100 protein-coding genes, 1 tRNA gene, 3 pseudogenes and 2 riboswitches (2 of these 106 only partly in view) are annotated in these 113,338 nt (G+C 66.3%); of the genes and pseudogenes, 59 read left to right on the forward strand and 45 right to left on the reverse strand.

What is annotated here, in order from left to right; genetic code table 11:
* Positions 1-851: the 3' portion of a type II toxin-antitoxin system HipA family toxin gene (locus CAL12_RS02340; protein ID WP_086063009.1), read on the forward strand. The gene continues 379 nt to the left of window position 1, outside the view; 851 of the gene's 1,230 nt are visible here — the last part of the coding sequence; its start codon lies off the left edge, out of view; the stop codon is at positions 849-851.
* 256 nt (positions 852-1,107) lie between these two features.
* Here the strand turns inward: CAL12_RS02340 and CAL12_RS02345 are convergent, their stop codons facing one another.
* Positions 1,108-1,431: a DUF4148 domain-containing protein gene (locus CAL12_RS02345; protein WP_157792864.1), complete on the reverse strand. Its 324-nt coding sequence runs from the start codon at positions 1,429-1,431 to the stop codon at positions 1,108-1,110.
* 330 nt (positions 1,432-1,761) lie between these two features.
* Between CAL12_RS02345 and CAL12_RS02350 the strand changes: the two genes are divergently transcribed.
* Positions 1,762-2,037, forward strand: coding sequence for a hypothetical protein (locus CAL12_RS02350; protein WP_086063011.1), 276 nt, complete (start codon positions 1,762-1,764; stop codon positions 2,035-2,037).
* 108 nt (positions 2,038-2,145) lie between these two features.
* Here the strand turns inward: CAL12_RS02350 and CAL12_RS02355 are convergent, their stop codons facing one another.
* The 8 genes from CAL12_RS02355 to CAL12_RS02390 all read right to left on the reverse strand — a co-directional run bounded on the left by CAL12_RS02355 (position 2,146) and on the right by CAL12_RS02390 (position 11,777).
* Positions 2,146-3,009 (reverse strand): amidohydrolase family protein, encoded by an 864-nt coding sequence (locus tag CAL12_RS02355; protein ID WP_086063012.1) that lies wholly within the window; start codon positions 3,007-3,009, stop codon positions 2,146-2,148.
* A gap of 19 nt (positions 3,010-3,028) precedes the next feature.
* Positions 3,029-4,684, reverse strand: a complete 1,656-nt coding sequence (locus tag CAL12_RS02360; RefSeq protein ID WP_086063013.1) for a class I adenylate-forming enzyme family protein — start codon at positions 4,682-4,684, stop codon at positions 3,029-3,031.
* 54 nt (positions 4,685-4,738) lie between these two features.
* Complete coding sequence (locus CAL12_RS02365; RefSeq protein ID WP_086063014.1) at positions 4,739-5,839, reverse strand: ABC transporter ATP-binding protein; 1,101 nt, start codon at positions 5,837-5,839, stop codon at positions 4,739-4,741.
* 43 nt (positions 5,840-5,882) lie between these two features.
* Positions 5,883-7,466 (reverse strand): phytoene desaturase family protein, encoded by a 1,584-nt coding sequence (locus CAL12_RS02370; protein WP_086063015.1) that lies wholly within the window; start codon positions 7,464-7,466, stop codon positions 5,883-5,885.
* Positions 7,467-7,480: 14 nt separating this feature from the next.
* On the reverse strand, positions 7,481-8,308 hold the full coding sequence (locus CAL12_RS02375; protein ID WP_086063016.1) for an ABC transporter permease: 828 nt from the start codon (positions 8,306-8,308) through the stop codon (positions 7,481-7,483).
* Positions 8,305-9,141 (reverse strand): ABC transporter permease, encoded by an 837-nt coding sequence (locus CAL12_RS02380; protein ID WP_086063017.1) that lies wholly within the window; start codon positions 9,139-9,141, stop codon positions 8,305-8,307. Before CAL12_RS02380 ends, CAL12_RS02375 begins: the two co-directional genes overlap by 4 nt.
* 4 nt (positions 9,142-9,145) lie before the next feature.
* Complete coding sequence (locus CAL12_RS02385) at positions 9,146-10,216, reverse strand: ABC transporter substrate-binding protein (protein WP_086063018.1); 1,071 nt, start codon at positions 10,214-10,216, stop codon at positions 9,146-9,148.
* 67 nt (positions 10,217-10,283) lie between these two features.
* On the reverse strand, positions 10,284-11,777 hold the full coding sequence (locus CAL12_RS02390; RefSeq protein WP_420042748.1) for an aldehyde dehydrogenase: 1,494 nt from the start codon (positions 11,775-11,777) through the stop codon (positions 10,284-10,286).
* Between the two features lie 126 nt (positions 11,778-11,903).
* On the opposite strand from CAL12_RS02390, the gene CAL12_RS02395 reads away from it, so the two are divergent.
* The 3 genes from CAL12_RS02395 (at position 11,904) to CAL12_RS02405 (ending at position 15,026) form a co-directional block, all read left to right on the forward strand.
* Positions 11,904-12,824 (forward strand): LysR substrate-binding domain-containing protein, encoded by a 921-nt coding sequence (locus CAL12_RS02395; protein ID WP_086063020.1) that lies wholly within the window; start codon positions 11,904-11,906, stop codon positions 12,822-12,824.
* 83 nt (positions 12,825-12,907) lie between these two features.
* On the forward strand, positions 12,908-13,627 hold the full coding sequence (locus tag CAL12_RS02400; protein ID WP_198298358.1) for a cupin domain-containing protein: 720 nt from the start codon (positions 12,908-12,910) through the stop codon (positions 13,625-13,627).
* A 145-nt stretch (positions 13,628-13,772) separates the two neighbouring features.
* A complete protein-coding gene (locus tag CAL12_RS02405) occupies positions 13,773-15,026 on the forward strand; it encodes an MFS transporter (RefSeq protein WP_232464676.1) in 1,254 nt (417 codons plus the stop codon).
* A gap of 107 nt (positions 15,027-15,133) precedes the next feature.
* On the opposite strand, the gene CAL12_RS02410 is transcribed toward CAL12_RS02405, so the two are convergent.
* Positions 15,134-16,762: an ABC transporter substrate-binding protein gene (locus tag CAL12_RS02410; RefSeq protein WP_086063022.1), complete on the reverse strand. Its 1,629-nt coding sequence runs from the start codon at positions 16,760-16,762 to the stop codon at positions 15,134-15,136.
* A gap of 443 nt (positions 16,763-17,205) precedes the next feature.
* Here CAL12_RS02410 and CAL12_RS02415 point away from each other — a divergent pair, with 443 nt between their 5' ends.
* The 6 genes from CAL12_RS02415 to CAL12_RS02440 all read left to right on the forward strand — a co-directional run bounded on the left by CAL12_RS02415 (position 17,206) and on the right by CAL12_RS02440 (position 24,580).
* Positions 17,206-19,557 (forward strand): amidase family protein, encoded by a 2,352-nt coding sequence (locus CAL12_RS02415; protein WP_157792865.1) that lies wholly within the window; start codon positions 17,206-17,208, stop codon positions 19,555-19,557.
* A 49-nt stretch (positions 19,558-19,606) separates the two neighbouring features.
* On the forward strand, positions 19,607-20,638 hold the full coding sequence (locus CAL12_RS02420; protein ID WP_198298455.1) for an ABC transporter ATP-binding protein: 1,032 nt from the start codon (positions 19,607-19,609) through the stop codon (positions 20,636-20,638).
* Positions 20,635-21,612, forward strand: coding sequence for an ABC transporter ATP-binding protein (locus tag CAL12_RS02425; protein WP_086063025.1), 978 nt, complete (start codon positions 20,635-20,637; stop codon positions 21,610-21,612). Before CAL12_RS02420 ends, CAL12_RS02425 begins: the two co-directional genes overlap by 4 nt.
* Positions 21,613-21,657: 45 nt before the next feature.
* A complete protein-coding gene (locus CAL12_RS02430) occupies positions 21,658-22,611 on the forward strand; it encodes an ABC transporter permease (RefSeq protein ID WP_086063026.1) in 954 nt (317 codons plus the stop codon).
* Complete coding sequence (locus CAL12_RS02435; protein WP_086063027.1) at positions 22,608-23,510, forward strand: ABC transporter permease; 903 nt, start codon at positions 22,608-22,610, stop codon at positions 23,508-23,510. Before CAL12_RS02430 ends, CAL12_RS02435 begins: the two co-directional genes overlap by 4 nt.
* A gap of 170 nt (positions 23,511-23,680) precedes the next feature.
* Positions 23,681-24,580: a GGDEF domain-containing protein gene (locus tag CAL12_RS02440; RefSeq protein ID WP_086063028.1), complete on the forward strand. Its 900-nt coding sequence runs from the start codon at positions 23,681-23,683 to the stop codon at positions 24,578-24,580.
* Positions 24,581-24,583: 3 nt separating this feature from the next.
* On the opposite strand, the gene CAL12_RS02445 is transcribed toward CAL12_RS02440, so the two are convergent.
* Both CAL12_RS02445 and CAL12_RS02450 read right to left on the reverse strand, forming a co-directional pair.
* The gene (locus CAL12_RS02445; protein ID WP_086063029.1) at positions 24,584-25,357 is read right to left on the reverse strand and encodes an IclR family transcriptional regulator; all 774 of its coding nucleotides are present in this window, start codon (positions 25,355-25,357) and stop codon (positions 24,584-24,586) included.
* A gap of 96 nt (positions 25,358-25,453) precedes the next feature.
* Positions 25,454-26,206: a M48 family metalloprotease gene (locus tag CAL12_RS02450; protein WP_420042782.1), complete on the reverse strand. Its 753-nt coding sequence runs from the start codon at positions 26,204-26,206 to the stop codon at positions 25,454-25,456.
* A 255-nt stretch (positions 26,207-26,461) separates the two neighbouring features.
* Here CAL12_RS02450 and CAL12_RS02455 point away from each other — a divergent pair, with 255 nt between their 5' ends.
* On the forward strand, positions 26,462-26,959 hold the full coding sequence (locus CAL12_RS02455) for a methylated-DNA--[protein]-cysteine S-methyltransferase (protein WP_086063031.1): 498 nt from the start codon (positions 26,462-26,464) through the stop codon (positions 26,957-26,959).
* Positions 26,960-26,971: 12 nt separating this feature from the next.
* On the opposite strand, the gene CAL12_RS02460 is transcribed toward CAL12_RS02455, so the two are convergent.
* The 5 genes from CAL12_RS02460 to CAL12_RS02480 form a co-directional block, all read right to left on the reverse strand.
* Positions 26,972-28,111 (reverse strand): PhnD/SsuA/transferrin family substrate-binding protein, encoded by a 1,140-nt coding sequence (locus CAL12_RS02460; RefSeq protein WP_086063032.1) that lies wholly within the window; start codon positions 28,109-28,111, stop codon positions 26,972-26,974.
* Between the two features lie 29 nt (positions 28,112-28,140).
* Positions 28,141-28,914, reverse strand: coding sequence for an ABC transporter ATP-binding protein (locus CAL12_RS02465; RefSeq protein WP_086063033.1), 774 nt, complete (start codon positions 28,912-28,914; stop codon positions 28,141-28,143).
* A complete protein-coding gene (locus tag CAL12_RS02470) occupies positions 28,904-29,818 on the reverse strand; it encodes an ABC transporter permease (RefSeq protein ID WP_086063034.1) in 915 nt (304 codons plus the stop codon). The genes CAL12_RS02465 and CAL12_RS02470 overlap by 11 nt, the downstream gene beginning before the upstream one ends.
* Position 29,819: 1 nt before the next feature.
* A complete protein-coding gene (locus CAL12_RS02475) occupies positions 29,820-30,755 on the reverse strand; it encodes a TauD/TfdA dioxygenase family protein (RefSeq protein WP_086063035.1) in 936 nt (311 codons plus the stop codon).
* Between the two features lie 171 nt (positions 30,756-30,926).
* Positions 30,927-32,351: an MFS transporter gene (locus CAL12_RS02480; RefSeq protein ID WP_157792866.1), complete on the reverse strand. Its 1,425-nt coding sequence runs from the start codon at positions 32,349-32,351 to the stop codon at positions 30,927-30,929.
* A gap of 219 nt (positions 32,352-32,570) precedes the next feature.
* On the opposite strand from CAL12_RS02480, the gene CAL12_RS02485 reads away from it, so the two are divergent.
* The 7 genes from CAL12_RS02485 to CAL12_RS02515 all read left to right on the forward strand — a co-directional run bounded on the left by CAL12_RS02485 (position 32,571) and on the right by CAL12_RS02515 (position 38,568).
* On the forward strand, positions 32,571-33,395 hold the full coding sequence (locus CAL12_RS02485) for a sulfurtransferase (protein ID WP_086063037.1): 825 nt from the start codon (positions 32,571-32,573) through the stop codon (positions 33,393-33,395).
* Positions 33,396-33,413: 18 nt separating this feature from the next.
* Positions 33,414-34,292, forward strand: coding sequence for an ABC transporter permease (locus CAL12_RS02490; RefSeq protein ID WP_086063038.1), 879 nt, complete (start codon positions 33,414-33,416; stop codon positions 34,290-34,292).
* 10 nt (positions 34,293-34,302) lie between these two features.
* Positions 34,303-35,100, forward strand: a complete 798-nt coding sequence (locus CAL12_RS02495; RefSeq protein ID WP_086063039.1) for an ABC transporter ATP-binding protein — start codon at positions 34,303-34,305, stop codon at positions 35,098-35,100.
* The gene (locus CAL12_RS02500) at positions 35,093-35,941 is read left to right on the forward strand and encodes a TauD/TfdA dioxygenase family protein (RefSeq protein WP_157792867.1); all 849 of its coding nucleotides are present in this window, start codon (positions 35,093-35,095) and stop codon (positions 35,939-35,941) included. The genes CAL12_RS02495 and CAL12_RS02500 overlap by 8 nt, the downstream gene beginning before the upstream one ends.
* Positions 35,942-35,951: 10 nt before the next feature.
* Positions 35,952-36,932 (forward strand): ABC transporter substrate-binding protein, encoded by a 981-nt coding sequence (locus tag CAL12_RS02505; protein WP_157792868.1) that lies wholly within the window; start codon positions 35,952-35,954, stop codon positions 36,930-36,932.
* A 138-nt stretch (positions 36,933-37,070) separates the two neighbouring features.
* Positions 37,071-37,937: an SAM-dependent methyltransferase gene (locus tag CAL12_RS02510; protein ID WP_086063041.1), complete on the forward strand. Its 867-nt coding sequence runs from the start codon at positions 37,071-37,073 to the stop codon at positions 37,935-37,937.
* 34 nt (positions 37,938-37,971) lie between these two features.
* Positions 37,972-38,568, forward strand: a complete 597-nt coding sequence (locus CAL12_RS02515; protein WP_086067633.1) for a short chain dehydrogenase — start codon at positions 37,972-37,974, stop codon at positions 38,566-38,568.
* On the opposite strand, the gene CAL12_RS02520 is transcribed toward CAL12_RS02515, so the two are convergent.
* Complete coding sequence (locus CAL12_RS02520) at positions 38,553-39,473, reverse strand: LysR family transcriptional regulator (RefSeq protein ID WP_086063042.1); 921 nt, start codon at positions 39,471-39,473, stop codon at positions 38,553-38,555. The two genes, CAL12_RS02515 and CAL12_RS02520, sit on opposite strands and share 16 nt — an antisense overlap.
* A gap of 149 nt (positions 39,474-39,622) precedes the next feature.
* Here CAL12_RS02520 and CAL12_RS02525 point away from each other — a divergent pair, with 149 nt between their 5' ends.
* Positions 39,623-40,561, forward strand: coding sequence for a hydroxymethylglutaryl-CoA lyase (locus CAL12_RS02525; protein ID WP_086063043.1), 939 nt, complete (start codon positions 39,623-39,625; stop codon positions 40,559-40,561).
* A 13-nt stretch (positions 40,562-40,574) separates the two neighbouring features.
* On the opposite strand, the gene CAL12_RS02530 is transcribed toward CAL12_RS02525, so the two are convergent.
* Positions 40,575-41,369, reverse strand: coding sequence for a phage antirepressor N-terminal domain-containing protein (locus CAL12_RS02530; protein ID WP_157792869.1), 795 nt, complete (start codon positions 41,367-41,369; stop codon positions 40,575-40,577).
* Positions 41,370-41,559: 190 nt separating this feature from the next.
* On the opposite strand from CAL12_RS02530, the gene CAL12_RS02535 reads away from it, so the two are divergent.
* Positions 41,560-42,003, forward strand: coding sequence for a GNAT family N-acetyltransferase (locus CAL12_RS02535; RefSeq protein ID WP_086063045.1), 444 nt, complete (start codon positions 41,560-41,562; stop codon positions 42,001-42,003).
* Between the two features lie 28 nt (positions 42,004-42,031).
* On the opposite strand, the gene CAL12_RS02540 is transcribed toward CAL12_RS02535, so the two are convergent.
* From CAL12_RS02540 to CAL12_RS02565, 6 genes are all read right to left on the reverse strand, one after another.
* Positions 42,032-42,595: an SAM-dependent methyltransferase gene (locus tag CAL12_RS02540; protein WP_086063046.1), complete on the reverse strand. Its 564-nt coding sequence runs from the start codon at positions 42,593-42,595 to the stop codon at positions 42,032-42,034.
* A gap of 100 nt (positions 42,596-42,695) precedes the next feature.
* Positions 42,696-44,084, reverse strand: a complete 1,389-nt coding sequence (locus CAL12_RS02545) for an APC family permease (protein WP_086063047.1) — start codon at positions 44,082-44,084, stop codon at positions 42,696-42,698.
* A gap of 240 nt (positions 44,085-44,324) precedes the next feature.
* Entirely contained in the window at positions 44,325-44,621 is a 297-nt protein-coding gene (locus tag CAL12_RS02550) for an antibiotic biosynthesis monooxygenase family protein (RefSeq protein WP_086063048.1), read from the reverse strand.
* Positions 44,622-44,650: 29 nt separating this feature from the next.
* On the reverse strand, positions 44,651-45,085 hold the full coding sequence (locus CAL12_RS02555) for a cupin domain-containing protein (RefSeq protein WP_086063049.1): 435 nt from the start codon (positions 45,083-45,085) through the stop codon (positions 44,651-44,653).
* A 36-nt stretch (positions 45,086-45,121) separates the two neighbouring features.
* Positions 45,122-46,492: an NAD-dependent succinate-semialdehyde dehydrogenase gene (locus tag CAL12_RS02560; RefSeq protein ID WP_086063050.1), complete on the reverse strand. Its 1,371-nt coding sequence runs from the start codon at positions 46,490-46,492 to the stop codon at positions 45,122-45,124.
* 27 nt (positions 46,493-46,519) lie between these two features.
* Entirely contained in the window at positions 46,520-47,500 is a 981-nt protein-coding gene (locus tag CAL12_RS02565; RefSeq protein WP_086063051.1) for a Bug family tripartite tricarboxylate transporter substrate binding protein, read from the reverse strand.
* A gap of 175 nt (positions 47,501-47,675) precedes the next feature.
* Between CAL12_RS02565 and cynR the strand changes: the two genes are divergently transcribed.
* The 5 genes and pseudogenes from cynR (at position 47,676) to CAL12_RS02590 (ending at position 51,419) form a co-directional block, all read left to right on the forward strand.
* Positions 47,676-48,614, forward strand: a complete 939-nt coding sequence (gene cynR, locus CAL12_RS02570) for a transcriptional regulator CynR (protein ID WP_086063052.1) — start codon at positions 47,676-47,678, stop codon at positions 48,612-48,614.
* A gap of 92 nt (positions 48,615-48,706) precedes the next feature.
* Positions 48,707-49,231 (forward strand): META domain-containing protein, encoded by a 525-nt coding sequence (locus tag CAL12_RS02575; protein ID WP_086063053.1) that lies wholly within the window; start codon positions 48,707-48,709, stop codon positions 49,229-49,231.
* Positions 49,232-49,246: 15 nt separating this feature from the next.
* Entirely contained in the window at positions 49,247-49,774 is a 528-nt protein-coding gene (locus CAL12_RS02580; RefSeq protein WP_086063054.1) for an META domain-containing protein, read from the forward strand.
* A gap of 8 nt (positions 49,775-49,782) precedes the next feature.
* Positions 49,783-50,508 (forward strand): annotated as a pseudogene (locus CAL12_RS02585) (sulfurtransferase); the annotation flags it as partial.
* 140 nt (positions 50,509-50,648) lie between these two features.
* Positions 50,649-51,419, forward strand: a complete 771-nt coding sequence (locus CAL12_RS02590; protein ID WP_086063056.1) for a 5'-methylthioadenosine/adenosylhomocysteine nucleosidase — start codon at positions 50,649-50,651, stop codon at positions 51,417-51,419.
* Between the two features lie 70 nt (positions 51,420-51,489).
* Here the strand turns inward: CAL12_RS02590 and metG are convergent, their stop codons facing one another.
* The gene (gene metG / locus CAL12_RS02595) at positions 51,490-53,667 is read right to left on the reverse strand and encodes a methionine--tRNA ligase (RefSeq protein WP_086063057.1); all 2,178 of its coding nucleotides are present in this window, start codon (positions 53,665-53,667) and stop codon (positions 51,490-51,492) included.
* 100 nt (positions 53,668-53,767) lie between these two features.
* Positions 53,768-54,028, reverse strand: coding sequence for a hypothetical protein (locus tag CAL12_RS02600; protein ID WP_086063058.1), 261 nt, complete (start codon positions 54,026-54,028; stop codon positions 53,768-53,770).
* A 155-nt stretch (positions 54,029-54,183) separates the two neighbouring features.
* On the opposite strand from CAL12_RS02600, the gene apbC reads away from it, so the two are divergent.
* The 4 genes from apbC (at position 54,184) to dcd (ending at position 61,409) form a co-directional block, all read left to right on the forward strand.
* Positions 54,184-55,269, forward strand: coding sequence for an iron-sulfur cluster carrier protein ApbC (gene apbC / locus CAL12_RS02605; protein ID WP_086063059.1), 1,086 nt, complete (start codon positions 54,184-54,186; stop codon positions 55,267-55,269).
* Positions 55,270-55,272: 3 nt separating this feature from the next.
* Complete coding sequence (locus CAL12_RS02610; protein WP_086063060.1) at positions 55,273-57,135, forward strand: autotransporter assembly complex protein TamA; 1,863 nt, start codon at positions 55,273-55,275, stop codon at positions 57,133-57,135.
* Entirely contained in the window at positions 57,132-60,779 is a 3,648-nt protein-coding gene (locus CAL12_RS02615) for a translocation/assembly module TamB domain-containing protein (RefSeq protein WP_086063061.1), read from the forward strand. Before CAL12_RS02610 ends, CAL12_RS02615 begins: the two co-directional genes overlap by 4 nt.
* 66 nt (positions 60,780-60,845) lie before the next feature.
* The gene (gene dcd, locus CAL12_RS02620) at positions 60,846-61,409 is read left to right on the forward strand and encodes a dCTP deaminase (RefSeq protein WP_086063062.1); all 564 of its coding nucleotides are present in this window, start codon (positions 60,846-60,848) and stop codon (positions 61,407-61,409) included.
* 13 nt (positions 61,410-61,422) lie between these two features.
* On the opposite strand, the gene CAL12_RS02625 is transcribed toward dcd, so the two are convergent.
* The gene (locus CAL12_RS02625) at positions 61,423-62,430 is read right to left on the reverse strand and encodes a TRAP transporter substrate-binding protein (RefSeq protein ID WP_086063063.1); all 1,008 of its coding nucleotides are present in this window, start codon (positions 62,428-62,430) and stop codon (positions 61,423-61,425) included.
* A gap of 182 nt (positions 62,431-62,612) precedes the next feature.
* A complete protein-coding gene (locus tag CAL12_RS02630; RefSeq protein ID WP_232464678.1) occupies positions 62,613-63,077 on the reverse strand; it encodes a GNAT family N-acetyltransferase in 465 nt (154 codons plus the stop codon).
* A 176-nt stretch (positions 63,078-63,253) separates the two neighbouring features.
* Between CAL12_RS02630 and CAL12_RS02635 the strand changes: the two genes are divergently transcribed.
* The 6 genes from CAL12_RS02635 (at position 63,254) to gcvP (ending at position 72,498) form a co-directional block, all read left to right on the forward strand.
* A complete protein-coding gene (locus CAL12_RS02635) occupies positions 63,254-65,524 on the forward strand; it encodes an arginine/lysine/ornithine decarboxylase (RefSeq protein WP_086063064.1) in 2,271 nt (756 codons plus the stop codon).
* A 10-nt stretch (positions 65,525-65,534) separates the two neighbouring features.
* A complete protein-coding gene (locus tag CAL12_RS02640) occupies positions 65,535-66,731 on the forward strand; it encodes an NAD(P)/FAD-dependent oxidoreductase (RefSeq protein ID WP_086063065.1) in 1,197 nt (398 codons plus the stop codon).
* 93 nt (positions 66,732-66,824) lie between these two features.
* Positions 66,825-67,715 (forward strand): ZIP family metal transporter, encoded by an 891-nt coding sequence (locus CAL12_RS02645; protein ID WP_086063066.1) that lies wholly within the window; start codon positions 66,825-66,827, stop codon positions 67,713-67,715.
* 23 nt (positions 67,716-67,738) lie between these two features.
* Positions 67,739-67,835: riboswitch (glycine riboswitch) on the forward strand.
* A gap of 34 nt (positions 67,836-67,869) precedes the next feature.
* A riboswitch (glycine riboswitch) is annotated at positions 67,870-67,990 on the forward strand.
* Positions 67,991-68,031: 41 nt separating this feature from the next.
* Complete coding sequence (gene gcvT, locus CAL12_RS02650) at positions 68,032-69,135, forward strand: glycine cleavage system aminomethyltransferase GcvT (protein WP_086063067.1); 1,104 nt, start codon at positions 68,032-68,034, stop codon at positions 69,133-69,135.
* A 99-nt stretch (positions 69,136-69,234) separates the two neighbouring features.
* Positions 69,235-69,603 (forward strand): glycine cleavage system protein GcvH, encoded by a 369-nt coding sequence (gcvH, locus tag CAL12_RS02655; protein WP_086063068.1) that lies wholly within the window; start codon positions 69,235-69,237, stop codon positions 69,601-69,603.
* 21 nt (positions 69,604-69,624) lie between these two features.
* Positions 69,625-72,498: an aminomethyl-transferring glycine dehydrogenase gene (gene gcvP / locus CAL12_RS02660; RefSeq protein WP_086063069.1), complete on the forward strand. Its 2,874-nt coding sequence runs from the start codon at positions 69,625-69,627 to the stop codon at positions 72,496-72,498.
* Between the two features lie 79 nt (positions 72,499-72,577).
* Here gcvP and CAL12_RS02665 read toward each other — a convergent pair whose 3' ends face one another.
* Together CAL12_RS02665 and CAL12_RS02670 are read right to left on the reverse strand one after the other, a co-directional pair.
* Positions 72,578-74,071 (reverse strand): CoA-acylating methylmalonate-semialdehyde dehydrogenase, encoded by a 1,494-nt coding sequence (locus CAL12_RS02665; RefSeq protein ID WP_086063070.1) that lies wholly within the window; start codon positions 74,069-74,071, stop codon positions 72,578-72,580.
* Between the two features lie 2 nt (positions 74,072-74,073).
* On the reverse strand, positions 74,074-75,399 hold the full coding sequence (locus tag CAL12_RS02670) for an aspartate aminotransferase family protein (RefSeq protein WP_198298359.1): 1,326 nt from the start codon (positions 75,397-75,399) through the stop codon (positions 74,074-74,076).
* A 190-nt stretch (positions 75,400-75,589) separates the two neighbouring features.
* Here CAL12_RS02670 and CAL12_RS02675 point away from each other — a divergent pair, with 190 nt between their 5' ends.
* A complete protein-coding gene (locus tag CAL12_RS02675) occupies positions 75,590-77,104 on the forward strand; it encodes an aminotransferase-like domain-containing protein (RefSeq protein WP_086063071.1) in 1,515 nt (504 codons plus the stop codon).
* Here the strand turns inward: CAL12_RS02675 and CAL12_RS02680 are convergent.
* Genes CAL12_RS02680 through CAL12_RS02690 form a run of 3 tightly spaced genes read right to left on the reverse strand, consistent with a single transcriptional unit; the run spans position 77,074 to position 78,857 of the window.
* Positions 77,074-77,589: a dihydrofolate reductase gene (locus CAL12_RS02680; protein WP_086063072.1), complete on the reverse strand. Its 516-nt coding sequence runs from the start codon at positions 77,587-77,589 to the stop codon at positions 77,074-77,076. The genes CAL12_RS02675 and CAL12_RS02680 overlap by 31 nt on opposite strands.
* The gene (locus CAL12_RS02685) at positions 77,586-78,380 is read right to left on the reverse strand and encodes a thymidylate synthase (RefSeq protein WP_086063073.1); all 795 of its coding nucleotides are present in this window, start codon (positions 78,378-78,380) and stop codon (positions 77,586-77,588) included. The genes CAL12_RS02680 and CAL12_RS02685 overlap by 4 nt, the downstream gene beginning before the upstream one ends.
* Before the next feature lie 15 nt (positions 78,381-78,395).
* Positions 78,396-78,857, reverse strand: a complete 462-nt coding sequence (locus tag CAL12_RS02690; RefSeq protein ID WP_086067636.1) for an OsmC family protein — start codon at positions 78,855-78,857, stop codon at positions 78,396-78,398.
* 104 nt (positions 78,858-78,961) lie between these two features.
* Here CAL12_RS02690 and coq7 point away from each other — a divergent pair, with 104 nt between their 5' ends.
* From coq7 to CAL12_RS02705, 3 genes are all read left to right on the forward strand, one after another.
* Positions 78,962-79,639: a 2-polyprenyl-3-methyl-6-methoxy-1,4-benzoquinone monooxygenase gene (gene coq7 / locus CAL12_RS02695; RefSeq protein WP_086063074.1), complete on the forward strand. Its 678-nt coding sequence runs from the start codon at positions 78,962-78,964 to the stop codon at positions 79,637-79,639.
* 484 nt (positions 79,640-80,123) lie between these two features.
* The gene (gene tviB, locus CAL12_RS02700; protein ID WP_086063075.1) at positions 80,124-81,401 is read left to right on the forward strand and encodes a Vi polysaccharide biosynthesis UDP-N-acetylglucosamine C-6 dehydrogenase TviB; all 1,278 of its coding nucleotides are present in this window, start codon (positions 80,124-80,126) and stop codon (positions 81,399-81,401) included.
* A gap of 24 nt (positions 81,402-81,425) precedes the next feature.
* Positions 81,426-82,451 carry an SDR family oxidoreductase gene (locus tag CAL12_RS02705; RefSeq protein ID WP_086063076.1) on the forward strand — a complete coding sequence of 342 codons (1,026 nt, stop codon included), beginning with the start codon at positions 81,426-81,428 and terminating at the stop codon, positions 82,449-82,451.
* 87 nt (positions 82,452-82,538) lie between these two features.
* On the opposite strand, the gene CAL12_RS02710 is transcribed toward CAL12_RS02705, so the two are convergent.
* Positions 82,539-83,936 (reverse strand): phosphomannomutase/phosphoglucomutase, encoded by a 1,398-nt coding sequence (locus tag CAL12_RS02710; protein WP_086063077.1) that lies wholly within the window; start codon positions 83,934-83,936, stop codon positions 82,539-82,541.
* A gap of 280 nt (positions 83,937-84,216) precedes the next feature.
* On the opposite strand from CAL12_RS02710, the gene CAL12_RS02715 reads away from it, so the two are divergent.
* Genes CAL12_RS02715 through CAL12_RS02730 form a run of 4 tightly spaced genes read left to right on the forward strand, consistent with a single transcriptional unit; the run spans position 84,217 to position 88,518 of the window.
* Positions 84,217-85,632, forward strand: a complete 1,416-nt coding sequence (locus CAL12_RS02715; protein ID WP_086063078.1) for an FAD-binding oxidoreductase — start codon at positions 84,217-84,219, stop codon at positions 85,630-85,632.
* 17 nt (positions 85,633-85,649) lie between these two features.
* Complete coding sequence (locus tag CAL12_RS02720; RefSeq protein ID WP_086063079.1) at positions 85,650-86,372, forward strand: response regulator transcription factor; 723 nt, start codon at positions 85,650-85,652, stop codon at positions 86,370-86,372.
* Positions 86,369-87,712, forward strand: a complete 1,344-nt coding sequence (locus tag CAL12_RS02725; RefSeq protein ID WP_086063080.1) for a sensor histidine kinase — start codon at positions 86,369-86,371, stop codon at positions 87,710-87,712. Before CAL12_RS02720 ends, CAL12_RS02725 begins: the two co-directional genes overlap by 4 nt.
* A gap of 56 nt (positions 87,713-87,768) precedes the next feature.
* On the forward strand, positions 87,769-88,518 hold the full coding sequence (locus CAL12_RS02730) for a phosphatase PAP2 family protein (protein WP_086063081.1): 750 nt from the start codon (positions 87,769-87,771) through the stop codon (positions 88,516-88,518).
* Here CAL12_RS02730 and CAL12_RS02735 read toward each other — a convergent pair.
* The 4 genes from CAL12_RS02735 to CAL12_RS02750 all read right to left on the reverse strand — a co-directional run bounded on the left by CAL12_RS02735 (position 88,489) and on the right by CAL12_RS02750 (position 92,301).
* Positions 88,489-89,778 carry a TRAP transporter large permease gene (locus tag CAL12_RS02735; protein ID WP_086063082.1) on the reverse strand — a complete coding sequence of 430 codons (1,290 nt, stop codon included), beginning with the start codon at positions 89,776-89,778 and terminating at the stop codon, positions 88,489-88,491. The two genes, CAL12_RS02730 and CAL12_RS02735, sit on opposite strands and share 30 nt — an antisense overlap.
* A complete protein-coding gene (locus CAL12_RS02740) occupies positions 89,769-90,218 on the reverse strand; it encodes a TRAP transporter small permease (protein ID WP_086067637.1) in 450 nt (149 codons plus the stop codon). Before CAL12_RS02740 ends, CAL12_RS02735 begins: the two co-directional genes overlap by 10 nt.
* A 118-nt stretch (positions 90,219-90,336) precedes the next feature.
* On the reverse strand, positions 90,337-91,374 hold the full coding sequence (locus tag CAL12_RS02745) for a TRAP transporter substrate-binding protein (protein ID WP_232464679.1): 1,038 nt from the start codon (positions 91,372-91,374) through the stop codon (positions 90,337-90,339).
* A 99-nt stretch (positions 91,375-91,473) separates the two neighbouring features.
* Positions 91,474-92,301: an NAD-dependent epimerase/dehydratase family protein gene (locus CAL12_RS02750; protein WP_232464680.1), complete on the reverse strand. Its 828-nt coding sequence runs from the start codon at positions 92,299-92,301 to the stop codon at positions 91,474-91,476.
* A 163-nt stretch (positions 92,302-92,464) separates the two neighbouring features.
* On the opposite strand from CAL12_RS02750, the gene CAL12_RS02755 reads away from it, so the two are divergent.
* Positions 92,465-93,202: a FadR/GntR family transcriptional regulator gene (locus tag CAL12_RS02755; RefSeq protein ID WP_232464681.1), complete on the forward strand. Its 738-nt coding sequence runs from the start codon at positions 92,465-92,467 to the stop codon at positions 93,200-93,202.
* 183 nt (positions 93,203-93,385) lie between these two features.
* On the opposite strand, the gene fahA is transcribed toward CAL12_RS02755, so the two are convergent.
* Positions 93,386-94,702, reverse strand: a complete 1,317-nt coding sequence (gene fahA, locus CAL12_RS02760) for a fumarylacetoacetase (RefSeq protein WP_086063083.1) — start codon at positions 94,700-94,702, stop codon at positions 93,386-93,388.
* 54 nt (positions 94,703-94,756) lie between these two features.
* Positions 94,757-96,085 (reverse strand): homogentisate 1,2-dioxygenase, encoded by a 1,329-nt coding sequence (hmgA, locus tag CAL12_RS02765; protein WP_086063084.1) that lies wholly within the window; start codon positions 96,083-96,085, stop codon positions 94,757-94,759.
* A 177-nt stretch (positions 96,086-96,262) separates the two neighbouring features.
* Here hmgA and CAL12_RS02770 point away from each other — a divergent pair, with 177 nt between their 5' ends.
* The gene (locus tag CAL12_RS02770; RefSeq protein WP_086063085.1) at positions 96,263-97,168 is read left to right on the forward strand and encodes a LysR family transcriptional regulator; all 906 of its coding nucleotides are present in this window, start codon (positions 96,263-96,265) and stop codon (positions 97,166-97,168) included.
* A gap of 72 nt (positions 97,169-97,240) precedes the next feature.
* On the opposite strand, the gene mutM is transcribed toward CAL12_RS02770, so the two are convergent.
* Entirely contained in the window at positions 97,241-98,068 is an 828-nt protein-coding gene (mutM, locus tag CAL12_RS02775; protein ID WP_086063086.1) for a bifunctional DNA-formamidopyrimidine glycosylase/DNA-(apurinic or apyrimidinic site) lyase, read from the reverse strand.
* On the opposite strand from mutM, the pseudogene CAL12_RS02780 reads away from it, so the two are divergent.
* The 9 genes and pseudogenes from CAL12_RS02780 (at position 98,067) to CAL12_RS02820 (ending at position 105,308) form a co-directional block, all read left to right on the forward strand.
* Positions 98,067-99,948, forward strand: a pseudogene (locus tag CAL12_RS02780) (tetratricopeptide repeat protein). The gene mutM and the pseudogene CAL12_RS02780 sit on opposite strands and share 2 nt — an antisense overlap.
* A 2-nt stretch (positions 99,949-99,950) precedes the next feature.
* A complete protein-coding gene (gene lolB / locus CAL12_RS02785) occupies positions 99,951-100,520 on the forward strand; it encodes a lipoprotein insertase outer membrane protein LolB (protein WP_086067641.1) in 570 nt (189 codons plus the stop codon).
* 3 nt (positions 100,521-100,523) lie between these two features.
* On the forward strand, positions 100,524-101,468 hold the full coding sequence (gene ispE, locus CAL12_RS02790; protein ID WP_086063088.1) for a 4-(cytidine 5'-diphospho)-2-C-methyl-D-erythritol kinase: 945 nt from the start codon (positions 100,524-100,526) through the stop codon (positions 101,466-101,468).
* Positions 101,469-101,542: transfer RNA gene (locus CAL12_RS02795), tRNA-Gln, on the forward strand.
* 114 nt (positions 101,543-101,656) lie between these two features.
* Positions 101,657-102,607, forward strand: coding sequence for a ribose-phosphate pyrophosphokinase (locus tag CAL12_RS02800; RefSeq protein ID WP_179283214.1), 951 nt, complete (start codon positions 101,657-101,659; stop codon positions 102,605-102,607).
* Between the two features lie 118 nt (positions 102,608-102,725).
* The gene (locus CAL12_RS02805; RefSeq protein ID WP_086063089.1) at positions 102,726-103,349 is read left to right on the forward strand and encodes a 50S ribosomal protein L25/general stress protein Ctc; all 624 of its coding nucleotides are present in this window, start codon (positions 102,726-102,728) and stop codon (positions 103,347-103,349) included.
* 110 nt (positions 103,350-103,459) lie between these two features.
* Positions 103,460-104,056: an aminoacyl-tRNA hydrolase gene (gene pth / locus CAL12_RS02810; protein ID WP_086063090.1), complete on the forward strand. Its 597-nt coding sequence runs from the start codon at positions 103,460-103,462 to the stop codon at positions 104,054-104,056.
* A 2-nt stretch (positions 104,057-104,058) separates the two neighbouring features.
* Positions 104,059-104,826, forward strand: coding sequence for a CPBP family glutamic-type intramembrane protease (locus CAL12_RS02815; RefSeq protein ID WP_086063091.1), 768 nt, complete (start codon positions 104,059-104,061; stop codon positions 104,824-104,826).
* Between the two features lie 152 nt (positions 104,827-104,978).
* Complete coding sequence (locus tag CAL12_RS02820) at positions 104,979-105,308, forward strand: hypothetical protein (RefSeq protein WP_086067643.1); 330 nt, start codon at positions 104,979-104,981, stop codon at positions 105,306-105,308.
* Between the two features lie 65 nt (positions 105,309-105,373).
* On the opposite strand, the gene CAL12_RS02825 is transcribed toward CAL12_RS02820, so the two are convergent.
* On the reverse strand, positions 105,374-106,606 hold the full coding sequence (locus tag CAL12_RS02825) for a TIGR03862 family flavoprotein (protein ID WP_086063092.1): 1,233 nt from the start codon (positions 106,604-106,606) through the stop codon (positions 105,374-105,376).
* A 224-nt stretch (positions 106,607-106,830) separates the two neighbouring features.
* Between CAL12_RS02825 and ychF the strand changes: the two genes are divergently transcribed.
* The 4 genes and pseudogenes from ychF (at position 106,831) to CAL12_RS02845 (ending at position 112,024) form a co-directional block, all read left to right on the forward strand.
* On the forward strand, positions 106,831-107,922 hold the full coding sequence (ychF, locus tag CAL12_RS02830) for a redox-regulated ATPase YchF (RefSeq protein ID WP_086063093.1): 1,092 nt from the start codon (positions 106,831-106,833) through the stop codon (positions 107,920-107,922).
* Positions 107,923-108,109: 187 nt separating this feature from the next.
* Positions 108,110-108,924 (forward strand): annotated as a pseudogene (locus CAL12_RS02835) (PDDEXK nuclease domain-containing protein).
* Between the two features lie 195 nt (positions 108,925-109,119).
* Entirely contained in the window at positions 109,120-110,781 is a 1,662-nt protein-coding gene (locus CAL12_RS02840) for a carboxylesterase/lipase family protein (RefSeq protein ID WP_198298361.1), read from the forward strand.
* Between the two features lie 100 nt (positions 110,782-110,881).
* On the forward strand, positions 110,882-112,024 hold the full coding sequence (locus CAL12_RS02845; protein ID WP_086063095.1) for a Fic family protein: 1,143 nt from the start codon (positions 110,882-110,884) through the stop codon (positions 112,022-112,024).
* Here CAL12_RS02845 and CAL12_RS02850 read toward each other — a convergent pair.
* On the reverse strand, positions 112,011-112,895 hold the full coding sequence (locus CAL12_RS02850) for an MBL fold metallo-hydrolase (protein WP_086063096.1): 885 nt from the start codon (positions 112,893-112,895) through the stop codon (positions 112,011-112,013). The genes CAL12_RS02845 and CAL12_RS02850 overlap by 14 nt on opposite strands.
* 109 nt (positions 112,896-113,004) lie before the next feature.
* On the reverse strand, positions 113,005-113,338 hold the end of the coding sequence (locus CAL12_RS02855) for a Bug family tripartite tricarboxylate transporter substrate binding protein (RefSeq protein ID WP_086063097.1). The gene runs 668 nt beyond the window's last position; 334 of the gene's 1,002 nt are visible here — the last part of the coding sequence; the start codon falls outside the window, past its right edge — the gene reads right to left on this strand; it ends in the stop codon at positions 113,005-113,007.

Consider the following 113,338-nt stretch of genomic DNA (forward strand, 5'->3'; position numbering starts at 1 on the left):
GGATGTATTTACGGTCGAGCAACGAGCAGCGGCACGTTCCCCCGTTGGTGGACCTCGATAAAGTCGTGCAAGCCGCTCGCGCGTTGGAGGCGGGCACGGAAAGCACGCAGGATCTCCAATATCTGCTTGGACTAGGCACTTCGCTCGGCGGCGCTCGGCCGAAATCGACAGTTCGCGACACGGATGGTCGTCTGGCCTTGGGCAAGTTTCCCAGCCAGGCGGACCAGCGCGACGTGATAAGAGGCGAGGTGCTGGCCATGCGCCTCGCAGCCAAGGCAGGCATACACACAGCCGCCGCTCGCGTAGAAATGATCAACGGGACAGCAGTGGCGATCATCCGGCGGTTCGATCGCACGACTCAAGGTGGTCGCATCCCATACGTGTCAGCCGCGACGATGCTGCAGTCTGATGGGCGCGACATGGTGCACGCTTATACGGAACTCGCGGACGTCCTGTTGCAGGAAGGTGCCGCGCCTACTATCGACATGCACCAGTTGTGGCGCCGCTTGGTCTTCAATTTTTTGATCTGCAACACCGATGACCACTTGCGGAATACCGGCTTTCTGTATGACGCGCGTAATCATGGATGGCGTCTATCGCCAGCCTTTGATCTCAATCCAATGCCAGGGGATCGCCGCGAGAGCAAGACATGGCTGACCGAGGATTCTGGGCCAATCGACAATAGGCACGTGCTGATGGAAGGGGCGTCCTACTTCAGGCTGGATGCAACGGAAGCCGCGGCGATATGGAAAGAGGTCGCTCAGGTGGTGACCGGCTGGCGAGTAGTCGCGAAGGAATTGGGGATGACGAACAGCGATCTGACGGATTTTGCGCCGGCATTTGCCGGATAGCGGGAGGAACTTGGTTTTCCTTGCGATAAACATGTACCCGCGAACTACGCCCGAATAAAGAATCGGCCCCCTGGACTACAGGGGGCCGACCTTGCTACGCACCACACCGAGAGGACTGCCACTACAGCATCCCCGCCTCTCGCCGGGGAAACCGCTCATCCGTGCAGGCATGAACGGCCGGACTTCCTGGTGACCCGACCGGCTTCAGTCGGATCACCGCTAGTTCGTGATCAACGTTGGCGATCAGCCGCGGCGATCAGCCTTGGAAGGGCTGGTTGTCGATGTCGCCGAAGGCGAGGTCGCCATGCACGCCGCCGCCTTGGGCAACCGCCGGGACCGAAGCCACGTCAGCTTGCGCGGTGAAGGGCGCGTTGTCGCTGTCGGCGTTGGCGGTCAGGCCGGCGGCGCGGGCTTGTTCCAGTTGCGCGACGACTTGGTCGCGGCTCACGCTGCTGGCCGATTGGCCGTAGACGCCTTGGAACGGCGTGTTGTCCGAATCGCCACGGGGGGTCGCGGCTTGCGCGGCGCCGATGGCGGCAAAGGAAAGAACAAAAGCGGAAACGATGGTCTTGGCATTCATGGCAGTACTCCTAGTCCTGGTTAAGTGATCCGGGCCGTGCATCGCGGGTCTGAGGTTTCAGGGAAGTTCGCGACGTCCGTTGCTGTTCCCGATGACTGCATTCTGTGCTTCCAGGGACTAGGGATAAACCCGCATAAACGGAAATCATCTTTCCATTTGTCGGAGGAATCTACGGGGAAAGGCGCACGGGCTGCCAGGGCGCAGGTGCTCAAGCCAGGTGTTTTGTCTCAAATCGTTGCGGTTTAATGCCTATGCGGGCATTTCCGACCAAGCGCCACCGATAGAATGGTCAGCGCGTTATCGGTCAAGGCCGGGGAGACTTCTATTCACATGTTTATTCGTCGCGTCGCGGTGGTGCTGGTCTTCGGGCTGTTGTCGGCCTGCTCATCCACAAAGAAAGCGGACTCTATTGAGTCGACCGTGCGTCCGACTTCGCCCAGCGCGGCCAAGGCGTCCGGACGGGTGGTGGATTCATGCGCGTCGTCGCGCAGCAAGTGCCTGTACAAGGGCTCGTACGAGCCCGGCGAACGGGACTATGCCGAGCAGGAAGCCAAGCGCTTGAACCTGGCTGAGTTGGAAAGGCTGCGCAAGGCGTTCGGCAACTGAACGCCGATGGCGGCGGTCTCCATGGCGACGGTGTCGATCAGGCGGGATTCCGTGCTCACGAGCTTCCGTTCCGCGAGTAAGCCCCCTCTATTCCGCGATAAGCAGCCATCAGGCCGTCGCGTCGAGCCCCAGGAAATCCACGGCGTTATCGCATAGCCAGCGTTGCCGTACGTCGTCCGGCAGCGGCAAGGCGGTGAACTCGTCCAGCGTGCGGGGCACCGGCATCATGGGGAAGGCGGTGCCGAAGATCATACGGTGCTTCAGGACCGTCTTGCCATACTGCAGCAGCGGTTCGTAGCCGGAGTGCGGCGTCGTCATCAGGCGTGGACGGATCGCCAGGGTTCCTATCCACAGATTGGGATGCCGCCATGCCACGGCGATCAATTCATTGACCCATGGCCACCCCGGGGGCGAGGCGCAGACGCGCAGGTCGGGAAAGTCGCGCAGCACGCGGTCCAAGGCCTGCGGATGGCCATGGTGCATGGACGTGCGCGTCGAAAAATTCGTGCCGCAATGGACGTTGACCGGCACATTGAGCTCGGAGCATTTCGCGTACAGCGGATACAGCAGCCGGTCGTCGATATCGAGCCCCAGCTCGAAACCCTGTATGTTCAGGCCACGCAGCCCCAGCTCCTTGACGGCCTGTTCCAGCTCCCGGACGGCGGCCATGCCGCGATGCGGGTCCACGCCGGCGAAGCCGATATAGCGTGGCCCATGCGCGCGGCAGAAATCGGCCACCGTCTCGTTGGCAATCTTGAAGCCGAAAGTGGAGCTCAGGTCGCGGGCCTTCAGCACCACCGCGCGGGCGTCCAGGCGTTCGTAGGTGTCCAGATACTCTCGCAACGCATCGGGTCCGGTCTCGCGATCGACCTGCGCCTCGCTGTTGCCGTAGACGCGCCGATAGTTGGAAAGGTGCGGTGCCCGGCCTTCGAAACCGGGGGCGGGTGGGCGGCTGGAAAAATCGATGAACATGGCTGCCTCCTCGGGCGCGTCAGCGCCAGACAGATTGTTGGCGGTCGTAGCTGCCCGCGAAAGGATCCGTCATCTCGGCGATCAGCCGCTTCTTGGCGATCTTGCGTGACGGCGTGCGGGGAAAATCTTCTTCCATGTAATGCAGGTAGCGGGGCACCTTGAACGGTGCCAGGTGCCTGGCGCAGTGTTCGAATATGGCTTCCGGCGGGACCTCGCTGGATGTCAGCCCCGCGCGCAGCTTGATATAGGCCTTCACTTCCTCGCGCCGCAGCGGATCGGGAACGGGCACCACGGCGGCTTCCTCGATATCGTCCATGCCGCGCAGTACGGCTTCGACTTCGTTCGCGGCGATGTTCTCCCCCGCGCGCTTGATCATTTCCTTTATGCGCCCGACCAGGTAGTAATAGCCGTCTTCGTCACGCCGGAAAAGATCGCCCGTGCGGAACCATACGCCGTCGAAGCTTTCCGCGTTGGCTTGCGGCCGCTTGTAGTAGCCCAGGAATATGCCCCTGCCGCGGACCCACAGTTCGCCGATCTCGCCATCGGGCGTGGGGGCGCCGTTCTCGTCGCGGATCTCGAAGCGCCGGAAGGCCGCCGGCAGGCCGCAGCTGCGCACCAGCGACATGTCATGCGCCCACGCCGGCATGAGGGCGCCGGTACCGATTTCCGTCATGCCGTAGCCTTCGCGCGCCGTCAGCTTGAAACGGCGTTGCACGTCGCGGCGAGCGGTCTCGGTCCAGCCGTAGATGCTGATGTACTTCAGGTCGATATCGCCATCGGCCTCGGACTCCGGATAGTGCGACAGTACGGGTTCCGGGAAGATGCAATAGTGGATGCGGTAATCCTTCAGCCACGACATGAAACGGCTCAGGCTCATGCGGTCGGCGACGTAGGCGGTGCCGCCCAATGCCAGCGTCATCAGGAACTGCCACATGGGATCCATGTAGAAGAACGGCGCCCACACCAGCACGTTGTGGATGCCGCCCTCGCGGGTGCGGCGGTGCCTGGCCGAGTTGTGCGCGTGGATCATCCAGTAGTCGTGCGTCAGCAGACAGCCTTTGGGGAAGCCCGTCGTACCGGAGGTGTATTGAAGGTTCAGTATGTCCGTGCGCGCCACCGGCGCCGGCGGCGTGAAACCGGGTTGGCCGTCGCGTACCAGCGTGTGCCAGTCGAGGTGGGCGCCATCGTCGCCGGCGCCGCCCTGCGCATGCACGACGATGCGTTCGGGCGCCAGCAGCGGCGGCAGCGCATCCAGCGCCTGCAGCTTGGCCAGCAGGCCCGATTCCACCACCACGTACTGCGCGTCCGAATCCCGCAGCACGAAGTCCAGCTCGTCGGTCGTGTACGACGTGTTGACCGGCACCATCACGGCACCGATGCGGCCCAAGGCGATCCAGGTCACCGGAAAAGCGGGCGTGTTGCCGAGCATGACCGCCACATGGCAGCCCTTGCGCACGCCGCGCGCCAACAGGCTGGATGCCAGGCGGTCCGCCTGTTCGTCGAGCTGCGCATAGCTTATGGACTGCTGCTGTTCGAACCAGACCGCCGCGACGGCGTCGCCCATCAGCGCGGCGCGCTGCCGTACGAATTCACCCAGCGATTCGGGCAGGGCCAGCGATTCTTCGCGCTGGCGACGGACGAGTTCGGCCTGCACGGTCGAAGACTGTGTCTGCATTGATATTTCCTCGGAAGTCCGGCGGCCGCCATCCGGGCCGCTACATGAATCGGGCTAGTCCAGCACCAGGCAATCCCGGTGCGACCACGTCAACCGCACGGGAGCGTCGCGTGGCAGCGGCACCCGGTCGCGACGGTTCTGTTCCTGCACCACCATGCGGACGGACGACCCGACACGGACGTGATGCCGCACGATGCCGCCCAGGATGATGGTGTCTTCCAGGACGCCATCCACGCCCTGGTCCTCGCCGGGCGGCGTGCCGGCGGCGTGCATGACGATGCTTTCGGGACGGATCAGCAGGCTGGCTGCATTGGACCCCCGTGGCGCGTTGGTCGCGCCAATGCCATGGGGCCCTGTGCAGGGTGTGGCGCGCATGTCTCCCAGCACCGTCGATACCGCCACGCCATCGGCCGTCGCCGCGCGTACGTCGCAGGGCAGCAGGTTCGCGGTGCCGATGAAGTCGGCGGCGAAGCGCGTCGCCGGGCGGAAATAGAGCGCCTCCGGCTTATCCTCCTGTTCGATGCGGCCGCCGTTCATCAGGACGATGCGATCGGACATGGTCAGCGCTTCGTCCTGGTCGTGCGTGACGTTCACCATGGTGATGCCGAGCTCCGCATGGATGCGGCGCAGCTCCAGCTGCATCTGTTCCCGCAGCTTCTTGTCCAACGCGCCCAACGGTTCGTCCAGCAAGATCAGCGCCGGGTTGTAGACGATGCAGCGCGCCAGGGATACCCGCTGCTGCTGGCCGCCGGACAGCTCGCGCGGCTTGCGTGCCGCCAGGTCCGGCAGGCGGACCAGCTCCAGCACCTCGCGAACCTTGCGTTCGATCTCGGCGCGTGCGAGCCTGCGCACGCGCAGCGGAAAGGCGATGTTCTCGAACACCGTCATGTGCGGCATCAGCGCGTAGTTCTGGAACACCATGCCCAGCTGCCGCTTGCTGGGCGGGCTGGTGGTGACGTCGCGGCCGTCGATGACGATGCGGCCCGTCGATGGCGGCACCATGCCGGCGATCAGGTTGAGCAGCGTCGTCTTGCCGGACCCGCTGGGGCCGAGCAGCGTGACGAACTCGCCCTTGCGCACCGACAGGTCCACGGGGTGCAGGGCCTGCACACCACCGTAGCGCTTGGAGACCTGTCGCAGTTCTATCATGTTCATGGCGATGCAGTCCGTGTAGGTTCAAGGGCGCGGGCGCGCGGTGTCAAAGCCGTGAAGCCAGGATGACGCGCGCGGCGTTGTGGCCGGGTACGCCCGTCACGCCGCCGCCCGGATGGACGGAGGCCCCGCACTGGTACAGGCCGGCGATGGGCGTGCGGTAGTCCGCCGCGCCGCGCACCGGCCGGCGAAAGAAGATCTGGTCCGCGCTCAGTTCGCCGTGGTGCACGTGACCGCCGGGCAGGGCGAAGCGCTCTTCCAGGTCCGGCGGCGCCAGTACCTGGGCATCGTCCACGCAGTCGCGAAAGCCCGGCGCGTGGGCTTCCAGCGTATCGAACACGGCATCGCGCAAGCGATCGCGCCCTGTGTTCCAGTCCGAGTCCCGCAGGCGGTAGGGCGCGTGTTGCCCGAAAATGCTGATCAGATGCTTGCCCGGCGGCGCCACCGTCGCATCCAGCTTGCTGGGCGTCAGGATGACCAGCGGCAGGCGCGACGCGAAGCCGCCCTGGCGCGCGGCATCGTAGGCCTGTTCGAGATAGTCCACGGACGGTCCGATGCGAACCTGCGTGGGATAGTCGAACCCCGCTCCCGCCGCGTCGAAATCCTTGAAGACCGGCAGCCGGTTCATCGCCAGGTTGACCTTGAAGGCATGGGACGCGTCGCGGATGCGGTCGACGCGCGCCAGGAATTCCACCGGTACGTGGGCGGGATCCACCAGGCGGCGGAACAGCACCTTGGTCGCGGCATTCGATATCACGCACTTCGCCCGCAGCGTTTCGCCGTTTTCCAGGGTGACGCCCGTCGCGCGGCCGGCCTCCACGTCGACGCGCGCGACGGGCGCACCCAGCCGGACTTCCATCCCGTGCGCCTGGCCGGAAGCGGCGATGGCCTCCGAGATCGATCCCATGCCGCCGCGCACGAAGCCGGCCGGGCCGGCGGAAGTGGTGTGATCGCGCACATAGCCGCGCAGCAGCACATAGGCCGAGCCCGGCGCCGACAAAGTGGTGGTCGCGCCACCGCAGGCGACGTAGAAGCCCAGGGCCGCGATGGTTTCGTCGGCCTGGAACCAGCGTCCGAGGAAATCCCGTGCGCTGAGCGTCAGCACATCGTAGAGGTCGTAGAACTGTTCGCCGATATTGCGATAGCGCCAGGCGAAGCGCAGCAGGCGCAGCCGGGAGGAAAGATCGGTGGCGGCCGGATCCGGCGGAATCTCCCAGAGCATGCGCGACACCGTGGCGCCCAGCCGCGCCATGTGGTCGCGGTAGCGGGGATAGGCGGCGGCATCCGCCGCGCTGAAACGGCTCATGCCGGCGTGCAGTTGCTTGTCGTCGCCGAAGACCAGGCTGCGGCCTTCACCGTACAGGTGCACCATGGGCGTGGGGCGGATGACGGCGTAGCCGTGGCGGGCCAGCTCAAGCTCCTGGATGATGCGGGGCTGCAGCAGCGCCATCGTGTAGGAGGCGACCGATACCCGGTAGCCGGGCCAGACGGCCTCGCTGACCGCCGCGCCGCCGATCACGTCGCGCCGCTCCAGTACGCAGACCTTGCGGCCCGCGCGGGCCAGGTAGGCGCCGCATACCAGCCCATTGTGTCCGCCGCCGATGATGATCGCGTCGTAGCTAGCCGCCATGAGAGTCTTTTCCGTCAGTCGGGTTTATGGGGAGTGGGCTGCAAGGCCATGATGGCCAGGCAGACGACGAGCGACAGCAGGGTAAGCAGGGTCGACACGGCGGCCAGCACCGGGGAGACTTCCCAGCGGATCGCGCTGTACATCTTGACCGGCAGGGTCAGGGTTTCCGGGCCGGTGATGAAATAGGCGATGATGACCTCGTCGAAGGAAATCAGGAACGCGAAGAGTGCCCCCACCAGCACGGAAGGGCGGATCTGCGGGAGCACGACTTCCATGAAGATCCGCAGGCGGCTGGCGCCCATGATCATGGCGGCGGTTTCCAATGCCGGATCCGCATGGCGCAGGCCGGCGCCCAGGGCGACCAGCATGAAGGGGATGGTGGCCACCGTATGCGCCAGCACCACGCCTATCGTCGTGTTCACCATGTGCAGCGCCGCCAGGTGCATGTACATGCCCAGGCCCAGCACCACCACCGGCACCAGCATGGGCGCCAGCGAAACCAATTCCACCACACGCCGGCCGCGGAAGCGCCCGCGAGCCAGCGCATAGGAAGCCGGCAGTGCGATCAACAGCGACAGCACCGTCACGCAGGCGGCCACCAGCAGGCTCTGCAAGGCCGAGCCCCACCAGGCGGGATCGCTCAGGAACTGGCGGAACAGCGCCAGCGACAGCTGCCTGGGCGGAAAGCTGAGCTCCTGGCCGCCACCGAACGAGATCGGGATGACGACCAGGCTGGGCATCAGCAGGAAGACATAGCCCACCCACGCGGCCGCCGCGCCGGCCAGCCGCCAGGCATGGCGGGCGGTGAAATGGGGTTGGGGTACGGTGCGGGATCCGTTCATGCGAAAGTTGTCTCCCGGTCGCGCTGGACTCTTATCAACATGGCAATCAGCACAGCCGATATGGCCAGCAGCACGAAGGCGATCGACGACGCCAGCGTCCAGTCCAGCGTTTGCCGCGTGTAGAAGTCGATCAGGTTCGCCAGCATCATGTCCTGCCGCCCGCCGAGCAGCGCCGGCGTGATGTACATCCCCATGGACAGCGTCAGGCACATCAGCACGCCGGCGCATACGCCGGGCAGGCTGAGCGGCAGCGTGATGCGGCTGAAGATGCGCCATTGGCTGGCGCCCATGATCTCCGCCGCCATGTGCAGGCTGCGGTTCTGGTTGATCAGGCTGGCCATGACCGGCAGCACCATGAATGGCAGCAGGTAGTTCGTCATGCCCAGCACCACGCCCACGCGATTGAACAGCAGCTCGACATGCCAGGCGCCGCCGGACATCCATCCCAGCAACTGGTTCACTACGCCGCTGTTGCCCAGGACGATGGTGAAGGCATAGCTCTTGACCAGGATGCTGGTCCAGAAGGGCAGCATCACCATGATCAGGTAGGGCGCGCGCCGCCGCGCGGGCATGGCGGCGAGATGCAGCGCGATCAGGTAGCCCAGCACCAGGCTGGTCAGCGTAGCCAGCACGCTGATGTGCAGCGTGGTCCCCAGCACGCGATGGATCAGCGTGCCGTTGAGGACGTCCGCGTAGCCGCGCAGCGTGTAGCCGTGGTCGTAGATGCTCGACCAGCCCACCAGTCCCAGCGGCCACAGGAAAAACAGCAGCAGCAGCGCGCAAAGGGGAGCCAGCAGGACGACGACCGCCCTGGTGCTTAGGGTGTGCGCCATGGATCTAGACCAGCAGCCACTCGGTGAAGCGGCGTTGAAGCTTGTCGTAGTTCTCGCCCCACCAGGCATCGTTGATGATGATGGCGTCCGGCGATTTCATGTCGGGCATGCGGGCGCGCGCCTGCGCGCCCACCATGTCCGACGCGCCCGCGGCGTTGGGCGCGAACTCCACCAGTTCGCAGAAGGCCGCCTGGCGTTCCGGCCGCAGGCAGAACGCCACATAGCGCATGGCATTCTGGATATTCTTGCCGCCCTTGGGCACGGCAAGGTATTCCAGGCTATTGAGCGTCTGGCGCATGGACATGGCCACCGACGATCCGGCCCGCTGTGCGGGCAGGACGCGGCTCAGGTACGAATAGGAAAAGTCGATTTCGTTGCTGGTCAGCAAGGTGACCGTTTCCGGCGTGGTTTCTATCCACTTGCGCACGGCCGGCTTGATGCGGTCCATTGCCTTGAAGGCGCGTTCCACGTCCAGGGGATAGAGCTGGGCCGGCGGCACGCCGTCGGCCAGCAGCGCCATTTCCAGGTTCTCGCTGACCCGCGAACGCAGGCCGCGCCGGCCAGGGTAGCGTTTCAGGTCCCAGAAGTCCGCGAAGGTCTCCGGATGCTTGCCGTCGGGAAACTTCTTGGGGTCGTAGGCGATGCCCCCGGCGTAGGAGTAGGAGCCGACGTAATCCTTGCCAGCCGGCTGCAGCAGCTTGCTGGTATCGACGATGCCGGTATCGATGGGCGTCCAGAGCCCCTGGCGCGAGCCCGCCATGATCTGCGGGCCTATGCTGTCGAACACGTCCCAGGACACGTTGCCGCTGTCGACCTGCACCTTCATCCGCGTCAGGTCCGCGCTATTGACCAGCGTGACCGGAATGCCGCTTTCCTTGGCGAACGGTTCAGCGAATGCCTGCCGGACCGCGGCTTCATACGACCCGCCCCAGCAGGTCACGCTGATCCCGCGCGCCTGGGCGCGCAGGGGCATGGCCGTGCCCAGCGCGGCCATGCCGGCCATTGCCGCCCCGGCCTTCAATACGGATCGGCGCGACAGGCCGCGAGCCTGGCCTTGCTTGTCATGCTTGTTCATTGCTACCCCCTTGGTTCCGTTCACTGGCGGCCGGCGAGGCCTGTTGCGGATGACGGCGATGCGAGGATCAGGATGCGATCCAGACCGACTTCCAATCCATGTATTTATCGAAGGCATGCAGCGACTTGTCGCGCCCGAAGCCGGATTGCTTGAAGCCGCCGAACGGTGCCGACATATTGCCACGGTCAAAACAGTTGACCCAGACGACGCCGGCGCGCAAGGTCTGCGCCGCGCGATGCGCGCGTCCCACATCGCCGGTCCAGACCGCGGCCGCGAGGCCGTAGATCGTGTCGTTGGCGACGCGCATGGCTTCATCGAAGCCGTCGACGGTAATGGCGGCCAGCACCGGGCCGAAGATTTCTTCCCGCGCGATCCGCATGTCGTTGCGCACGTCGCCGAATACGGTCGGTTCGATGAACCATCCGCCGCTGTCCGTGCGCGCCGGCTTGCCGCCCAGCACCACGCTGGCGCCGTCCGCGCGTCCGGCGTCGATATAGGACATCACCCGTTCATGCTGCGCCTGGCTGACGATGGCGCCCATGCGGGTGGCGGGATCGAGTGGATCGCCCGGGACGAGTTCACGGCCGACCGCGGCGATTTTCTCCAGCAGGGCGTCACGGATGGGCGCCTCGACGATCAGGCGCGAGCCCGCGTTGCAGACCTGCCCGCTGTTGTTGAAGATGCCCAGCGCCACGGCGCGCGCGGCGGCGTCCAGGTCCGGGCAGTCCGCCAGCACGATGTGCGGACTCTTGCCGCCGCATTCCAGGCCGATCCGCTTGATATTGGACTGGCCGGAATACTGCATGAACAGCTTGCCGACCTCCGTGGAGCCGGTGAAGCCGACGGCATCGACGTCCATGTGCAGGCCCAGCGCGCGTCCGGCCGTCTCGCCCAGGCCGGGCAGCACGTTGAGCACGCCTGCCGGCAGGCCGGCTTCCATCGCCAGGCTGGCGATGCGGATGGCCGTCAGCGGGGATTGCTCGGCGGGTTTCAGGATGACCGAATTGCCGGCCGCCAGGGCCGGCCCCAGTTTCCACGACGCCATGGACAAGGGGTAGTTCCATGGCACGACCGCGGCGACCACGCCCAGCGGCTCGCGCACGATCATCGTGGTCATATTGGGCATGGCGGGTGCCATCTCGCCATACAGCTTGTCGATGGCCTCGGCGTACCACTGGATGCAGGTGGCGGCGCTGACGATGTCGCCGTTATAGGCGTTGGCGATGGGCTTGCCGACGTCCAGCGATTCCAGCAGCGCGAGTTCTTCGCGGTGCAACATCATCAATTCGGCCAGCTTCAGCAGGACCTGCTTGCGCTCGGCCGGCGCGCGGCGCGACCACACGCCCGATTCGAAGGCGCGGCGGGCATTGGCCACCGCGACGTCGACATCCTCGGTGTCGCAGGCGGCGATCTGCGCGATGACGCGGCCCGTTGCCGGGTTGAACGTCGGGAAGGTCTTGCCTGACAGGGCGGGACGGTATTCGCCGTCGATGAATGCACGCCATTCGGGCTCGCACCTGGCCGCGCGAGCCGTCCATTCTGCTTTGCCGGGGATGTTCAAGTCGGTTCCTCCGTGAGCGTCGCGCGGCGGGCGACAGGTATGCATTGCAGTTTAGGGATCGGAACTCATAATATCCAATACAGGTTTGGCAGCTTCATCCTTCCAAATAGTTATGGGTTAGCGATCATGTTGAACGTGCGTCACCTGGAAATCTTCCGTGCCGTGGTGCAGACGGGTTCTGTTTCCGCCGCCGGCCGCATGCTGTATATCTCGCAGCCGGCCGTGACGAAAACCCTGCGCCTGCTGGAAGGCGAGCTCGGGCTCACACTGTTCCAGCGGGTGAAGGGCAGGCTGGTATGCACGCCGGAGGCCGATGCCTTGATGCCGGAGGTCGAACGCCTGTTCGGCAGCGTCGAATCGGTGCGGCAGGCGGCGCTGGAGATCCGGCAGGGGGTGCGCGGGCGCATCACCGTGGCGTCCGTGTCCGCGCTGTCGATGTCGGTGGTGGCGCAGGCAGTCAATGCATTCCACCAGCTGCATCCGCAGGTACAGTTCGATGTCCGCGCCCTGCCGACGCGGCACGTGGTGGAGTACGTGGGAACCAGCCAGGTCGACATGGGCATCATCGACGTGCCCACGCCGGTCGCCACGCTGGAGGTGGAGGAAATCTGCAAGAGCGAGGTCGTGTGCGTACTGCATAGGGATCATCCCTTGGCGCGGTACGCCCGGCTGACGCCGGAACACCTGGCCGATTGGCCCATCATCACCTTCGCGGACGATACGTTCACCGGATTCCGCCTGCGCGAGGCCTTCCGCGAGCGCGGCGTGCCCTACGACACGGCCCTGGTCTCCAACAGTACCGGGACGCTGTGCGCGATGGTCCAGGCGTTGAACGCAGTGGCGCTGGTCGACCACTTCATCCTGATGACGTCCGCGTTCCCGCACCTGGTGATGCGCCGCTTTTCGCCGCGCATCGATATGCAGCCCCGGTTTCTGTTTTCGCCGATGCGGCCGCGCTCGGCGATCGTGGCGCAGTTCGCCGACGCCATACGCACGGCGGCACGGACGGCGGTGCGGCGACTGTCGCGTCCGGGTAAACAGGCCTGACCTGGCATACACTATTGACTGTCTATCAAGTCGCTTTACAGCCTCGTCTTCGAATGCGCGCGGGGCGCACTGGGGGAATCGAATTGGACAATAAAAAAACCATGGTGAAACTGCGCGGCGGCGGCAACAAGCTGGCCGCCGGCACCCGGCAGGCGGTGGGCAGGGCCCGGCGGCCCGCCGTCACCAAACCTTCGGCCAAGGCGCGTGCGCGTGCGGAAGCTGCCGACGCGGCGCAGGAACCGATGCGGATCGGCGCCAAGCTGAAGCACGCCCGGCTCCTCCAGGGCTATACCTTGAAGGAGCTTGCCGATATCGTCGAGTGCTCCGAAAGCATGTTGTCCAAGCTCGAGAACGACAAGCTGGCGTCTTCCATCGGCTTCCTGCATCGGCTGGCCAGCGCGCTCGGCACGAGCATCGCCGCCCTGTACTCGGAAGAAGACAATTTCTCCGGTCCGGTGCATGTCTTCCATGCCAACCGCAAGGCGCGCAGTGTCGCCGACCCGGATTCGCTGGACCAGGGCGTACGTTTCGAACGCATCGTGCCCATCGACCGCAATGGCTTGCTGCAGGCGCTGGTGCACAGCATTCCGCCCGGCGCGCGCAGCGGTGGCGCGGTCAGCCATGCCGGCGAGGAGCTCGGCTACATCATCGAAGGCGAAGTCGAGGTCACCGTCGACGGCAAGAGCTATGTGGTCCGGCAGGGCGACCTGATTTTCTTTCCGTCGTCGCTGCCGCACGGCTACCACAACAAGGGCGACAAGGTCGCCCGCATGCTCAAGGTGAACACGCCGCCGTCGCTTTGACGCGCCGTGGCCCCCGGTATCGGTATAAACTTGACGCTCTATAAAGTCCCTTGATTGACCGCGCCCCGGGAGCGGGCGCCGGCAGGGACGCGAACCCTATTGTTCGTGCAGAGCATCAGGGTCCCGATACTGACAGGAGCCTTGATTGTCGACCAAGCCTGATGCCGCAGCCGCGGGCAATGCGGATGAAGCGCCCGCGGGGACGGTACCCTGGCGGGAAAACTATGTTCCCTACGCCATCTCGCGCGTGTTGTCCGCCATGGCGTTCCAGGGCATCGGCATCGCGCTGGGCTGGCTGGTGTACGACCAGACACACAGCGCCTTCTACCTGGGCCTGATCGGGCTGTGCCAGTTCCTGCCCATGGTCGTACTGACCCTGGTGGTGGGCCAGGTGGCCGACCGCTACGATCGTCGGCGCATCGCCCTGATCGCGCAGTCGGTGAAGGCAGTCGTGGCGATCGTGCTGACCTGGGCCATCTGGTCCGGCGCGCTGAGCGTGCCCATGATCTTCGTTTCGGTCGTGGTGCTGGGCGCGGCGCAGTCCTTCGAGCAGCCCACCATGCAGTCGCTGGTGCCCAGCATCGTGCCGCCTTCGGCATTGCAGCAGGCCCTGTCGGTGACCACGGCGCTGTTCCAGACCGCGACCATCATCGGGCCCGCGTTGGGCGGCGTTGCCTATGGGTTCAATCCACTCGCGCCCTTCCTGCTGTCGTCGGTGATGTTCGTGGTGGCGGGCATTTGCGTGATGTCGATCAAGACGGTGCGCGGCGGCTACAACCGCGGACCCGTCACGCTGAAGTCCGCCTTCGCCGGCGTGTCCTTCATCTTCGCCCGTCCCGTCATGCTGGGCGTGATCTCGCTGGACCTGTTCGCGGTGCTGCTGGGCGGGACGACCGCGCTGTTGCCGATCTTCGCGCGCGACATCCTGGACGCGGGGCCCTGGGCCTTGGGCTTGCTGCGTTCGTCATCCGCCATCGGGGCGGTGCTGATGTCCCTGTACGTCGCCCGTGTGCCGCTGAAGACGGGGATAGGGATGAAGATGCTGCTGGCGGTGGGGGTGTTCGGACTGGCGACCATCGTGTTCGCGCTGTCGACCAACATCACGGTATCCATCCTGGCATTGGCGGTACTCGGCGCGGCGGACACGATCAGCATGGTGGTGCGCATCACCCTGGTGCAATTGCTGACCCCGGACGAAATGCGTGGACGGGTCAATGCCGTCAACTCGCTGTTCGTGGGCACCTCGAACCAATTGGGCGAGTTCTATTCGGGCACGCTGGCGGGCTTTGTCGGCCCTGTTTCGGCCGGCGTGATCGGCGGCGTCAGCACCATCGTGGTGGTGTTGCTCTGGATGCGGCTTTTCCCCGATCTTCGCAAGGTCAAGACGCTGGCGGGGTAAGGCGCGGCCGGCTAGGCGCGGCCGGCTAGGCGCGGCCGGCCAGGCGCGGCCGGCTAGGCGCGGCCGGCATGCCGTACTGGTGGCGGACGGGCCATGCCGGCCGCGGGCTATGACGCGACCGTGATCTGCGTGAAATCCTGGTACCAGCTCTCGGCCTGCACGAAGCCCTTCACCTTCGGGCTCAAGGCGCGCGGATTCAGGTCATGCACCGCGAATATATTGGGTGCGTCGTCCACCACCTGCGCATGCGCGGCGGCGAGCTTGGCGTCCTGGTCCGCCTGGTTGAAAGCGGACAGCGCCTCGGTCAGCAGCTGGTCGACCTTGGCGCTGCTGTAGCGCCCCCAGTTGCCGGTGCCGCCGCCGTCGCGGCTGAAGCAGTTGGTGTAGAACTGGGTCGGGTCGCCGAAGGGCTGGCCATGGCAGATGACGTCGTAGTGCGCGGCGCCGTTCACGCCCGGCACCTGGCGCATGGCGGTCAGCACCGACCCCCAGTCCGCCACGACCAGGTCCACCTTGACGTTGAGTTCCGCCAGGCTCTGCTGCATGAACTGCCCCATGGGCAGCGGCACCATGTTGCCGGATCCGGCCGTCGGGATCAGCGTCTTCAGGGTGACCGGCTTCTTGCCGGGACCGTAGCCGGCTTCCGCCAGCAGGGCCTTGGCCTTGTCGGGATCGTAGCCATAGACCTGCGTCGGCTTGCCGAACAGTTTGTAGTCCTGGTCGTACAGGCCGATGGCCGGCGTCGCGGTGCCGTTGAGCAGGCCCACCATGCTCTCGCGGTCCAGTCCGTAGTTCAGCGCCCGTCGCACGCGTACGTCGGTCAGGGGGCCGGCATCGGCGCAGTTGAGCACGAAGGACCACAGGTGCAGGTAGGGTTTGGTGATCACGTTGAAACCCGCGCTCTTCAGTGCCGGGATCGAATCGGGGTCCGGAAATTCGATCCAGTCCACCTGGCCCGAACGCAGCGCGGCGACGCGGGTATTCGAATCCGCGATCGGCATCAGCACCAGGCGGTCAAGCCGGGAAACGTGCTTCGGATCCCAATAGGCGCGGTTGGGCGTCAGCTCGATGGCGACGTGCGGCGTCACCTTTACCACCTTGAACGGCCCCGTACCGGAGGGATTCGAGCGGAATGCCAACCAGTCCTTGCCCAGTTTTTCGTACTGGCGCGGGCTGACGATGAACAGGCGCGACAGGTGATAGGGCAGCAGGCTGAACACCGTCTTCGTGCGGATGGCGAACTGCGTATCCGAGACTTTTTCATAGCCTGCGATGATGGCGGCATAGGCGCCCGCATAGGTCGGCGCCAGCTTGTCGTAGTGCGGCGCATCGCGCTTGAGCTGGCGGTCGAAGTTCCACACCACGTCGTCCACGCTCAGCGGCGAGCCGTCGTGGAAGGCGACACCCTGCCGGATCGTGAAGATCCAGCGCTTGTTGTCCCCCGGATCGATGTGCCATTCGGTGGCCAGCCCGGGAATCAGGTCGGGCGGCGTCTTCGTGTTCGCGAAATCCCACAGGACCAGCGCATCGAAGATCGGATAACCGGCGAAGCGGCCGCCTTCGCTGCCGTTGTCCGGCATGCCGTTGGTCAGCGGCACGTCGGTGGTGGTCATCGCGATGCGCAGGGCGCCACCGCCCGCGCTTTGCGCGTACAGGTCGCGTTGTCTGCCCGCGGCGAGCAGCGCGGTGCCGGCGCCGGCGAGCTTGAGCGCATTGCGGCGTGTCATCGTTGCCATGTATTTCTCCCTTGACCAGGACCCAGGCTGCCTGGAGTCATGCTTTTGTGAAGGCTTCCCTTGCAGGCCGGCGATCCAGGCGTACTGGCGCTTCGTCAAGGTACTTGATTAATAATTAAGGAAGGCAAACAGCGCAAGGGGTATTCGCCCTAGGCCTGCATGCATGGGCCGCACGCACAAGGCCGGTGCGCACGCAGTCGTGCATGGTGCATGGCGCGCACCATCGTGTGTATCCCTTGAAAAAGCCCTGAAAACCGCGCGCCGACGGAGCAATCGGCACAAGGGAAAACACTCCGGAAAGTGACTTGACAGATCATCAAGTCGTGCGACAGCATAGGTGCACCGGCCGGTCATCGCGCGCCGCCGGGCGATCCCGATCCGCAAAGGATGGAATGTTGATGGTCTGTTCAGCGGCCCCGAGCGCCGCGGCGAGGATAGAGACGATGAACGATATGCATGTCAACGCAAGCCCCGCCGCGAGCGGCGCGCAAGGGAAAGGACAGCAGGCCTTCCGGCTGGAAGAGGCGACGATCGATGAGCTCCATGCGGCGATCAAGCGCGGCGAGATCACGGTGGTGCAGGTGGTGCAGCGCTACATCGACCGTTGCCGGGCCTTCAATGGCGTGTCCAGCATGCTGGTGACCGAGGACGGCAAGCCGGTGCCCGAAGCGCCCGGCACGGTCCGCGCCGGCGCGCCGTTGAAGTTTCCGACGCGGACCGTCGCGGTCGGCGATTATGTGCCCGACTACGACAGGTACAAGGGCGTGCCGCTGGAGTTCGGGCGCATGGAGCCGACCGCTTCCGATCCCACGGTCATGCAGCAGTACGGCATGATCGTCGGCATTCCGAACGCGGGACAGGTCAATGCGCTGTCGACCTTGAACATACGCGGCGAGCGTTCGACGGTATGCAAGGGCGATTTCGACAGGCATCCCTCGCTGGGACCGCTTCCGCCCGAGGCGCCGCCGATGTGCGAGTACTTCCGCCATCTACCCGACGCGCTGGAGCGTGCCGCCGAACTGGACGCAAAGTACGGATCCAATCCGGACCTGGAGCAGATGCCCATGTACGGCGTGGTCTTCTCATTCAAGGACCCCTTCGATACCAAGGATATGCATTCCATGGGCGGCGCGGATGCGGCCTACGATATCGACGTGCCGGCGCGCGACCATATCCTGGTGGAGCAGCTGCGCAAGAAGGGGGCGATCATCTTCGCCAAGTCGGTCAGCACGGAATACAACGGCCGTGCCGGCGATCCGGGCGGCCGCCACGTGCCGGACAAGGTCCTGGTATCGACGCTGGGCTACCAGCGCACCACCTGGGGCGGCAATCCGTCCAACCCCTACGACACGACGCGCTCGGCGTCGCTGGGATCCAGTTCGGGATCGGCCCTGTCGGTGAGCGCAAACTTGTGCATGATCGGGCTGGGCGAGGAGACCCGCGCGTCCACGCGTGGGCCCGCCAACCACAATTCCGTGGCCTTGATCCTGCCGCACAAGGCGCTGATCGGCTTCGACGGCGGCGCGATAGGCGCGGATATCCATAACGACCGCACGGGCATCCATGCGCGCAGGATAGGCGATGCCGCCAAGGTGCTGGACGCCCTGAAGGATCCGGAGGAAGGCTACTACGACCCGCGCGATCCCTTCACCACCGTGCCGCGCTCATCGGCCTTGAGCACGCCTTACGCCAGCCATGTCTACAAGTCCCGGTCGCTGAAGGGAAAGCGCATCGGCATCATCCGGGAATCCATGTTCTGTCCGCCGGGCGATGTGGCCGCCCGCCCGATCACGACCGCGGTCGCGCGTGAAATCAAGCAAGTCCTGGGCAGACAGCTGGGCGCGACGCTGGTGGAATCGTCGCATCCCAACTGGACGCGGGATCCTGAAGTCGAGCTGATGAAGGTGGACTTCACCAAGGCGCTGGCGCGCCTGATTCCGGTTTTCATGCCCGATATTTTGTATCGGCTGACCCCGGCCGGCGAGCCGGTGTTTCCGGACTTCGCCGCCGCCATCAAGCGCACCGAATTCCAGCCGGGCAAGTTTTTCGGCACGGGGACCATGAATCCCATCGACTACATGGTGGAAATGGCGGAAGGGCGCATCGCGCCGCCCGCCAACCTGGACATCATCACGGTGCAGCACCAAGCCGACAGCATGGCTTTCCGGTACCACATACCGCAGTATCTGACGCGTCGTGCGGAGGACTGGAAAAAACTGGGTTTCAGCGAAACCGTGGTCGACTTCGCGACCCTGAACGCGCGGTCCAAGTTCTGGGGCGACGATCAGCGCGCCGCCTTCAAGAACTGGGAAGAGGTCGTCGACATGCGCAACCCGCTGGACGAGCGGCAGGGCGTAAACGAACGCCTGATGCTGCGCGAACTGTTGCGGCGCGTCGACATGATGGTGATCCTGGAAAACCACCTGGATGGCCTGGTACGGCTGCATACGCCGTATCCGCCCGGCAAGATAGGCGGCGCCCCGTACCCCGGCGTGTCGGGTACGCCGCGCAACGAATCGGCCTACGGCCCGAACGCGGGGCTGAGCGAGATCCTGATCCCGGCCGGCTATGTCGACGAGGTATACGACTACACCTTCGAGCTGAGCGCCGACGGCAAGCGCTACGTGCCTCAGCCCGCGACGACGCCGACGCCCGTGCCGCCGCCTGGCATGCCTTTTTCGCTGGTCTTTCGCGCCGAGCCGGGCAAGGAGGACGTCATCCTCGACATCGCATCGGCGTATGAGGCCGCGTCCGCGCGGCGCGTCATGCCGCCGTCCTTCGGTCCCTTGCCCTAGCGGCGCGATCGATAGCCTTTATCCCACACGGAGGCTCGGCATGGCCAGGGTGGATCGGGAACCGGAACGCGGCGGGCCGGCGCAACCGCTGCTGATCGTCAAGGGGCTGATGAAGCACTTCCCGGTCGGCTCGGTATTCGCCGGCGGGCGCAAGCTGGTGCGCGCCGTCGATGGCATGGACCTGAGCGTGCGCAAGCAGGAGACCCTGGGCATCGTGGGCGAATCCGGTTGCGGCAAGTCGACGTTCTCGCGGCTGATCATGTCGCTGATGGCGCCGACTGCCGGTGAAATCATCTTCGACGGCGATCCGGTGGGAGGATACCGGGGCATCAGCCTGAAGGACTATCGGCGGCAGGTGCAGATGGTGTTCCAGGACAGCTATTCGTCGCTGAACCCCAGGCTGACCATCGAAGAGTCCATCGCCTATGGGCCCGTGGTACACGGCCTGCCGCGCCGCGAAGCGCGCGAGCGCGCGCGCGACCTGCTGGCCGCCGTCGGGCTGGCGCCGCGGCAGTATGCGCGGCGATTCCCGCATGAACTGTCGGGTGGCCAGCGGCAGCGCGTGAACATCGCGCGCGCGCTGGCGCTGCGGCCGCGCCTGGTCATCCTGGACGAACCGGTATCGGCGCTGGACAAGTCGGTCGAGGCCCAGGTGCTGAATCTGCTGATGGACCTGAAAGAGCAGTTCAGCCTGACCTACGTCTTCATCAGCCACGACTTGAACGTCGTGCAGCATGTGGCCGATCGCGTGCTGGTCATGTATCTCGGCAAGGTGGTGGAGATCGGCCCGTCCGAGCCGATCTTCGCGGCGCCGGCGCATCCCTATACCCAGGCGCTGATGGACAGCCGGCCATCGATGGACCCGGCGCGCCGCCGCACGGAACCGCCGCTCAAGGGCGATCCGCCCAATCCCATCGATCCGCCATCCGGCTGCCGCTTCCATACGCGCTGCGCGATCGCCCGCGAGCTGTGCGCGTCGACGGCGCCGGCGCTGCGGGACATCGGCGACACGCGCGAGGCGGCATGCCATGCCGTGATGCCCGATAGCGGCTTCCTGCAAAGCCCCGAGGCCATCCCATGACGCGCCAGGCCCTGATACGCGCCCGCGGCTTGCACGTGGCCTTCGTTTCGCGCGACGGGACGGTGGCGGCCGTCAACGGCATCGACCTGGACCTGACCGAGGGCCAGGTGCTGTGCGTGCTCGGCGAAAGCGGTTCGGGCAAGTCCGTGACCTTGCGGGCGTTGATGCGGCTGAATCCGCCGGCGAAGACTGTCATGCGCGGCGAATTGACCGTGGCGGGGCACGACATGATGGCGCTGCCCGATGCCAGGTTGCCCGACCTGCGTGGCAAGGTCGTGTCGATGATCTTCCAGGAGCCCATGACGGCGCTGGATCCGGTATTCACGATCGGCCACCAGATCGTCGAAACCATCGTCCGCCATGAGGGCGTATCCAGGACGGCAGCGCGCCAGCGCGCGCTGGACCTGCTGGACCTGGTGCAGATCCCGTCCGCCAGGATGCGCCTGGACGCCTATCCGCACGAACTTTCCGGTGGCCTGCGGCAGCGCGCCATGATCGCCATGGCGATCTCATGCCGTCCCAGGCTGTTGCTGGCCGACGAGCCCACCACCGCCCTGGATGCCACCGTGCAGATACAGGTGCTGCTGCTCCTGCGCCGCCTGCAGGAGGAGCTGGGCATGGGCGTCGTATTCGTCACGCACGACCTGGGCGTGGCCGGCGAAATCGCCGATCGCGTCGCGGTCATGTATGCCGGACGCATCGTCGAGCAGGGCAGTGTCTCGTCGCTGTTGACCGACCCCTTGCATCCCTACACCCAGGGCTTGCTGGGCGCGACCGTGCAGCCGGGCAACCGTGGCGCGCGCCTGGCCACCATCCCCGGCGCGCCGCCCGACCTGCGCATGCCCTTGTCCGGCTGCGCCTTCGCGCCGCGCTGCCCACGCGCCGAGGAGGCGTGCCGCGTGGCCGTTCCCCAGTTCCACCATCCATCGCCCGGCCGCGCCGTGCGCTGCATCAAGGCCATGGAGACGGTGTAGCGCCGCGGCGCATCATGCCCGACCATCGCCAGAGGAAGACGACCGATGCTTTTCTATATCGCACGCCGCATTCTCTACATGATCCCGATCGCGCTGGCGGTGAGCCTGGTCTGCTTCCTGCTCATACACCTGGCGCCGGGCGATCCCATCGCGGCCATGGTGCCGCCGGACACCCCGCCCGATGTCGTCGCCCAGGTGCGCAGCGACTACGGGCTGGATCGCTCGCTGCCCGTGCAGTTCGGTCTGTGGCTGGAACACGTGTCGCATGGGGACCTGGGCATGTCCATCACACGGGGCAGGCCCATCCTGCCGGACCTGATCGTGGCCAGCGGCAATACCCTGATTCTGGCGGTCACGGCCGGCGTGCTGGGTTTCGTGCTGGGCTGCGTGCTGGGCGGGATCGCGGGAATCTATCGCGGAACGTGGCTGGATCGCATGCTGCTGGGCACGGCCGTGGCCGGCGTATCGGTGCCGCACTACTGGCTGGGGATGGTGCTGGTGATCATCTTTTCGGTGACCTTGCACGTTCTGCCGGCGATGGGCGCGGGGCCGGGTACGTCGACCGTCTGGGCATGGGATTGGGCGCACATCCAGTTCCTGATCCTGCCGGCGCTGACGCTGTGCGTCATCCCGGCCGGCCTGGTCACGCGCACCGTGCGCGGGCTGGTCAGCGACATCATGAGCCAGGACTACATCACGACACTGCGCGGCAAGGGCTTGCGCTGGACCGGCATCGCCAGGCATGTGCTGCTGAACGCGGCGCCGACGGTGATCGCCGTCATGGGCTTGCAGCTGGCCAACCTGATGGGCGGATCCATCCTGGTCGAGACCGTCTTCGCGTGGCCCGGGACCGGCTCCATGCTGAACGACGCGATATTCCAGCGCGACTTCCCGACGTTGCAGGCGGCCACGCTGGTATTGGCGCTGTTCTTCGTTGTGCTCAATCTGGCAGTCGACCTGGTCCAGACTGTCATCGACCCGAGGATCAGCCGCACATGATGGTGATTCCGAAAGACGCGGAGCTGCCTGCGCCGGAACAGGGGCAGGCGTGGCAGGTGCCCGACAGCTACTGGCGTGGCGTCGGCCGGCGCCTGCTGCGGGACAGGACGACGCTGGTCTGCGGCGTCATCCTGTTCGCGATCTTCCTGGTGCTCGTGCTGGCTCCCTGGATCGCGCCTTACGAACCCAATGCGGGCCGGGCGCTGCTGCGCCTGAAGCCGATAGGCTATGCCGGGCATCTGCTGGGCACCGACGAACTGGGCCGCGACATGCTTACCCGGCTGATGTACGGCGGCCGCTATTCATGGCTGATCGGCATTTCTCCCGTCCTGATGGCTTTCGTGATCGGCGGCACCATCGGCGTGGTGGCGGGCTACGCGGGCGGCAGGGTCAATATGGCCGTCATGCGCGTCACCGACGTGTTCTATGCCTTCCCGTCGGTCCTGCTGGCGGTGTCGGTCAGCGGGATGATAGGCGCCGGCGTGCTGAACGTGATCCTGTCGCTGACCTTCGTCTTCATTCCGCCCATCATCCGCGTGGCGGAGAGCGTCACGACCGGCGTGCGCAGCCTGGAACACGTGCAGGCGGCACGCAGCACGGGGGCGGGGCCGTGGTCCATCGTGTTCACGCACGTCATGCCCAATGTGCTGGGGCCGGTCTTCGTGTATGCCACCGGCCTGGTGGGCTTGTCGATGATCGTCGCGTCGGGGTTGTCCTTCCTGGGGCTGGGCGTGAAACCCCCCGATCCGGAATGGGGGCTGATGTTGAGCAGCCTGCGCACCGCCATCTACAACCAGCCGTGGATCGCGACTCTCCCCGGCGCCTGCATCTTTATTACCAGCATGTGTTTCAACTTCGTCAGCGACGGCCTGCGCACCGCCATGGACGTGCGCGCCTGAGCACGCCGCGCCCGGTGGCACGCCGCCTTCGCCGCGGGCGCGGGCGGCGTTACACGTTGTGGCAGCCGGAATGCCGGCCAGCCGGTCTATGATTGCACAGGCGCAGCCTGGGGCCGATAGAGCAGCAGGAAGGAAGGCGCGCCTGGGGACTCCCGAGCAATCGACGATCCATGGACCTGATTTCTGAGACGCTGGCGCGGATGTACGACGCCACGCCGGTGCTGGTGGCGGCCTACGACGCGCAGGATCGCCTGCGCTACGCCAATGCGGCCTTTCGCGCCGCGTTCTTCATCGCGGAGGGCGAATGCCCGACCTGGGCGGAGCTGATGCGGCGCAATCACGCGGCGGGGCGCGGCACGGTCATACGCAACCCTGACTTCGAAAGCTGGCTGGTGTCCACGCAGGGGCGCCGCGGAAAGGTAGGATTCCGCGCTTTCGAAACCGACGTCGTCGACGGCCGCTGGCTGTGGATGACGGAAACGGTACAGAACGACGGCTGGATGCTGTGCATCGCCACCGATATCACCTCGCTGCGCGCCGGCGACCGCGCGGTGCGGCAGGACCGCGACGTGGCCATCAAGGCATCGCTGACCGACGAACTCACAGGCGTGTCCAACCGGCGTTTCCTGATGATGCGGTTGCGCGAGGCGCTCGAGGCCGGCGACGGCATCCTGGGCACCCTGTGCCTGCTGGACCTGGACAACTTCAAATACGTCAACGACGCCTACGGCCATGACATGGGTGACCGGGTCCTGAAGGACTTCGCATCCTGCATACAGTCACACCTGCGCCGCGCCGACTGTTTCAGCCGGATCGGCGGCGAAGAGTTCGCGCTGCTGCTGCCGGCCACGCAATCCGATGAGGCCATGCTGATCGTGGAGCGGATGCTGGCAATCGTTCGGCGTGCGAGGCCGCTGGCGGAGCGTCCGGAATTCAGCTACAGCTTTTCGGCGGGCATCGCGGAGCTGCGGCCGGGCGACGAGACCGGCGCGGTCGTCGGACGTGCGGACAAGGCGCTATACGCAGCCAAAATGGCGGGACGCAACCGCATACACCTGGAAGCCGCCTAGGCGCTACGACCAGCCCAGCCGGCGTGCCAGCTCGCTGGCGGCGGTGCGCAGCAAGGCAAGATGCTCCCGCTGCTTTTTTTCGTCGTAGCGGAAGTGCGGCACCGTCACCATCAGGTTGCCCCGCACCTGTCCGCCCCGGTCGAACAAGGGCACGGCGATGCCATGCATGTCGGGTGCGCGTTCGGCGTAGCTGGTCGCGTAGCCCTGTTCGCGTATGCGTTGCAGGGTCTGGCGCAGTTCGGGCACATCCAGTGGCCGGCCGTTCAGCGGGGACGTCGCGGCCTGGGCGATCGCCTGCTCGATCTCCTGGGGTTCCATGAAGGCCAGGACGGAGCGTCCCGCCGCGCCCCAGGTCAGCGGCTGCAACTGGTTGAGCGGGACGGTGTAGCGCAGCGGGTGCGACGGCCACGCGATATCCGACATGAAGATCCCCAGCTCCTGGCGCGACAGCAGCACCAGCATCGCCGTCTCGTCGGTTGCGTCGCGCAGCCCCTGCAACAGGGGCGCCGCCAGGCGGTTGATCGGCATTTCGGCGCTGAGCCTGCCGGCGACGCGATAAAGCTCGATCCCTGGCGTGTACAGGCCTTCCGCATCCTGGTCGACGAAGCCCAGCGGCCGGCACAGCTTCAGCAGCCGGTGGACGCTGGCGCGCGGCAGGTCGAGTTCGCGCGCCAGCTCGTTCAGGGGCCACCTGTCCCTGGCCGCGAACGCGACCAGGATGCGCAGCACGCGGTTGACCGTTCCCGTGTCGGCCGGAGAGGCTAGCTTGGAGACCATGTTGTGGTTGTCGCTGTAATGGCGCGTGGAAGGATAACACCGTGCTCGTTGTCCCGCGACGCGGCCCCGACCTGGCGCAACATCGTCCCCGCGCCGCTACTTGTTGGACGCGATGCGCTCTTCGATATGCTGCGCGCGCTTGGTGGAGGCGGGATGCGAGCTCATCATGTCGCTCTTGCCGCCGTCCAGCTTGGCCAGTTTCTGGAAAGCGGTGACCAGGCCCTGCACGTTCAGCTTGCGCGCCTTGAGCTGGTCGTACGAATAATCGTCCGCGGCGCTTTCCTGCGATTGGGAGAATTGCGCATTGATGAACTTCTCGGTCAGGTCGCCCAGCTGCGAGGCGCTCAAGGCCGCCACGGCGGAACCGCTGGCCGCGCCCGCCGCGTCGCGCGCGGCGGATACGGTATAGGCCGTCTGCATGGCTTTCTTGCTGTGGCCCAGCGCGACGTGGCCCATCTCGTGGCCGATGACGCCAAGGAGCTCGTCGTCGCTCATCATATCCATCAGGCCGCTGTAGACGCGTATGCAGCCGTTCGCCATGGCCCACGCGTTCACATCATTGGTCAGGTAGACCTTGTAGTTGGCCGGCTGGCCGTTGATATTGTTGCCCAGCTGCTTGCCGAGCTTCTGCAGCCGTGCGTCGTATTTGCTTCCCGGGGCGGCGATCTTGGATTGCTGGTCGCTTTCCTTGCACGCCTTGTCGGAAAGGGTCTTGATGTCGGCGTCGCTGAGCGTGGCCGCCTGCAGCATCTTGTTGCCCGCGCCGAGGGCGCCGCCGATATCGAAGGCGTGGGCGGTGCCCGCGCAAGCCAGCACGGCCGCGACGACCGCTGCCCGGTTCAAATACATACGCATTGCTGCTCCTCTGGTCTGGGCCCCATGGGGCGGAGCGCAGATTCTAAGGAGCGACGTTGACGGCGCCATGCAAGAATCAACACAATATTCATAAATAATATATGTGTTTACATATGGACAGCTTGGGAATTGTGGGCGTCCTCGTGGGTCTTTGCGGGGTGCCGTCGCGGCAATAAGCGGAGTTCGCGGGGCCTCTCCGCGGAATAGAGTGTGATCGTGAAACACAGTCCAGCGCCACGTGAGGCCACGATGAACCATGTATTCAAAACCGTGCGGACGCCGGTAGGCATTCTGAAACTCGTCGCCAGGGACGCCCGCCTGGCGGCCATCCTGTGGGAAAACGACCGGCCGGGCCGCGTAAGACTGGGGCACCTGCAAGAGGACGACGCCGATCCCACCTTGAACGAGGTCGAACGGCAGCTCCATGAGTATTTCGACGGCCGCCGCCGCCGCTTCGACGTTCCGATGGCGTTCGCCGGCACCGATTTCCAGCGTAAGGTCTGGCAGGCGCTGATGGAAATCCCCTATGGGGAAACGCGCAGCTATCGCAGCATCGCCGAGCGCATCGGCCATGTGAACGCGGTCAGGGCCGTGGGCGCCGCCAACGGCCGCAATCCCATATCCATCATCGCGCCATGCCACCGGGTGATCGGCAGTTCGGGCAGCCTGACCGGCTTCGCAGGCGGCCTGGAGGTCAAGGCGCGCCTGCTGGAACTGGAGCGCCTGTCGGCGGCGGTCCGTGCGTGACCGCCACTGCCGCTACCGCAGGACGAAGGGTTTGCTGTCCGGCCGATTGGAACCGTCGTCGATCCGGCGGTCATTCACCAGGGGCCTGGGCGCCACGCCGTCGAGACGATTCTGCGCGGCGACGATATCGTTGAATCTTCCGTCGACATAAGGCGCGATATCGACCTTGCGCGATAGCGCGCCCGTCTCGTACAGGCCATCCGCGATCTGCTGGAAAACATCCGTCAGCGGCTTGTCGATGGGGTAGTACGCCCCGGCGCCTTCCTCGTCGAGCAGCAGCTTCCCTTGCTGGAAGCTCATGCCGATACGCTTGACGTAGTTGGCCCGGATCCATTCATCGGGATGGACCGTCTGCCAGTTGTACATCGCCACGGCACGCCTGACGAAGTCGGCGATCGCCGCCGCCTTGGCGGGGTCCTGCAAGGCCGCCTTGCGCGCCACGATCGGGTTCAAGCCCCAGTTGTGCCCCGCCCCATTGGCCAGGATGGGCGGCGAGCCCAGGCGGAAGTACTGGTGGCCCAGCACGATGGCGGCGTCCACCGCACGTGAGGAGAACGTGGGCGCGACCTCCGAGCCCGCGACTTGTACGCCCTTGACGTCCTTGCGCAGGTCCAGTCCGTGGGCGTGCAGAATGCCGGCCAGGATCATGTGGCGACCGGTGCCCGCCGGGTAGGCCACCGTGCGGCCGCGCAGGTCCTCCACCTTGGTGATATTGCTGTTCGGCTGTATGACCAGGTAGGTATTGGCCGGGCTGCCGGGATTGGCGGTGATGGCAATGGCCACCAGATCCTTGACACCGGCGCCCGCCGCGATCGGTATGGGCGCTTCGCCGATATAGCCGACGTCGACCGCGCCGGCCACCAGCGCCTCCAGCACGGCCGGTCCGCCGTTGAAGGTAGCGAACGTGGCCTGGTAAGGCGCCTGCTTGTCCTGGCCGGACAAGGACCATGGCACGGACGCCTCGCCTGCCTGCTCCGCGACGATCAGGCGGGTGCCCTTGGGCACGGCCGCCGCCAACCGGGCCGCCAATGCCTGGTCCGCCGCGCCCGGCGAGGCGGCGGCATCCGCCGCGCTTGACGCACCATGATGAAGTGCAAGGCACAGTACGGTCAGGGCCCAGGGCCGGGCCGGCCATCGAAACGTCGACAACATCGGGAACTCCAGTAGGTGTGAAAACGCGGTCAATCCGGCGCGACGCCCAGCTCTCGCAGCAATCGTTCGCGCAACGCGCCGAAGCGCGGATCGGCGTGATGGCGGGGCGCGGGAATATCGACGTGGAGATTCAGCGAGATCCGGCCCTCGGTCAGGACCATCACCCGCTGCGCCAGCATGATGGCCTCGTCCACGTCATGGGTGACCAGCAGCACGGCGGGTCGGTGGCGCCGGTACAGGTCCTGCAGCAGGCGATGCATGCGTATCCGGGTCAGCGCGTCAAGCGCACCGAACGGCTCGTCCAGCAGCAGCAGTTCGGGATCGCGAACCAGCGCGCGCGCCAGCGCCACACGCTGCGCCTCGCCGCCGGACAAGGTGCGCGGCCAGACGGCCACGCGGTGCGACAAGCCGACCTCGTCGAGCGCGGCCAGCGCGCGGCCGCGCGTCGCGGCATCGCGCGGCAAGCCGACCAGGACGTTGCGCAGCACACGTTGCCAGGGCAGCAGCCGCGGATCCTGGAACACGATGGCACGGCGCGGTGGCACGAGCACCTCCCCGCCGACATCGCCATCCAGGGCGCCCAGCACCCGCAGCAAGGTGCTCTTGCCCGACCCGCTGCGACCCAGCAGCGCCACGAATTCGCCGCGCTCGATTTCCACCGAGAGGTCGCGCAACACGGATTGCGTGCCGAATTGCTTGTTCAGGTGCCGGGCGGCCACGGCCACCGTGGCCGCGGCGCGATCCGCATGCGCCGTTTCGGGAGGCGTATGGGACCTGGCCCTGGATGTCGTGTCACGTGCCATCGAAAGCCCTTCTCCAGGTGAGCAGGCGCGCTTCCAGGTAACGCACGCAGGCCAGCGACAGCAAGCCCAGCAGGGCGTATACGGCCAGCAGGACGAAGATGACGTCCACCCGGAAATACTCGCGCGCGTCGCTCATCATGCGCCCCAGGCCGACCGGCGCATTGATCGTCTCGGCGAAGATCAGCGACAGCCAGGCCCCGGTCAGCGCGAGCCGCAGGCCGACCAGGAAACCCGGCAGGGCTCCCGGCAGGATGACCGAGGTGATCAGTTCCCGCTGCTTCACGCCGAAGGTGCGCGCGGCCTCGATCAGCCCGGCGTCGACATTGCGAATCGCGCTGTAGGTGTTGATGTAGATGCAGACGATCACGTGCAGGGCGATCAGCAGAACCTTGGAGACATCGTCGATGCCGAACCATGCGATCAGTATCGGCAGCAGTGCGAAGTTCGGAATCGCCCGCAGGATCTCCATATTGGCGTCGACGATGTTCTCCCCTGCGCGCGACAGGCCCGCGGCGACCGCGGCGGTCAGTCCCACCGACAGGCCCAGCGCCAGCCCCTTGACGACGAGTTGCAGCGATGCCAGCAGGTTGTCCAGGAGCACGCCGCTGCCCGCCAGGTCCGTGGCGGTGCGCAGTACCGTCAGCGGTGCCGGCGTGGTGCGCGGATCGAAGACCTGCAGGCTGGCCAGCAGGTGCCAGCCCAGGAGCAGCAAGGCGGGACCCGCCAGACGCTGCAGCCAGCGCGGCAGCCTGGCCTGGCTGGCGGGACGGGGCGCGATGGCGCGGGGGTCGACGAGCGCGCCACGGGCGATCCCCTGTGCGGCCGGCCTGCCTGTCACCGCCGCCGCGTTGCCGGCAGGCGGCGCGATGGCCGCCACCGGGCGTTCGACCGTTGCCGTCTGCATATCAGGCCGCCAGGAAAGGATCGCCGGAGATCGACGTGGAGCGTTGTCCGTCCACGCCCACGGGGATATCGCCCACCAGCGTGATACGGTGCAGGACGCGTTCGAAGTCCAGGTGCTCGAAGTCGCGCGGCGCCAGGTGCAGGACTGCACGGTTGTCCCAGAAGGCGATGCTGCCCGGTTTCCAACGGAACCGGTCGGTGTACTCGGGACGCTGGATCTGGTCGAACAGCAGGTCGAGGATATAGCGGCTTTCGCGCGGCGTTACGTCGACGATGTGCTTGGTGAAGCTGGGGTTGACGTAGATGACGCGTTCGCCGGTTTCCGGATGGACGCGTACGACGGGATGCACGGACGCGAGCGGTTTGTTGCGCACCCAGTCGCCGATGCGCTCTTCGCTGCGATCGGCGTTGTAGTTGGAGCCGAAGCGATGCTCGGCGCGCAGGCCGTCGATCAGTTTGCGTATGGGTTCGGACAGACCCTGGTAAGCCGCCGCCACGTTGGTGAACTGCGTGTCGCCGCTATAGGGCGGAACGACTTCGGCGCGCAGGATGGAATACGCGGGCGGATTGATCAGCGGCGTGACGTCGGCATGCCAGCCGGGACCGTTGGCGCTGAGCTTGCGCGTGTAATTGCGGCCGTAGCGCTTTTCATAGGCCTTGGGCGACACCGTGTGGATCTGCGGGAAACCGGCCGGCGCCACGTCGCCTTCATAGGGATGGCCCGGCGTGACTTCGCCGAACTGGCGGCCGAAGGCGATCTGCTGCGCGTGATCCAGGAACTGGTCGCGGAAATAGACGACCTTCCATTTATGCAGGGCGCGCCGGATGACGTCGATGTGTTCATCCGGCAAGGGCTCGCGCAGATCGACGCCCACGATTTCGGCGCCGGTCCAGCCGGACTGCGGCAGTACTTCGATGCGATTCAGGACTACGCTCATGTCAGCTCTCTTCCGGGTAAGGTGCGGGAGCCACATATTGAGTTCGCGGGCCGGCATGCCACAACGAATAACTGCCTATTTGCTAATCCGGCATATGCGCATGACTGCGCGTCGATGGCTGCGGGTCGATGGCTGCGCGTCGGTTGGCGATCCGGCGCCGGCGAAGGTGCCTTACGAGCGCGCCGTGGCGCGCCGCGCGTCGCGCGATCCGTGCCCGCTCAGCTCGGCGCCGGCGCGGTCCGGCAGCCGTACGCAGATCCACGCCGCGGCGGCGGTCAATACGCCGATCAGCAGGAAAGCCAGCGCGTAGTCCTGGCGCACCGGCTGTTCGTGTCCGCGCAGCGCCGTGGCCGCCTGCAGCACCCAGACAGAAACGGCGATGCCGACGGTGGCGGCAAGCTGCTGCATGGTGCTGTACAGGCTGGTCGCGGCGCTCATGCGGTCCTTGGGCACATCGGCATAGGCGAAGGTGCCGAAGGCATTGAACTGCAGCGCGCGTGCCATTCCGCCCACCAGCAGCACGCCCGATATTGCCGCGATCGGCCAGGAGGCATCGAAGGCCGCGCACAAGGCAATCGATGCGCCGCAGATCAGGCTGTTATAGATCAGCACGTTACGGAAGCCGGCGCGCCGCAGCACCGCGACGCTGGCAGCCTTGACGAATACGGCGGCGATGGCGCCCGCCAGCATTGCCATCCCGCTTTGCAGCGGATTCATGCCGAGCGTGGTTTGCAGCATCAGCGGCACCAGAAAGGGAAGCGCGCCGAAGCCTGCCCGCACCAGAAAGCCGGCATTGAAGGCGACGCCGAAGCTTTGCAGGCGCAGCAGCGAAAAGTCCAGGCTGGGCCTGGCCATGCGGCGCGCATGCCGTGCATAGGCCACGCCGGCCAGCACGCCCGCCGCCAGCCAGCCCGCCGTTTCCGTGCCGCCGGCCAGGCCGTTGCTGAAGCGGTCCATGCCGTGGATCACGGCGCTCAGCGCAACGCCGCTGAGTACCAGCCCGGCGATGTCCAGTCGCGCATCCGCCTGCCTGGCGATGTGCGGCACGTAGCGTCCCGCCAGCAGGACTCCCAGCGCGGCGACGGGTACGTTGATGAAGAAGATCCAGTGCCACGACGAGTAGGTGGTGATGAATCCTCCCAATGGCGGTCCGAGCAGCGGGCCCACCATCCCGGGCATCAGCACCCAGGCCATGGCGTCGACCAACTGTTTCTTTTCCACCGAACGCAGCATGATCAACCGGCCTACCGGCACCATCATCGCGCTGCTCGCGCCTTGCAGTACGCGTGCCGCCACCAGTGCGCCCAGCGATCCGGACAGGCCGCAGGCGATCGAGCTGAGCGCGAACAGGGCCATGGCCGTGCGGAACACCGTACGCGCGCCGTAGCGGTCGGCCAAGGTGCCGCTGGCCGGTATGAAAACCACCAGGCTGATGAGATACGCGGTAATGGCCAGGTTCATCTGGAGCGGGTCGACACCAAGGTCCCGCGCCATCTGCGGCAGCGACGTCGTGATGATGGTGGTATCCATCTGCTCCATGAAGAAGGCTGCGCCCACGACTAGCGCCAGCGGACGATGGGAGGGTGGGGTAGGCACGTTTGCAACCATGGATGGATGGCGAAGCGTTGCACTGTACCGGTCCTGGCATGGACTGGTAAAGCCCGGATCCGGCGGCGTGGCGCATCGTCGTCGCCGCGGCAATTTGCATATGCATCTATGTTTATGGCGATTTTCTTATGCCCATTTGCATATGGCCCGATAATCGTTCGTCCCTGTCCCGAGCCAGGCTAGAGTCTGCGCTTTGGGCAGGTTGTTATGAGCAATGACATATTCGTCGACCCGCAATGGGTCGCGCGGCATCTCGCCGACGAGAAGGTAGTGCTGCTGGACGCGCGCGCCGGCAAGGACTATTGGGCGGGACACCTGCCGGGGGCGCGGCCCTTCGACGCCAACCTGCTCAGCCATCCCGAGTCGACTGCCGCCGGGCTGGCCTCGCTGGTCGCCCAGCACGCGAGCGTGTTCTCCCTGCTGGGCTTGTCGGGCAACGAGCATGTGGTCGTGTACGAAGAAAGGTGGGACACCCGGGCGGCCCGCGCCGCGTGGCTGTTGCACTACCTGGGGCAGGAGCGCGTCTCCATCCTGGACGGCGGCCTGCGTGCCGCCGACGGCGTGGCCGGACTGGAGCGGACGGCGCGGGCGCCGGCTTACGCGCCGCGCGACTACATCCCCCGGGTGCGAGAGCAATGGACGATAGGCGTCGATGAGCTGAAGCAAAGGCTGGGCACGCCCGGCCTGCGCGTCGTCGATACCCGCCGCGCGACGGAATACTTCGGTGAGGAACGGCGCGCCCGGCGCGCGGGCGCGATCCCCGGCGCGGTGCATCGCGACTACGCGCAGAACATCGACGAGGCGGGCCTGGGCAGAAGTGCGGCCGACATCCGCAGGGCCTACGAAGAACTGGGCCTGCGGCCCGACGACGAGATCGTCGTGTACTGCGGCGGCGGTGCGCGTGCCGCGCATACCTTATATGCCCTGCGGGCTGCTGGCTATGGCAATGTGCGCAATTACGCCGGCGCCTGGAACGAATGGGCCAACCGCGAAGAACTGCCCATCGAAACGCCGGCGCGCGATGGCGCCTGACGTGGCGAAGGAGTCGTCATGAGCGGAACCGTACAGCAGGCATTGGCCATACGGGGCGGGGACGCCGCCGGGCAATCCGTAAAGGCCGACGCGGCCGGTACGCGCGGCCCCGGCAAGGCATCGATACCCCGGGCGGCCGGACAGCGGGCGGAAGACGTCCGCGTGGCCGCGGGTCGCGTCATCTTCGCCCTGGTTTTCCTGGCAGGCTGGGAAGCGGCTTCTCGCTGGCTGGTCGAGCCGTTCTGGATAGGGCGGCCATCGCAGATCGCGGTGCGCCTGTGGACGCTGATCGGGTCGGGCGACCTGTGGTGGCATACGCTGCCCACGTTGGGACAGGCGGCCGCCGGCCTGCTGTTGAGCCTGGTGGTGGGGATACCCATCGGACTGCTGTTCGCCAGCAACCGCTATATCGAACGGGTCCTGGAGCCCTTCTTCCTGGGCCTGTACAGCATCCCGCGCATCGCGCTGGCGCCGCTGTTCATCCTCTGGTTCGGCATAGGCCCCGCGTCCAAGGTGGTGATGGCGTTTTCCATGGTGGTGTTCGTGGTGATCCTGAACACCTACGAGGGCATGCGCGGCATCGACCGGGAACTGATCGACATGATGCGCGCGATGCGCGCATCGCGCGCCTACATCCTGCGCAAGGTTGTCCTGCCTGGCATCGTCCCCTGGATCTTCGCATCGGTACGCGTGGGCGTGGGCCTGGCACTGATCGGATCCGTGGTGGGCGAGTTGCTGGGCGCGAATCGCGGCCTGGGCTGGTACGTGGAGCATGCGGCGTCGCGTATCGACGTGATCGGCGTGTTCACCGGCCTGGTGGTGTTGATGGTGGTGGGCATGATGCTGAACGAGGTGGTCAAGGTGGCCGAGCGCCGGCTGTTCGGCAAGCGGTATTGAGGCAAAGGGTATGACGATGCAGACAAGCATGGCCGCGGCGCCGGCGATTCCCGCGGTACAGGCCCGGCGGGCAATGATGGACTTCGGCGGCGCGGAGCCGGCCCTGGTCGATGTGGACCTGACGCTGGAAGAGGGCGAGTTCCTGTCCATCGTCGGGCCCAGCGGCTGCGGAAAATCGACGCTGCTCAAATTGATTTCCGGCCTGGAGCGGCCGTCCGGCGGCGAGATCCTGGTGCGCGGCAATCCCGTCACGGAAACCCCGGCGGGCATCGGCTTCATGTTCCAGCGCGATGCCCTGCTGCCTTGGGCAACCGTGAGACAGAACATCGAAGTCGGCCTGGAATGCGGCGGCTTTCCCAGGCAGGCGCGCGACGCCCGCGTCGAAGAACTGCTCGAATTCACCGGCCTGAAGCGCTTCGGCGACTATTACCCGTCGGCGCTGTCGGGCGGCATGCGTCAACGCGTGGCGCTGTGCCGCATCCTGGCCTATGCGCCGGATATCTACCTGATGGACGAACCTTTCGGCGCGCTGGACGCCCAGACCAAGGTGCTGATGGGACAGGAGCTGCTCAAGATATGGAGCCGCTATCGCAAAGGCATCATCTTCGTCACCCACGACATCGAAGAGGCTGTCAGCCTGTCGGACCGGGTGGTCGTGATGACCGGCCGCCCCGGACGCGTCAAGTCGCAATACCGCATCGATCTCCCGCGCCCGCGCGATGCCCGCCAGGTGCGGCGGGAGCCACGCTTCCACGAGTTCGTGGAAGCCATCTGGAATGACATCATGGGCAGCACGCAAAATGACTGATACGACCCTGCTCGACACCGAGTTGTCGATACTCCCTTATTCCCCCGCCGGCGGCGCCCGTGTCACCGGGCTGCGCGATGACGGCGAGGCGCTGCCCCCGGCGATCGCCGATCGCCTGCGCGAAGCGCTGTTCCAGCAAGGCTTTCTTGAGTTCGAGCCAGGCACGGTGTCACCGGCCCGCTTCGTCGAGTTCCTGTCTTTCCTGGGCACGCCGATTCCCTACGCGGGGCCGCACATGCCTTCGGTGGATGGCAGTCCCTTGGCCAACGCCGTCGATTCCGCGCGCGACAAGTATCTGCGCAACCACATCTGGCATATCGACGGCGCCTTTCGCCCGGATCCGCCCACCATCACCGCCTTGTACGGCGCCGCCATTCCCGGCTTGGGTGGGGACACGGTATACAGCAATGCCACGCTGGCCTACGAACAGCTCGATCCGCTGTTCGCCGCTTACCTGGACACCCTGACCGCCGTCAGTTCCGCCGAGGCGACCGGCCATCTGATGCAGCGCTATGACGATCCGGTGGAGCTGGCACGCCAACGCGCCAAGCTGCCGCCCATCGTGGTGCCTGTCATACGGCAGCACCCGGTCACCGGGCGCAAGCAGATTTTCGTCAACGAGTCGTACACCGCCTATATCCAGGGCGTGTCGCGCGTTACCAGCGATCACCTCCTGGGCATCCTGTTCGACGTGATCAAATCGCCCGACGTGCAGGCCCGCTATCAGTGGCGCGAAGGCGCGCTGGTGGTCTGGGACAACCGCGTGGTGCAGCATCGCGGCGTCAAGGATTATGGCGGGAGCCGGCGCGTGCTGTATCGCGCGGCATTGGTACAGGGATAACGGGCGCGACATGTTCAAACGCTTGCATGCCGCGCTCGCGGCCATGGTCCTGCTGGGCGCGGCATCCGCGCCGGCCTGGGCCCAGACCAAGGTGACGATAGGCCTGATCGGCACCAACGAATCGCAGATTCCCATCCTGCTGGCGATCGACCAGGGGTACTTCAAGGCGGAAAACCTGGACGTGCAGCCGATGCAGTTTCGTGGCGGAGGCGTGGCGGTGCAGGCCCTGGTGGGCGGTTCGATAGACCTGGCGGCGTTCGCGACCGACCACGTGCTGCGCCTGGCCAACCGCGGCATCGATCCGCGCATCCTGATCGGCATCGACCGCTACCTGACCCATACCCTGGTGGTGCCGGCTAGCAAGGGTTACAAGGGCCTGGCCGATCTCAAGGGCAGGAAGCTGGGCGTCAGCGCGCCGGGCAGCTACTCCGACAACACCCTGCGGTGGGCATTGAGCTCGCTGGGCATCAACCCGGACCGCGACGTGACCATCGTCGGCATCGGCAGCGGCAATACCGCGCGCGCGGCCCTGGAGTCCGGGCAGGTCGACGCCGTCATGGCCGCCACGCCCGATCTGCTGGGCTACCAGATCGACGCTCCCGGCAAATTCGAAGTGCTTTACGACTGGCGCCGGACCGAGCATTCCGGTCAGGCCGTGATCGGCCTGCAGAAATGGGTGGACGCCCATCCGGAAGCGGCGCGAGGCGTGGCGCGCGCGGTCTTGAAGGCCGAGCAATTGATCCAGCGGGATCCGGCCGCGGTGGCCAGGATCGTGCGCCAGCAATATCCCGACCGCGGCGATGCGTTCATCCAGGCCATGACCGCCGTGGTGCCGAAGCTGATTTCACCGGATGGCCGTGTGTCGGATCAGGGTTACGCCAAGATGACCGAAATCCTGCGTTCCACCGAGCCCGAGCTGAAGCCTGTCGACAAATCGACGATCGATCTGACCGACCGGTTGCTGGGAACGCGTGGACAGGTGACGGATTAGCACATCTTCAGGCTGTACAGCACGCGCCAGGTCACGCAAGATGGAGCCGCGGGGGCAGCGGGGGATCGCATGCCCAATCTCTGTCGTGCGTTTCCGGCCGGGGCTGGACGCACGTCGCGAACCTGGAGACCAGGCATCATGACGTTCCATACAAGCAGGAGAGCGGCTCGTTCGTTTACCGGGGTTCTTCGTGCCGCCGCCGCGGCGGCGCTGGCCCTGCCCTTGTGGGTGGCGCCGGTAGCGGCGCAGGAGCGCGCCGCCACGCCGGCGGCTAGCGGCAGGGACACCTACAAGCCCACCGTCGGCCAGGAAGGCAAGGACGTCGTGTGGGTGCCGACGCCGCAGGTCCTGGTGGAAAAAATGCTGGATATGGCGCAGGTGACGCCGCGCGACAAGTTGCTGGACTTGGGGTCCGGCGACGGCCGAACGGTGATCACCGCCGCCAAACGCGGCCTCCGGGCCCGCGGCATCGAATACAACCCGCAGATGGTCGAACTGGCGCGGCGCAATGCCAAGGAGGCCGGCGTGGCGGACCGCGCGAGCTTCGTGACGGCGGATCTTTTCAAAACCGACCTGGGGGGAGCGGACGTCATCACCATGTTCCTGCTGCCTTCCATCAACGAGCAGTTGCGGCCCAGGCTGCTGGCCTTGAAGCCGGGTACGCGGGTGGTCTCGAACAGCTTCCGCATGGGCGACTGGCAGCCCGACCGCTCCGAGTCGGTACGGGAAGGCTGCGACCACTACTGCACGGCGCTGTTGTGGATCGTGCCGGCGAAGGTGGACGGTACGTGGCGCCTGGGCAAGCAGGATCTGCAGCTGCGGCAGAAATACCAGGTGCTGAGCGGCACGCTGGGCTCGACCCCGATCACCGAGGCGCGCCTCGATGGCGACCGTATTTCCTTCAAGGCCAACGGCGCCGCCTACAGCGGTACGATCACAGGCAAGGCCATGCAGGGCACGGTCAGCGGCGGGTCTGGCGGCAACTGGTCCGCGAGCCGGCTCTGAGCCGATGCGCCAGCGGCACATCAAAGGTGAAAACATGAAAATACTGCTGGTAGGCGCCACCGGGTTCCTGGGGCGCGCCATCGTTCTGGAATTGGAAAAGGATCACGAGGTGGTCGCCGCCAGCCGTTCGGACGCCGTGCATCCCGTGGACATCCGTGACGACGACAGCGTGCGCGCCCTGTTCGAAAAAGTCGGCCAGGTGGATGCCATCGCATCGGCCACCGGCGGCGTGCACTTCGGGTCCCTGGCGAAGATGACGCCCGAGCAATTCGACGTCGGGCTGCGCGACAAGCTGCTCGGGCAGGTGCGCCTGGCCCTGGTCGGCCAGCACTACCTGCGTCCGGGCGGCTCCATCACGCTGACCACGGGCATACTCAGCGACGCGGTCATCCGCGACGGCGTCAACGCGACGGCGGTGAATGCCGGCATCGAAGGTTTTGTGCGGGCCGCCGCCTTCGAGCTGCGCGACGCGCGCATCAATGCGGTCAGCCCCAATCTGCTGAGCGAAGCGAAGGAAGCCTATGGCGCCAGCTTTCCCGGCTTCGAACCGGTGCCGGCCGCCCGCGCGGCGCTGGCGTTTCGCCGCAGCATCGAAGGCATCGAAACCGGTCAGGTCTATCGCGTCTGGTGATCGGATTGCGCCCCAGGAGGCGCCTTGCCGGTCAGGTGTTCCACGAACAGCTTGGCGGCGGTGGGCAGGGCCTCGAACGCGCGTACGCAGATCTGCAGTTCGCGGCGCGCCCAGGGTTCCTGGATGGGCAGGATGCCGATATCGAAGATGCGCGCATATAGCGTGGCGATATCCAGGGGCAGCACACCCAGGCCCAGCCCGGCGTTCACCATGAAGCACAGCGTATCGAAGCCCGTGACCTGGACCTTGACGCGCAAGGGCAGTTCCAGCCGGTCCGCCGCATTGGCGACAATCTGGTTGATGGCGCTGCCGGTGTGCAGGCCGACGAAATCGTAGGCCAGCGCATCGGCGAACCGGAAATCGGCCCGCTCCAGCAGGGGATGGCCGGTGGGCGCGATCAAGGCCAGCGTATCGCGCCGGTAGGGCAGGATCTCGACGTCGCGGCCGGGCGGCATGCCGGAGAATATCCCGACGTCCGCCGCGTTCTCATGCACCGCCTTCAGGATCGCGGGCGAGATCTTCTCTTCCAGCTGCAGCTGGATATTGGGATATGCCGCCGAGAAGGATTGCAGGTCGCCGGGCAGGAACTGTGTCAGCGCGGAAATGTTGGCAAAGACGCGGATGAAGCCCCGGGCGCCGCTGGCGTATTCCCGCATGGAAACCGCGATATCGTCCAGCTCGCGCAAGGCCCGTCGCGCCATGGACGCCAGCGCCATGCCGGCGTTGGTCGGCTGGATTCCCTTGTTGGTGCGCACCAGCAGCTGGCTCTTGAGCTGCTCTTCCAGCTCGCTCATGCGCTTGCTGACCGCCGCGGCGGCGATGTGCTCGCGCTCGGCGGCGGCGGCGATCGTTTTCTCTTCGATCACGCTGATGAACAGCCGGAGGGAGGTCGGGTCCAGGTGCATGCGCCGCAGTATACGGCGGGGTATCGGGGCATCGCCAGGGGCGACGGCGTCTCTGGACCGGCCATCGCGACGCGCGATGGCGGCATCATGAACCGTCGATTCCGTGGGAAGGTGGCCGTTGCTAGACTGGCGCTTCGAAGGAGGCACGCATGAATACCAGTACGGCAAACGCCGGCAAAAGGCTGTATATCCAGGAAGTTGCGCCGCGCGACGGATTCCAGAACGAGAGCCGGTTCGTCGAAACCCAGGACAAGATACGTTTCATCGATGCCTTGTCCGCCTGCGGCTACGCCAAGATCGAGGCGACGTCCTTCACGTCGCCGAAGGCCATCCCGGCACTGCGCGACGCCGAGATCGTGATGCACGAGATCAGGCGGCATCCCGGCGTGGTCTACACGGCCTTGGTGCCGAACGTGCGGGGCGCCGAGCGCGCGCTGTCGTGCCGGGTGGACGAGGTCAATCTGGTGATGTCCGTCAGTGAAACCCACAACCGGTCCAACCTGCGGATGTCGCGGGACGAGTCGTTCGCCCAGCTTTCCGATGTGATCGACGCCGTGCGCGGCAGCCATGTCGCCGTCAACGTGTCGCTGTCCACGGTATTCGGTTGCCCGATGGAAGGCGACATCGATCCCTACGAGGTCTTCGAGCTGATGAACCGTTTCGCCCAGCGCGGCGTGAACGGCATTACCTTGTGCGACACGACCGGGATGGCCTATCCCAGCCAGGTCGAGGCCATCTCGCGCAAGGCCAGGTCGCTGTTCCCGGCGATCGAGCTGACGCTGCATTTCCACAATACCCGCGGGATGGCGCTCGCCAACACCATGGCGGCCTTGAGCGCCGGCGTGGACCGCTTCGATGCATCGCTGGGTGGTATCGGCGGTTGCCCGTACGCGCCCGGCGCCAGCGGCAACGCCTGCACGGAAGAACTCGTGCACATGCTCTCCCTGGACGGCTACGACACCGGCGTCGACCTTGCCGGCATCCTGGCGGCGGCGGAAACCCTGCCGGGCTTGATCGGGCACGACGTACCCAGCCAGATACTTAAGGCCGGGACGCGGGCGCGGCGGCATCCCGCGCCCTGCCAGTAGGGGCCGGCGCGCGCTAGTGCAGGTTGAACACCCAGCACCGCAGGCTTTTGCGGGCGATGCGGCTGTTCACCACCCGCACGCCCAGGAAGTACGGATGCCGGCTTTTCTTGAGCTCGTTGCGCAGCTCCGGCGTCAGTTCGATGGGCTCCGGCGCGCTCGCCAGCTCGCGCGCCAGATGCCGGAAATTCAACGCCAGGAAGCGATCGGAGCGACGCGCGTGATTCAGTTCGGCGCCGTTCATCATGCGGCCGAACACGGTGTCCCAGAAGCGCTCGAGCACCGGCGATGCGCTGGCGCGTGGCAAGACGGGGAAGTGGCACAGCTGGCTCAGCTGCGCGCGCAGGATTTCCTGCTCGATCGGTGTGCCGCTGTTCTTCAGCGCATCGGATAAGGACGCGATCTGTGCCTGCAGCCGGCGGAACTGGCGCTTGGCCGCCGCCGCGTCGCCGGCCTGGGCCGCGCCTTCCGAGCGCATCGTCCAGTGATCCAGCAAAGTCTGGAAGCCTTCGAACTGCAGGATGGCCAGCCGATGGCGAAGATTGGTATCGGCGTGCGTATCGGACAGCCGGTCCAGCCATAGCGTCAGTGCGCCGATCGGCAGCGTGGCCGTTTCCGTCGCCCGCCCGGAATCCTGCACGGTCTGCACCATTTCCCGCAGGTCAGGGTCGCTGTCGATACGGCGCAATTCCGCCCAGGCATCCAGCTTCATGGATACGCATAGAGGCGCGATGGCCGCCAGGACTGTCCTGCCGTCGTGCGAGCACGGAATGCGCAGGTCAGCAAAGGGTGTATCGACGAATTCGGACATGAAGCGCTCCTTGTTCTGCGCCGCATGCCTCTGATGCGGCGGATTGGACCTGCGAGTCGCGTTCGCCTTCCGCCTTGGCGATAATTCGCGATCAGGCATGCGCTTATCCTAGGGATCCCGAATCACCTCGTGCTTTAGGTTTCGGTTGAAGCGTTTTGATTATCGGCCTGATATTTCCTGGAATCGTGGAATGCAAGCAACGCCCGAATTGTCCTTTCGTCCCGCCACCGACGCGGATATTCCCACCCTGATGGCCTTGCGCCAGCAGACGATGACGCCGCATCTGCAACGGGCCGGCGCGCCCAGCGACGACGAAGCCAACCTGGCGCGTGTCAATTACAGGTTCCAAGACGCGTTACTGGTCTATGACGGCGCCGAACTGGTGGGCCTGTTCAAGGTGGCTCGCGGCGCGGCCGAATGGAAGCTCGTGCAGGTCCAGATCGCGCCGGCCCGGCAGGGGCAGGGACTGGGCGGCAAGCTGGTGCGCGGCCTGCAGGCGGAAGCCGCGCGCGCCGGTTGCGCCATCACGCTGGAGGTATTGAAAGGCAATCCGGCCCGAAGGCTGTACGAGCGCTGCGGTTTTGCCGTGGTCGGCGAAAACGCGCTGGAGCACCAGATGCGTTGGCAGCCATAGCGGCCGGCGCCGCCATGGCCTGGCGGCTTCAATGCGCCGGCACGGTCCAGAAGTAGACCATGCGGCCGTCCACGGTCAGCGTTTGATCAGGCGTCCAGTCACCCATGTCGAAGGCGTGCGACACAATGCGCGTACCGGGTTTCAGCTTGAGCAGCATGGGCCGCAGCTTCAGATTCAGCGACGGCAGCAGGTACAGGCTGATGACGGTCGCTTTCGACAGGTCCTGTTCGAACAGATCGCCCTGGATGAACTGGACCTTGTCCGTCACGCCTTCCTTGTTGGCGTTTTCACGCGCTTCCTGGATCCGGACGGGGTCGATGTCGACGCCGACGCCGCGCGTGCCGTAGCGTTTCGCGGCGGTCACGGGGATGCGGCCGTCGCCGGAGCCCAGGTCGTACAGGACATCGTTCGGCCCCACATTGGCCACCTGCAGCATGGCGTCGACCACCGCCGGGGGCGTGGGGACGAAAATGACGTCGGGCGCGCGCGGCTTGGCGGTGGCATCCGCCGCCGGTTGCGCCTGTGCCGCGGCCGTCGTCAACAGCAGGACGCCGGTCAAGGCCAAGTTCCATGAATGCCGAAGTATGCGCATGGTGCAGCTCCTGGAGGGTGTAGGGAAAACGTCGATGCAACGTCGATGCAGGCAGCGGCGCGCGATCCAGGTCCGGGCAGGCAGCGCCGCGTACCGTCGGCTACTCGGCGGGTACCGTCGTCGGGCGTCGCCGGAACAGCAATACCAGGGCGCCCAGCGCCAACACGGCCAGGCCGGTGAACGCGCCCACGCCCGTATGCATGATGCTGGCGTACAGCAGATAGGCACTGGTGCCGCAGAACAGCAGCGGCGTGAACGGATAGAAAGGGACGCTGAAGGGGCGCGGCCGCGCGGGTTCCTGGCGGCGCAGGACGAACAGCGCCATGCCGGTCAGGACGAAGAACAGCCAGAAGACCGGCGCGGTGTATTCGACCATGGTGGCGAAGCCGCTGCGCGTGGCCGCGCCCAGTGCGACCAGGGCCAGCGCGATCAGGCCCTGTACGAGCAAGGCGTTGGTCGGCGTGTGGTGGCGTGTATCCCAGCGGCCCAGCACGCGGAACATCGGTTCGTCGCGGCCGAAGGCATAGGTGGTGCGGGCGCCCGTCAGCACCGTTGCATTGGCCGACGTCAGTGCGGAAATGGCGATCAGCGCGCTGATGATGCGCGCGCCGTTTTCCCCCATGACGGCGCGCAGCGCGTCGGCCGCGACGGCGTTCGAGGCGGCCACGCCCGCCAGTCCCAGGACCTTGGCATAGGCCAGGTTGACCAGCAGGTAGACCACCGTCACCAGCGCCAGGCTCCAGAACAGGGCGCGCGGCAGGTTGCGGCCGGGGCCGACGACTTCGGCGGAAACATAGGCGGCCTCGTTCCAGCCGCCGTAGGTCAGCATGACGAAGATCAGCACCAGCCCCCAGTTGGTGGCGGTCGGCAGGCCGGCGGGCGCGACCGCGCCTGTGCCTCCCGCGCTGTCCATCAACAGGCCGGCGCCGATGATGAACAGCACGCCGCCCACTTCCAGCACCGTCAGGAAATTCTGCGTCCATTTGCCGGCATTCAGGCCGACGATGTTCAGGATGGTCAGCGCCACGACCGTGATGGCGGCATAGATGGCCGCCGAGTACGGGCCCAGGCTGTGGATCTGGCTGGCGTAGTCCCCGAATACATAACCCAGCAGCGCGATCGATCCGGTGGGGATGATGGTCAGCCGCGCCCAGGCGAACAGGAAGGCGGTGCGTTCGCCGAAGGCGCGGCGCAGGTAGTGATAGTCGCCGCCCGCGTCCGGATAGGTCGTCGCGAGCTCGGCGTAGCACATGGCGCCCGCCAGCGAGATCGCCCCACCCACCACCCAGGCGATCAGGATGTGGTCGAGGCTGGCGGCATTGGCGGCGATCAGTGCGGGCGCGCTGAAGATGCCCGCGCCGATGACGATGCCGACGACCAGGGCCATGACATCCAGCGTCGACAGCAGGGGCGAGGGGCGGGCGCCCGTCGCACGGGACGCATTCGGTGTGGCGGAGGACTGCGTGGAGGCGTCGCGCACAGGAGGCATTCCATGACCGTGGACGGAGCGGGCAGAGGCCGGACAGCGCGACCCGCGGCGGCGTCGCCAAGGCTGCTCGAGCCTGGGCACTTCGGCAAGGATGGTATCACCGCGACCCGGTTTTTTAAGCTTCCTGTCAGAAACAAAACGTTAGCCGCCGGCCGTGCGGGGTTCGCCGGATATGACAGCGGCGCCGGCAAAGAAAACGCCGCGATTCCGGAGAATCGCGGCGTGCGACTATCAGGTCGATCAACCCAGATCGATCAGCTGTGTGTGTTCCACTACCGGCGGTACGGCGAAATAAGGACTGACCAGCTCGCGCCACTTGGCGAAGTCCTCGGAACCGCGGAAATCCACCGTGTGGTTTTCCAGCGTGGCCCACTCGACGAACAGGCGATAGCGGTTCGGATGTTCGACCGAGCGCTGCAGCGAAACGCCGCTGCAGCCCTTGGCGCGCAGGAATAAGGGCTTGGCCTTGGACACGCCGGCTTCGAAGTCGGCGTTCGTGCCGTCCTTGATGTCGATCTGCGCTATTTCAAGAAACATCATGGCTCCTTGCCGATACGCCCGGCGTATCAGCGTTTGATATGTTCCAGCGCCACCGGATTGGTCGCGCCGGTCTCCGTCAGCGTGCGCGTGGCGTCGACCGACGCGTAGATCCACAGGATCTTCATGGGCTGCGTGTCCGACATATTACGGAAGCGGTGCGACACATTGGGCGGTATCCATGTCGTGTCCATGGGTTGCAGCCGGTGTTCTTCGCCATTGATGTCGAGGATGGCGTCGCCTTCCAGCAGCATCACGCTTTCCTCGCAATTGTGGCTGTGGAAAGGGATCTTGGTGCCGGGCGCGAATTCCGTGATGCCATTGATGAAGGCCGTGGCGCCGTCGCCCGCCGTGACCAGCGGAATCGTGCGCGCGCCGCCGCCGCGCTCGTAGGCGGTGAGGTCGGAAGGGCGATAGATGGCGGGTTTCGCCGTGCCGTTATTCGTCTTGGTGGATGTGGTCATGATTGGACTCCCATAACAACCTGGTCCGCGCGGCGTTCAGCGCGCGGGGCCGGTCCAGACCGATTTGATGTTGGTGAATTCCTTCAGGCCATAGCTGCTCAGCTCGCGGCCGTAGCCGGATTGCTTGATGCCGCCGAAGGGCAGGCGCGGATCCGACGCGACGGTGCCGTTGATGAACACGGCGCCGGCTTCGATCTCACGCGCCAGGATATCAGCCCGCTGCAGGTCGCCGGTCCACAGCGCGGCGCCCAGGCCGAACACCGTGTCGTTGGCAATGCGGATGGCTTCGTCGGCATCCTTGCAGCGGATGATGGCGGCGGCCGGGCCGAAGGTCTCGTCGCGGCCGGCGGCCATGTCGGGGGTCACGCGGTCCAGCACCGTCGGCTCGAAGAAATAGCCCTTGCCCGCACGCGGCGCGCCGCCGACCAGCAGGCGCGCGCCCGCGTCCACCGACGCGCGCACCTGCTGGTGCAGGTCGTCGCGCAGGTTGTCGCGCGCCATCGGCCCGACATCCACGCCGTTATCGCGCGGGTCGCCCACCTTGAGCGCGCGGGTATGGGCGACGAAGGCCTCGACGAAGGCGTCCGCCACCTGGCTTTCGACGATGAAGCGCTTGGCCGAGATGCAGCTCTGGCCGGTATTGTGGAAGCGCGCCTTGACGGCCGTGCGAGCGGCCAGGTCGATGTCGGCGTCGGCCAGGACGATGAAGGGATCCGATCCGCCCAGTTCCAGCACCTGCTTCTTCAGCGCGGCGCCGGCCTGGGAGGCGATGGTGCGGCCCACGGGCGTCGAGCCGGTGAAGGTGACCGCGGCAATGCGGTCGTCGGCGATCAGGTCCTGGACCCGCGAGGAATTCACCAGCAGGGTGGAGAACAGCCCCTTGGGCGCATCGGCGCGATCGAACACCTGGGCCAGTGCCAGGGCGCACTGCGGCACATTGTTGGCGTGCTTGAGTACCGCCGTGTTGCCCGCCAGCAGCGCCGGCGCGGCGAAGCGCATGACCTGCCAGAACGGGTAGTTCCACGGCATGACGGCCAGCACGGTGCCCAGCGGGTCGAACACGACCTTGCTGTGGGTGGCGTTGCTCGCCACGATCTCCGGCGCCAGCAGGCGTTCGGCTTCGTTGGCGTAGTAATCGCAGTTGATTGCGCACTTCTCGACTTCGGCGATGGCCTCGGTGATGGGCTTGCCCATTTCCGCCGTGATCAGCGCCGCGTATTCCGCCTTGCCGGCGCGCAGGGCGGCGGCCAGCCGGCGCAGCAGGTCCTGGCGCTGGGCCAGGCTGGTGCGGCGCCAGTCGCGCTGCGCGGACTGCGCGCGCGCCAGCGTGGCTTCTATGGTGGCCGCGTCATGTTCGTCGAACGTGGCCAGCGTGGATTCGTCGTAAGGGTTGATCGAGTGAATCATGTATGCCTTCTTGGCGCGGGGGCGCCGTTACTCCGCTTGAATGTTGTTGTCCCGGATCAGTTTGCCGTAGACGGCATAGCCTTCCGCGGTGCGCTTGCCCAGTTCTTCCGGCGACGAACCCACCGGATTGGCGCCCTGCGCGGCCAGCTTGGCTTGCACCTCGGGCTTGGCCAGGACCTGCTTGATGGTTGCGTTCAATTTTTCGATCACCGCGGGCGGCGCCTTGGCCGGCGCGACGATGACGAACCACGACGAAAAAAGGAAGCCGGGCGAGCCCGATTCGGAGATCGTCGGCGCGTTGGGATAGTCGGCCAGGCGCTTTTCGGAGGAAATGCCCAACAGGTCCACGCGCTTGCTGTCGATCAGGCTCTTGGACGTCGCCAGCGCCTGGAAGGCGACCTTCGCTTCGCCACCCGCCACGCCCAGCGCCGCCGGCGTCGCGCCGCGGTAAGGGACGTGCACCATGTTCAGCTTGTTCTCCGACGCGAACAGCGCCATGGCGATGTGCTGGGGGCTACCGATACCGCCCGACGCGTATTCGATGCGTCCGGGCGCCGCCTTCGCCGCCGCGATCAGGTCGCCGGCGTTCTTGTACAGGCCCGGCGTGCCGATCAGGCTCCATTCGAACGTGGTCACCAGCGACACCGGCGCGAAGTCCTTCAGCGGATTCCACGGCGTTTTCGACAGGTTGGGCACCATGGTCAGGATGCTGTCGTTGAAGGCGCCGATGGTGTAGCCGTCCGGATTGGCGGTGGCCACCCGGTTGGCGCCGATGGCGCCCGCGGCGCCCGGCAGGTTTTCCACGACGATCGATTGGTTCAGGATCTTGCCCATTTCCTGGGCCACCAGGCGCGCCACATTATCGACGGCGCTGGCGGTGGCCAGCGGGATGATCATGGTGATGGGGCGTTCCGGATACTCCGCGCGGGCCTGCTGGGCGACGCCGCCCGCCAGACAGAGCGCGGCCGCCACTTTGGCGGCCAGGCGACATTTATTCCATGCCTTCACAGCGTTCTCCTCATTATTCGGTTATGCCTTGCAGCCTTGCCGGCGACACTCTAGGCAGGACCCCTAAGCCTGTCCAATGGCGATTTTCTATTTCTTGCATCGAAAGCCGCCATAATTCGTTACGCTTACGCCTGGCCGCCGCAACCACCGGCCGCCCCAGGGGCCCGTTGCCGATATGACCAATAAATCCGGAATCAAGCTGCGCCAGTTGGAGTATTTCCTGGCCATCGCCGATACGCTGCATTTTTCCAAGGCGGCGGAAAAGCTGTTCGTGACGCAGCCGACCTTGTCCCATCAGCTGGCCGAGCTGGAGGCGCATCTGGGCAAGGCGCTGTTCGACCGCTCCGGCAAGCACATCCGGCTGACCCAGGAAGGCCAGGTTTTCCACGCCTATGCCAGGCGCACCCTGGACGAACTGGCGGCGGGCTGCGCGGCCGTCGAGGAGCTGGACGCCCTGCGGCGCGGCCACCTGAGGATAGGCGCCAGCCAGTCCTTCATGCGCAAGCTGCTGCCGCCGGTGGTCGCGGAGTTCATGCGCAGCTACCCGGACGTCCGCCTGACCGTCACCGAAATGATGGCGCCGATGATAGAGGCGCAGCTGGCTGCCGGCGACCTGCACCTGGGCATCGCGTTCATTCCGGCGCGCCTGGAGGAGACCGAAGTCGAATCCCTCTTCACCGAGCGCCTGATGCTGGTGGTGGGCAGGGACCATCGCCTGGCCGCGCGCAAACGGGTGCGCCTGTCCGACCTGGCGCGGGAACCGCTGGTGTTGATGACCCGCGATTACTACACCCGTTCGCTGGTCGACCAGTATTTCGACCAGCGCGGGCTGGTGCCGAATATCGTCTGCGAGACCAATGCGCTGAGCCTGATGATGGACCTGGCGGCGGATTCCCAGGCCGCCACGCTGCTGCCGGAAAGCACCATCGACCCGTCCGAAAGGGTCGCGGTGATTCCCGTCTACGAGCCGGTGCCCATACGCGTGACCGCGCTGCTGTGGTCCAAGCGCCATCACCGGACGACGGCGGCCACGACCTTCGCGCGCCTGCTGCGCGAGCGGCTGCAGGCGGCGGATCCGGCCCTGCGCCGGGCCATGGCGCCCGTTACGCAATGAAGCACCCTTGGACGGATCATGCTGGCGGCCTGCCTACAATATAGGCTTCGGCCATGGAGGCGCAGCCTCGGCCCGTCCCAGGAGATTCCCCGATGCCGCTTCTTACCTTGACCCGTTGCACCGTATTGGCGATCGCCGCCGTCAGCCTGGCGGGATGCTCGACGACGACGGGACATGCGCAAGCGCAGGGGCCTGGCGCGGCGCAGGCCGCCACGACGTCCGATTCCCTGGCGCAGACCAATTGGCGGCTGGTCCGCTGGCAGTCGCCGGACGGCTCGGACTACCCGCTGCAGCTGGGGCAGATCTATCCGCCGCTGAGCATCGGTTTCATGGCGCGGAACCGGGATTATCGGGTGTCCGGCTATTCCGGTTGCAATGAGTTCTCGGGCACCTATCAGTTGCAAGGCGGCAAGCTGACCATTACGCTGCCGTCCAGCCGCACGCTGAAGTGCGGCACCCCGGAACTCGGCGAGGCCGAGCGTGCCTATCTGTCCGCGCTGGCGCATATCAGTTCGTTCAGCCTGGATAGCGGCGGCGCGCCGCACCAGATGATTTTTACCGTACGCAACGGCGATGTCCTGACGTTCCTGCGCGGCCAGGATATCCCGGCGCGTTGATCCAGGAGTTTTCCCATGCTTTTCCCCCGCACGCGCCGCATCGCCTGCATCCTTTCGTCGGCGGCCGCGCTGGTCGCGCTGGCGGCCTGCGCCCATCGCGTGCAGCCGGACCTGGCGCAGGCGCGCTACCAGCCTGCCTATGCGTCCGACTTCCTGGCCCAGACCAATTGGGTGCTGGCGCGCTGGACGCGCGCCGGCGGCACGCTGCGGACCATTCCGCACAACGACGGGCGTGAGCGGCCCATCACCATGGGCTTCATCCATGAAGGCGCGCAGTTGCGCGTGGCGGGCTACGCGGGCTGCAACAACTACAGCAGCGACTACACGGTGGCCAACGGCAACCTGATCATCCGCTCGGCGCCGGTGGCGACGCGCATGGCCTGCGCGCGTCCGGAACTGAACCAGGTGGAACAGGATTTCCTGGCGTCGCTTACGCGCGTCCGGGCCACGTCGGTGGATGACATGGGCAACCCCCACAGGCTGTCGCTGACGCTGGATAACGGCGAGGTCCTCGACTTCGCGCGTGCCGATATGGGGCGTTGAGCGGGCTCATGTCGAAGATCGTCAACATCGCGGCGTACAAGTTCGTCACCCTGGATGACGCCGTGGCGCTACGCGAACGGGTAATGGAATGCGCCTCGGCGCGGGCGTTGAAGGGCACGGTGCTGCTGGCCGGAGAAGGCATCAACCTCTTCCTGTCCGGCGGCGAACAGGCGATCGCGGCTTTCCTCGAATGGCTTCGAGAGGACGCCCGCTTCGCGGACCTGGAAGCCAAGTACAGCTATTCCGACGAGGTGCCGTTCCGCAAGCTGCTGGTCAAGGTCAAGCGGGAAATCATCCGCATGGATCATCCGGCCATACGTCCCGAAGCCGGCCGCGCGCCCGGCGTGGACGCCCGGACCCTGGCGCGCTGGCTGGCGCGCGGCACGGACGACGCCGGCCGGCCCATCGTCATGCTGGATACCCGCAATGCCTTCGAAGTCGACGCCGGCACCTTCGAAGGCGCGCTGGATTGGCGCATCGAACGCTTCACGCAGTTTCCGGCCGCCTTGCGCGAGCATCGCGCCGAGCTGGAAGGCAAGACCGTGGTCAGCTTTTGCACGGGTGGCATACGCTGCGAGAAAGCCGCGCTGTTCATGGCAGAGGAAGGCGTGCGCGACGTCTACCAGCTGGAGGGCGGCATCCTGAAGTATTTCGAGGAAACGGGCGGACCGGGTTTCAAGGGCAGTTGCTTCGTATTCGATGAACGCGAACTGCTGGGGCCGGACCTGTCGCCGACGGGTCCGGGTCCGGGTCCAGGTCCGGCGCCGGGCTCGGCCTCGGACCCAGCCTTGTTCTCGACCTCGGACCCGGCTCCGTCTTCCATGACCGCCGCCCCCGGTGCGGCGTCCGCCACCACTTCTTGCTGAGGACCCGCATGTCGCCAGCGCCCCTGGGTATCATGGCCGCCCTGCATGACGAGATCGCCGGCCTGCTCGCGCACATGGGGCCGGGCGCGGCCTGCCGCCGCATAGGCATGCGCGATTACTACGTCGGCGATCTGTACGGCCAGCCTTGCGTGGTGGTGCTCGCACGCATCGGCAAGGTTGCGGCCGCGGCGACGGCCGTCACGCTGATCCGCGAGTTCGACGTGCGCGCGGTGCTGTTCACCGGCCTGGCCGGCGGCGTCGCGCCAGGGGTGAACGTCGGCGACGTGGTGATCGCGGATGCCTTGCTGCATCACGACCTGGATGCGCGCCCCTTGTTCCCGCAGTATGAGGTGCCCCTGCTGGGCGTCAGCCGCCTGCCCACCGATGCGCGGATGAATGGCGTGCTGGCGCAGTGCGCCGCCGACTACCTGGCCCTGGCGCTGGGGCGCGACGTGGACGCCGCCACGCGTGATCTGTTCGCCATCGGCGCGCCCATGCTGCATCGCGGCTTGATCGCCAGCGGAGACCGCTTCATCAGCGACGCCGATACGGCCGGCGGCGTGGCGCATGCGCTGCCGGACGCGCTATGCGTGGAAATGGAAGGCGCGGCGGTGGCCCAGGTGTGCCACGAATACGATATCCCCTGCTCGGTGCTGCGCACGATCTCGGATCGTGCGGACATCGCCGCGCCGGTGGATTTCGCCGGCTTCCTGACGCATATCGCCAGCCATTATTCGAACGGCATCGTCAGCCGTTTCATCGAGGCCTATACCGGCTGACCCGCGAATCGACCGCGCGGGCCGAGCCGCGCGGCGCTCAGCTGACGCCCATGCCTAGCCGCGCGGTGTTTTAGCTGACGCGCATGCCAGGCTGTGCGCCCGAGCCCGGCTCCAGTACGTAGATCCCCGGATGGGCCGATTCATCGGCGTGGCTGGCGGCCAGCACCATGCCTTCCGAGACGCCGAACTTCATTTTGCGCGGCGCCAGGTTGGCGACCATCACGGTCAGCTTGCCGATCAGGTCCTGCGGCCGGTAGGCCGACTTGATGCCGGAAAACACATTGCGATGGCGGCCTTCGCCGACGTCCAGCGTCAGGCGCAGCAGCTTGCTGGAGCCTTCGACTTCTTCGCAGTTCACGATACGCGCGACGCGCAGGTCGATCTTGGCGAAGTCGTCGATGGTGATCGTGTCGGCAATCGCCTCGCCGCCTGGGGCGGGGCCGTCGCCTGCCGGCTGCCCGCCGGCTTGGCCCGCGCCGCCTTCCGTGGCGGCAGGCTTCGCGGCGGCCTTGGCTGACGGTTTGGCGCCGCCCTGCGCCGCGGCGTTCGCACCGGCTTCCGCCGGGGCATCCACCAGGGCGTCCAGCATGGCGGGGTCGACGCGCTGCATCAAGTGCTTGAACGGGGCGATGCCCAGCGGCAGCATGGCCGCGTCCTGCCAGACGAAGGCCGCCGGCTGGCCAAACAGTTCGCGCGCGACACGGTCGGCCAGCGCCGGCAGCACCGGCGCGAGCATCACCGACAGCGCCTTGAAGCCGGCCAGTGCGCGCGAGCAGATGTCCTGCAGCGTGGCCTTCTGTTCATCGCTGGCGGTGGCGATGCCCTTGGCCATGACCCAGGGCTGGGCGGCATCGAAGGCCTGGTTGATGCGATCCGCGTACGCCATGATGTCGCGGATGGCGCGCCCGTATTCCCGGGCTTCCAGCGCGGCCTGCACGGCGGCCGCCTGCTCCGCGACTTCGGCGGACAGCGCCTGCGTATCGCCCTGGTAGGCCAGCGCGCCGTTGAAGTGCCGCGTAATGAAATTCGCCGCACGGCTGGCGATGTTCACGTACTTGCCTATCAGGTCGCTGTTGACCCGGGCGATGAAGTCTTCCGCGGTGAAATCGACGTCTTCCACCTTGGCGTTCAGTTTGGCCGCGATGTAGTAGCGCAGCCATTCCGGATCCATGCCCACGTCCAGATAGCGCAGCGGCGAAATGCCGGTGCCGCGGCTCTTGGACATCTTCTCGCCGCTGACGGTGATGAATCCATGCACGTTCAAGGCGTCGGGGGTCTTGCGGCCGGCGAACTTCAGCATCGCGGGCCAGAACAGGGCGTGGAAGTAGATGATGTCCTTGCCGATGAAGTGCACCTGCTCGGTCGGGCCGGCCGGGTCCAGCAGCGCGTCGAAATCAAGGCCCTGCTTGTCGCAGTAGGCCTTGAGCGACGCCAGGTAGCCGACGGGGGCGTCCAGCCAGACGTAAAAGTACTTGCCCGGCGCATCCGGGATTTCGATGCCGAAATAGGGGGCTTCGCGCGAAATGTCCCAGTCGCCCAGCTTGGCTTCGGCGTCATCGGCGCCCAGCCACTCGCGCGTCTTGGCCAGCACTTCGGGTTGCAGGTGGCGCGTGCCGGCGGCGTTGCCGCCGGCCGTCCAGTCGCGCAGGAAGGCGACACAGCGCGGATCCGACAGCTTGAAGAAGAAATGCTCCGAGCTCTTCAGGACCGGGGTGGCCTTGGTCAGCGTCGAATAGGGATTGATCAGTTCGGTGGGCGCGTAGACGGCTCCGCAGACCTCGCAGGAATCGCCATACTGGTCCTTGGAATGGCAGACCGGGCACTCGCCCTTGATATAGCGGTCCGCCAGGAACATGCCCTTGACCGGATCGTAGAACTGCTCGATGGTGCGGGTCTCGATCAGGCCCTGGGCCTTGAGGGCGCGGTAGATTTCCTGCGACAGCGCGACGTTTTCCGGCGAGTCCGTGGAATGCCAGTGATCGAAGCGGATGTGGAAGCCGTTCAGGTAGCGTGGCCGCTCGGCGGCGTAGCGGGCGACCAGGTCGCGTGGCGTAATGCCTTCGCTCTCGGCCTTCAGCATGATGGGCGCGCCGTGGGCGTCATCGGCCCCGACGAAGTGCACCGTATGCCCGGCCATGCGCATGGTCCTCACCCAGATATCGGCCTGGATGTATTCCATGATGTGGCCAATGTGGAAAGAGCCATTGGCGTAGGGCAGGGCGGTGGTGACGAACAGGGTGCGTGACATAACCGAGGGGCGAAGTGGGAAACCGGACCCGGCATTTTAGAGCCAGTTCCGGCGGTCGCCCCGCGGGATGCGTTTACCCGGGTAGTGCGCCGCGTGGCGCCTAGCGGACTTCGCGCACTTCGACGTCGATGACGTCGGGGCGTACGCCCTGGAAAGGGCCGGCGGCGGGGCCGCGGGATGCGTTGCGCTGATGCCAGTAGGCCTTTACGCCGAACGGACGGCCACGGACCTTGGCGATCACATACAGGATGCCGACCGCGATGGCGGTGGACACCATGAATACCAGGGCCATGACGCCGCCGATAAGGGCAAGCACCGTGAAGGCGAGGGCGCGCAGGAAGCGTGTAAGAGCGTTGTCCATGCTAGAAATGACGCTTGGGGCGCCGAAAAGTTCCTGCGGATTCCGCTATCCTTGCAACAATGCAGGAGCGATGAAAGCCGCACGGTGCTGAGAAAACAGGCTGCGACCGGGGCAGGCTCGCCAAAACCTGGCCATGCCTGTGGGAATATAGTGACATGAGTTTGACGATCCAACAAATAAAGGCGGTCCTGGAAGGTGTAACGGACCCGCTGACCGGCGCCAGTATCGGTAAATATGTAAAAGACCGCGACATCCATTTGGATGCCCATCCTTTGACCGTGGCCATCGAGCTGGGCTACCCGGCGCGCACCCAGCAGCAGGCCTTGCGGCAGGCGGCGATCGATGCGCTGGCCGCGGGCGGCGCGCCCGGGGCCCAGGTATCGGTCACGTGGAAAATCGCCGCGCATGCGGTGCAGCGCGGGCTCAAGCCCCTGCCCAACGTCGCCAACATCATCGCGGTGGCATCCGGCAAGGGCGGCGTGGGCAAGAGCACCACCGCCGTCAACCTGGCGCTGGCCCTGGCGGCCGAAGGCGCGCAGGTGGGGGTATTGGACGCGGACATCTACGGTCCCAGCGTGCCTACCATGCTGGGCATTTCCGGACGGCCGGTCAGCCATGACAACAAGTCCATGGAGCCCTTGCAGGGCCACGGGCTGCAGGCGAACTCCATCGGTTTCCTGATCGACGCCGATTCGCCCGCCATCTGGCGCGGTCCCATGGTCACCCAGGCGCTGGAACAGCTGCTGCGCCAGACCAACTGGCGCGCGCTCGATTACCTGATCGTCGATATGCCCCCGGGCACCGGCGACATCGCCCTGACCCTGGCGCAGAAGGTGCCGGTGGTGGGCGCCGTGATCGTCACCACGCCGCAGGACATCGCATTGCTGGACGCGCGCAAGGGCCTGCGCATGTTCGAGAAGGTCGAAGTGCCCATCCTGGGCGTGGTCGAAAACATGTCCATGCACATCTGCAGCAATTGCGGCCATGCCGAAGCCATCTTCGGCGCGGGCGGCGGCAAGCGCATGGCGGAGCAGTACAACGCCAGGTGGCTGGGCGGCCTGCCGCTGACCATGAACATCCGCGAGCAGACGGACGCGGGCAACCCCACGGTGGTGGCCGATCCCGCCAGCGAGGCCGCGGGCCTGTATCGCGACATCGCCCGCCGCGTCGCCGTGGCGGTGGCGGAGCTGCCACGCGACATGGCGGGCAAGTTCCCGAATGTCGTCGTCCAGCAACCCTGACGCATGCGATGGCTTGCGGGCATACTGCTTTGCGCCCTGCTGGCGTGGTCAGCAACCGCTTACGCCAAGCCTGAAGTCGTCATCGAGCCGGGCGCGGTCGACCCGGCATCGGTCAAGGCGGTCCGCGACGCCGTCGAGGTCATCGCCAGGCTGGCGTCGGACCAGGACGGCGGCGAGGCCGACCGCCTGCGCCGCCGCGCGCGCGACGCGGCCATGGCGGCATTGGCGACCCAAGGCTATTTCCAGGCCCAGGTCACGCTGAAGACCGGTAGCGACACGCCCGGCGGCGCGGTCAACGGCGGTACCTGGAATATCGCCATCGACGCCGGCGTCCGGGCCAAAGTCGTCGCCGTCGATCTGTCCTTTACCGGCCGCATCACCCAACCGCGCTATGCCGGCCGTATCGCGGTGCTGCGCAAGAACTGGTCGTTGCCAGCGGGACGCCCCTTCGTCAATGAAGACTGGAACAAGGCCAAGTCCGGCCTGCTGAATGATGTCAGCGATCACGATTTCCTGCTGGCGCGCATCGCCGCGTCGTCGGCGGACGTGCAGCCGGAACAGGGCGAGGTGCGGCTGAAGGTCGTCATCGACAGCGGTCCGGCGGTGCGCATGGGCATGCTGGAAATCCAGGGGCTGGAGCGCGTGCCGGCGTCGCTGGTGCGACGCTACGTGCGCTACACGCAGGGTGAAGCCTACGATCAGGACAAACTGAACAACTGGCAGCAGGCTTTGCAGGGGACGTCTTTTTTTCGCGGCGCCTTCGTGTCGATGGTGCGGCCGGACGGCACGCGCGAGACGCCGCCGGAGCAGACGCCCGCCAGGTCCACGCCGCAGGGCGACCCCAGCGTGGCGGCGGGCAGCCAGCCTGCCAAGGCGATGGACAGCGACAGCGAGATCACGCTGCCGGTGCAGGTGCGGGTGGTCGAGGCCCCGCCCAAGCGTTTTTCCGCGTCGCTGGGCGTGGACAGCGACGTCGGCGTGGGCGTGGAGGCCCTGTACCGCCAGCAGGTGGTGTTCGGCCAGCCGCTGACCATGGAATCCGGCTTTGGCGTGAACCGCCTGCGCCAGCGCGTCTACACCGACTTCTATCTGCCGCCGGATGGCAGCGGCAACAAGGACAGCATAGGCGTGCTGGCCGAGCATTCCGATATCCAGGGACAGGAAGTGACACGCTTCGCCCTGGGGGCGACGCGGCTGCAGGAGCGGCACGGTTCCGGCAACGTGGACTACGAAACCCGCTGGGGCCTGCTGGCGGCGCACGACAGCGTGCGGATCGAAGGGGCCAGCGATTATGACCTGCCCAGCCTGACCGGCACCGTCGAGTGGCTGCGGCGCGACGTCGACAACAAATACGATCCGCGTGACGGCAATCTGGTGTCGCTGGGTGGCGGCCTGGGCGTCACGCTGGACACCGGCCGGCCCTACAGCCGCGCCAGGGCGCGCGCGCAGCGCTGGTGGCCGGTAGGCGAACGTGATGTGTTCACGGTGCGCGGCGAAATCGGCAAGGTATGGTCGGACAGCACGCGCGTTCCGCCGGACTTCGGTTTCCGTACGGGCGGCGCGCGCAGCATCCGGGGCTATCCCTATCTGAGCATAGGCGCCGACCGCGGCGACGCGGTGGTGGACGCGCCCACCTTGCTGGTGGGCAGCGTCGAATACGACCATTATTTCGATGAACGCTGGGGCGTGGGCTTCTTCGTCGATGCGGGCGATGCGGCGCAGTCCTTCGGCGATATGCGCATGGCGGTCGGCTATGGCGTCGGCGCGCGGGTGCGCACGCCCGCCGGCCCGCTGTTCCTGGATGTCGCCTACGGCCAGCGCGATCACTCCCTGCGGCTGGCCTTTTCGCTGGGGATCGCATTTTGAAGATCCTGGTCCGGCTGCTGCGCAACGTGCTGGTATGGTGGGTGCCCACACTGCTGCTGTTCCTGTGCGCCGCGGTCGCGGCGGGCGTGTGGGTGGTGGGCAGCCAGGCCGGTGCGCAATGGCTGCTGCGTACCGCCTTGCCGTACGCGGGGGGGCAGGCGCAGGACGTCGGCGGTTCCGTGTGGCGCGGCCTGCGTATCGGCCATCTGGCCATCGCGACGGGGGGCGTGTCCGTGGATGCGCGCGACCTGTCGCTGCAGGTGGCATGGCCGGATCTGCTGCGGCGGCGGCTGCATGTCCACGAATTGTCCGCGGCCAGCCTGGCGGTGGATCTGGGACCGTCGGCCGCGGATGCGTCGGTCCCGGACGGCCAGGCGGAGCAGCCGATTTCGATTCCGCTGGATGTCGTGGTGGAGCGCCTGTTCGTGGGCGACTTCACGCTGCGGCAGGATGGCAAGCCCTTGCCGGTCGCCTTGAGCGGCTTGCAGGCGGCGCTGCGCGCGAATGCCGCTGGCGCGCATCTGCAGGTCGATAGCCTGCATGTGGGGCACGCGTTGGCGGACGCGGATATCCATGGCCAGGCGGATCTGCGGCAATTAGCCGCGCCCTGGCCGCTGTCCGCGCAACTGCACGTGGACGCCCGGGGACGCACGCCGGATTCGCCCGTGTGCGTGGGCCGGTACGTGGAGGACATCGCGCCGGCTGCATCGAAGCCCGCGGCGGCCACATCGACGCCGGCGGCATCCGCGACATCCGCGGGGACCGCGTCGGCGACCGCCGCGCCGGACCCTTGCCTGGTTCAGGCGGACATTGGCGTCGACGGTTCGTTGGACGGCATGTCGGCCACCGTCGCGGCCCAGGGCGCGGGCGCGGTGTTGTCCGCCAAGGCGCAACTGGTCCCGCGCGACGCGCTGCCCGTGCGCACCGCCGATGCATCGTTGCGGCTGCCGGACGGTACCTCGGCGGCGATCACCCTGACGGCGAACCCGGCCGGCGCCCCTGCCGGCGCCCCGATTGACGCCGCCGCGCAGGGCCTGCGCCTGCAGGGCACCATTGCCGCCGACCGGCTGGATCTCGCGCGCCTGTCCGGCAATGCCGTGCCGCCCGGCGTGCTGACCACCCAGGGCCGCTTCGACGCCCTGTTGACGGATGGCTACGTGTTGCGGGATGGACAGCTGGACCTGTCCATCGCCCAGGGCAGCCGCTGGAACAGGCAGCCGCTGCAGGGCACCGCGCGCGGCCGCCTGACGACGGCGGCCTACGCGCAGCCGACGGCCGACTGGACCACGGCCCTGGGGGACGTGCGCGTGCAAGGCCTGGCCGTGGATCTGCGCCTGGGCGCCAATCGGGTGCAGGCACGCGGCGATATCAATCCGGGCGCCGGCGCCATCACGATCGATGCGGCAGCGCCCGCGCTGGCGGCCTTCTGGCCCGGCCTGGAGGGCGCCGCCACGCTGCAAGCCAAACTGACCGGCACGCCGGCCCGTCACCGGCTGGAATTGCGCGGCGGCTATACGCCGGTGCGCTCGCGGCCCGGCATACTCGGCAGCGCGCCCATGCAGGCCAGCCTGGACGTCAGCGGCGGCTATGGCACCGGCTCCGGCACCGACGCGGCCGCGCGCGAACTGGGATGGCGCGGCACGGTTTCCCGCCTGACCTTCACCCATGCAGGCTTCGAAGTGGCTTCGCCCAAACCAGTGGCCGTGGCCTTCCTCCCGCATGCCAGCGCTCCATTGTGGCAGTGGCAGGCGGGACCGGGGCGTATCGACCTGCAGGTCCCGGGCGGCGACCGCTTCGTACTGGACCACGCCGGTTCGCGCGGCGGTCCCGGCCGTTGGGAAACCGCCGGCCGCGTGGACGATCTGGTGCTGACGCCCGCCATGATGCGCCGTATCCAGCGCGCGCTGGGAAAAGACGAGCCCGACCGCGATGCGCAGGGGCGGCCGCAACGGGTCAACGCCCGCGTACCCGCCAGCCAACGGCGCATCGCCCTGGATGTCTCCTGGGACCTGCGTTATTCGGGCGCCCTGACCGGCAAGGCCCGGGTGGCGCGCCGATCCGGCGACCTGTTGATACCGGGCGATCCGCCCATACCGCTCGGGCTGCGGGACCTGGTGCTGGACTTGAACGCCACGTCCGCCGGCGGACGCAGCAGCCGCGTCGACGCCAGTTTGCGGGTGGACACGGCGACCATGGGGACGCTGCGGGGCAGCGGCACCGCCATGCTGGCGGCGACGTCCGACGGCGGCATCGGCCTGGCGCCGCGCCAGCCGCTGCGCGCGTCGCTGGACGCCGACATCGCGGACCTCAAATGGGTCGAGCTGTTCACCGGCGACAGTACCGAGATCGGCGGTGCGGTGAAGGCCAACATACAGGTCCAGGGCATGCCGGGCGGCGCCTGGACGGCCAACGGTACGGTGCGAGGCCAGGGGCTGCGCTATGTGCGCATCGACGACGGGGTGCGTTTCATCGACGGCACGCTATCCGCGCGCTTGCAGGAGGACAGGCTGATCGTCGAGTCGCTGCGCTTTCCGGCGGTGCTGCGCGTGCTGCCCACCGAGGCGCGCACGCGTGCCTGGGTGACCCGCGATCCGGACGCGAAGAACGGCTACATCGATGCCAGCGGCAGCTGGCGGCTGGCCGATAACGGCGGAAAGGTGCACGTGGTCCTGCGCAGGTTCCCCGTCATACAGCGCGCGGACCGGTTCGCGATGATGTCCGGCACCATCGACATCGACGCGATGCTTCCGCGCCTGTCGATCCGCGGCGACGTGAAGGCGGACGCCGGCTGGGCCAGCATAGAAGTCCTGAGCGAGGTGCCCTCGCTGGATGGCGATGTCGTGGTCCACCGGCCGGGCACCGACGAACCCGCGCCTTCGACGCCGCTGCAGACCGATATGGACCTGAACGTGGACCTGGGCTCGCGCTTCTACCTGACGGGCATGGGCCTGGACGCCGCGCTGGGCGGCTCCATCCGCATCCGCTACATCGACAACCGGCTGTCGGGCACGGGCGCGCTGCGGACCCGCGCGGGCCGCATCGATGCCTACGGCCAGCGTTTGCAACTGAGGCGTGGGACGGTGACCTTCCAGGGCGCGCTGGACAATCCCTTGCTGGACATCGAGGCGCTGCGCACCGGCGAACAGGTCGAGGCGGGTGTGCGCGTCAGCGGCACCGCGCAGCGGCCGCGGATCGACCTGATCTCCTATCCCGATGTCAGCGACGAAGAAAAACTCTCCTGGCTGGTGCTCGGCCGCGCGCCGGACGCCAGCGGCAACGACACGGCGCTGCTGGTGTCGCTCGGCACGTCGCTGCTGGGCAATGGCGAACCCTTCTACAAGAAGTTCGGCCTGGACGACGTGACGGTGCGCAACGGGAACCTGGGCGGATCCAACAGCCTGCTGCCGGACCAGACCGTGGCGGGTAATGTGAACCAGGATGCCAGCCAGAGCCTGGCGACGCAGTTCGTCGTGGCCAGCAAGAACTTCGCGGACGGCGTCACCCTGAGCGTGGAGCAGGCCCTGGCGGGCTCGGAGACGGTGGGGCGGCTGAGCTATCGCCTGTCGCGGCGCTGGTCCTTGGACCTGAAAGGCGGGTCGGTCAACGGCCTGGAGCTGGTGTATCGGACTTTTCTGGGCGATTGAGCGGCCGGGCGGGCAGGGCGGCGGGGGCTAAAATACGCCCCACTTCAAATGCGAGGCTTTCTTTCCATGAGCATCAAGAGCGACCTGTGGATCCGGCGCGCCGCGGCCAACGGCATGATCGAACCCTTCGAGCCCGGCCAGGTGCGCGAGTCGAATGGGGGCCGCATCGTCAGCTACGGCACCAGCAGCTATGGCTACGACGTGCGCTGCGCCAGCGAATTCAAGATATTCACGAATATCAACTCGACCATCGTCGATCCCAAGAACTTCGACGAAAAATCCTTTGTCGATTTCACGGGCGACGTCTGCATCATCCCGCCGAATTCGTTCGCCCTGGCGCGTACCGTCGAATACTTCCGCATTCCACGCAATGTGTTGACGATATGCCTGGGCAAGAGCACCTACGCGCGTTGCGGCATCATCGTCAACGTGACGCCGCTCGAACCCGAATGGGAAGGCCACGTCACGCTGGAGTTCTCCAACACCACGCCGCTGCCCGCCAAGATCTACGCGGGCGAGGGCTGCGCCCAGATGCTGTTCCTGGAAAGCGACGAGGTCTGCGAAACCTCTTACCGCGATCGCGGCGGCAAGTACCAGGGCCAGCAAGGCGTCACGCTGCCCAAGACCTGACGGACAGGCCTGCTTACTTTGCCTTATACCGGTCCAGGATTGCCTTGCCATCCGCGCCGGTTTTGGCCTGCCATTCGGCCAGCGCGCCGGAAGCGGCTTTCCTGAGCGCCTCCTGCACCGGTGCGGGTACCCTGGAGTCTATGGTTACGCCGTTCTTGCGCATGTTGGCGCGGTTTTCCTCCAGGCGGCCTTCCATGCGCTTCCATTGCTCGGCTTCGGTCGCGGCCGCCGCCTCGTCCACTGCCTTGCGGTCCTTGGCGTCCAGCGCCCGATAAGCGTCCAGGTTCATGGTCGCGATCGACAGCGGCATGGCGTAGTTCACTTCCGTGAAATAGGTCAGGTACTGCCACAGCTTGCGGCCGGCGCCGCCGTCGCCGGAAGACAGCACGGCGTTTACCTCGCCGGACGCCAGGCGCGGCATGGCGTCGGCGAACGATATGTTGGACGCCTTGGCGCCGGCCCGCGTCATCGTGGCCTGCGAAACGTCGTCGTAGGTGCGGATGGAGAGCGCCTGCAGGTCCGCCACCGTCTTGATCGGGCCCTTGGACCAGATGCCGGACGGCGGCCACGGGGTGGTGTAAAGCAGTTTCTGTCCGTGCGCGGCCAGGAATCGCTCATAGACGGGCCGCGCCGCGTTGCGCAAAGCGCGGGCCTTGCCCAGGGAGTCGGCCAGGAAGGGCAGCGACGAAACGCCGAAGATCGGATATTTATTGGCCAATCCACCGGCGAACGCGTCCGCCGCGTCGACCTTGCGCGCCTGGACGGCGTCGACCATGTCCGCGGATTTGTATCCCTTGGACGCATCGAAGCTCGTGTCGATGACGATGTTCCCGTGGGACTTTTCCTTGACCTGCGCGGCGAAGGTCGACACGCCGAGTCCGGGCATGGAGCTGGCCGGATATTCCGTGGTCATTTGCAGCGTCGTGGCGGCCTGCGCCGACACCGTGGCCAGCAAGGCCGCGGCCAGCAGGCCGGCAAGGTGGGAAAAACGAACGGCGGAAGGCCGTGTAAGTGCGGGCATGTTGATTCCCTTGAAGTTGCAATGGAAGCCGCGTGCACAGAATTGTGGGTGCCGCGGCGCAGCCGTAGCCTGCCACGCCTTCGGCGTAAACGGACTTCGGCCTTACCCTAGGACGGGCCGGCAGCCGCAGCCTCAGGCCTGGCCCGAGCCTGGGTCGTAGCTGTAGGCCGTCCGGGGCGGCGTCAGGCGCCGCGCGCCTGTGGCGCCCGTTCGTAGTAGATGTCCCAGGTATCCTGGCTCGTTTCCACGAAGCCATGCCGCTGGTAGAAACGGTTCGATGCGCTGTCGCGCAATGCGCCGACCCGCACGGGCAGCCCGAGCGCATCGGCCCGTTCGAACACCCGCCGCAGTACCGTGGCGCCGATGCCCGCGCCCTGATGGCCCGGCACGATGTATAGATGATCCAGCTTGAGCGCCCCGTCTTCGGGCCGCAGCGTATAGAAGCCTATCCGGTGGCCGTCCCGCAGGATGGTCACCGTGTCGTGCGGCGCGTACGTCGCCCGCAGGCGCTGCCGCGCGCGGTCCGGATCGAAGCGCCCCACGCGCTCCAGGCTCTCGCGCATGGCGGCGATCCTCAGGTCCGCGAGCGCGTCGAAGTCGGCCTCGTCGACGGCGGCGAAGGTCAGGCGATCGGATGGTGGGTTCACGACTCGGGGCTCCAGGGACCGGCCCGGCAGGGCTGGCCCGATAACGGTGCTCAACTTTAACCCCCACGACCGGCGCGGGTACGCCGGATGCTCACCCGCGCGGCCGCAACGCCCCTGTCGCCTGTCCGCAGTACACTCGCGTCGGCTTTGGCCCTACCCCGCAGGAGTCCCCCCGCATGAAATTCCGCTTTCCCATTGTCATCATCGACGAAGACTACCGTTCCGAGAACGCCTCGGGGCTGGGCATACGCGCGCTCGCGGCGGCGATCGAGGCTGAGGGCGTTGAGGTGCTCGGCGTCACCAGCTATGGCGACCTGAGTTCCTTCGCGCAGCAGCAAAGCCGGGCCAGCGCCTTCATCCTGTCGATCGACGACGAGGAATTCGACGTCGATTCGCCCGAAGACGTGGCCAGCGCCATCAAGAACCTGCGGACGTTCATCGGCGAACTGCGCTTTCGCAATGCGGACATCCCGATCTACCTGTACGGCGAAACCCGCACCTCGCAGCACATCCCCAACGACATCCTGCGCGAGCTGCACGGCTTCATCCACATGTTCGAGGACACGCCGGAGTTCGTGGCCCGCCACATCATTCGCGAAGCCCGCGCCTACGTGGACAGCCTGCCGCCGCCGTTCTTCCGCGAACTGGTCAAGTACGCCCAGGACGGTTCGTATTCGTGGCACTGCCCCGGCCACTCCGGCGGCGTGGCATTCCTGAAGAGTCCGGTAGGCCAGATGTTCCACCAGTTCTTCGGCGAAAACATGCTGCGCGCCGACGTCTGCAACGCCGTCGACGAGCTGGGCCAGCTGCTGGACCACACCGGCCCCGTCGCCGAGTCGGAACTGAACGCCGCCCGCATCTTCCACGCCGACCACTGCTACTTCGTCACCAACGGCACGTCGACTTCCAACAAGGTCGTGTGGCACGCCAACGTCGCCGCCGGCGACGTCGTGGTGGTCGACCGCAACTGCCACAAGTCCATCCTGCACGCCATCACGATGACCGGCGCGATCCCCGTATTCCTGCGGCCGACGCGCAACCACCTGGGCATCATCGGGCCGATACCCATCGAGGAATTCGAACCCGAGAACATCATGAAGAAGATCGAGGCCAATCCTTTCGCCCGCGAAGCGAAGGACAAAAAGCCCCGCATCCTGACGCTGACCCAGAGCACCTACGACGGCGTGATCTACAACGTCGAAATGATCAAGGAAAAGCTGGGCGACTACGTCGATACGCTGCACTTCGACGAGGCCTGGCTGCCGCACGCGGCTTTCCACGAGTTCTACCAGGACATGCATGCGATCGGGCAAGGGCGCCCGCGCAGCGAATCCGCGATGGTGTTCGCCACGCACTCCACGCACAAGCTGCTGGCCGGCATTTCGCAGGCCTCGCAGATCATCGTGCAGGAATCGAAGACCCGCAAGCTGGATCGCAATATCTTCAACGAAGCTTATCTGATGCACACGTCCACGTCGCCGCAGTACGCGATCATCGCGTCCTGCGACGTGGCCGCGGCGATGATGGAGCCGCCCGGCGGCACCGCGCTGGTCGAGGAAAGCATCCGCGAGGCCATGGATTTCCGCCGCGCCATGCGCAAGGTGGAATCCGAGTTCGGCCGCAACGACTGGTGGTTCAAGGTGTGGGGTCCCAACCGCCTGGTGGCCGACGGCATCGGCAACCGCGATGAATGGCTGCTGGAATCCGGCGACCACTGGCATGGCTTCGGCGATATCGCCGACGGCTTCAACATGCTGGATCCCATCAAGGCCACCATCATCACCCCGGGCCTGGATATTTCGGGCAGCTTCGGCGAAACCGGCATCCCGGCCGCGCTGGTCTCCAAGTACCTGACCGAGCACGGCGTGGTCGTGGAAAAGACCGGCCTGTATTCCTTCTTCATCCTGTTCACCATCGGCATCACCAAGGGCCGCTGGAACACGCTGCTGACGGCGCTGCAGCAGTTCAAGGACGACTACGACCGCAACCAGCCGATGTGGCGCATCCTGCCGGAGTTCTGCCGCGACCATCGGCAGTACGAACGCATCGGCCTGCGCGACCTCTGCCAGCAGATCCACCACGCCTATCGCGAAAGCGACGTCGCGCGCCTGACCACCGAGATGTACCTGAGCGACATGGTGCCGGCCCTCAAGCCCTCCGACGCCTTTGCCCGCATGGCGCATCGCCAGGTGGAGCGTGTCGCCATCGAGGATCTCGAAGGCCGCGTCACCGGCGTGCTGTTGACGCCTTACCCGCCGGGCATCCCGCTGCTGATTCCGGGCGAGCGCTTCAACCGGACCATCGTGCAGTACCTTCAGTTCGCGCGCAAATTCAACGAACGCTTCCCCGGCTTTGAAACCGATATCCACGGCCTGGCCGAGGACGTCGATGACAATGGCCAGGTACGCTACTACGTCGACTGCCTGAAGGAAGGCCAGGACCAGTAAGGCGCGCGGCATGTTCGACGTCGCCATCATCGGCGCCGGCGCGGCGGGCATGATGTGCGCCGCCGTGGCCGGCCAGCGCGGCCTGCGGGTCGTGCTGATCGACCACGCCGACCGGCTGGCGGAGAAAATCCGCATTTCCGGCGGCGGCCGCTGCAACTTCACCAACACCGGCACCGGGCCGGCGAATTTCCTGTCGGAGAACCCGCATTTCTGCCGTTCGGCGCTGGCCGGCTACGGACCGCGGGATTTCCTGGACCTGCTGCGCCGCCACCGCGTGTCCTGGCACGAGAAGCACCGCGGCCAGCTGTTTTGCGACGATTCCAGCGAGTCCATCATCGACGTGCTGCGCGCCGAGTGCGACGCCGGCCAGGTGCAGTGGCGCATGCCGTGCACGGTGGCGGAGATCGCCCGCGCGGCGGATGCCGGCTTCGAATTGCGCACCGCCGGCCACGGCCTGCTGCGCGCCGCCAGGGTGGTCCTGGCCACCGGCGGCATGGCGATCCCGCAGCTCGGCGCCACCGATTACGCCTTGAAGGTGGCGCGGCAGTTCGGCCTGAAGGTCGTCGAGCCGCGCCCCGCGCTGGTGCCGCTGACCTTCGACGCCGCGCTATGGTCGCCTTTCGCCGCCTTGTCCGGCGTCGCCCTGGAAGCCGACGTGCGCAGCGGGCAGGGCGAATTCCTTGAAGACATCCTGTTCACCCACCGTGGCCTGTCGGGTCCGGGCATCCTGCAGATCTCCAGCTACTGGAACCCCGGGGAAGCCATCACATTGGATCTGGCCAGCGGCCGCGACCTGGCGCGCGAACTGATCGAAGCCAAGTCCGGCGGGCGCCAGCAGCTCGGCACGGCGCTGTCGGCATTGTGGCCGCGCAGGCTGGCCGAGCAGTGGCTGCATGGGGTCGTGGACGCGCGTGGCCAGCCGCTGGCCGGCGCCCGGCTGGCGGATATTCCGGACAAGGCGCTGCGCGAACTGGCGCGGAACATCCATGCCTGGACCCTGGTGCCCACCGGCACCGCCGGTTATAAAAAGGCGGAAGTCATGCGCGGGGGCGTGGATACGCGCGGGCTGGACCAGAAGAGCATGCAGGCCCGCGCCGTGCCGGGGCTCTATTTCATCGGTGAGGCGGTGGATGTCACCGGCTGGCTGGGCGGCTACAACTTCCAGTGGGCCTGGGCCTCCGGCGTTGCCTGCGGCAGGGCGCTCTGACGCGCCGGCAGCGGCGCGATTTTTGCTCTCTTGCGCATCACGCGTGCGCCGTGCGGGTGAAAAGGACGCGCACCGACCGAAAAGGGACGCAACATGAATACGCACATACGTTCGCTGGCCGATGCCGGCGCCGGCAAGGCCTTGATGGTTGTCGTCCCCTTGCTTGCCGCGCTGGGCGCCTGGGGGATATGGCTGGCGCTGGAAGATAGCCATCCCCAGATCGCCGACGCCTGGCTGGGCGGCCTGATCGCCGCCGGCGCCACGGCCGCCGGCACGCTGCCGGTGATGTTCTCCCAGCGGCTGTCCGAACGGGTGCAGGACACGATGTTCGGTTTCGGCGCCGGCGTGATGCTGGCGGCAAGCGCATTTTCCCTTGTGGCGCCGGGCATCGAGGCCGCGCGCGAGCTCGGCGCCGGCCCGTGGGGCGCCGGCATGACCGTGGGCGCGGCCATCCTGCTGGGCGGGGCAGCCTTGCTTTGGCTGGAGCGCTGCGTACCGCATGAGCATTTCATCAAGGGCAAGGAAGGACATGACGCACGGATGCTCAAGCGCACCTGGCTGTTCATCTTCGCCGTCATGCTGCACAACCTGCCGGAAGGCCTGGCGATAGGCGTGGGATTCGGCGGGACCGATCCCATGCGCGCCGGCGCGCTGGCCACGGGCATCGCCATCCAGGACGTGCCGGAAGGCCTGGTCGTCGCCGTTGCCCTGCTGGCGGCGGGCTACGGGCGCACGTTTGCCGTGGTCCTGGGCATGGTGTCGGGCCTGATAGAACCGATAGGCGCGTTGGCCGGCGCCGCCGTGATGGCGTGGTCGACCGTGCTGCTGCCCTGGGGCCTGGGCTTCGCCGCCGGCGCGATGCTCTTCGTCATCAGCCACGAGATCATCCCCGAATCGCACCGCAAGGGGCACGAGGTCTTCGCCACCGGCGGGCTGATGCTGGGCTTCGTGCTGATGATGCTGCTGGACACCGCCCTGGCCTGAGTTGTATCCTTCGCCACGCTGTCACGCATCGTGCGGGAGAGAGCGGCACGCCCCGGCGCGCCGCCGCCGAAGGCGCAATTCGCCCGGAATCGCTCAGGCAACCCATACCGCAGCATGCCTTGCCCAGGCCGCGCCGCATCGGCGCCCCGGGTGAACACAGCGCTCTGGAGAGATCCGGCCACCCGTCGAGCGGTGCGCCCGGACGCCGAAGGTGCAAACCCGCCATTTTCCATATGCGCGGGGCAACTCTCAGGCAAAAGGACAGAGGGGCGGAAGCGTTTCAACCCGCCCACCGCTGCTGTCCGGAGCCTTTTCCATGTCGCATTCCCTGAAGAACACCCCCTTGGCGCAAGCCCATATCGATGCCGGCGCGCGCATGGTCGACTTCGGCGGGTGGAATATGCCGCTGGCTTATGGCTCGCAGCTGGAAGAGCACCACGCGGTCCGCCAGGACGCCGGCATGTTCGACGTTTCGCACATGCTCAACGTCGACGTCACGGGCGCCGACGCCATGGCCTTCCTGCGCCGCCTGATCGCCAACGACGTCGCCAGGCTGACGGCCACGCCCGGCAAGGCGCTGTACAGCTGCATGCTGAATCCGGAAGGCGGCGTCATCGACGACCTGATCGTGTATTTCTTCGCCGCCGACCGCTGGCGCGTCGTGGTCAATGCCGGCACCGCCGACAAGGACGTCGCCTGGATGCAACGCATCGCGATCGCCTCCCGCCTCGCCGTCTCGATCGCGCCGCGCCGGGATCTGTCCATGGTCGCCGTGCAGGGGCCGAATGCGCGCGCCAAGGTCTGGGCCGCGCGCCCGGCCTGGAAGGCCGATACGGAAGGGCTGACGCCTTTCACGGCCGCGCAATTCGGTACGGACACCCTGGTGGCGCGCACCGGTTATACCGGCGAGGACGGCTTCGAAATCGTGCTGCCCGCCACGGAAGTCGCTGCCTTGTGGCAGGACCTCGCGGCGCAGGGCGTGCGTCCCTGCGGCCTGGGCGCGCGCGACACGCTGCGGCTGGAGGCCGGCATGAACCTGTACGGCCAGGACATGGACGAAATGATCCAGCCCGCTCAGGCCGGGCTGACCTGGACCGTGTCCCTGAAGGATCCCGCCCGCGCCTTCATCGGCCGCGCGGCCATCGAGCAGTTCGGCACGCCGGCGGCCTTCCTGGGCCTGAAGCTGAACGAGCGCGGCGTCATGCGCGCCCACATGGCGGTGCGCACGGCCCACGGCGCCGGCGAAATCACCAGCGGCACGATGTCGCCCACGCTGGGCGTGTCGATCGCTTTCGCGCGCATGCCGCTGGACGTCAAGCCGGGCGATGCGGTCGAAGTGGACATCCGGGGCAAATGGGTGCCGGCCACCGTGTGCAAATTGCCATTCGTCCGCAACGGCAAAGCCGTCGAACAACCGTAAACTGGCGATGCCCATGCCGGCGCGTGCCGCATGGGCGGGGCGCGCATTACTTCTCCATCCATCCTCCATACGGTTTTTGAATTCTTAGGAGCTGCTTCCATGAGCCTGCCCACCGATCGCAAATACACCGAATCGCATGAATGGGTGAAAGCCGAAGGCGACGTGTTCGTCGTCGGCATCACCGACCAGGCCCAGGAACAACTGGGCGATCTCGTTTTCGTCGGCGACGTCAAGGTTGGCGCCAAGCTGGCCGCCGGCGATACGGCCGGCGTGGTGGAGTCGGTCAAGGCCGCGTCGGACATCTATGCGCCGGTCGCGGGCGAAATCGTCGCCTTCAACGACGCGCTGGAAGCCGATCCCGCGCAGATCAACGGCGGCGCCTATACCGCCTGGATTTTCAAGATCAAGCCGGACAATCCCGCCGATCTGGACAAGCTGCTGGACGCTTCCGGCTACGAAGCCCTGTAAGGCCACTTTTCAAGAGAAACCATGTCGCGCCCCCTCGACACGCATACCGATTTCATTCCCCGCCACATCGGGCCGTCCGACGCCGACCAGGCCGCCATGCTGCGCGCGCTGGGCGCGGACAGCCTGGAAGACCTGATCGGCCAGGTGGTGCCGCCGGCCATCCGCACCAAGGCGCCGCTGGCGCTGCCGCCGGCGCGCAGCGAACCGGACGTGCTGGCCGAGCTGCGCGACATCGCGCGCGGCAACCAGGTCTACCGCAGCTATATCGGGCAGGGTTATTACGGCACGCACACGCCCAACGTCATCCTGCGCAACATCCTCGAAAATCCCGCCTGGTACACGGCCTATACGCCTTACCAGCCGGAGATCTCGCAGGGCCGCCTGGAAGCCCTGCTCAACTACCAGACCATGGTCGCGGACCTGACCGGCCTGGACATCGCCAACGCATCGCTGCTGGACGAAGGCACGGCGGCGGCCGAGGCCATGACGCTGGCGCGCCGTGGCGCGAAGTCCTCCAGCAATGTGTTCTTCGTTTCGGGCCACTGCCATCCGCAGACCATCGAGGTCGTGCGCACCCGCGCCGAAGGCCTGGATATCGAGATCGTCGTCGGCGACGAAACCGCCGGCCTGCCGGATTGCTTCGGCGTGCTGCTCCAGTACCCGCGCAGCCTGGGTGGCGTGGACGACTACCGCGCCCTGGCCGAAACCGCGCACGCGCGCGGCGCCGTGGTGGCTTGCGCCACCGACCTGCTGGCGTTGGCCTTGCTGGCGCCGCCGGGTGCCTGGGGCGCCGACATCGCCGTGGGATCGGCGCAGCGTTTCGGCGTGCCCTTCGGTTTCGGCGGCCCGCACGCCGGCTTCATGGCCTGCAAGGACGCCTACAAGCGCAACATGCCGGGCCGCCTGGTCGGCGTTTCCAAGGACGCGCAGGGCAACCACGCGCTGCGCCTGGCGCTGCAGACGCGCGAGCAACATATCCGCCGTGAAAAGGCCACGTCCAACATCTGCACGGCGCAGGTGCTGCTGGCGGTGATGGCCGGCATGTATGCCGTCTGGCACGGTCCCGCCGGCATCCGTCGCATCGCCGAACGCGTCCAGCGCGCCACGGCCATCCTGCGCACGGCCCTCGACCAGCTTGGCGTCAAGGTCGTCAACGACACGTTCTTCGATACGCTGCAGGTGCGCACGGGATCCGCTACCGCGGCGGTCCTGGCGGCCGCCGACGCGGTGAGCATCAACCTGCGCGCGGTGGACGGCGAGCACGTGGCAGTGTCGCTGGACGAGACCGTCACCGACGCCGACCTGGCGCAACTGGCCGGCGTATTCGCCAGCGGATCGGGCAAGGCCGCCACCGCGATCGATATCGATGCGCTGGACCGGCGCGCAGCCGCCGGCATCCCGTCCGCCGTGGCGCGCCAGGGCGACATCCTGGCGCATCCGGTGTTCTCCAGCGTGCAATCGGAAACCGACATGCTGCGCTACCTGCGCAAGCTGGCGGACAAGGACCTGGCGCTCGACCGCAGCATGATCCCGCTGGGGTCGTGCACCATGAAACTGAACGCGACGGCCGAGATGATCCCCATCACCTGGCCGGAATTCGCGAACATGCATCCCTTCGCGCCCGCCGCGCAAACCGCCGGCTATCGCCAGTTGATCGACAGGCTGTCGGCCGCGCTGTGCGAAATCACCGGCTACGACGCCGTCAGCCTGCAGCCGAATTCCGGCGCCCAGGGCGAGTACGCCGGCCTGCTGGCGATCCGCGCGTACCACGAGGCGAATGGCCAGCACCAGCGCAACGTCTGCCTGATACCTTCGTCGGCGCACGGCACCAACCCCGCGTCGGCCCAGCTGGCCGGCATGCAGGTGGTGGTCGTGGCCTCCGATTCGAACGGCAACGTCGATGTCGCGGACCTGCGCGCCAAGGTGGCGCAGGTCGGCGATCGCCTGTCGGCGCTGATGATCACGTATCCTTCGACCCACGGCGTCTTCGAGGAAGCCGTGACGGAGATCTGCGACATCGTGCACCAGGCCGGCGGCCAGGTGTACATGGACGGCGCCAACATGAACGCGATGGTGGGGCTGGCCAAGCCGGGCAAGTTCGGCTCCGACGTGTCGCACCTGAACCTGCACAAGACCTTCTGCATTCCGCACGGCGGCGGCGGTCCCGGCGTGGGCCCCGTCGCGGTGCGCGGGCACCTGGCGCCCTACCTGCCCGGCGTGGTCGATGCGGCCGGCAGGCTGCCGGAAGGCGCCAAGGTCGGTCCGGTGTCGGCGGCGCCCTTCGGCTCGGCCGGCATCCTGCCGATTCCGTATATCTACATCGCGCTGATGGGCGCCGAAGGCCTGCTGCGGGCCACCGAAGTGGCCATCCTGAACGCCAACTACATCGCCCATCGCCTGCGCGAGCACTACCCCGTGCTGTATTGCGGCCGCAATGGCCGCGTCGCGCACGAATGCATACTCGATGTGCGGCCGCTGAAGGACAGCAGCGGCGTGTCGGCGGAAGACATCGCCAAGCGCCTGATCGACTACGGTTTCCATGCGCCCACCATGAGCTTCCCGGTGGCGGGCACGCTGATGGTGGAGCCCACGGAATCCGAAGGCCTGGCCGAACTGGATCGCTTCGTGGACGCCATGATCGCCATACGCCAGGAGATCGCGTTGATCGAACGTGGCGAGCGGGATCGGGACGACAACGTGCTGAAGAACGCTCCCCATACGGCGGCCACGCTGATGGCCGACGAATGGCATCACGACTACACGCGGCGCGAGGCTGCCTATCCGCTGGAGTCGCTGAAGGACGGCAAGTACTGGCCGCCGGTGGCGCGCGTGGACAACGCCTATGGCGATCGCAACCTGGTGTGCTCCTGCCTGCCCATCGAGGCGTACGCCTGATGCGCCTGATGCGCCTGATGCGCCTTGTCACCTGGCGCGTCTGATGTAAAAAAGCCCGGCGCTCGCGCGCCGGGCTTTTTTACTTCGCCACCGGCATCGTGAATTCCGCGCCCTTGGCGATGCTGTCCGGCCAGCGCTGCATCACGCTCTTGTAGCGCGTATAGAAGCGGACGCCTTCCTCGCCGTAGGCATGATGGTCGCCGAACAGCGACCGCTTCCAGCCGCCGAACGAATGCCAGGCCATCGGCACCGGAATCGGCACGTTGATGCCCACCATCCCCACCTGGATCTGCCGCGCGAAGGCCCGTGCCACGCCGCCATCGGACGTGAAGCAGGACACGCCGTTGCCGAACTCGTGTTCGTTGATCAGCTTCACGGCCGCCGCCAGGTCGGGCACGCGCACCACGCACAGCACCGGTCCGAAGATCTCTTCGCGGTAGATGTTCATCGACGGCTTGACGTGATCGAACAGCGTTCCGCCCAGGAAGAATCCCTTCTCGCTGCCCGGCACGGTAAGGTCGCGTCCGTCCACCACCATCTTGGCGCCGGCGGCGATGCCGTCTTCGATATAGCCACGCACCTTGTTGCGATGCTGCGCGGTCACCAGCGGGCCCATCTCGGCCTGCGGATCCATCCCGTCCAGCACCTTCAGGGCACGCACGCGCGGCGTCAGCCGTTCCACCAGCGTGTCGGCGATGTCGCCGACCGCCACGGCCACCGAAATGGCCATGCAGCGCTCGCCGGCCGAGCCGTAGGCCGCGCCCATCAGCGCGTCCGTGACCTGTTCCATGTCGGCGTCCGGCATGACCACCAGATGGTTCTTGGCGCCGCCCAGCGCCTGCACGCGCTTGCCGCGCGCCGTACCCTGGGCGTAGATGTACTGCGCGATCGGCGTCGAGCCGACGAAGGACAGGGCCTGCACGTCCGGATGGGCGATCAGCGCGTCCACGGCCTGCTTGTCGCCATGCACGACATTGAACACGCCGGGCGGCAGGCCTGCTTCCGTCAGCAGTTCGGCCAGGCGTACCGAAGCCGACGGGTCGCGTTCCGACGGCTTGAGCACGAAGGTGTTGCCGCAGGCGATCGCCACCGGGAACATCCAGGCCGGCACCATCATCGGGAAGTTGAACGGCGTAATGCCGGCCACCACGCCCAGGGACTGGCGCATGCTCCAGTTGTCGATGCCGCCGCCGATCTGTTCGGTGTACTGGCCCTTCAGCAGATGAGGAATGCCGCAGGCGAATTCGACGACTTCGATGCCGCGCATCACTTCGCCCTTGGCGTCCGAGAACACCTTGCCATGTTCGCGGGTGATGAGTTCGGCGAGCTCGTCCTGATGCTGGTCCAGCAGGGCCTTGAAATTGAACAGGATGCGCGCGCGCTTCAACGGCGCGGTTTCCGACCAGGCAGGGAAGGCCTCGCGCGCCGCCGTCACCGCCAGGTCCACGTCTTCCACGCTGGCCAACGGTACGCGGGCGGCGATTTCGCCACGGGCCGGATTGAACACGTCGCCGTTGCGGCCGCTGCGGCCGTCATAGTGCTGGCCGTTTATGTAATGCGGAATAGTGGTCATGGTCAGGCAATTTCCTTCAATACCGAGCCTATGGTCTGGAAGATTTGCTCGATCTGTTTTTCGTCGATGATCAGGGGCGGCGAGACCGCCAGGGTGTCGCCGGTATAGCGCACCATCAGGCCGGTGTCGAAGCAGCGCTGGAAGGCCTCGGCCGCGCGGGCGCCGGGCGCGCCGGCGCGCGGCGAAAGTTCGACGCCCGCCACCAGGCCGATGTTGCGCACGTCGATGACGTGCTGCGTGCCCTTCAATCCGTGCGCGGCCTTTTCGAAGGCGGGCGCCAATTCGCGGGCGCGGGCGAACAGATTGTCGCGGCGGTAGATGTCCAGGGTGGCCAGCACCGCGGCGCAGGCCATCGGATGCGCCGAGTAGGTGTAGCCGTGGAAGAACTCGATGCCGGCGGGTCCGCTTTCGACGATGGCGTCATGCACGTCGCGCCGGACCGCCACCGCGCCGCAGGGCACCGCGGCGTTGCTGATGCCCTTGGCCATGGTGATCAGGTCGGGGGTGACGCCGAAGAACTCGCTGGCGGTGGCGGCGCCCACGCGGCCGTAGCCGGTGATGACTTCGTCGAAAATCAGCAGGATGCCGTGTTTGCTGGTGATCTCCCGCAGCTTTTCCAGATAGCCCTTGGGCGGCACCAGCACGCCGGTGGATCCGGCCATCGGTTCGACGATGACGGCGGCGACGGTCGACGGATCATGCAGCGCCAGGATGCGTTCCAGCTCCTCGGCCAGATGCGCGCCCCAGTTGGGCTGGCCCTTGGAAAACGCGTTCTGCTCCAGGTTGTGCGTATGGGGCAGATGATCGATCGCGGGGAGCAGGGCGCCCGAGAAGATCTTGCGATTGGGAGAAATGCCGCCCACGGAAATCCCGCCGAAGCCCACGCCGTGATAGCCGCGCTCGCGGCCGATCAGGCGGGTGCGCTGGCCTTCGCCACGGGCGCGGTGGTAGGCCAGGGCGATCTTCAGCGCGGTGTCGACCGATTCCGAGCCGGAATTGGTGAAGAAGATACGGTCCAGGCCCTGCGGCATCAGCTCCGCCACGGCGGTGGCGGCCTGGAAGGCCAGGGGATGGCCCAGCTGGAAGCCGGGCGCGTAATCCATGATGCCCGCCTGGCGCGAGATCGCCTCGGTGATCTCTTCGCGGCAGTGGCCGGCGTTCACGCACCACAGTCCCGACGTGCCATCCAGGATCTGACGGCCGTCCAGCGAGGTGTAGTACATGCCCTTGGCCGATGCCAGCATGCGCGGATGGGCCTTGAACTGCCGATTGGCAGTGAAGGGCATCCAAAGATGGGACATATCGGTGGGCGTATGCGGCGCGTTCATGTGGGCTCCGGATTTGGATAGGTCGACGCCGGGTGGATGGCACGGGCCCTGGCATGGCCAAGGGCCGGCAATCCGGCGTCGTGGGAATCAGCTGGCATTCTCGGCTTGCCGATCCGCCCTGCAAATACACAATCCGTGTAAAAATGACCAGCCGTACAGGTGAATTCTGGACAACTGTACAGGCTTCTTCATGGCTGATCTTCCCTTCCTGGACTTCCGACCCCTGCGCGACCGCGCGCAAGCGCCCACCCTGGTGCAGCAACTGATCGACGCCGTCGTGCGCGCCATCGAAGCGCGCGCCCTGGCGCCCGGCATGTCGCTGCCTTCGGTGCGCGAATTCGCGCGCGCCTATGATGTCAGCACCTTTACGGTTGCCAGCGCCTATGGCCGCCTGGTCGCGCAGGGATGGCTGCAGGCGCGCCCGGGTTCCGGATACCGGGTCGCCGCGCGCGCGCCCGCGGTAGCGTCGGCGGCGGCGCCGGCGCCGCAGGCGTGGAAGCCGCCCACGCCCGGCGCCGAGTGGCTCTTGTCCGATGTGTTCGCCGACCATTCCATCCCGGTCAAGTCCGGCTGCGGCTGGCTGCCGGGCGAATGGCTGAATGAAGCCGGCCTGCATCTGGGGCTGCGTCACGTCGCGCGCGTCCCGGGAGGGCGCATCGCCGGCTATGGACACCCTTACGGTTATGTGCCGCTGCGCGAGGCGATCGCCACGCATGCCGCGTCCCTGGGCATGCCTGTCGATACCGGACAGGTGCTGCTGACCCAGGGCGTGACCCACGGCCTGGATCTCGCGATACGCACGCTGCTGCGACCGGGCGACGCGGTGGTCGTCGAGCAACCTTGTTATGCCAACCTGCTGGCGCTGCTCAGGCTGGCCGGCCTGCGCGCCGTGGCGGTGCCGCGCACGGTGGACGGCCTGGACATCGGCGAACTCGAGCGCGCGGCCCAGGCGCACCGCCCGCGCGCGATGATCGTCAATACCGTGCTGCAGAATCCCACCGGTACCAGCCTGACCATGGCCAATGCTTACCAGGTACTGCGCATCGCCGAGCAGCACGACTGCTGGGTCATCGAGGACGACATCTCGCGCGAGCTGGCGCCGGGCGTCGCGCCGGTGCTGGCCGCCCTGGACGGCCTGCGCCGGGTCATCTACCTGAGCGGCTATTCCAAGGTCATCAGTCCTTCCGTACGGGTGGGCTACGCGATCGCCCATCCCGATATCGTGCGCGACATGGCGCGCACGAAGATGGCGGTGGGACTGACATCGCCGGAAATCATGGAGCGCGTCGTGCACGAGGCCTTGCGCGACAGCCGCTATCGCGCGCACGTGGCCGGCCTGCGCGAGCGGCTGGCCCTGGCGCACGAGACCGTGGCGCGCCGCCTTGCGGAGCTCGGCATGACCGTGCACGCGGAGCCGCGCGCGGGACTGTTCCTATGGGCCCGCCTGCCCCACGGCGGCGAGCCGGGCGCCAACGCCCTGGCCCAACGGGCCTTGCGCGATGGCATCTGGCTGGCGCCTGGTTCCTATTTCGACGCCGAGCAGCGCGACATACCGTGGATCAGGCTGAACGTGGCCTATTCGGACGACGAAAGGCTGTGGCGCTTCCTGGACGCGCAGGTGCCGGGCAGTCCGGCGCGATACACGGCCGTTCAGGCCCCCGATCAGGCCCCTGATCAGGCCCGTTCATACACCACGAAATCGTAGGCATAGCCGTTTTCGGCCGGCTGGGCCTGGCGCGATACCTCGCGCCAGCGGAACGCGGGCAGGTGCGGAAACCAGGCGTCGCCGTCGATGTCGGCATGGATCTCGGTGGCGACGATGCGTTCCGCATGGTCCAGCACCGCGCCGAAGATCTGCGCCCCGCCGATGATGAAGACTTCATCCGTGTCGGCGGCCGCGCGCAGGGCAGCCTCGATATCGGGCACCACGATGGCGCCGTCGGCGGCATAGCCGGGCGTCCGGCTGATGACGATATTGCTGCGCCCCGGCAGGGGCCGCCCCAGGGATTCCCAGGTCTTGCGACCCATCACGATGGGGTGGCCCAGCGTCGTCCGCTTGAAATGCGCCAGGTCGCCCGGCAGCTTCCACGGCAGGCCGTTGTCGCGGCCGATCACTCGGTTGCGCGCATACGCCACCACCAGGGTCAGCCGGGGTCCGCTGCCCGCGGCACCCGCATCTGCCACGTTCATACCGCCACCGCCCCCTTGATATGCGGATGGCTCTGGTAGTCGACCACTTCCAGGTCTTCGTATTCGTACTCGAAGATCGACGCGGGCTTGCGCTTGATGTTCAGTCTGGGATACGGATACGGCTGTCGCGACAGCTGCAGTTCGACCTGCTCGAAATGATTGCTATAGATGTGGCAATCGCCGCCCGTCCAGATGAAATCGCCCACGTCCAGGTCGCATTGCTGAGCCACCAGGTGGGTGAGCAATGCATAGCTGGCGATATTGAACGGCACGCCCAGGAAAATGTCGGCGCTGCGTTGGTAGAGCTGGCAGGACAGCTTGCCGTCCGCCACGTAGAACTGGATCAGCGCGTGGCAGGGCGGCAGGGCCATGCGGGGAATGTCGGCGACGTTCCAGGCCGATACGATCAGGCGGCGCGAGTCCGGATTGCGGCGGATCTGATCCAGCAACTGCGAAATCTGGTCGATGTGCTTGCCGTCCGGCGTCGGCCAGGAACGCCATTGCACGCCGTAGACCGGCCCGAGATTGCCGTCCGCGTCCGCCCACTCGTCCCAGATCGTGACGCCGCGCTCCTGCAGCCAGCGCACGTTGCTGTCGCCGCGCAGGAACCACAGCAGCTCGATGAAGATGCTCTTGGTGTGCAGCTTCTTGGTCGTGATCAGCGGAAAACCCTGCGACAGGTCGAACCGCATCTGGTATCCGAACACCGAGCGCGTCCCCGTTCCGGTGCGGTCGGTCTTGGTGACGCCATGCTCATAGACATGGCGCATGAAGTCTTCGTATTGGCCCATGGCGTCCCGTGCGGCTCAGTTCGCGCTGGCGTTCGTGTTCGTGGCGTCGGCCGCGCCGGCCTCGACCACGTCGACGGAAAACGTCAGTTCGGCGGTTTTCGCCAGCATCGCCGACGCCGAGCAGTATTTTTCGTGCGACAGCTGCACGGCGCGCTCGACCGCGGCGCGCGGCAGCTTGTGGCCCGTGACCGTGAACGCGAAGTTGATGCGTGTGAAGACCTTGGGATCGGTCTCGGCACGATCGGCTTCCAGCTTGACGCTGCATCCCGTGACCGCGTGGCGGCCGCGCTTGAGGATGAGCACCACGTCATACGCCGTGCAGCCGCCGGTTCCGGCCAGCACCATTTCCATGGGCCGCAAGGCCAGGTCATGACCCCCGCCATCCACCGCGCCGTCCATCACGGCGACATGGCCGCTACCCGATTTGGCCACGAACAACATGCCCGACGGGCCGCCCCAATCGATCGTGCATTCCATGTCGAAATCCTGATTCGTCATCGCAAACAAGGATCATAGCCCGTTCCAGGCCCGGTCTTTGCAGTCTCCTTACAATGGGAATGTCCGAGTCCAAGGAGTCTTTCATGCCGTACCCGCAGCAGCCATCCTCCGTGTTTCCGCCCCTGGTCCGCCGCAAGAGTCCCCTGGACGCTCTGCTGGGTGAGGCGGACCGCGCCCTGCGGGTGCTGGCCGGCGCCTCCAGCGCGGGACGGCCTTATCCGCCGGGACGCGAGACCCCGGAAACGCTCACCCCCGCCGAGCGCCGCCACGCCGCCGGATTGATGCGGGTGAATCATGTCGGAGAGATCTGCGCACAGGCCCTCTACCGGGGCCAGGCGCTGGGCTGCGCCGACGCCGCCACCCGCCAGATGTTCCACCAGGCCGCCACGGAAGAGGTGGACCACCTGGCCTGGTGCGAGCGGCGCCTGGGCGAGCTGCGCAGCCGGCCGAGTTTCCTGAACCCGCTGTGGTACGCCGGATCGTTCGGCATGGGCCTGCTGGCCAGCCGCGCCGGGGTGCGGCGCAATCTGGGCTTCATGGCGGAAACCGAGCGGCAGGTGGAAGCGCACCTGGAAAGCCACCTCAAGCGGCTCCCCGCCCAGGACGACCGTTCGCGGCAGGTGGTGGACCAGATGAAGCAGGACGAGATCAATCACCGGGTCAGCGCCGAGCGCGCCGGCGCGGCCGCGCTGTCGTGGCCGGTACGCGGCGCGATGCGGGCGCTTTCGCGGGTCATGACGGGTACCGCCTACTGGATCTGAGGCCGATCTCGCCGGGCTTCACACTGTTACAGGGTTAACCCCCTCGGGCGCGCCGTCGCTCCGGCGGATCCGGCATAAAGGTTGCTACGTAGAAGAGGACTTATCTGCTGCCCATGCCGGCGATGCTGCGGCGCCAGCGGAATATTAATGCGATGCACAAAAACAACAGTTTGTGGCCCGTTGAATTGCCCCAAAAATTCTTCTTGCATCGCACAAAAAGTTTGGCTATGATTTGTCCATCGGATGTCGAAACGCAGTCGGTGCGGTGCAAAACCCCGACGGCAGACAGAGTACCTGGGAGGGTACTCCAGGGTTAACCCTCTGCGACATGCCACGGTTGTCTCCTCCACCCTCCTCCTTTGGTGGATTTAGCCCGAGATCGTCAGATCTCGGGCTTTTTTTTATCCAAATTTCCCCCGGGGCCAGCCTGGCCCACGTTCCGCGTCCACTAAAATCGCCACATCTAAAGCGGCAGGAATCCGTCATGTTGGGTATACGGGATGTGAAGTTGGCCATCGTCGGCCTGGGCTACGTCGGCTTGCCCCTGGCGGTGGAATTCGGCAAGAAGCGTCCCGTTCTGGGCTTCGATATCAACACGGACCGCATCGCCGAACTGCGGCAGGGACGCGACCACACGCTGGAAGTCGAGCCCGACGAACTCGCGGCCGCCGCGCAGCTGTCGTTCACCGCCGACGCCGCGCAGTTGTCGCAGGCCAACGTCTACATCGTCACGGTGCCCACGCCCATCGACGCCTACAAGCAGCCCGACCTGACGCCGCTGCGCAAGGCCAGCGAAACCATAGGCCGGGTGCTGAAGCGCGGCGATATCGTCATCTACGAATCCACGGTCTATCCCGGCGCCACGGAAGAAGAATGCGTGCCGGTGCTCGAGCGCGTGTCCGGTCTGGTCTACAACCGCGATTTCTACGCCGGCTACAGCCCGGAGCGGATCAACCCGGGCGACAAGACGCATCGCGTGAACACCATCAAGAAGGTGACTTCCGGTTCGACGCCGGAAGTCGCGGATCTGGTCGATGCGCTGTACGGTGAAATCGTCACCGCGGGCACGCACAAGGCCGCGTCGATCCGCGTGGCCGAAGCCGCCAAGGTCATCGAGAACACCCAACGCGACGTCAACATCGCCTTGATCAATGAGCTGGCGCTGATCTTCAACAAAATGGGCATCGATACCGAGGCGGTGTTGCAGGCGGCCGGCACCAAGTGGAATTTCCTGCCGTTCCGCCCGGGCCTGGTGGGTGGGCATTGCATCGGCGTCGATCCCTATTACCTGACGCACAAGGCGCAGAGCCTGGGCTATCACCCCGAGATCATCCTGGCGGGCCGGCGCTTGAACGACGGCATGGGCAGCTACGTCGTATCGCAGCTGGTCAAGGCCATGACCAAGCGGCGTATCCACGTGCAGGGTGCCCGGGTCCTGGTCATGGGCCTGACCTTCAAGGAAAATTGTCCTGACCTGCGCAATACGCGGATCGTCGACATCGTGGGCGAACTGCGCGAATACGGCGTCGAAGTGGACGTCTACGATCCCTGGGTCGATCCGGCCGAGGCGCGCGCCGAATACGATATCGAGCCGGTCGCCGCGCCGCAGGACGGCCGCTACGACGGCATCGTTCTTGCGGTAGCTCATCGGCAGTTCGCCGAGCTGGGCGCCGCGCGCATTCGCGCCTACGGCAAGCCCCAGCACGTGCTGTACGACCTGAAGTACGTGCTGCAGCCCGGTGAATCGGACCTGCGTTTGTAATCCACGTTTGAAAAAGGGCAAAGCATGTCGCAACGCTACCAACAAATCACTGAAGACCTGCGCCAGTCGCCCCGCGCCTGGCTGGTGACCGGCTGCGCCGGGTTCATCGGCTCGAACCTGGTGGAAACGCTGTTGAAACTGGACCAGACGGTGGTCGGCCTGGACAACTTCGCCACCGGGCACCAGCACAATCTGGACGAAGTCATGGAGCTGGTCTCGGCCGAGCAGTGGGGGCGGTTCACCTCCATCGAAGGCGATATCCGCGACCTGGATACCTGCCGCAAGGCCGTCACCGACGTGGACTACGTGCTGCATCAGGCGGCGCTGGGTTCGGTGCCGCGCTCCCTGCAGGATCCCATCGCCACCAATTCGGTGAACATCGACGGCTTCCTGAATATCCTGGTCGCGGCGCGCGACGCGGGCGTGCAGGGCTTCGTCTATGCGGCGTCCAGCTCCACCTACGGCGATCATCCGGCGCTCCCGAAGGTCGAGTCCGCCATCGGCAATCCCTTGTCGCCCTACGCGGTGACCAAGTACGTGAACGAACTGTACGCCGACGTGTTCGCCCGGGCCTATGGCTTCGGCGCGGTGGGATTGCGCTATTTCAACGTGTTCGGCAAGCGGCAGGATCCCAATGGCGCGTATGCCGCCGTCATTCCGAAGTGGATAGGCGCGATGATCCGCGGCGAAGACGTGGTGATCAACGGCGATGGCGAGACCAGCCGCGATTTCTGCTTCGTGGAAAACGCCGTGCAGGCCAATCTGCTGGCGGCGCTGGCGCAGCCCCAGGGCAAGCACCAGGTCTACAACGTCGCCTGCAACGCGCGCACCAGCCTGAACCAGCTGTTCGCGCACTTGACGCGGCTGCTGGCCAAGCATGGCGTGCAGTATGACAAGGCGCCGGTCTACGGCAACTTCCGCCCGGGCGACGTGCGGCACTCGCAGGCCGACATCGCCAAGGCCAACGACCAGCTGGGCTACACGCCCATGCACGACATCATCGAAGGCCTGGAAGTCGCCATGCCCTGGTACACGCAGTTCCTGCGGTAGTCCGCGCCCGGCAAAAAGCCGCCAGGACCGGCGGCTTCGGGCAACCCCAGGCCTGGTAATGCCTATCGGCAGCGCCAGGCCTTTTGCTTAGAACGGCAGCTTGACGTCCGGCTTCAGCGCCAGCAGCTGCTTGCGGAAGTCGTCCTGGATGCGCGCCAGCGCGGCATCGTTGTCCGCTTCGAAGCGCAACACCACGACCGGCGTCGTGTTCGACGGCCGGGCCAGGCCGAAGCCGTCCGGGTATTCGGCGCGCACGCCGTCGATGGTGACCACGTCGATCGCGCCGTCGAACTTGCCTTTTTCCTGCAGGTTCTTGACCAGTTCGAAGGGTTCGCCTTCCTGCATTTCGAGCTTGAGTTCAGGCGTGGATATGGCCTTGGGCAGGGCTTCCAGCACGGCCGACGGGTTGGCGTCGCGGGACACGATTTCCAGCAGGCGTGCGCCGGTATACAGGCCGTCGTCGAAGCCATACCAGCGTTCCTTGAAGAAGGTATGGCCGCTCATTTCGCCGGCCAGCGGCGCCCCGGTCTCGGCCAGCTTGGCCTTGACCAGCGAGTGGCCGGTCTGCCACATCAGCGGCTGCCCGCCGGCTTCCTTGACGGCCAGGCCGACGTGGCGGCTGCATTTGACGTCATAGATGATCATTCCGCCCGGGTTGCGGGACAGCACGTCGCGCGCGTAAAGGATCAGCTGGCGGTCGGGCCAGATGATTTCGCCCGACTTGGTCACCACGCCCAGGCGGTCGCCGTCGCCGTCGAAGGCCAGGCCGATCTCGCAATCGGTGGTTTTCAGGCAATGGATCAGGTCTTCCAGGTTGTGCGGGTCGGCCGGGTCCGGATGGTGGTTGGGGAAGTTGCCGTCCACGTCGCAGAACAGCTCCGTCACATCGCAACCCATTTCGCGGAACAGCCGCGGGGCGATGGCGCCGGCCACGCCGTTGCCGCAGTCGATGGCGATCTTCATCGGGCGGGCCAGCTTGACGTCGCCGATGATGCGCTCGATATAGCGGCCGACGATGTCCATGGTGCGGCGGCGGCCCGGGGTGACCCCGGCCGGGGCCTGGCCGCCGGCGGCGTCCATGGCCAGGCGCAGGTTCTGGATGTCGGGGCCGTACAGCGCGGCGCCGCCCATCATCATCTTGAAGCCGTTGTACTTGGGCGGGTTATGGCTGCCGGTGACGGCGACGCCCGATCCGGTCTTTTCCGTATAGGCGCCGAAGTACACCAGGGGCGTCGGCACCTCGCCGATGTCCAGGGTGCTGATGCCGCCGGCGTTCAGGCCTTCCTGCAGGGCCAGGGCCAGTTCTTCGCTGCTGAGACGGCCGTCGCGGCCGATCACGAGTTCCGGAATGTTCTTGTCGCGCGCCAGCGCCGCCAGGGCCAGGCCCAGTTCGCGCGCGAAGCGCGCATTCAGCAGGTCGGGCACGGTGCCGCGTATGTCGTACGCCTTGAAGATGGAGGCCGGAAAAGACGACGCATTACCCACGGTAGTTCCTTTGTGGTCAGGTGATTCGGTAGTCACGGATGGCGATTATCCCCGATAAGCGGGGCCGGACTGCGCAGGCCGCATGGCCTAATGACTATGCCCTAATGCGCGAGCCCGGGCGGGGCCGGCGCAGGTATCCCGGGATTGTGGCACGGAGGCCGGAAGGCCGAATGTGTCCGAACCCGACAATCCTGACCGGGTGTTGCCGGCCCACTATCAGTCCTACAATAGCGGTCTTCGCCCGGCTCCGCATCGGGCGTTCTATCGCACACGGTGGACGATGACTATCCTTGCCGAACTACAAGCCTTGCTGGGCGCCGATCACGTACTGACCGGCGCGGATACCGATTCCTACACGCTGGACTGGCGCGGCCGCTATCGTGGCCGGGCGCTGGCGGTCGTGCGGCCGGGCTCCGCCGAGGCGGTGGCTTCCGTGGTGCAGCTGTGCGGCCGGCATGGCGTCCCGCTGGTGCCGCAGGGCGGCAATACCGGGCTGTGCGGCGGCGCCACGCCCGCGGACGACGGCAAGGCCGTGCTGTTGTCGCTGGCGCGCCTGAACCGCGTTCGTGGCATCGACACCGATAACGACACCATCACCGTGGAAGCGGGCTGCATCCTGCAGGCGGTGCAGCAGGCCGCCGAGCAGGCCGGACGCCTGTTCCCGCTGAGCCTGGCGGCGGAAGGCAGCTGCACCATAGGCGGCAACCTGGCGACCAACGCCGGCGGTACGCAGGTGCTGCGCTACGGCAACACGCGCGACCTGACCCTGGGCCTCGAAGTGGTGACGGCGGACGGCGAAATCTGGCACGGCTTGCGCGGGCTGCGCAAGGACAACACCGGCTACGATCTGCGCGACCTGTACATCGGCAGCGAAGGTACGCTGGGCATCATCACCGCCGCGACCCTCAAGCTGTTCCCGCTGCCGGTGGCACGCTGCACCGCCTTGTTGGCGGTCCCCGACGTGGAATCGGGCGTGCAGTTGCTTGGCCGCGCGCGCCAGGGTTTTGGCGCGGCGTTGACGGGCTTCGAATTGATGGCGGGCAACTGCCTGGAAGCCGTGGTGCGGCTCTTCCCTCAGCAGCGCCTGCCTTTCAGCGGCGAATCGGCGCAATCGCCGTGGTTCGCCTTGCTTGAATTGTCCGACAGCGAAAGCGAGGCGCACGCCCGCGAGCGTTTCGAAACCGTGCTGGGCGAAGCCATCGAAGTGGGCCTGGCCACCGACGCCGCGATCGCGGAGAACATCACGCAGAGCAAGGCGCTGTGGCATCTGCGCGAAAGCATTCCGCTCGCCGAAGCCGAACTGGGCAAATCGATCAAGCACGACGTGTCGCTGCCGATCTCGCGTATCGCCGATTTCGTGCGGAACACCAACGCGCTGCTGCAGGAGCGTTTCCCCGGCATCGGTCATGTCATCTTCGGCCACCTGGGTGATGGCAACCTGCATTACAACTGCACGCGCGCGCCCGGCCAGGAGGAAGCCGCGCTGCTGGCGCAGCAACCGCAGGTCTACGGCATCGTCCATGACAGCGTGCACGCGCACGGCGGCTCCATCAGCGCCGAGCATGGCGTGGGCCAGCTGAAGATAGACGAGCTGCCGCGCTACAAGGATACGATCGAGCTGGCGCTGATGCGCCGTATCAAGAAGGCGCTGGACCCTGCCGGCATCATGAATCCCGGCAAGGTCGTGCGCGCCTGACCGACCGGGACCCGCCCATGGCCGCGCCTCTGCCCGCGAGTTTGCCCGCGCATCATCGCGTACTGATCGTGGAAGACGACACGACGATCGCCGGCAACCTGTACAGCTTCCTGGAAGCGCGCGGCTTCGTGCCCGACGCGGCCTATGACGGCCGCGCGGCGCTGGCCATGTTGACGTCGCAGCACTTCGACGCGGTGATCCTGGACGTGGGGCTGCCCGGCATGGACGGATATAACGTGCTGCGCGCCATGCGGACGGAGCACATGCTGTCCGTGCCCGTGCTGATGCTGACGGCGCGCGACGAACTGGCCGACAAGCTGGCCGGTTTCTCGCACGGCGCGGACGATTACCTGACCAAGCCTTTCGCGCTGGCCGAGGTCGAGGCTCGGTTGCATGCGCTGATCCAGCGCGCCAGCGGCGCGGTGGGGACGCCGGTGCGGCGCTGGGGGCCTTTGAGCTACGACAGCCGCACGCGCGCCGTATCGGTCAACGGCCAGGCCGTGCACCTGACGCGCAAGTCCTGCATGATCCTGGACGCCTTGCTGCGCGACCCCGGCCGCGTGGTGCCGCGCCCCGAACTGGAAACCTTGCTGTGGGGCAGCGAGCCGCCATCGTCGGACGCCTTGCGCAGCCAGGTGCACCTGTTGCGCAAGGCCCTGGCCGATGCCGGCTTCGACGGCATCGAGACCGTGCACGGCACGGGGTGGCGGCTGATAGGCGTCGCGGACGGCCCGGCATGAAAAGTGGCGGTACGCTGACCCAGCGGGTGGTGTGGGCACTGACCGGCACGGTGGCGATTTTCGTGTCCGTGCTGGTGGTGCTGGCCTACCTGACCTTCGACCAGATGGAAGACGATCTGGTCAACGACATCCTGACCACCGAAACGCAACGCCTGATCGAGCGCATCACCAGCGGCGAGGAACCGCTGACCGAATTGAGATCGCACGACGTCGGCGGCGCGATGCGCGCCTGGGTGCAGCAGCCCGGCGTCGCCAATCCCGCGATACCCAAGGAAGTCAGCAGTCTGGAGGACGGCCTGCATCTGCTGGAGCCAGGCACGGAGACCTGGCATGTGGTGGTCGCGAAGATCGACGAGGGCCGGCGCCTGATCGTGCTGTACGACGCCACGGACAACGAGGATCGGGTTTTCGATTTCGGCCTGATCGTGCTGGGCCTGGGCGTGATCTGTATCGTCGCGGCCTATGGCGTCGCGCGCAAGATCGCCTACCTGGCCGTCGGGCCCATGCTGACCCTGACCGACCGCCTCTCGACCTGGGCGCCCGGATCGCCCGACCTGGCCGTGGAGCGCAACGATGAAGCCGGACGCCTGGTGGAAGCCTTCAACCGCGTGCAGAACCAGGTGGACCGGTCGCTGGCGCGCGAACGCGAATTCGCCGCCAACCTGAGCCACGAGGTGCGCACGCCGCTGGCCGCCATCCGCAGCGATGGCGAACTGATGCTCCTGGCGCCCGTCGTGACGGCCGACCAGCAAACCCGTCTGACGCGCATCGTGAAGAACGTCGACAGCGTTGCCGCCGCGCTGGAAAGCGCGCGGGCCATGGCGCGCGACGAGCGCCGCAAGCCCGAACCGGTGGATCTGGCGGAATGCCTGGCCGCTGCCTGGCAGGGGCTGGAAGCCAACGCGGAGCAGGCCGGCCTGGGCCTGGACCACCAGGTGCCGGCGGGCACGGTGCGCGACCTGGATCGCTACGCCCTGTTGACCGTGCTGCGCAACCTGATCCGCAACGCCATCGAACACGCCGCCCCGGCCGTATTGACCGTGCGGACGATCGATTCCCAATCCAGCGCCGGCCTGGAAATCCGCGACAACGGCAAGGGCATCAAGACCGAAGACCTGCCTTTCGTTTTCGATCGCTATTACAGCGTGCGCCGCCGCGATACCCATGGCGACGTGAACGAGGCCGAAGCCGCGGTGGCCCTGGAGCGCGGCCTGGGACTGGCCATCGCCAAGCGGGTCTGCGATATGCAGGGGTGGAGCCTGAGCGTGGAATCCTGGGTCGGCGTTCCCACCCACGGTACATGCTTCACCCTGCGTTTCGACAGCAACAACCCGATTTGACAAATATTCGATGTGGCCCTGGGTAGTGTGCCGGGATATTTTTCCCTGGCCAGCCCATGCGTTCTTATGTTGCCGCGCCCGCCAAGGCCGCCATTCGCTTCGATACCTATCTGTTGACCCATGTCCTGGGCGTGACGCTGCTCCTGGCCCTGTTGGCCGAGGCGGTCAACCGCTCGGGGCTGGACCTGGCCGTGTCGCGTTATTTCTTCGACGCGACGGCCAATACCTTCCCGTGGCGCGCTTCGCGCGTGCTGGAAATACTCGGGCACCGCGTCGTGCTCGTGCTGCCTATCGGGGTCGCCGTCGCCGCGATCGCGGCGGCCATCGCCAGCCACTGGTTCGCGGTGCTGCGGCCGTGGCGGGGGCCCTTGTGGGGCATCGCCGCGACCTGCGTCCTGGGGCAGGTCGTCATCTCGCAATTGAAGCACTACACCGCGCTACCGCGTCCGTATGCCCTGGAGATGTTCGGTGGCTACGCCAACTATCCCGCCCACTTCTGGGCGGCCAACCGCCGCGAAGGCGGCGGCGCGCTACCCAGCAATCATGCCGGGGCGGGCTATGCGATGTTGTCGCTTTACTTTGCCGGCTGGGCCTTGCGGCGTTCGGAGTGGCGCTGGGGCGGCTTGGCCGTGGGGATCGCCGCCGGGCTGACGTTCTCGCTGGTGCGCATCATGCAGGGCGCCCATTTCCTCAGCCAGACCCTCTGGTCGGCCTGCGTCATGTGGGGCATCGCGAGCATCGTATTCGGCCCGCTGCTCGTGCGGACGCCGCCACCGCTAGCCGTTGCCAAGCAACACGCCAGGTAGCCAGAGCGAAAACGCCGGTACGTAGGTGACCAGCGCCAGCGCCGCCAGCAAGGCGCCGTAGAACGGCCAGATGGTGCGCATCACCGTGCCCACCGAAACCTCGCCGATGGCGCAGCCGACGAATTGCGTCGTGCCCACCGGCGGCGTGTTCAGGCCCAGCGCGCAATTCAGCAGCATGACCATGCCGAACTGCACGGGGCCCATGCCGTATTGCGCGCATATGGGCAGGAAGATAGGCGTGCAGATCAGTATCGTCGCGGCCATGTCCAGGAACGTTCCCAGGAGGAACAGCACGATATTGACCATCAGGAAGATGGCCCACGGGCTCGTTGAAATCGACGCCAGCAGGTCTCCCGTCTTCTCCGCCACGCCGTAGAAGCTGATCAGGTAGCCGAAGGTGGCCGATATGCCGATCAGCAGCAGCACGACGCCGGTCGTCTTGACGGCCTTGGCGGCCGCGCGCACGAATTGCGCCCATGTCAGGGTGCGATACACCAGGACTGTCAGGGCCAACGCATACACCACGGCCACCGCCGCCGATTCGGTCGCGGTGAAGACGCCGCTGAGGATGCCGGCGATGATCACGACGACCACGAATAATCCCGGCGCCGCCGCGACCAGCGAGCGCAGCACGATACTCCAGCCCGGGAACGTGCCGGCCGCGTAGCCGCGGTGGCGGGCCACGAAATAGGCCGCCGCCAGGTTGCATACGGTCAGGATCAGCGCCGGCAGCAGGCCGGCGGCGATCAGCGCGGCGATGGACACCTTGCCGCCCGCCGCCAGCGTATAGATGATGATGTTGTGGCTGGTCGGCATCAGCGCGCCGACCAGCGCGGCATGCGTGGTGACGTTGACGGCGTAGTCGGCGTGATAGCCCTCGCGTTTCATCATGGGGATCATGACCGATCCCATGGCGGACACGTCGGCTACCGGCGACCCCGATACGCCGCCGAACAGCGTGCAGGCCACCACATTGGACATGCCCAGCCCGCCGCGCACGTGGCCCACCAGCGATCTCGCGAAATTGACGATGCGGTCGGCGATGCCGCCGTACAGCATCAGTTCGCCGGTGAAGATGAAGAACGGGATGGCCAGGAAGGAAAACGCGTTCATCCCCGAGGTCATCTGCTGGAAAGCCACGGCGATGGGCAGGTCTTCGTACAGGATGGCCGCGATGGAGGACAGGCCGATGGCGAACGCGACCGGCACGCCTATCACCAGGAAGCCCAGGAAGGAGACGGAAAGCAGCGTCAGCGCCATGCCGGGGTGACCTCCTGGTTGCGCAGCAGCGCCACGATGTGTTCCACCGAGAACAGCGCGATGAGTCCGCCGGACAAGGTGGCGGGCACGTACTTCCAGCCTTCCGAGATACCGAGGTTGGGCATCATGTAGTCCGCCACGGATTCGGCCAGGATGGCGCAGTTCCAGGCCATCATCAGGCCGAACAGGCACACCAGGGCGTGGATGAAGATCTCCATGCGACGCTTGCCGGCGGGCGGCAGGGCTTCCAGCAGCGATTCGAAGCCGATGTGGCCGGCGTCGCGCACGCCTACCGCGGCGCCCAGCATGGTCACGTACAGCACCAGCAGCATCGCGATGCTTTCGGCCCAGGTCGGGGTGCGGTTCAGGACATGGCGGCCGAAAATCTGGAAGGCCACCGCCGCGATCAGGCAGGTCAGGCCCGCTACGCCGACCCACATGCAGATGCGGGCCAGGAGCCTGCAGCAGCGCGTGTAGGCGTCCAGCAGCCGGTGTCCGCCGGGCCGGCGGGTGTCCGGGACCGTGGTTCTTTCCTGTGAACTCGCCAGCATGGCGTCCTCACTGCACCGCTAATATGCGCTGCACCAGGTCCTTCATCTCCGGCGTGGTGACGAAGCGCTCGTACACCGGCTTCATCGCTGCCTGGAAGGACGCCTTGTCGACCTCGATGATCTGCGCGCCGGCCTTTTCGACGATGGCGCGGGATTTGGTTTCGCGTTCCGTCCAGAGCTTGCGCATGTAGGGTACCGATTCGCTGGCCGCGTCGCGCAGGATCTTCTGGTCGTCCGGCGAGAGCTTGTCCCACTGGCGCTTGGAAAAGATCAGGATCTCCGGCGTCATGCTGTGCTCGGTCAGCTCGTAGTACCTGGCGACCTCGTAGTGGTGCGCGCTTTCGTAGCTGGGAAAGTTGTTTTCCGCCGCGTCCACCAGTCCCGTCTTCAGCGACGTATAGACCTCGCCCATGGCCATGGGCGTGGCGTTCGCCCCCATGGCCTCGACCATGGCGACCGACAGGTCGGACTGCTGGACCCGGATCTTCAGGCCCTGCGCGTCGGCCAGCGTCTTGATGGGCTTGTTGCGCGTGTACATGGAACGCGAGCCGCTGTCGTACCAGGCCAGGCCCACGAAGCCGGCGCCTTCGCAGGCCTTCAGCAATTGCGCGCCGATGTCGCCGTCCAGCACCTTGTGCAGATGGTCGACGGAGCGGAACAGGAAGGGCAGCGACGGTACGCGCGTATTCGGGCAGATGTTGTGCATGGCGGCGCTGCTGACGCGCGCCATGGTCAGCGCGCCCAGCTTGACCTGCTCGATGGAGTCGTTTTCCGATCCCAGCTTGCCGCCGGAAAAGACGCGGATGGTCATCTTGCCGTTGGAGCGCTCCTTGACCAGGTCCGCCATGTGCCGGACGGCGAGCACGGTGGGATAGTCGTCGGGATGGATGTCCGCCGAGCGGAACTCCGCGGCTTGCGCGGCCAGGACCGGGCTCAACAGCGCCGCCAGCGCCAGGGTGGCGTGCGCGACGGCGGCGCGGAGGGGGCGGGCGGTACGTGCGGGGCGGATGGGGCCGCGCGGCAGCGTCGTCATCGTGTGCATCATTGTCTACCTCCGTTGTGTACCGCGGTGCGCGCTTGTGGCACGGTGGGCGGCGAGCCCGTCATCGGGCTTTTTCTTGTGTGCGTCGCGGCTTGCCGCGCGTCAGAACGGGCCGGCCTTGACGAAGGCGCCGCCCTGGTAGCGGGTGGCGGGATCGTCGGGCGCCAGGGCGGGCTGGGCTTCGGCGTTGGCACGGAACGGCTCCGACGTATCCTTGGGCTGGAAGCCCAGGTGCGCGGCGCGCGAGTTGTCCCACCAGCTGTCGCGGTTGGCCGAGGCCCCGTACACGATGGTGTGGCCGACGTGCGGCGTGAAGAGCGACTGCGCGATCAGGTGGGTCAGGTCGTCGTAGCTGAGCCAGGTGACCAGCATGCGCCTGTCCTTGGCTTCCGGAAACGACGAGCCGATGCGCAGGCACACGGTTTCGATGCCGTAGCGGTCGAAATAGAAGCGCGAAAGGTTTTCGCCGAAGGCCTTGCTGATGCCGTAGTAGCCATCGGGCCGCACGGGCACGTCGGCATCGATGACCTGGCCTTGCCTGTAGAAGCCGATGACGTGGTTCGAGCTTGCGAAGACGACGCGCTTGACGCCGTGCTTGCGCGCCGCTTCGTACAGGTTGTAGACGCCCTGGATGTTGGCGGGGAGGATCTCGTCGAAGGGACGTTCGACCGACACGCCGCCCATGTGGACGATGGCATCCACGCCGGCCACCATGCCGTCGACGAAGCCGGCGTCCGCCAGGTTGCCAATGACGATTTCCTCGCCTGGCTGGGCGCTGCCCAGGTCGGCGATGTCGGAAAGCCGCAGGACGTCGGTGTAGGGTCTGAGGCGCCCACGCAGGACTTTGCCCAGGCCGCCGGCCGCGCCGGTCAGCAACAGGGTGGGAACGCGTTGCGTGGAAGAAGAGGCAGGGGTACCCGGCAGGCTCACGACGTTGTCTCCGTACTGGCGACGCCGGTATTTACACCGCGTCGGTTTGGGTGTTCAATCGGGTAGCTTATAAGTCATCGTACAACGCATGGGCAGTATAATGACGGGCCCAAATACCCGTCAAGCGCCCGTCAAGCGGAGCCGGCGACCAGGGAAAAATACTATGACGACCACGTCCATGCCCGCCGAACTTCCCATGCGCCGACGGCCCCGCAGCCTGGCGCAGGAATTGGTCGACAGCCTGTCCAAGCGCATACGCGACGGTGAAATCCGCCCGGGCGACAAGCTGCCCACCGAATCGGAAATCATGCGCACGTTCGGTGTCAGCCGTACGGTCGTGCGCGAGGCGCTGTCCCGGCTGCAGGCCTCGGGGCTGGTGGAAACCCACCATGGGGTCGGGACCTATGCGCTGAAACCGAATACCGGCGGCGACTTTCGCGTCGATCCGGCGGACATCGCCACGGTGCGGGACATCCTGGTCATCCTGGAGCTGCGCATCTGCCTGGAAACGGAGGCGGCGGGCCTGGCGGCCCTGCGGCGCACGGAAGAGCAACTGGCGCAGATGCGGGAAGCCCTGGATCAATTCCGCGCCGCGCTGGCCCCCGGCGGAGACACGGTCACGCCGGATTTCCGCTTCCATCTGCTGATATCCCAGGCCACGGAAAACAAGTATTTCGCCGATCTGCTTTCGCACCTGGGAGCGGCGATCATTCCGCGCACGCGGATCAATTCCGCCAAGCTGGGCGATGAAGAGCGCGAGCCTTACCTGGCGCGGGTGAATCGGGAGCACGAGGATATCTACGAGGCCATCCGGCGCCAGGATCCCGAGTCCGCGCGCGCGGCGATGCGCACGCACTTGAGCAACAGCCGCGAAAGGCTGCGCCGCGCGCAGGACCGCTGACAAGCGGCGGTCAGGTGTGGTGATGGGGCGGCGACTCGCCTTATCAGGTGCTTCCGTCATAGGATGTATGACAACGTTGGCGGCACCGTCAGTACGCGTTACCGGACCGCGCGGGCGGGCCAGGTCGGGCAACCCTATCTTGGCCCCATGGCCGGGCGCCCCTAGCCGGGCGCCCCCAATCATTCACTCCAGCGAAGGCAGTACCCGCCCGACCGCGGCGCCCCATGACAGGCGCGGATAACCCGGTTTCACGCATTCGGCGCTGATTGCCACCTCATCCCCATCCTGCAGGAATGTGCGCGTCTCGCCCCAGGGCAGGTTGATGGGCGTCTTGCCGCCCTGGCTCAATTCCAGCAGCGATCCGGCCTGGTCCGGCTCCGGGCCGGACATCGTGCCCGTGCCCAGCATGTCGCCCGGCTGCAGGTTGCAGCCATTCACCGTGTGATGCGCCACCAGTTGCCCGATGCTCCAATAGGCATCGCGGAAATTGCTCCGCGCCAGCGTGGCACGCGGCGCGCCCTGTTCGCGCGACTGCTCCGTACCCAGCTCGGTACGCAGGCGCACGTCGAAAGCGCCGCTGGCGCTGTTGTGCGCGGACGAAAGATAGGGCAGCGGTTGCGGTTCGCCCGCGCCGCGCTGGAAGGGCACGCGAAAAGGCGCCAGTGCTTCCAGCGTGACGATCCAGGGCGAAATCGTGCTGGCGAAATTCTTCGACAGGAAAGGTCCCAGCGGCTGGTATTCCCAGGCCTGCAGATCGCGCGCCGACCAGTCGTTCAGGATCGTCAGTCCGAATATGTAGTCTTCGGCATGCTCCAGCGTGACGCGCCGGCCCAGCGCATTGCCGGTGCCGATGAACACGCCCAGTTCCACTTCGTAGTCCAGCCGCGCACACGGCCCGAAGACGGGTGTGCCGCCCTCCTGCGTCGGCCGCGTCTGGCCGACCGGACGATGGAAGTGCTGCCCCACGCCGATGCTGGACGCGCGGCCGTGATAGCCGATGGGCACCCATTTGTAGTTCGGCAGCAGGGGATTGTCCGGACGAAATTGGCGTCCGATCGCGGTGGCATGATGCACCGAAATATAGAAGTCGGTGTAGTCGCCGATGCGCGCCGGTACGGAAAATTCGGCATCGGCCTGCGCGACGAGCAGGGGCTCGATGCGTGCCTGCAGCGGCGAGCCCGCGCGCAGCGCGCGGGACAGGGCCAGGCGCAAGGCCGACCAGCAGGCGGCATCCAGCGACATCAGGGCGTTCAGGTCCGGGCCCTGGCACGCCGCGAGCGCGCGGGCCGCGTCGCCGTCGAAGGGTTGCGCCTGGGCCAGCGCGGCCAGGTCCAGGATACGGTCGCCGATACCCGTGCCCGGCCGCCAGCTTTCCGTCGTGCCGGCGCGCCGGAATACGCAAAAGGGCAGGTTCTGGACGGGGAAACCCAGCGCGTCGTCGTTGGCGCTTTGCAGCCAGCTGCGCAGCGCGGGGTCGTGGGTTTCGTTCAGCTCGGTCATGAGGGTGTTATCCGGGTGTAAGGGCTAAGCCCGTTGATTCGAAAGCCGCGGCCGTTATGGCCGCGCCGGGTCGAAATGCTTGCGCAGTCCCTGCCAGCAGTCATCGTAGCCGGACTGCAGTTCCGGCCACGCCAGCGCCGCTTCCGTCGGCCGTATCACGCGCCGCGTTTCGAACATGAAGGCCATCGTGTCGCGGATATAGTGCGGTTGGGACGTGTCCGCGTTGGACGCTTTTTCGAAGGTCTCCGCGTCGGGCCCATGCCCGCTCATGCGATTGTGCAGGCTGGCGCCGCCAGGCACGAAGCCTTCCGCCTTGGCATCGTAGACGCCTTGTATCAGGCCCATGAATTCACTCGCCACGTTGCGATGGAACCAGGGCGGCCGGAACGTATCTTCCATGACCAGGATGCGCGGCGGGAAAATCGCGAAGTCCATATTGGCCGTGCCCACGGTATCGGTGGGCGACGTCAGCACCGTGAAAATGGACGGATCCGGATGATCGAAGCTGATCGAACCGATGGTGTTGAAACGCCGCAGGTCGTATTTGTACGGCGCGTGATTGCCGTGCCAGGCCACCACGTCCAACGGCGAGTGGTCCAGCGGCGCCCGCCAGAAACCGCCTTCGAACTTGGCGACCAGTTCGAAATCGCCTTCCAGGTCCTCGTACCAGGCGACGGGCGTTTCGAAGTCGCGCACATTGGCCAGGCCGTTGGAGCCTATCGGGCCTTTTTCCGGCGGCCGCAGCGGCGCGCCGAAATTTTCCAGCAGGTAGCCGCGCGCCGTGCCGTCCGGCAGCGTGACGCGAAAGCGCGTGCCGCGCGGGATGACGGCGATTTCCAGCGGTGCGATTTCCATGCGGCCCAGCTCGGTATCCACCAGCAGGCGGCCGGCCTGCGGCACGATCAGCAGTTCGCCGTCGGCATCGTAGAAATACCGCCCGCGCATCGGCGCATTGGCCGTGTACACATGGATGCCCACGCCGTTGTCCTCGTCGGGGCCGCCGTTGCCGCCTATCGTCGCGATGCCGTCGATGAAGTCCGTGGGCGTCTGCGGAATCGGCCGCGCGCCCCATCGCAGGCGGTTGGGAGAAACCGGCTGGGCGCCGAAGCGGCTGACCCAGCCGCCCGCCTGCGCGCAGGCAATGAATGCACCCTGCCGCGCGGACGGCCGGATGCGATACAGCCAGCCGTGGCGGTTTTCCGCGCGCGGCGCCGTGAACGCCATGCCGGAAACGTGCTCGGCGTACAGGCCGTAGGGACAGCGGATCGGCGAGTTCCTTCCCACCGGCAATGCGCCGGGCAGCGCTTCCGTGGCGAAGGTATTGCCGAAGCCGGTCATGTAGCGCAGGGCCGCGTCAGCGGCGGCAGCGGGCTGCGAGCTCATGGAATGTCTCCGTTCGTGTAGGTGGCCCGTTCAAGGGCATGGCGCGCCGGCAAGGGCGTCCGCAGGGGCGTCCGCAGGGGCGGCATGGCGATTTTCCCCCGACCCGGGGCCTTGCCGCTAGATGAATGGAAAAATGTAGGCCATAAGTTTCATGAATAATGGGGGATAATCGGCGCCATGCCTGATCTGCGCGCCCTGGACCTGAACCTGCTCGTCGTCTTCCAATACCTGATGGAAGACCGCAATCTTTCTGCCGTCGCGCGGCGCCTGGGCATCACGCAACCGGCGGCCAGCAATGCCTTGCGCCGGCTGCGCGCCACCTTCGACGATGCGCTGTTCGTGCGCACCGCTCAGGGGATGTTGCCGACCCCCTATGCCCAGCATCTGGGCGGCGCGGTGGCGGAAGCGCTCAGCACGCTGGCCCATGCGCTGGAAGCCCCGCCGCGTTTCGATCCGGCAAGCAGCAGCCGGCGCTTCCGCGTGGCGATGACGGATGTCGGTGAAATCCACTTCATGCCCGCCCTGATGGAGCATTGCGCGCGTCAGGCGCCGGGGGTGCGGGTGGAGTCGGTGCGGCTGCAAGGCGCTGAGCTGCAGCGGGAAATGGACGCGGGCCGGGTCGATATGGCGCTGGGCGCCTTCCATGGCCTGGCTGGCGGCCTGTTGCAGCGGATGCTGTTTCGCCAGGGCTATGCGACGCTGTTCCGCCGGGGCCATCCCACCGCCCATGAAGGCATGGGCCTGAAGGCCTTTCGCGCCGAACGGCACCTGCTGGTGTCGCATGCGGCGCCCTATGGCCAGGTGAACCAGGCCCTGGAAAAAGCCGGTTTGGTGCTGGCAACCCACTTCAGCGTGCCGCATTTCACCGCGGTGCCGTACATCGTCAGCGCCACCGATCTGCTGGCGACAGTGCCGCGCAAGCTGGCTGACAGCGCCGCGTCGCGTTTCGGCCTGGGCATCCTGACGCCGCCCATCCGTGTCGCCGCGCTGCAAAGCAATCTATATTGGCACGCGCGCTTTCAACGCGATGGCGGCAACCAGTGGCTGCGCGCCTTGATCGTGGACAGCTTCGCGCAACGGTAGGGCCCGCCCGGGTGCTTGCCTTTCAATTGCCGCAAGCTTGCCTGCCGTGCCGACAGGCGGGCGGGCGGCGGTTCAGGCGCGCTGGCATTTGACGCAATAGTAGGTGGCGCGCTGGCCCTGCACGATGCGGCGGATCGCCGTTCCGCACACACGGCACGGCTGCCCGGCACGCTCGTAGACGGCGGCGTGGATATCGAAATAGCTGCCGGGCTCGCCGCCGGTGCCGACATAATCGCGCAGCGTGCTGCCCCCGGAATTCAAGGCGTCGGTCAGCGTCTGGCGGATGGCCTGCGCAAGGCGTTCGCATCGCGCCAGCGACAGCCGCCGTCCCGGTGCGGCTGGATGTATGCCCGCGCGGTACAGACTTTCGGATGCGTAGATATTGCCTACGCCGACGACGGCTTCCCCAGCCAGCAGCAGTTGCTTGACCGGGGCCGCCCGGCCGCGGAACTGGTCGTGCAGCCATTGGCCGCCAAAGCGCGGGTCGAAAGGTTCTATGCCTAGCCGCGCGAGCAGCGGATGGAACTCGACCGGTCCGGCGTCCGCGGGATGCCACAGCACCGCACCAAAACGGCGCGGATCGTGCAGGCGCAGGGTCGCGTGCTCGAATATCCATTCCACGTGGTCGTGGCGGCGCGGCGCTTCGCCTTCCATCACCCGGCGCAGCGATCCCGACATGCCCAGGTGCACGATTTGCGTCCCGTGCTCGAAACGCAGCAACAGGTACTTGCCGCGGCGCCCGCATTCCAGGACGGTGCGGCCGGATAATGTATCGGGAAGGTCGGCCGGGACAGGCCAGCGCAGGCGGGGTTCTCTTACGACCAGCTGGACAAGCGGCCGGCCTGTCATGACAGTCGCGATTCCCCGTCGAGTGGTCTCGACTTCGGGCAGTTCAGGCATCAGCCAGTGTAAGATGATCAGTTGCGTGTACAGATTGTGCCATTTATCGGACGGGACGCGTGAAGTCGTCGCATATGCATATCAAATATGGGTTCGCCGCGCTGATGCTGGCGCTGGCCGGCGCGTATTCCTTGCCGGCCCAGGCCGCGGAAAGGCATACCGCCGACACCATCGCGCCCCGCGTGCAGCGGGCGCCTCGTCAGGAACCCGATGTCATCCGCTTGCGTGAAGGCCAACTGCCTTACGTGCGTCTGACTTCCGGCATCCTGTACCGGATCCTCGCGTCGGAAATCGCCGCGCAGCGTGGCATGTACGGGACGGCCGCCTCGACCATGCTCGGCCTGGCCAACGACGTCGCCGACCCGCGCGTGGCGCGCCGCGCGCTGGAGTTCTATCTGGCCGGTGGCAACCTGAAGGGCGCGCTGGAAGCCGCCCGCGTCTGGTCGCGCCTGGCGCCCAACGATCCCGAAGCCGGCACTACTGAACTGGCCTTGGCCGCCGCGAATGGCCAGACCGCCGGCCTGGGCGAAGCGCTGCGCAAGCGCATCGACGCCGCCCCGGACAAGACCGCCGCGATCGCCCAATCCTTGGCGGTACTGGGCCGCATCAACGACCGCAAGACCGCGCTGGCCATCCTGGACCAGGCCCTGAGCCCGTCCGTGCGCAAGCTGCCTGCGGCGCATCTGGCCTTGGCTGATGTGGCACAGGCCGCCGGCGACAACGCGCGCGCCCTGCAGGAAGCGCAAGCGGCGCAGCAGGCCGATCCCAAGTCGGAAGCCGCCGCGCAACGCGTCCTGGAATACGGCATGAAAGTCGACCCGCGCCAGGCCACCGCCGACGCGCGCGCCTTCATCGCCAGGCACCCCGACGCCCGGCGCCTGCGGCTGATGCTGGCCAGCCAGCTGTCCGACATGGGCGATTACGACGGCGCCCTGGCGGAATTGCGCGCCATGTCGCGCCGGTCGCCGGAAGATTTCGACCTGATGTTCATGCAGGCGCAGCTGGCCTACAAGGCCGGGCGACTGGATGATGCCCGCGGATTCCTGGAACAGTATCTGGACGTGCAGAACCAGCGCCAGCGCGCGCTGATTCCCGGCACGTCGGACGCGCCCGGCGCGGCCGCCGATGCGCGCATCCTGCTGGCCCGGATCGCGGAAGACCAGGGCCGGTACAACGACGCCATCGCCGAACTGGGCAAGATCGACGATCCCGGCATGCGCTACCAGGCCCGCATGCGCCAGGCGACCCTGCGCGCCAAGCAGGGCAATGTCGATGCCGCCCTGAAGATGGTGGACCAGGCCAACCCCCAGGATGAGGAAGAGCGCGTCCTCGGCGTCCTGACCAAGGCCCAGATCCTGCGTGACGCCGACCGTACCGACCAGGCCGTTGCCTTGCTGTCGGGCGCCGACCGGGCCATACCGGATACGGTGGAAATCAAATACGAGCTGGCGATGCTGTACGAACGCCAGGACAAGATCGCCGACCTGGAGCGCCTGCTGCGGCAGGTGATCGCGCTGGATCCGGATCACGCCCATGCCTACAACGCCTTGGGCTATACGCTGGCCGACCACAATATGCGCCTGCCGGAAGCGCAGGAACTGATCACCCAGGCGCTGGACCTGTCGCCCGACGATCCCTACATCATGGACAGCATGGGCTGGGTGAAGTACCGCCTGGGCGATAACGCGGCCGCGCTGACCTATCTTCAGCGTGCCTACTCGCGGCGTCCGGAGCCGGAAATCGGCACCCACCTGGGCGAAGTCCTGTGGGCGCAGGGACGCAAGGACGAGGCGCGCGCGATCTTCGCCGCCGCCGCCCGCAAGGATCCGAACAACAAGACGCTGCGCGACACCCTCAAGCGCCTGGGAGTCTCGTTGTGATCCTGGCGCGTTGGCGCGCCGTCCTCGCGGCGGCGCTCTGCCTGCTATTGGCCGCCTGCGTGACGCCCGGCCGCATCGCCGGCAAGGGCGGCGCCACGGAATTCTCACGCGTCGGCCGCTTCGCGCTGACCGTCACCTACGACGATGGCAAGCAGGACGCGTTGCAGGGCGGCTTTTCCTGGCTGGACGACGGGCGGCGCTACGTCCTGGACCTGACCAATCCGCTGGGCTCGACGCAGGCGCGCGTGGAAGGCCAGCCGGGCATGGCGGTTCTCACCAAGTCCGACGGTTCCCGCTTGCGGGCCGCCGACCCGGACGCGCTGGTGGCCGACGCGCTGGGCAGCAGCATTCCCGTTTCGGGCTTGCGCGACTGGCTGCGCGGACGCTTGCCGGATCAGCCGCCGGCGGCCCAGGTGCAGCGCGATGCGTCGCAGCGCCCGGCGTCTTTCGAGCAGGGGGGCTGGCAGGCCAGGCTGTCGCGCTATGACGACATGGGACCACAGGTCCTGGTGCTGGAACGACGCGAACCGGATCGCCGCATCCTGCTGCGACTGGTCGTCGATCCTTCCTGAGCCATGAATCTCTACGATGTCCCGGCGCCCGCCAAGCTCAATCTGTTCCTGCACATCGTCGGCCGCCGCGCCGACGGCTATCACCTGCTGCAGACGGTATTCCGCTTCATCGGCCTGGCCGACACGCTGAATTTCGAAGCACGCGCCGACGGCCAGGTGGCTCGCGTGGATCCGCTGCCGGGCGTCCCGGAAGACAGCGACCTGGCCGTGCGCGCCGCGCGCGCGTTGCAGGCGGCCACCGGCACGCGGCAGGGCGTGTCGATCGGGCTGGAAAAGCGCATTCCCATGGGCGGCGGCCTGGGCGGCGGATCGAGCGACGCCGCCAGCACGCTGATCGCCCTGAATCGCTTGTGGAATACGGGGCTGTCGCGCGCCGAGCTGATGCGCCTGGCGCTGCCGCTGGGGGCCGACGTGCCCGTCTTCATATTCGGCCAGTCGGCCTTCGCCGAAGGCATCGGCGACACCCTTACCGCCGTGCCGCTGCCCGAGCGGGCCTATGTCGTGGCCCAGCCCGATGCCAGCGTGCCGACGCCTCTCGTGTTTGGCGATCCCGATTTGACAAGGGATACCGCATGTATCACAATAGCGGACTTTCTTGCTTCGACTAATTCCGGTGCATTGCCTTCAACCGCAATGTTTGGCCGGAACGACATGGAGCCTGTGGTCTACAAGCGCTTCCCGGAAGTTTTCCGGGCCGCTGAATGGCTGGCAAGCTCGGATGTCGGGATCGTTGCGCGGATGTCGGGTTCCGGTGCGTGTCTATTCGCCGAATTCCTCGATATGCCCGCGGCGATTTTGGCGGAGCGGAAAATAGCCGCTACAATGCGCGACGCCGGTAAAATGGCGGATAAGTCGCAGGCAGTGCGTGAATCGCCTGTGCGGTTCCGGTTGGTGCAGGCGAGTCCTGGGTTGATCGAGCATCCGTTGCGGCACTGGATTGCAAGCTAGTGGGGAGTCGCCAAGTTGGTTAAGGCACCGGATTTTGATTCCGGCATGCGAAGGTTCGAATCCTTCCTCCCCAGCCCAACATATCTATAGAAAAAGCTGTTGAACACGCCCGCCTCGCCGGCCCAGGTTCAGCAGCTTTTTTGTTTGTCTTCGAAACGACTGTTCGAAACGAACTTAGCGTCTGCATCATGACAAAAGAAAGTTTCATGATTTTCACCGGCACCGCGAATACGCGGCTGGCCGTCGACGTGGCCAATCATCTGGACATGTCGCTGGGCAAGATGTCCGTCGGTCGCTTTTCCGACGGCGAAGTCATGGTGGAAATCAACGAGAACGTTCGCGGCAAGGATGTCTTCGTACTGCAGCCCACCTGTGCGCCGACGAATGACAACCTGATGGAAATCATGGTCATGGTGGATGCGCTGCGCCGCGCATCCGCCGGCCGCATCACCGCCGCCATCCCGTATTTCGGCTATGCGCGCCAGGATCGCCGTCCGCGGTCCGCCCGCGTGGCCATCTCGGCCAAGGTCGTGGCCAATATGCTGCAGGTAGCGGGTGTTGACCGCGTGCTGACCATGGACCTGCATGCCGACCAGATCCAGGGTTTCTTCGATATCCCGGTGGACAATATCTACGCCGGTCCCATCCTGCTGGGCGATATCTGGCGCCGCAACTTCGCCAACTTGGTCGTCGTGTCCCCGGACATCGGCGGCGTGGTGCGGGCGCGCGCGCTGGCCAAGCAGCTGGAAGCCGACCTGGCCATCATCGACAAGCGGCGCCCGCGCGCCAACGTGTCGGAAGTCATGAACATCATCGGCGAAGTCGACGGCCGCACCTGCATCATCATGGATGACATGGTCGATACCGCCGGCACGCTGTGCAAGGCCGCCCAGGCGCTGAAAGAGCGCGGCGCCGGCGCGGTGTACGCCTATTGCACGCACCCCGTGCTGTCGGGCGGTGCCGTCGACCGCATCCAGGCGTCCGACCTGGACGAGCTGGTCGTCACGGACACCATTCCCTTGTCCGAGCATGCCCGCTCTGTCGGCAAGATCCGCCAGTTGTCGTGCGCCGGCCTGCTGGGCGAAACGATATTGCGTATTTCGAACGCGGAATCGGTCAGCTCGCTGTTCGCCGACTGAGCCCGCTTCCCGTCTTCTGCTTGCCCGCTGGTCGCGGCGGGGAAGCAAAGCCACGGTCCGCATGGTGCGGCCGTGTTTTTTCCAGGAACACCCAGGTGTTCCATGTTTGGAGTCATCCATGAAATTCAACGCCACTGCGCGTAGCGTCCAGGGTTCGAGTGCGAGCCGCCGCCTGCGCCGCGCGGGCCGGGTTCCCGCCATCGTTTACGGTGCGGGCAGCCAGCCCCTGAACATCGAACTCGATCACAACGAGATCTACCACGCCCTGCGCAAGGAAGAGTTCCACTCCTCCATCCTCGACATGCAAGTCGAAGGCGGCAAGGGCGAGCAGGTGCTGCTGCGCGCCGTTCAATGGCACGCCTACAAACAGCAAGTGCTGCACGTCGATTTCCAGCGCGTGGACTCCTCGAAGGTCCTGCACACCAAGGTGCCGTTGCACTTCATCAACGCCGAAGTTTCGCCGGCTGTGAAGCTGAGCAGCGCGATCATCACCCACGTGCTGAACGAAATCGAAGTCGCCTGCCTGCCGGGCGACCTGCCGCAGTTCATCGAAGTGGACCTGTCCAAGCTGACCGGCGGCGCTTCGCTGCACCTGTCGGATGTGCAACTGCCCACGGGCGTCACCTACCTGACGCACGGCGGCGACGCCAACCCGGTGCTGGCGTCCGCGCTGGTCAAGGGTGGCGCGGCCGACGCCGGTGACGAAGAAGCCGAAGGCGGCGACGCTACGCCGGCTGCCTGATCGCGCCAGTCGTGACAGCCGGCGCCGTGTAGGCCGGCTGTGCACTACGAACCCCGCGTGTGGTCTACCATACGCGGGGTTTTTCTTTTCCGCACCGACATCCATCAGTCATGTCCACACCCATCCGCTTGATCGTCGGCCTGGGCAATCCTGGGCCCGAATATGAAACCACCCGCCACAACGCGGGCTTCTGGCTGGCCGACCATATCGCCGACGACCTGCGTGCCAGCTTCGCGATGGAAAAGGGGTTCAATGGTTTCGTCGCCAAGGCGCGCCACGGCGGCGAGAACGTCGTGCTGCTCAAGCCGATGACGTACATGAACCGTTCCGGGCAATCGGTCGGCGCGCTCGCACGCTTCTACAAGCTGGCGCCGGAACAGATACTGGTACTGCATGATGAACTGGACCTGCTGCCGGGACAGGTCAAGCTGAAGCAGGGCGGCGGCCATGCCGGCCACAACGGCCTGCGCGATATCCAGGCCGCGATGGGCAGCCCGGCGTTCTGGCGACTGCGCATCGGTATCGGCCATCCGCGCACGCTGGGACTGGCCCAGCAGGTGGCCGATTTCGTGCTGCACCAGCCGCGCCGCGAGGAAATGACCGCCATCGAGGCCGTCATCGATCGCTGCCGGGCCGTCATTCCCATGCTGCTGGACGGCGACTTCACGCGCGCCACGCAGCAGCTGCATCGCGCGAACGAGGCCTGACCATGGCCCGGCAAATCGGCGGCACCCTGCCGCGCCTGCGCGCCGACATGGCGGACTTCTGGCGGTTCCTGCGGCGGCCCACGCTACGTCACCTGCCGCCCCGCCGCCTGGGGCGCGGGCAGCGCGCCGACTGGCTACCGCCCGTGCGGGCGCGCCGGCTGCTGGCCTGGGTGGCCATGCTCTGGGCGATCAACCTGTTCGCGCTGGGCCCGCTGGCTGTCGCGGTGGCGACCCTGGGCGGCGCCCACCACAAGCTGGAGATGGGCGCGATACCGTGGTTCACCGCCATCGTGTGGGCGCCCATCGTCGAGGAAATGCTGTTCCGCTATGGCCTGCGTCGGCCCGTGCAGGCGCTCTGGGTCGTGCCCTTGATGATCTGGCCCCTGCTGAAGGGGCCGAATGCCTGGACCGCCGCCGTGGTGGTCCTGGTGCTGGCGGCCATCGCGTGGACCCAGCGGCAGGGCGGCGCGGCGCGCCGGGAATGGAGCTGGGACTGGCGGCGGCGCTATGTGCGCTACTTCCCATGGATCCTGCATTCGGCAACGCTCGTCTTCGCGGGCATGCACCTGGGCAACTTCTATCTGAACCACACGCCGCTTTGGCTGATGCCGCTGCTGGTGCTGCCGCAGTGGCTGACCGGGCTGGTGTTGAGCTGGATGCGTACCCGGCGGGGCATAGGCGCGTCGATCATGATGCACGCCATGTTCAATGCGGGACCGGTGCTGCTGGTGCTGGCCTTGATGAAGTGGGCGCCGGAGATCGTGTCGTAGGCGCGCAGGATTGCGGGGTTGCGACGTTTTGTCACGCGAGCCGCGTTCTTGTGGGGCGTCGCAATGGGCGGTCGGGGTCTGTAACTACGCGACATGGCCGCGCGCGGATGGGCACGTACCATTCGGTGCTCTGCAACCGGGATGGGTACGCCATGAAAAAACTATTCGCCGCCAGCCTGTTCGCATGCGCCTTGCTGCCGTTGGCATCGGCTCATGCGGGTCGGGATAAAAATGAACCGGACGAAGGCTACGTCATCGCCGATGGTCGCGAGTACACGGACCACGACAAGGGCAAGCACAAGGACCAGTATCGCGACGGCGACTGCGAGGTCAAGCGCAAGTGGAAGAAGAACGGCGAGTACCAGGAACAGCGCAAGTGCAAGCCGCAGAAGTACGTCGAGCCGGTGGTGGTGCCCGTGTATCCGGTCGCGCCGGCCGGGCCCGGGATTACGATCAACGGGACGGCGGTGATCCGGCCTTGATCGGGTCTTGGTCGGGTCTTATCAGGTCTCGATCGGGTCTTGATCAGGTCTTGACGCGCGCCTGGTCAGTGTCTTAACCAACCCAGGACACCCCTCGCCGTGGCGCGGCCGCTGGCGATGCAGGCGGTCAGCAGATAGCCTCCGGTGGGCGCCTCCCAGTCCAGCATCTCGCCGGCGCAGAACACGCCAGGCAGGCGCTTCAGCATGAAGTTCGCGTCCATCGCATCGAAGCGCACGCCGCCGGCCGTGCTGATCGCCTCATCGATGGGGCGCGTCGCGGTCAGGACCAGCGGCAAGGCCTTGATGGCCTGGGCCAGCCGGCGGGTGTCCAGCATCGCTTCCTTGTCGAGCACTTCCCGCAGCAGCGCGGCCTTTACGCCGGCGATGCCGACGCGGCTTTGCAGATGCGATGACAATGAGCGGGCGCCGCGCGGGTGCGATACGTCCTCCAAGACCCGTTCCGCGCCGCGGTCGGGGAGCAGGTCCAGCGTCAGCGTGGCACGGCCTTCGCGTTCGAGCTGATCCCGCAGCGACGCGGACAAGGCATAGATCAGGCTGCCCTGGACGCCGTGCTCGCTGACCACGAATTCCCCGCGGCGGCGCGGGGAAGCGGTGGCGCAGCTCGCAACGACATTCTTGACGGGTTCGCCCGCGAACTTGTCGCGGAAGAATTGCGACCATGCCACGTCGAACCCGCAGTTCGACGGTTTCAACGCCTCGATGGCGACGCCACGCTCGGCCAGCAGCGGGATCCAGGCGCCGTCCGACCCCAGCCTGGCCCAGCTCCCGCCGCCCAGCGCCAGGACGACCGCGGCGGCATCGTGCGTTTTCTCGCCCTCAGGCGTGGCGAAGCGCAGCCGGCCGCCGTCATCGCTGCCCTCCCAGCCGACCCAGCGATGCCGCGCGTGCGTCACCACACCGTTCTCGCGCAGGCGATGCACCCAGGCGCGCAGCAGCGGGGCGGCTTTCATTTCGCGGGGAAAGACGCGGCCTGACGTGCCGACGAAGGTCTCGATACCCAGCCCTCGGGCCCATACGGCCAGGGCTTCCGGGTCGAATGCCCGCACCAGCGGCTCCAACTGGCTTTGCCGAGCGCCATAGCGCGCCAGGAAAGCGTCGAGCAGTTCGCTGTGCGTCAGATTCAAACCACCCCGGCCGGCCATGAGGAACTTGCGGCCCAGCGAAGGCATGGCGTCGAACAGGTCGACGCCCATGCCGGCTTCGGCAAGAACTTCGGCGGCCGCCAGGCCAGCAGGACCGCCGCCGACAATGGCGACGCGGGTGGGGGGATGAGACATGCGGGGAGTTTAGACGCTTGGCTGCGGAGCCGTGATTTCCAAGCCGTCACCGCCATGGCGCCGACCGGTTAAAATCACCGGTTTCCTGGCGGACGAAACATGGCAATCCGCGTTTCGTGCCTGTGCGCCATCCCACATGAACGCTGCCGGATTTCCGGCACGAATCGGGCAGACCGCCTTGCCCGCCTGGGCATGCGGCGCCTCGATACTTTTATAGGTTCCCCATGGCTCTGCAATGCGGCATCGTCGGCCTGCCGAATGTCGGTAAATCGACCCTTTTCAACGCCCTGACTAAGGCGGGCATCCCGGCGGAAAACTATCCTTTCTGCACCATCGAGCCCAATGTGGGCGTGGTGGAAGTGCCCGATCCGCGCCTGCAGAAGCTGGCCGAGATCGTGTCGCCCGAGCGCATCCTGCCGGCCACGGTGGAATTCGTCGACATCGCCGGCCTGGTGGCCGGCGCCAGCCAGGGCGAAGGGCTGGGCAACCAGTTCCTGTCGCACATCCGCGAGACTGACGCCATCGTCAACGTGGTGCGCTGCTTCGAGGATCCCAACGTGATCCACGTCGCCGGCAAGGTCGATCCCATCGCCGACATCGAGGTCATCGAGACCGAACTGGCGCTGGCCGACCTGCAGACCGCGGAAAAGGCCCTGCATCGCTACAACAAGACGGCGCGCTCCGGCGACAAGGAAGCGCAGCGGCTGGTGGCGGCGCTGGAAAAGTGCATCGCCCAGCTGAACCAGGCCAAGCCGGTACGCTCGGTGGACCTGACGCAGGAAGAGCGCGCCTTGATCGCGCCGCTGTGCTTCATCACGTCCAAGCCGGCGATGTATGTGGGCAACGTCAGCGATGACGGTTTCACCAACAACCCCCTGCTGGACCGCCTGACCGAATTCGCCAAGTCGCGTAATGCGCCAGTGGTGGCGATCTGCGCCGCCATCGAATCGGAAATCGTCGACCTGCCGGAAGAGGATCGTGCTGCATTCCTGGCCGACATGGGCATGGAAGAGCCGGGTTTGAACCGGCTGATCCGGGCAGCGTTCAAGCTGCTGGGCTTGCAGACGTATTTCACCGCCGGCGTGAAGGAAGTGCGCGCCTGGACGATACCGATAGGCGCGACGGCGCCGCAGGCTGCTGGCGTGATTCACACCGACTTCGAACGCGGCTTCATCCGCGCGCAGACGATTTCCTATGACGACTACATCGCCTGCAAGGGCGAACAGGGCGCCAAGGAAGCGGGGAAGATGCGTGCGGAAGGCAAGGAGTATGTGGTGCAGGACGGGGATGTGATGAATTTCCTGTTCAACGTCTGACCCGCTGCTGACTCTTGCCTACATGCTGCGTAGAGGCTCGCAGCGTGTATCGTGCAAGACCAGGAAGAGATCTCTTCAACGTCTTTCGGCATTCTGTGGAAATGGTTTCCGGTTCGGAACTAATCGCGCTGCGGCTTCCACAAGAATGCCCTGACTGCCATCGGCAGAGTACGCTGAAGAGAATCATTTGGCCGCCAGACCAGCATCCCGAAATCCCATCCCGCAAGGCTATTCCGCCTGGTTGTCCGACCTGAAGGATCGCATTCGGACTGCGCAGCAACGTGCCTCACTAGCTGTCAATCGGGAATTGGTCGGACTGTACTGGCAGATCGGCCGCGATATTCTCGCGCGCCAAGCCGACCAGGGCTGGGGCGCGAAGGTGATAGATAGGCTGGCAAACGATCTGCATGCGGCTTTCCCTGACTTGAAGGGTTTTTCTCCGCGCAACCTCAAATACATGCGGGCCTTTGCCGAGGCTTGGCCCGACGTCCAAATTGTGCAACAGGCTGCTGCACAATTGCCCTGGGGCCATAACCTGATACTGCTCGAGCGCCTCAAGGATCCGACCGAGCGGCTGGCATATGCGCGTGCTGCCATTGAGCATGGTTGGTCGCGCAATGTGCTGAACATCCATATAGAAACCCGCTTGCTCGACCGCCAGGGCAAGGCGGTCACCAATTTTGAGCATTGCCTGCCTGCACCACATTCCGATCTGGCTATAGAGTCGCTGAAGGATCCCTATCGATTCGATTTCCTGGGGTTGGACGCGGAAGTACAAGAGCGGGAGATCGAGAATGCGCTGGTGCAGCACGCCAGGACAATCCAAGCATCGGCCTGCTGCTCTGCAAGAGCAAGAACAAGGTGGTTGCCGAATATGCCCTGGGAGACAAGTCCCAACCCATGGGCATCGCGGAATACCAACTGGTGGAATCTCTGCCTCAAGAATTGCAAACCAGCTTGCCGACGATCGAACAGATCGAACGAGAGCTGGGTCTCCATTAGGCGGTCCGGCCGGGGCTTGATACGAGCCTGTCCGTAATGACCGCGCGCCGCTGTAGTTTGCAAGTTTGGGTAGCGATCGCTAGCAAACTCCCATCTTTCAGCCGTCCGACAGCACAGCCCCGCCGCTTCGCAATACCATCACTCCGCCGGTCACGCCGGCGACCGTTGGGACAAGCGGAGCACAGGAGCTGGACGATGGAGACTGCAACACGTCGCGTGCTGGACAGGCGCGCCTTTCTGAAACATGCGTCGGCGGCGACGGGCGCCGCGATGATGGTGTCGCTGGTGCCGCGCATGGCGCGGGCCGCGGAGTCGGTGGTCGAGACGTCCGACGGCAAGGTCCGTGGAAGCGTCGATGCAAGCGCTTCAGGTGGCAACGTGCATGTCTTCAAAGGCGTGCGCTATGGCGACACGACAGGCGGCGAATATCGCTTCCTGCCGCCACGTCCAGTCCGTAAGTGGAGCGGCATCCAGGACGCCACGCAATGGGGCGCTTCCTGTCCGCAAGTGGCGGAGACGCAAGACCCGTTCTACGCCTGGTACACGACCATACAGCCCACGAACGAGGACTGCCTGTTCCTGAACGTCTTCACGCCCGGCGTGAACGACAACAAGCGCAGGCCCGTCATGGTGTGGCTGCACGGCGGGTCCTGGTCGAGCTGCGCGGGGACCGCGCCCGGCTTCGACGGGACCAAGCTGGCGGCCACGCAGGATGTCGTCGTCGTGACCGTGAATCACCGCCTGAACGCCTTCGGCTATCTGTGGCTGGAGGACAAGGACGAGCGTTTCGCCGATGCGGGCAGCGCGGGGGTACTCGATATCCTGCAGGCCTTGCGCTGGGTACGGGATAACGCCGCGGCCTTCGGTGGCGATGCGGGAAACGTCACTGTGTTCGGCCAGTCGGGCGGCGCCGCGAAGGTCATTGCCCTGATGGGGATGCCTGCGGCCCAGGGCCTGTTCCACAAGGCCGTCGTGCAAAGCTGCTCCGGCGGCATGCGCATCGACAGCCCAGATGAGGCCGCGCGGCAGGCGCATGCCCTGGCGGCCGCGCTGGACATGCAATCCGCCAGCGGCGCTGCCTTGCAGCAGGTGCCGATGGACAAGCTGGTCGCGGCGCTCAAGCGCGTCGCCGATCCCTTCCGCCCGGTGGTCGATGGGCGCAATTTCACGCGCGATCCTTTTTATCCGGATGCGCCGGCCATGTCGGCGCATATTCCGCTGCTGATCGGCAACGCCAATACGGAAAGCACCTATTACCTGCAGGTCGATCCCAACAATTTTTCGCTGGGCTTGGCGGACGTGCAGCGCAGGCTGCAGCGCTTCCTGAAAACCGACGCGGCCCGGGTCGACGGGCTGATCGAAGCCTATCGATCGGAATACCCCGCCTACGATCCCAGCGAAATCCTGATGACGATCACGACGGACTACCTGTTCAAGCGCAACACGCTCAAGGTGGCATCGCTACAGGCCGCGGCGGGCAAGGCGCCGGTGTATGCCTATGTCTTCGCGCGGCAGACGCCGATACAGGGCGGGCGCATCCATACGCCGCATACCGGCGAAGTGCCGTTCATCTTCGGCACGGCCAAGGCGGCCGAGGCGCAGGTGGGAACCGGCGCGGACATCGAACCCATGACGCGGCGGATGATGGCGACCTGGGCGGCATTCGCGCGCACGGGCGATCCCAACAACCCGACGCTACCGCATTGGGAGCAGTTTCGCGATGCCGACCGCCAGACCATGGCGCTGAGCATGGACAGCCAGCTCATGAGGGATCCTGGCGGCGCGTCGCGCGCGACGCTGGAAGGCCTTCCCTACTACGAATACAGTGTGTCCCGGTCCGCGTTCGTGAAGGGATAAGGGGCCCGGAGCAGGCGCTTGCGGTGATTCGCTGCGCCATTTGCCGCACAATATACGGTGATTATTTGCCGATGCGGGGAATCCTTGCGATAATCACCGCGTGAATAGCGGAGATTATCTCTACATCTGGCAGGGCGCGGATTGGCCGGCGTGGCGCTATGACCTGGCCGCCCTTGCCGGGCCGATGGACCGGGTCAGCCGTGCCCAAGGCCTTCTGCTGGGTCGGATGGCGGACCTCGATCTTGCCCTGCGCGACGCTGCGAGCCTGGGTGCGCTGACGGAGGACGTGGTCAACACCAGCGAGATCGAAGGCGAACATCTGAACGTTGCCTCGGTGCGTTCGTCCATCGCTCGCCGGCTCGGCGTGGACATCGGCGCGCTGGCGCCGGTGGATCGCCACGTCGAAGGCATCGTGGAGATGGTTCTCGATGCCACGGCCAACCATGGGGCACCGCTGACGGCCGAGCGCTTGTTCGCATGGCATGCAGCGCTGTTCCCCACTGGTTACTCGGGACTGAGCAAGATCACCACGGGCGGTTGGCGGGACGACGCGCATGGACCGATGCAGGTGGTATCGGGCCGCGTGGACAGGCAGCGAGTGCACTACGAGGCGCCGCCCGCCGCCCGCCTGCCGAAGGAAATGGCCGGCTTCCTGGCCTGGGTGAACAGCGCCGCTGCAGGGGAGCCGCCGCTGGTGCGCGCGGGACTGGGACATCTCTGGTTCGTGACGCTGCACCCTTTCGATGACGGCAATGGCCGTATCGCGCGGGCCGTTGGCGATCTGTTGCTGGCCCGCGCCGACGGCAGTCCTCAACGTTTCTACAGCCTCTCGGCGCAGATACAGCGTGAACGCAAGGCGTACTACGACATCCTGGAGGCCACGCAGAAGGGCTCCATGGATGTGACGGCGTGGCTGTCGTGGTTTCTGGAGACACTGCATGCGGCGGTGGCATCCGCGCATGGCACCGTGGATGCGGTGTTGCGCAAGGCCCGCTTCTGGCAGCGCCTGCCGGGCGCCAGGCTGAACGAACGCCAGGTGAAGGTGCTCAATCGCCTGCTCGACGGTTTCGAAGGCAAGCTGACCAGCGGCAAATGGGCGGCGTTGGCGAAATGCTCGCCCGACACCGCCTTGCGGGACATCAGCGAACTGGTGCAGCTCGGGGTATTGCGCCGTTCGCAGGCGGGCGGGCGCAGCACCAGTTATGAACTGGCCGACGCGCCCGCTGGACCTAATCCAGCTTGACCGCGGCCGGGCCTTCGAACGGGATCCGCATGCCGTCTTCGCCGAAGAAGATATTGCCCTTGTAGACCTGCCCGATCTCGCAGACGATGCGCTCGCGCAGCCCCGGCCGGTCGAATTGCTCGGTGACGTGGGAGATCACCAGGTTGCGGACGTTGGCGGCGGCGGCCATTTCGGCGAGCTCCATGTGGCCCATGGTGAACGCCTCGAAGGTCTTGCTGGGCGCGGTGCCGGACATGTAGTGGCACATGTGGACGAGCACGTCGCAATCCTGCGCCAGCGCGGACAGGGCCCGGCTGGGGCCGGTGTCGCCGGAATAGACGAAAGACTGGCCGTCGGCGTCCAGGCGATAGCCGTACGACACCAGATGCGGCGCGAAGTGATTCACCGGCGCGACGCGCACCGTCCAGCCATCGCCTTGTACGGTGTCGCTGTCGCCCAGCTCGTGCAACACGGGGGCGGGACGAAGTCGCTGGCCTTCGCCGCCACGCGCGCGGTACACGTCTATGCTGCACTGGTTCTCGGTGCGCGATATCAGGTCTGGCCCGAATGCGCCGTCGTCGCCGATGAGACGCTCGGTGATGCGTTTCAGCGGTGGCGGGCCATAGACGTGCATGTCCGGAATATTCCCGGCGCCCTGGTCCCAGCGGGTCAGCAGCAGGCGAGGGTAGTCGCCCATGTGGTCGTAATGGTGATGGCTGAAGAAGGCGTGCGAAACCGCCGTCGCGCGTATGCCAAGTTCGAGCAGGCGATGGTGCGCGCCGAAGCCGTGATCGAAGACCAGGTAATCGTCGCGCACCTTGACGACATAGCCCGAGCACATGCGGCGCAGCGAAGGGGTAGGGGTGCCGGTGCCCAGCAGCCAGAGTTCCATGGTGATTCCTATCAATGTTCCGTTGAGTGCGGGGTGCAACGTGCGGGGTGCAACGTGCGGCGTGCAACGTGCGGCGTGCAACGCGCGGCGTGCAACGTGCTGCGTGCAACTACTCCGCCGAGATATTCAGTTCCTTGATCAGCGCGCCGTACTTCGCTTGTTCGCGTTGCACGAACTCGCCGAAGGCGGTGGCGGACATGTCGCTGGTCTGGACGCCTTGCATGGCCAGGCCTTGCTGGACTTCCGGGGCGTGCAGGGCCGCGAGGATCCTGTCATGCAGGAGCAGCTGGCGGTCGTTGGCGACGCCCTTGGGCACGAAGAAGCCGAACCATCCGGCCAGGTCCAGGCGCGGATAGCCGTGCGACGCCAGCGCAGGCACGTCGGGCAGCGCCGGGCTGGGCGTGGTGGACGTGACGCCCAGCGCGTTCAGCTTGCCGCTCTTG

The sequence above is a fragment of the Bordetella genomosp. 8 genome, assembly GCF_002119685.1.
Taxonomy (GTDB): Bacteria; Pseudomonadota; Gammaproteobacteria; order Burkholderiales; family Burkholderiaceae_B; genus Bordetella_C.

Excerpts from the sequence above, each read along its gene's own strand:
- CAL12_RS02345 (WP_157792864.1), bottom strand. The coding sequence starts at position 1,431 with ATGAATGCCAAGACCATCGTTTCCGCTTTTGTTCTTTCCTTTGCCGCC.
- CAL12_RS02350 (WP_086063011.1), top strand. The coding sequence starts at position 1,762 with ATGTTTATTCGTCGCGTCGCGGTGGTGCTGGTCTTCGGGCTGTTGTCG.
- CAL12_RS02355 (WP_086063012.1), bottom strand. The coding sequence starts at position 3,009 with ATGTTCATCGATTTTTCCAGCCGCCCACCCGCCCCCGGTTTCGAAGGC.
- CAL12_RS02360 (WP_086063013.1), bottom strand. The coding sequence starts at position 4,684 with ATGCAGACACAGTCTTCGACCGTGCAGGCCGAACTCGTCCGTCGCCAG.
- CAL12_RS02365 (WP_086063014.1), bottom strand. The coding sequence starts at position 5,839 with ATGAACATGATAGAACTGCGACAGGTCTCCAAGCGCTACGGTGGTGTG.
- CAL12_RS02370 (WP_086063015.1), bottom strand. The coding sequence starts at position 7,466 with ATGGCGGCTAGCTACGACGCGATCATCATCGGCGGCGGACACAATGGG.
- CAL12_RS02375 (WP_086063016.1), bottom strand. The coding sequence starts at position 8,308 with ATGAACGGATCCCGCACCGTACCCCAACCCCATTTCACCGCCCGCCAT.
- CAL12_RS02380 (WP_086063017.1), bottom strand. The coding sequence starts at position 9,141 with ATGGCGCACACCCTAAGCACCAGGGCGGTCGTCGTCCTGCTGGCTCCC.
- CAL12_RS02385 (WP_086063018.1), bottom strand. The coding sequence starts at position 10,216 with ATGAACAAGCATGACAAGCAAGGCCAGGCTCGCGGCCTGTCGCGCCGA.
- CAL12_RS02395 (WP_086063020.1), top strand. The coding sequence starts at position 11,904 with ATGTTGAACGTGCGTCACCTGGAAATCTTCCGTGCCGTGGTGCAGACG.
- CAL12_RS02410 (WP_086063022.1), bottom strand. The coding sequence starts at position 16,762 with ATGGCAACGATGACACGCCGCAATGCGCTCAAGCTCGCCGGCGCCGGC.
- CAL12_RS02415 (WP_157792865.1), top strand. The coding sequence starts at position 17,206 with ATGAACGATATGCATGTCAACGCAAGCCCCGCCGCGAGCGGCGCGCAA.
- CAL12_RS02425 (WP_086063025.1), top strand. The coding sequence starts at position 20,635 with ATGACGCGCCAGGCCCTGATACGCGCCCGCGGCTTGCACGTGGCCTTC.
- CAL12_RS02430 (WP_086063026.1), top strand. The coding sequence starts at position 21,658 with ATGCTTTTCTATATCGCACGCCGCATTCTCTACATGATCCCGATCGCG.
- CAL12_RS02435 (WP_086063027.1), top strand. The coding sequence starts at position 22,608 with ATGATGGTGATTCCGAAAGACGCGGAGCTGCCTGCGCCGGAACAGGGG.
- CAL12_RS02440 (WP_086063028.1), top strand. The coding sequence starts at position 23,681 with ATGGACCTGATTTCTGAGACGCTGGCGCGGATGTACGACGCCACGCCG.
- CAL12_RS02445 (WP_086063029.1), bottom strand. The coding sequence starts at position 25,357 with ATGGTCTCCAAGCTAGCCTCTCCGGCCGACACGGGAACGGTCAACCGC.
- CAL12_RS02450 (WP_420042782.1), bottom strand. The coding sequence starts at position 26,206 with ATGTATTTGAACCGGGCAGCGGTCGTCGCGGCCGTGCTGGCTTGCGCG.
- CAL12_RS02455 (WP_086063031.1), top strand. The coding sequence starts at position 26,462 with ATGAACCATGTATTCAAAACCGTGCGGACGCCGGTAGGCATTCTGAAA.
- CAL12_RS02460 (WP_086063032.1), bottom strand. The coding sequence starts at position 28,111 with ATGTTGTCGACGTTTCGATGGCCGGCCCGGCCCTGGGCCCTGACCGTA.
- CAL12_RS02465 (WP_086063033.1), bottom strand. The coding sequence starts at position 28,914 with ATGGCACGTGACACGACATCCAGGGCCAGGTCCCATACGCCTCCCGAA.
- CAL12_RS02470 (WP_086063034.1), bottom strand. The coding sequence starts at position 29,818 with ATGCAGACGGCAACGGTCGAACGCCCGGTGGCGGCCATCGCGCCGCCT.
- CAL12_RS02475 (WP_086063035.1), bottom strand. The coding sequence starts at position 30,755 with ATGAGCGTAGTCCTGAATCGCATCGAAGTACTGCCGCAGTCCGGCTGG.
- CAL12_RS02485 (WP_086063037.1), top strand. The coding sequence starts at position 32,571 with ATGAGCAATGACATATTCGTCGACCCGCAATGGGTCGCGCGGCATCTC.
- CAL12_RS02490 (WP_086063038.1), top strand. The coding sequence starts at position 33,414 with ATGAGCGGAACCGTACAGCAGGCATTGGCCATACGGGGCGGGGACGCC.
- CAL12_RS02495 (WP_086063039.1), top strand. The coding sequence starts at position 34,303 with ATGACGATGCAGACAAGCATGGCCGCGGCGCCGGCGATTCCCGCGGTA.
- CAL12_RS02500 (WP_157792867.1), top strand. The coding sequence starts at position 35,093 with ATGACTGATACGACCCTGCTCGACACCGAGTTGTCGATACTCCCTTAT.
- CAL12_RS02505 (WP_157792868.1), top strand. The coding sequence starts at position 35,952 with ATGTTCAAACGCTTGCATGCCGCGCTCGCGGCCATGGTCCTGCTGGGC.
- CAL12_RS02510 (WP_086063041.1), top strand. The coding sequence starts at position 37,071 with ATGACGTTCCATACAAGCAGGAGAGCGGCTCGTTCGTTTACCGGGGTT.
- CAL12_RS02515 (WP_086067633.1), top strand. The coding sequence starts at position 37,972 with ATGAAAATACTGCTGGTAGGCGCCACCGGGTTCCTGGGGCGCGCCATC.
- CAL12_RS02520 (WP_086063042.1), bottom strand. The coding sequence starts at position 39,473 with ATGCACCTGGACCCGACCTCCCTCCGGCTGTTCATCAGCGTGATCGAA.
- CAL12_RS02525 (WP_086063043.1), top strand. The coding sequence starts at position 39,623 with ATGAATACCAGTACGGCAAACGCCGGCAAAAGGCTGTATATCCAGGAA.
- CAL12_RS02530 (WP_157792869.1), bottom strand. The coding sequence starts at position 41,369 with ATGTCCGAATTCGTCGATACACCCTTTGCTGACCTGCGCATTCCGTGC.
- CAL12_RS02535 (WP_086063045.1), top strand. The coding sequence starts at position 41,560 with ATGCAAGCAACGCCCGAATTGTCCTTTCGTCCCGCCACCGACGCGGAT.
- CAL12_RS02540 (WP_086063046.1), bottom strand. The coding sequence starts at position 42,595 with ATGCGCATACTTCGGCATTCATGGAACTTGGCCTTGACCGGCGTCCTG.
- CAL12_RS02545 (WP_086063047.1), bottom strand. The coding sequence starts at position 44,084 with ATGCCTCCTGTGCGCGACGCCTCCACGCAGTCCTCCGCCACACCGAAT.
- CAL12_RS02550 (WP_086063048.1), bottom strand. The coding sequence starts at position 44,621 with ATGTTTCTTGAAATAGCGCAGATCGACATCAAGGACGGCACGAACGCC.
- CAL12_RS02555 (WP_086063049.1), bottom strand. The coding sequence starts at position 45,085 with ATGACCACATCCACCAAGACGAATAACGGCACGGCGAAACCCGCCATC.
- CAL12_RS02560 (WP_086063050.1), bottom strand. The coding sequence starts at position 46,492 with ATGATTCACTCGATCAACCCTTACGACGAATCCACGCTGGCCACGTTC.
- cynR (WP_086063052.1), top strand. The coding sequence starts at position 47,676 with ATGACCAATAAATCCGGAATCAAGCTGCGCCAGTTGGAGTATTTCCTG.
- CAL12_RS02575 (WP_086063053.1), top strand. The coding sequence starts at position 48,707 with ATGCCGCTTCTTACCTTGACCCGTTGCACCGTATTGGCGATCGCCGCC.
- CAL12_RS02580 (WP_086063054.1), top strand. The coding sequence starts at position 49,247 with ATGCTTTTCCCCCGCACGCGCCGCATCGCCTGCATCCTTTCGTCGGCG.
- CAL12_RS02590 (WP_086063056.1), top strand. The coding sequence starts at position 50,649 with ATGTCGCCAGCGCCCCTGGGTATCATGGCCGCCCTGCATGACGAGATC.
- metG (WP_086063057.1), bottom strand. The coding sequence starts at position 53,667 with ATGTCACGCACCCTGTTCGTCACCACCGCCCTGCCCTACGCCAATGGC.
- CAL12_RS02600 (WP_086063058.1), bottom strand. The coding sequence starts at position 54,028 with ATGGACAACGCTCTTACACGCTTCCTGCGCGCCCTCGCCTTCACGGTG.
- apbC (WP_086063059.1), top strand. The coding sequence starts at position 54,184 with ATGAGTTTGACGATCCAACAAATAAAGGCGGTCCTGGAAGGTGTAACG.
- CAL12_RS02610 (WP_086063060.1), top strand. The coding sequence starts at position 55,273 with ATGCGATGGCTTGCGGGCATACTGCTTTGCGCCCTGCTGGCGTGGTCA.
- dcd (WP_086063062.1), top strand. The coding sequence starts at position 60,846 with ATGAGCATCAAGAGCGACCTGTGGATCCGGCGCGCCGCGGCCAACGGC.
- CAL12_RS02625 (WP_086063063.1), bottom strand. The coding sequence starts at position 62,430 with ATGCCCGCACTTACACGGCCTTCCGCCGTTCGTTTTTCCCACCTTGCC.
- CAL12_RS02635 (WP_086063064.1), top strand. The coding sequence starts at position 63,254 with ATGAAATTCCGCTTTCCCATTGTCATCATCGACGAAGACTACCGTTCC.
- CAL12_RS02640 (WP_086063065.1), top strand. The coding sequence starts at position 65,535 with ATGTTCGACGTCGCCATCATCGGCGCCGGCGCGGCGGGCATGATGTGC.
- CAL12_RS02645 (WP_086063066.1), top strand. The coding sequence starts at position 66,825 with ATGAATACGCACATACGTTCGCTGGCCGATGCCGGCGCCGGCAAGGCC.
- gcvT (WP_086063067.1), top strand. The coding sequence starts at position 68,032 with ATGTCGCATTCCCTGAAGAACACCCCCTTGGCGCAAGCCCATATCGAT.
- gcvH (WP_086063068.1), top strand. The coding sequence starts at position 69,235 with ATGAGCCTGCCCACCGATCGCAAATACACCGAATCGCATGAATGGGTG.
- gcvP (WP_086063069.1), top strand. The coding sequence starts at position 69,625 with ATGTCGCGCCCCCTCGACACGCATACCGATTTCATTCCCCGCCACATC.
- CAL12_RS02665 (WP_086063070.1), bottom strand. The coding sequence starts at position 74,071 with ATGACCACTATTCCGCATTACATAAACGGCCAGCACTATGACGGCCGC.
- CAL12_RS02670 (WP_198298359.1), bottom strand. The coding sequence starts at position 75,399 with ATGAACGCGCCGCATACGCCCACCGATATGTCCCATCTTTGGATGCCC.
- CAL12_RS02675 (WP_086063071.1), top strand. The coding sequence starts at position 75,590 with ATGGCTGATCTTCCCTTCCTGGACTTCCGACCCCTGCGCGACCGCGCG.
- CAL12_RS02680 (WP_086063072.1), bottom strand. The coding sequence starts at position 77,589 with ATGAACGTGGCAGATGCGGGTGCCGCGGGCAGCGGACCCCGGCTGACC.
- CAL12_RS02685 (WP_086063073.1), bottom strand. The coding sequence starts at position 78,380 with ATGGGCCAATACGAAGACTTCATGCGCCATGTCTATGAGCATGGCGTC.
- CAL12_RS02690 (WP_086067636.1), bottom strand. The coding sequence starts at position 78,857 with ATGGAATGCACGATCGATTGGGGCGGCCCGTCGGGCATGTTGTTCGTG.
- coq7 (WP_086063074.1), top strand. The coding sequence starts at position 78,962 with ATGCCGTACCCGCAGCAGCCATCCTCCGTGTTTCCGCCCCTGGTCCGC.
- tviB (WP_086063075.1), top strand. The coding sequence starts at position 80,124 with ATGTTGGGTATACGGGATGTGAAGTTGGCCATCGTCGGCCTGGGCTAC.
- CAL12_RS02705 (WP_086063076.1), top strand. The coding sequence starts at position 81,426 with ATGTCGCAACGCTACCAACAAATCACTGAAGACCTGCGCCAGTCGCCC.
- CAL12_RS02715 (WP_086063078.1), top strand. The coding sequence starts at position 84,217 with ATGACTATCCTTGCCGAACTACAAGCCTTGCTGGGCGCCGATCACGTA.
- CAL12_RS02720 (WP_086063079.1), top strand. The coding sequence starts at position 85,650 with ATGGCCGCGCCTCTGCCCGCGAGTTTGCCCGCGCATCATCGCGTACTG.
- CAL12_RS02725 (WP_086063080.1), top strand. The coding sequence starts at position 86,369 with ATGAAAAGTGGCGGTACGCTGACCCAGCGGGTGGTGTGGGCACTGACC.
- CAL12_RS02730 (WP_086063081.1), top strand. The coding sequence starts at position 87,769 with ATGCGTTCTTATGTTGCCGCGCCCGCCAAGGCCGCCATTCGCTTCGAT.
- CAL12_RS02735 (WP_086063082.1), bottom strand. The coding sequence starts at position 89,778 with ATGGCGCTGACGCTGCTTTCCGTCTCCTTCCTGGGCTTCCTGGTGATA.
- CAL12_RS02740 (WP_086067637.1), bottom strand. The coding sequence starts at position 90,218 with ATGTGGGTCGGCGTAGCGGGCCTGACCTGCCTGATCGCGGCGGTGGCC.
- CAL12_RS02745 (WP_232464679.1), bottom strand. The coding sequence starts at position 91,374 with ATGATGCACACGATGACGACGCTGCCGCGCGGCCCCATCCGCCCCGCA.
- CAL12_RS02755 (WP_232464681.1), top strand. The coding sequence starts at position 92,465 with ATGACGACCACGTCCATGCCCGCCGAACTTCCCATGCGCCGACGGCCC.
- fahA (WP_086063083.1), bottom strand. The coding sequence starts at position 94,702 with ATGACCGAGCTGAACGAAACCCACGACCCCGCGCTGCGCAGCTGGCTG.
- hmgA (WP_086063084.1), bottom strand. The coding sequence starts at position 96,085 with ATGAGCTCGCAGCCCGCTGCCGCCGCTGACGCGGCCCTGCGCTACATG.
- CAL12_RS02770 (WP_086063085.1), top strand. The coding sequence starts at position 96,263 with ATGCCTGATCTGCGCGCCCTGGACCTGAACCTGCTCGTCGTCTTCCAA.
- mutM (WP_086063086.1), bottom strand. The coding sequence starts at position 98,068 with ATGCCTGAACTGCCCGAAGTCGAGACCACTCGACGGGGAATCGCGACT.
- ispE (WP_086063088.1), top strand. The coding sequence starts at position 100,524 with ATGAATCTCTACGATGTCCCGGCGCCCGCCAAGCTCAATCTGTTCCTG.
- CAL12_RS02800 (WP_179283214.1), top strand. The coding sequence starts at position 101,657 with ATGACAAAAGAAAGTTTCATGATTTTCACCGGCACCGCGAATACGCGG.
- CAL12_RS02805 (WP_086063089.1), top strand. The coding sequence starts at position 102,726 with ATGAAATTCAACGCCACTGCGCGTAGCGTCCAGGGTTCGAGTGCGAGC.
- pth (WP_086063090.1), top strand. The coding sequence starts at position 103,460 with ATGTCCACACCCATCCGCTTGATCGTCGGCCTGGGCAATCCTGGGCCC.
- CAL12_RS02815 (WP_086063091.1), top strand. The coding sequence starts at position 104,059 with ATGGCCCGGCAAATCGGCGGCACCCTGCCGCGCCTGCGCGCCGACATG.
- CAL12_RS02820 (WP_086067643.1), top strand. The coding sequence starts at position 104,979 with ATGAAAAAACTATTCGCCGCCAGCCTGTTCGCATGCGCCTTGCTGCCG.
- CAL12_RS02825 (WP_086063092.1), bottom strand. The coding sequence starts at position 106,606 with ATGTCTCATCCCCCCACCCGCGTCGCCATTGTCGGCGGCGGTCCTGCT.
- ychF (WP_086063093.1), top strand. The coding sequence starts at position 106,831 with ATGGCTCTGCAATGCGGCATCGTCGGCCTGCCGAATGTCGGTAAATCG.
- CAL12_RS02840 (WP_198298361.1), top strand. The coding sequence starts at position 109,120 with ATGGAGACTGCAACACGTCGCGTGCTGGACAGGCGCGCCTTTCTGAAA.
- CAL12_RS02850 (WP_086063096.1), bottom strand. The coding sequence starts at position 112,895 with ATGGAACTCTGGCTGCTGGGCACCGGCACCCCTACCCCTTCGCTGCGC.